Genomic DNA, 113,554 nt, shown 5'->3' with positions numbered 1-113,554 from the left:
CCGTTTTGGCATGCTGTATTGCCCATATGCAATGAAGCGGCGCAGGACGGGCCTGCACCGCTTGCGTCATTGCGCGTGCCGGTCGGTTTCAGGCGATGCGCATCAGCTGAACAGCTTGTTGGCCGTGTTGGCCACCCGGCGGCCCAGATAGCGCGCGCCATCCAGTTCGATCTCGCTGGGCTGGCGGCTGCCATCGCCACCAGCAATGGTGGTGGCGCCATAAGGCGCGCCACCATGCACGGCATCAAGCGTGAGCTGGCCCTGGAAGCCATAGTCGAGGCCCACGATCGTCATGCCGAAGTGCAGCAGGTTGGTCAGGATCGAGAACAGCGTGGTTTCCTGGCCGCCATGCTGGCTGGCGGTGGAGGTGAACGCCGCGCCGACCTTGCCGTTGAGCGCGCCCCTGGCCCACAGGCCACCGGCCTGGTCGAGGAATGCCGCCATCTGCGAGCTGATCCGGCCAAAGCGCGTGCCGGTGCCCACGATGATGGCGTCGTATTCGGCCAGTTCGGCAACCGTTGCCACCGGGGCAGCCTGGTCCAGCTTGAAATGAGCAGCCTGCGCCACTTCGAGCGGGGCGGTTTCGGGAACGCGCTTCACGTCCACCGTGGCGCCGGTTTCGCGGGCGCCTTCGGCAATGGCATTGGCCATCGTTTCGATGTGGCCATAGCTGGAATAATAGAGAACCAGAACCTTGCTCATCACACGTCATCCTTGGGCAGAGAGGGATACCTTGGTGGCGAAGCCGGGGCGGCCCCGCCGTGATGCCCGCCTTGTGCAGCCAGGGCGGCTTTCAAGATAGGGCGATAAGATTGCATCAAATGTTCCAGAACGCCGAACGCTTTGCCAGCGTTTGCGTTTCCCCGCGTTTTCGCATATGGGCGGGTGGGAATGCCCCGGCCCACACGATGCAGTCGCCTCGCGACTCCCTCGTCTGCCGGGGTTTATTGTTTTTCCATGGGGGCGGGCCGATCGCCCCCGCCGTGCAGGAAGAAGCCGCATGTCGCGTCGCCGCCAGATCTACGAAGGCAAGGCCAAGATCCTTTACGAAGGCCCCGAGCCAGGCACTCTCATCCAGTACTTCAAGGATGATGCCACCGCGTTCAACGCGCAGAAGCGCGGAACGATCAACGGCAAGGGCGTGATCAACAACCGCATCAGCGAGTATGTGTTCACGCGCCTGGCGCACATCGGCATTCCCACGCACTTCATCCGCCGGCTCAACATGCGCGAGCAGCTGGTGCGCCAGGTGGAAATCGTGCCGATCGAGGTGGTGGTGCGCAACGTGGCCGCCGGTTCGATTTCCAAGCGGCTGGGCATTGCCGAGGGCGAGCCCCTGCCCCACACCCTGATCGAATACTACTACAAGGACGATGCGCTGGGCGACCCGATGGTGGCCGAAGAGCACATCGCCTGCTTCGGCTGGGCCAGCAACGAGGAAATGCAGGACATTTCCGCGATGGCGATCCGCGTGAACGATTTCCTGTGCGGGATGTTCGCTTCGATCAACATCCGCCTGGTGGACTTCAAGCTGGAATTCGGCCGCATCTGGGATGGCGACTATAGCCGCGTGATCCTGGCCGACGAAATCAGCCCCGACGGTTGCCGCCTGTGGGACATGGTCACCGGCGAAAAGCTGGACAAGGACCGTTTCCGCCGCGACCTGGGTGGCGAGGAAGAAGCCTACCAGGAAGTGGCGCGCCGCCTGGGCTTGCTCGACAACGACGGGCCGAGCGAAGTGCTGGACCTGGGCGCGCACCGCAAGCTGCGCACCAAGAAGTAAGCAGGGCGCCCGCCAGGGCCGCCGAAACGCTATGAAGAAGGTGGGGCCGGCGAAGCAATTCGCCGGCCCTTTCGCATGCCCGCGCCCCGGCGTGGGATGGCGGATTTTTCCCTAATGCCTTGTGCGTTGCACTGCGCATGATCGCCTGATCCATATCTTAGCCGTGTGCCGCGCAGATTGCCGGCCATGGTGAAACCGTGCCTTCATGCCACCACTGCCAGCCCAAGGCCGGCATCTGCCGCGCCGCGCACGGTACGGCCGGGCCACATGGCTGGCTGAGCGCCATGTTGCGCCTGCCCGGCCGAAATGACCCGCCGCGTGCGGCCGCCGTGCCCACCGGCAGCCTGCGCACCCGCATCGCGTTGACCGGGGTGCTGGTGCCGGTGGCGCTGGTCCTGGCAATGGTGGCGATCAACGGCATTTCGCTGGCCGAAATCCTGCTGATCCTGGCCGGGCTGTCGCTGGCATTGTGGCTGACGCGCGATCTGGTCGCGGCGATTGCCGGCCCGCTGCAGGCGCTTTCCGAAGCGAGCGAGCGCTATGCCAAGGGCGAGGCAGCCCGCCTTTCCGAGGAAGGCGACGCGGAACTGGCCGATATTGCCCGCCGGTTCAACGCCATGGTCGATGCCGTGGACGAGCGCGAGCGGCGCATCGTCCACACCGCGTTGCACGACGGGCTGACCGGCCTGCCCAACCGCAGCTTCTTTGCCGAAAAGCTCGATCGCGCGATCGCCCGCCAGCATGCCGAACATCGCACGCTGGTGGCGTTCATCGACCTTGATGATTTCAAGCTGATCAACGACACGCTGGGCCATCCCACCGGCGACATGCTGCTGCGCGAGGCCGGCCTGCGGCTGCAACGGCAATTCCCCGATGCAATGATCGCGCGGTTCGGTGGCGACGAGTTCGGCCTGCTGATTTCAGGCCTGCCACCCGATCAGGATTGCACCGCCATTGCCCGCATGCTGCATGCCCAGGTCAACAGCCCGATCCTGCTGGGCGAGCGACTCGTGCCGCTGAGCGCCAGTTTCGGCATGGCGATCGGGCCGGAAGACGGGGCGGATGGCAACGCGCTGCTGCGCGCCGCGGACCTGGCACTCTATCGCGCCAAGGACGAGGGCAAGGGCACCTATCACTTCTTCGAAGCCAGCCTGGACGAGCGCGTACGCCAGCGCCGCCGGATGGAGGAAGACCTGGCCCAGGCCCTTCGCACGGGCGAATTCACCCTGGCGTTCCAACCGACCTTCAGCCTGCAACATCGCCGGATCGTGGCATGCGAAGCGTTGCTGCGCTGGAACCATCACACGAACGGGCCGATTTCCCCCGCCCAGTTCGTGCCGCTGGCCGAGGAATGCGGGCTGATCATGCCGATCGGCGAATGGGTGATCCGCGAGGCCTGTGCCCAGGCGGCCACCTGGCCCGGCGAGATCGCCGTGTCGGTCAACCTTTCCGGGCGCCAGTTCGCGCATCCGGCGCTGCTGCCCACGCTGGTCCAGGCGCTCGCCGCTGCCAAGCTGCCGCCACACCGGCTTGAACTGGAACTGACCGAGCGCGTGCTGGCCGCCAATGCCGAGCGTAGCCAGGCGACGCTGGCCACGCTGCGCCAGTTGGGCGTGCGCATCGCGCTCGATGATTTCGGCATGGGCTATTCCTCGCTCCACCACTTGCGCAGCTTTCCGGTGGACACCTTCAAGATCGACGGCAATTTTGTGCGCAACTTGCGCGGGGATCGCGGCGCCCAGGCCATCGTGCGGTCGATCACCACGCTGGCCGGCGCGCTGGGCATCGAAACGCTGGCCGAAGGGGTGGAACTGGCCGACGACCTTGACCTGCTGGCGCAGCAAGGGTGCAACCTCGCGCAAGGCTATGCCATCAGCCCGCCCTTGCCGGCGGCGGAACTGGCCGCCCTGCTCGCCGCACAACACGCCGGAACAGAGCGCCGCGCCGCACGATAAGCGCTTGCCGCCGCACAAGGAGCGGGGCAAACGCAAGGCAATGACCCGCCATCGCCCGGCCGCGCCCCGCCTCCTGCCCCTTGTTGCCGCACTGCTGTTGAGCGCCTGCGCCGGCCTGGGCCATGGTCCGGCCGCGGCGCCGCCAACCCATGCGGCCGCAGCGCCCACCTGGGTGTTCGAGAAATCCGACCTCGCGCCTGATCCCCGCTTCCGCTTTGGCCGGCTGGCCAACGGCATGCGCACGATCATCGTGCCAAACGCCACGCCCAAGGGCACCGTGCAGGTGCGGCTGGACGTGGCCACCGGATCGCTGGACGAAACGGCGAGCGAGCGCGGGTTTGCCCATTTCGTGGAACACATGGCGTTCAACGGCAGCACCCACGTGCCCGAAGGCGAAATGGTGCGCCTGCTCGAACGCAAGGGGCTGGCCTTTGGCGCGGATACCAACGCGCAGACCAGCTTCGAGCAGACCACCTATATGCTCGACCTGCCGCGCGCCGACGACGACCTGGTCGATACCGCGCTGATGCTGATGCGCGAAACGGCCAGCGAGCTGACCTTCTCGCCCGAGGCGGTGGCGCGCGAGCGCGGGGTGGTGCTGTCGGAACTGCGCGACGGGCAAGGCTATGCGCTGGACAATTTCCAGGACCAGTTGGCGTTCTTCTATCCCAAGGCGACCTATCCCAAGCGGCTGCCGATCGGCACCGTGCAGACGATCGACGCGGCCACCGCGCAAAGCCTCAAGCAATTCTGGCAAGCCCATTATGTGCCGGAGAAGACCACCCTGGTGGTGATCGGGGACGTCGATCCCGACAAGGTGACCGCCGCGATCGCCCGGCGCTTTGGCGATTGGCAGGCGGCGCCTGCCCCGGCCCGGCCGGGCCAGGGCAAAGTCTTGCCCCATCAGCGCGGACAGACCGAAATCTGGATCAACCCGGCGCTGGCCGAGCGGTTGACCGTGGCGCGCCATGGCCCCTGGACCGACGAGCCCGACACCATCGCCATGCGGCGCGAGAACCTGCTGCGCCAGATCGGCTATGGCATCGTCAACCGCCGCTTCCAGAGCCTGTCACGCCGGGTCGATGCGCCGTTTCGCGGCGCCGGGTTCGGCACCAGCGACGTGTTCAAGATCGGCCGTACCACCAACCTGATCGTCGATACCGTCGATGGCGGCTGGGCGCGCGGCCTTGCAGCCGCCGGCACCGTGTGGCGCGAGGCGCTGGCCAAGGGCTTTACCCAGGCCGAAGTGGACGAGCAGGTGGCAAACCTGCGCACCGGCATCGAGAATGCCGCCGCCGGCGAAGCCACGCGCAACAATGCCACGCTGGTCAGCCTGGCGCTGTCGCTGCTGCACGACGACATGGTGCCGACCACGCCGAGCAGCGGCCTGGCACGCTTCAACGCCTTTGCCCCCGCGATCACGCCGGCCAGCGTGCTCGCAGCCTTGAAGCGAGAGGCGGTGCCGCTGGACCAACCGCTGATCCGGTTCCAGGGACGCAAGACCCCGGCGGGCGGTGCCAAGGCGCTGCGCCACACCTGGCAGGCCGCGATGGCAGCGCCGCTGGACGAGGGGAAAGCCGCGCCCGCCGACACCTTTGGCTATACCGATTTCGGCACGCCGGGCACCGTGGTGGCCGACAGCACCGATGCCACGCTTGGCATCCGCCGCATCCGCTTTGCCAACGGCGTGATGCTCAATATCAAGCGCACCGCGCTGGAGGCAGACCGCATCCATGTGCGCGCGGCGCTGGACGGCGGGGAGATGCTGGAAACGCGCGACAATCCCATGGCGGTAGACCTGGCCTCCAGCCTGCCCGCCGGCGGTCTTGGTCGCTATAGCCAGGACCAGTTGCAGACGATGCTGGCCGGCCATGCGGTGGGCACCAGCTTCGGCGCCAATGGCGATACCTTTGGCGCGGGCGGCACCACCACGGCGCGCGACCTGCTGCTGCAATTGCAGCTGATGGCTGCCTATCTCACCGATCCCGGCTATCGGCCCGAGGCGGAAGAACTGTTTCACCAGGGCATGGCCAATTACTTTGCGCGGCGCGATGCCACGCCGGGATCGGCGCTTTCGGCGGCGCTCGGCGGGATTCTCTCGGGCGGTGATCCGCGCTTTACCCTGCAATCGCCGCAGGCCTATCAGCAGCTTGGCTTTGCCCAGTTGAAGCCGGTGCTGAAAGAGCCGCTGGCCCGTGGCGCGCTGGAAATCGCGCTGGTGGGCGATGTGGACGAAGCCACCGTGATTGCCGACGTGGCGCGCACGTTTGGCGCCCTGCCCCCGCGCGAAGCAACGTTCCGGGCTTGGCAGGAAGCGCGCCAGCGCCGCTTTGCCGCGCAGCCCGGCGTGCAAGTCGTGCGCCACAAGGGGCCCGCCAACCAGGCGATCGTGCGCATGGTATGGCCCACCACCGACGATCGCGACCCGGTGCAAACCCTCACCATGGACCTGGTGGAGCAAGTGGCCGGCATCGAAGTGATCGACACCGTGCGGGAAAAGCTGGGCAAGGCCTATTCCCCCAGCGCGTCGAGCGACATGTCGCAAGTGTGGACGGGCTGGGGCACCTTCACGCTCCAGGCCTCGGTCAACGTGGCAGACATTGCCGCCACCCATGCCGCCCTGGCGCAGACCATGGCCGATCTGGCCGCCCATCCGATCGACGCCGACGTGCTGGAACGCGCGCGCGCGCCGATGCTGGAGCGGCTGGACAACGCCTTGAAAGGCAATGGTGGCTGGCTGGCCCTGGCGGCGCGCGCGCAATCGCGGCCCGATCGCATTGCCCGGTTCCAGGCCGCCCGCGCACGCCTGGCCGCCCTGACCGTGGCCGACGTGCAGACAGCGGCCAAGGCCTGGCTCACGCCAGACAAAGCCGTGACGGTGCTGGTGTTACCCGATGGCGTGGCCGTGCCCAAGCTCTAGGCAAGACTTGCCCTTGGCGCCGGACGGGGGCATAGGCGGCCCCGAGTCCCAAACAGCCTATTTTGCGAAAGGCCCACCGCCGATGAAGGTCCGCGTCCATGTCAGCCTCAAGAACGGGGTGCTCGATCCGCAGGGTCGCGCCATCCACCATGCGCTGGAAGGGCTGGGCTTTGCCGGCGTGAAGGACGTGCGCGCCGGGCGCCTGTTCGAACTGGACGTGGCCGACGACACCAGCGATGAAGCGCTGGACGATATGTGCCGCAAGCTGCTCGCCAACATGGTCATCGAAAACTATCGCATCGAGAAGGTTGCCGCCTGATGCCGTTCACCTCTGCCGTCATCACCTTTCCGGGCTCGAATTGCGACCGCGACATGGCCGTGGCGGTGGAAGAGGTCTGCGGCGGCACTGTCCACCGCGTCTGGCATGGCGATGCCAGCTTGCCTGAAGGCCTTGATTTCATCGCCGTGCCGGGTGGCTTTTCCTATGGCGACTATCTGCGCTCGGGCGCGATGGCCGCGCGTTCGCCGATCATGCAGGCCGTGGTCGAGGCCGCCGGGCGTGGCGTGCCCGTGCTGGGCGTGTGCAACGGCTTCCAGATTCTGACCGAAGCAGGGCTGCTGCCCGGTGCGCTGATGCGCAATGCCGGCATCCGCTTTGTCTGCCGCGAAGTGCCGCTCAAGGTGGAAAACAGCCAGTCGCTGTTCACCCAGCGCTATTTCAAGGACCAGGTGATCACCATTCCGGTGGCGCACCATGACGGCAACTATTTCGCCGATGCCGAAACGCTCGACCGCCTGGAAGGCGAAGGCCGCGTGGCCTTCCGCTATGCCGAGCCGGTCAACGGTTCGCAGCGCGACATTGCCGGCGTGCTCAACGAAGCGGGCAACGTGCTGGGCATGATGCCGCACCCCGAACGCATGATTGAAGCCGCGCAGGGCGGCACCGACGGGCGCAAGCTGTTCGAAGGCGTGCTGGCGGGGCTGAACGTTTCGGCTTGAGCCAACATCCCCTCCCCTAACCCCTCCCGCTGGCGGGAGGGGGATTTCAGGAAGGCCCCTGCTTTGCGGGGGTCTTTTTTTGCTCCCCTCCCGCGCGGGAGGGGCTGGGGGAGGGCATGTTAGATGCTCACTCCACCGTCACGCTCTTGGCCAGGTTGCGCGGCTGGTCCACGTCGGTGCCCTTGGCCACGGCCACGTGATAGGCCAGCAATTGCACCGGCACGGCATAGACCAGCGGGGCGATCAGCGGGTGGACCTTGGGCATCTCGATCGTGGCAAGGCAGCCCTCGCCCGCTTCGGCCAGGCCTTCGGCGTCGGAGATCAGCACGATCTTGCCGCCGCGCGCGCGCACTTCCTGCATGTTGGACACGGTCTTTTCGAACAGCGGGCCGGACGGGGCGAGCACGATCACCGGCACCGCTTCGTCGATCAGCGCGATGGGGCCATGCTTCATTTCGCCCGACGCGTATCCTTCCGCGTGGATATAGCTGATTTCCTTGAGCTTGAGCGCGCCTTCCAGCGCCAGCGGATAGTCCGGCCCACGGCCCAGATAAAGCACGTCACGCGCGGGCGCGATCAGCGGCGCCATCGCGGCGATTTCCTCGTCATGCGAGAGCGCGGCATTGAGCGCGGCGGGCGTTTCGGCCAGCTGGTTGACGATCACCGCCTCTTCCTCGCGCGTGAGGCGGCCACGCTTGACCGCCAGGTGCGCGGCGAGCGCGGCGAGCACGGCCAGCTGGCAGGTGAACGCCTTGGTGGACGCCACGCCGATTTCCGGCCCGGCATGGGTGGGCAGCAGCAGGTCCGCCTCGCGCGCCATCGAACTGGTCGGCACGTTGACGACCACGGCAATGGTCTGCCCCGCCGCCTTGCAATGGCGCAGCGCCGCCAGGGTATCTGCCGTTTCGCCCGATTGCGAAATGAACAGCGCCAGGCCGCCCGGCTCCAGCACGGGGTCGCGATAGCGGAATTCGCTGGCCACATCGATGTCCACCGGCAGGCGGGCGAACTGCTCGAACCAGTATTTCGCCACCATCCCAGCGTAATAGCTGGTGCCGCAGGCCACGATGGTCACGCGGTTGATGCTGGCCAGGTCAAAATCGATCTGCGGCAGCGAGACGGTCTGTTCCACCCGGCGCAGGTAAGAGCGCAGGGTTTGTGCGACCACGATCGGCTGCTCGAAGATCTCCTTCTGCATGAAGTGGCGATAGTTGCCCTTCTCGATCGCGGCGGCCGTGGCGCCCGAGGCGACGACGGCGCGTTGCACGGGATTGTTGTCCACGTCGAACACCTCGATGCCGTCGCGGCGCACGATCACCCAGTCGCCTTCTTCCAGGTACGACACCTTCTGCGTCAACGGCGCGAGCGCCAGCGCGTCGGACCCGAGATAGGTTTCGCCCTCGCCAAAGCCGACGACCAGCGGCGAACCCAGCCGCGCGCCGATCAGCAGGTCGGGATGCTGGCGGAACGCGATGGCGAGCGCAAAGGCGCCGCGCAGTTGCGGCAGCACGGCCTTGACCGCCTCGGCCGGGGACTTGCCCGCTTCCACCTGTTCGGAGACGAGGTGGGCGACCACTTCGGTATCGGTCTCGCTTTCGAACTTGCGGCCGCGCGCCATCAGCGCCTCACGCAGGGGGCGGAAATTCTCGATGATGCCGTTGTGCACCAGCGCCACTTCGCCCGTGGCATGGGGATGGGCATTGCTGGTGGTGGGCGCGCCGTGGGTGGCCCAGCGGGTGTGGGCAATGCCGATCAGGCCCGGCGCGGGGTTGCCGGCCAGTTCCTTGACCAGGTTGCCCAGCTTGCCCTCGGCCCGGCGGCGCACGAGTTGCCCGTCGAACACGGTGCAGACCCCGGCGCTGTCATAGCCGCGATATTCCATGCGGCGCAGGCCGTCGACCAGCCGGTCTGCCACTTCATCCTTGCCGACGATTCCGATAATTCCGCACATCGATCTTGGCCCAGACTTTCTTCAGGATTGGTAGGGTATCCGGATGCCCGGCATCATGGCCGGGAAATCCTTGGTATTTCGTGTCACCAGAATCGCCCCGCTGACTTGCGCCGTGGCCAGCACGGCCGCCGCCGCCAGCGAAAGGCCCATGCGCCCGATCAGATCGGCCGCTGCGGTGGCTATACGCCCATCGAGTTCAACGATTTCGAACGGGGCGATTAATTCGCGGACATGATCGCGCGTTTCCATCGGCTCTGCCGCGCAAAGCTCGATCCAGGTGAGCCGGGCGATGCGGTGGCGCGGATAGCGCAGCAGTTCGACGCGCGCCTGCGGCTTGCCCGCAAGCCAATCGGCGACAATGCCGGTGTCGAAGATGGGATCAGACATCCCGGCCGGCCCTATTCGCCACTGCCGGGCAGGTCGGCGCGGCCCTGCCAATAGCCGGCGCCACGCGCAATCCAGTCCTGGCTGGACTTGCGCAGCAGGTGGGCTTTCACCGCCTCGCGAATCTCGGCCGCGCGCGAGCGGCCGGCGCGAACCGCCAGGGCATCGAGCTTGTCGATATCGTCGTCGGGAATATCAACCAGAGTGCGCAAACGGCCAACCTCGCCTCGAATGATATCGCGATATCATATCGCGATATCATCGCGCAAGGATTTCAGAACGTGAAGCCGAGCGAGGTGGAAACGGTGCGCCCGGTGATCGCGCGGGCAAAGCCCAGCCCGCTGGCCGGCACGGTGCTTTGCGCCACCTCGAAGATGCCCATCGTATCGAACAGGTTGTTGACGTTGAATGAAAGCCGCACGCTCTTGGCCGGCAGCACCTGGGCAAACAGGTTGACCGTGGTGAAGCCGGGCATCTTGAGCAGGTTGCTGTCCTGCGCATAGCTGGACGTGATGGTCACCAGGTTGGCCCCGGCGGCTACCTGGCCCAGATCGACTTGCGGCGTGGCGCTGAACGTCCAGGTGGGCTGGTGGCGTGGCTCCTTGCCGGTCAGCGTCGGGTCCAGCCGGTCGGTGGTGATCCGCGCCTTGGTATAGGTCGCGCCATAGGCCAGGCGGAACACCCCGCGTTCCACCCCGCCTTCCACTTCCACGCCCGAGGCATGATAGGTGCGATCGGTGCGGTTGGCCGAACCATTGAGCACGTTGTGATCGTCGGCATCGGCGGTGAACCCGGTGACGTTCAAAGTGATGCCGTGCTTGCGGAACTTGAACCCGCCTTCCAGCTGGCGCACGGCGTCATACTTGCCGCTGGCATCGGTCACCGCGCCGCTGGCGCTATCGACCAGCGGAGTGAACAGGATCTTGTCGGCATTGGCCCGCCCGCCCCGGCTATAGCGCGCAAAGACCGAGAACGGCTCTGCCACGCGATAGTTCACGCCGGCCGAATAGCTGACATAGCTGTAGTTGTAATTGACCGGCGCCGGCTGGGTGAGCGGCAGCATCGCCACGGCCGCTTCGGGCCCGGTGATCTGGCCATCGCGGTTCATGTCATAGCTGGTCACGCCCACGCGCCCGCCGCCCAGGTCTGCGCCATAGAGCGTGCCGCGCACCCGCCCGGTATCGAGCCGCACGCTGCCGCCGATGGCCAGCTTGCCGATGTGATAATTGACCGAGCCATAGGGGGCGAGCACGCCATAGGTCACATCGAAGATGCGGCGGAACTGGCCGGTGCGGCCGCGCCCGAACGCGTAATAACCATTGAGCGTCTGGGCCACGCCCGCGCTGTTGAAGATATTGACCATGGCGGTCTGCCCATGGCCCACCACGTCGATGTCCATCGCGGTGTGCAGCCAGGTGGTGTCGAGCGCCTGCGAGGCGGCATAGACGCCCAGCGTGGTGGTCAGGTTGCCGTGCCCCACTTTCCACACCCGCGTGGCGCGCAAGTCGTTGGTAAAGTTGTCGAGCGAGCGGACCTGCAGATAGGACACATAATACAGCGCGAGCAGGCCATTGCCGTTGACATCGGCGCCGATCGCCTGCCCCGCGCGCGGTCCGGTGGCATAGACGGCGCTCGCGCCCGCCCCGCCCTGCCCCGCGGCAAAGGCCGAAACGGTGTTGACGCTGGAATTGAACGCGCGGTCAAAGTCGCCAGAATTGGCGGCGTAGCGCATCTTGTCGCTGACGGTCCAACCCGCGACCTGGAATTCTGCTTCCAGCCCCAGGGCCTGTGACACGGCATGCTGCCCGGTATTGAGCGCATAAGCAGCCGGCTGGTTGGCGCTGTCGAGCGTCACGACCGGGCCAAGATACGGCGAAAGCACCGAATCGCGGCGAATGTCGAAATTCTTGAGGTTGGTATAGACCGGATTGTCGTTGGTGCCGGTGATGCCCACGGGATAGGGCGCATACGTGGGCGAGCGATCATCGAGCAGCTTGGCGTAGAACCGGATATAGCCATTGGCAAAAGTGCGGGTGATGTTGAATTTCACCTGCCCGCCGCGCCAGCCGGTCATGCCGATGCGGCGCGGCCCCTCGCCCGAGCGATAGAAGCCGCCGAGGTGAAAGCGCAGGTTTTCCGAAAGACGCGCGCCATAATCGAAATCGACGCGCTTCTCGTCATAGTTCAGCCCGCTCGACACCTGCACCGCGCCGCCGGGATTGTCCCCCGTCTTGGACATGAAGTTGATCAGGCCACCAGGCGAATCCGACGCAAAGGTAGAGGCAGAGCCACCGCGGATGACCTCGACCGCGGCAATGTTGAAATCGTTGCGCAAATAGACATCGGCCCCGGCGTTGAACAGATCGCCGAATTCCAGCAGCGGCAGGCCGTCTTCCTGGATCTGCATGTATTTCGATCCACCGGCGGCCAGCGGCAGGCCGCGTACGGTGAAGTTGTTGTTGCCCTCGCCAATGCCCGATTCCACCCGCAAGCCAGGCAAGGTGCGCAGCACGTCGCCCGGTGAGCGCGGCCCGAAGCGGATGATGTCATCGCCGCGCAAGGCGCTGGTCGAAATGGCGCTGTCCAGGCGGTCGCGCCCCTTGGCCACGCCGGTGCTGAACACTTCCACCTTGCGGGCGGGAACAGCGCCGGGCGCGGCAGGCGTTGCTGCCTCGGGTGCCGGGCCTTCGGGTGCGGCATGGGCAGGCGCGGCGTGCATCAGCGCCAAGGCCAACGTGGCGCAACCGGAAGCAAGGTTTGAGGCTTTCACGGCCATCTCCACAAGACAGGATGTCTTGGAAGATGGCGTTACGCCCGATGAAGTGACTGTACGGGGCGGGCCTGGCTAGGTTCGATTACGGAGGCCCTACTTCTTCCCTTCGGCCTTCTTCTTTTTCATCGCGTCGTGGAAGCGGTCCGCCCAGCCGGGCTTGACCAGTTGTTCGGCGCGCACCAGGCGCAGTTCGCCATCGGACACGTCGCGCGAGACGGTGCTGCCCGCCGCGACGATGGCGTCGGCACCGATCCGCACCGGGGCGATCAGGGCAGAGTTCGAGCCGATGAAGGCGCGGTCGCCGATCACGGTGCGATACTTGAAATAGCCGTCATAGTTGCAGGTGATCGTGCCCGCGCCGATATTGGCGCCCGCCCCCACATCGGCATCGCCCAGGTAAGTGAGGTGGTTGGCCTTGGCACCGGCGCCCAGGCGCGCATTCTTCACTTCCACGAAATTGCCCACCCGGCTGCCCTGCTCCAGCGCGGCACCGGGGCGCAGGCGGGCGAACGGCCCGACCGAAACCCCGCTGTCCACGCGGCAGCCTTCCAGGTGGCAGAAGGCATGGATCACCACGTTGTCCGCCACGGTCACGCCCGGGCCGAACACCACGTTCTGCTCCACCGTCACGTCGCGGCCCAGCACGGTATCGTGCGAAAACCATACCGTTTCGGGCGCGACCAGCGTGGCGCCATCGGCCATGGCCAACTGGCGGCGGCGATCCTGCCAGCGGCCATCGGCCTGGGCCAGTTCGCCCCGGCTGTTGATGCCGGCCACCTCGTCGGGATCGTCGGTCACCACCACGGCGCAGGTTTTGCCGGCGGCATTGGCCACGTTGACGATGTCGGTCAGGTAATATTCGCCCTGGGCATTGTCGTTGCCCACTTGCGCGAGCAGGGCAAACAGATCGGCACTGTTCACCGCCATGAGGCCGGAATTGCACAGGGTGCAGGCGCGCTCCTGCTCGTTCGCATCCTTGTGCTCCACCATTTTCACCACGCGATCGCCATCGGCAATCACTCGGCCATATTGCAGCGCATCGGCCGGCTGGAAGCCCAGCACGACCACGGCCGGCGCATCGGGCGCATGCAGCCGATCGAGCATGGCCTGCATCGTCGCGGCCGTCACGAACGGCACGTCGCCATAGAGAATCAGCACATCGCCCACGAAACCGGCCAGCGCCTCTTCCGCTTGCTGCACGGCATGGCCGGTGCCCAGCTGCGGTTCCTGCACGGCGATGGTGGCGCTGCCGGCCAGCGCCTTTTCCAACTGGTCACGGCCGTGACCGGCCACCACCACCTGGCGCGCGGGCGCCAGGGCCCCCGCGCTGGCCATCAGGTGCAGCAGCATCGGCCGTCCGGCAATCGGGTGCAGCACCTTGTGAAGATCGCTTTTCATGCGGGTGCCCTTGCCGGCCGCGAGGATGACAAGAGCGAGGGGGGCGGTGGCCGAGGGCGACAGAGTGTGCGTGGTCATGTCCGCATCCTTGCCAGCTAATGCTTGCAGTTTCCAGAACGGGTGGGCACTGGCGTTGCACATGACCGATTTTCCATTTTCAGTCGTCGGGTTCGATCTCGACGGGACGCTGTGCGACACCGCCGCAGACCTGGGCAACGCGCTCAACCGCACGCTGGAACACGCCGGGCGGCCCACCTTCCCACTCGACGTGGTGCGCCGTTTCATCGGCGGTGGATCGGGGCAAATGCTGCGCGCCGCGCTGGCCGAAACCGGCGGCTATGACGAGGCGGAGTTCCCCCCGCTGCAAGACGTGCTGTTCGGCTATTACGGCGATGCGATCGCGGTGCATTCGCGCCTCTATCCCGGCGGCGAAGCCATGCTCGATGCCCTGGCCGCACGCGGGGTGACATTGGCCGTGGCCACCAACAAGCGCGAGGCATTCGCGCGCCAGTTGCTGGACGAACTGGGCCTTTCGGCGCGTTTTGCAACGATCATCGGTGGCGATACACTGGGCCCGGGCAAGGCCAAGCCCGCACCCGACATGCTGCAGGAAATGGTGGCGCGCTGCGGCGGCGGCCGTGCCGCTTTCGTGGGTGACACCACGTTCGACGTGGGCGCCGCGCGCGCCGCCGGGTTGCCGGTGGTGGCGGTGAGCTTTGGGTTCCACGACCTGCCCCCGCCGCTGTTGGGCGCCGACGCGGTGATCGATCACTTCGACGCGCTGGTGCCCACGCTGGCGCGGCTGGGCTGAGCGCTTACTCGGCCAGCAGGTCCAGCAGCCCGCGCTCCTCGCGGCTGAGCCAGCGCGTGGCGCGCGGCAGGCGCAGGCCGGCGCGCCATTCGGCCTGGCCGGGCACCAGGGCCAGCACGGCGGGGTGGATATAGCTTTTGCGCGCGATCGTGGGCGTGTTGCCCAGCCGATCCGACACCAGCGCAAGCAAGGCCTTGAGCGGCACGTTTTCCTGCGCGTGGGCCAGCGCGGCGAAGGCCAGCACGCTGGCGTGCCAGGTGCGAAAATGCTTGGCAGTGATCGGTGCGCCGGTCGCCGCGCGCAGCCAGGCGTTGACGTCGGCCGAACCCACCGGGCAGGCGGTGCCATCGTCGTTCAGGTATTGAAACAGGTGCTGCCCCGGCAGATCCTGCATGCGCCGCACGAAGCGGGCGAGCGCGCGATCGGTCAGGCGCATGTCGCGCTCGATGCCCGATTTGGCGCGAAAGCGCAGGCGCAGGCTTTGGCCCTTGAGTTCCACATGCCGCATGCGCAGCGTGGTGGCACCAAAGCTGGCATTGGCGCGGGCATAGGCTTCGTTGCCGATGCGGATCGCGCCGGTATCGAGCAGGCGCACCACGCAGGCGATACAGCGCTCCTCGCTCAACGCCCGCCCCGACAGCGCCGCTTCCACGCGCGCCCGCACTTTGGGCAGCAGGGCGCCGAATGCAGCGCACCCGTCGAACTTTTCCGCCTCGCGCGCGGCGCGGAAATCGGGGTGATAACGATATTGCTTGCGCCCGCGCGCATCCACGCCGGTGGCCAGGATGTGCCCATGGGGCAGCGGGCAGAACCAGGCATCGCGATAGGCCGGCGGCAGGGCCACGGCATTGAGCCGGTCGATCTCGTCCCGATCGGTGATGCGCTGCCCGGCGTGATCGCGGTAGCACCAGCCCCGGCCAGCGCGGCGCCGGGTGATGCCGGGAATGCTTTCATCCACATAGACCAGTTGGCACTTGCCCGGTTCTGGCAAAACGGCTTTCCTCATGCTGGGCTAGGCCTCTCCATCGGGCCAACGCCACAACATGTCTTGCGGTTCCCCCCATGCCCCGCCAGAATGATAGGCAGGCTAACAATCGACCGCACATAATCAACCGTTGCAGAGGAACGACCATGTCCGAAGAATATACTCCGCCCAAGGTCTGGACCTGGGACAAGGCCAACGGCGGCGCCTTTGCCAGCGTCAACCGACCGATCGCCGGCCCCACGCACGACAAGGACCTGCCGGTGGGCGCGCATCCGTTCCAGCTCTATTCGCTCGGCACGCCCAATGGCCAGAAGGCCACGATCCTGCTGGAAGAACTGCTGGAAGCCGGCGTTGCCGAGGCGGAATACGATGCCTGGCTGATCAAGATCATGGATGGCGACCAATTCTCGTCCGGCTTTGTCGATATCAATCCCAATTCCAAGATCCCTGCCCTGGTCGATCGCAGCGGCCCCGAACCGTTCCGCGTGTTCGAATCCGGCGCGATCCTGATGCACCTGGCTGAGAAGTTCGGGATGTTCCTGCCCACTGCCAACCCGGCGCGGGCCGAATGCCTTTCCTGGCTGTTCTGGCAGATCGGCTCGGCCCCGTTCATGGGCGGCGGGTTTGGCCATTTCTACAACTATGCACCGGTCAAGATCGCCTATGCGATCGATCGTTATGCCATGGAAACCAAGCGCCTGTTCGACGTGGCCAATCGCCGCCTGGCCGAAAGCCGTTTCCTGGGCGGAGACGAATACACCATCGCCGACATTGCCGCCTATACCTGGATGGGCAACCTCTATCGCGGCGAAGCCTATGGCGAGGCCGCCACGTTCCTGTCGATGCACGAATACGAGCATGTCGGCCGCTGGGTGGGTGAGATCGACCAGCGCCCCGGCGTGCTGCGCGGCCGCCTCGTCAACAGCGGCAAGGGCCTGGCCGAGCGCCACAGCGCGGCCGATTTCGCGACGCTGCCCCCCGAAAAGCTCAAGGGCATCGTCAAGGGATTCTGAGCAGCGCCAGCCGCCCCGCAATCCCGTTTGCGGGCATTCCCCCTTCCCATGCGGGAGGGGGAATGCCCGCGGCAAGTTATCCCCAGCTACCCTCTTTTCATTCGCGTTTCGCCCGCTATAAGCGCGCGCTCTGCTGGGGCGTCGCCAAGTGGTAAGGCACCGGTTTTTGGTACCGGCATTCGCAGGTTCGAATCCTGCCGCCCCAGCCAGATTTGCGGTCCAAGCCGCAACGCGGCGCAGATTCGATCCCCACCGGCCGCATCCAGCCCTCCTTCTTGCATGGTGATGGCTATCCAGCCCGCCACCCGTGGCTGTACCACGCCGGACCGATGCCGATTGGGCTTGCCACCCTCATCGTTACGTGTTGTTACTTAGGCTCTTACAAATAGTTCGGTGTTGCCCAGCCTGATCGCCCTGTGCCCGGTTTTCCGCGCGGCACCGGGGCGGTTGGGCTGTGGGCGGCCTTTCGGGCAGGAGTGCGCGATGACGGTATACGGCAAGCAGGGCACGGCATTTCTGATTCCCACCGCCACCACCAATATCCAGAACCAACCTGCCATCGCCACGCTGGCCGATGGCCGCGTGGTCGTGGTCTGGACCGATCTGAGCAAGGGCGTGGGCGGTGCCACCGGCGATACCAGCGACAACGCGATCAAGGGCCAGATCCTGGCCGCCAACGGCAGCAAGCTGGGCAGCGAATTCCTGATCAACACCGCCACCAGCGGCGGCCAGACCCTGCCAACGATCGCTTCCCTTGCCAATGGCGGCTTTATCGTCACCTGGACCGATGCCAGCGCAGGCGTGGGCGGCGCCGGTGGCGATACCAGCGGCAAGGCGATCAAGGCGCAGATTTTCGATGCTACCGGCGCCGAAGTGGGCAGCGAAATTCGCATCAACGCCCGAACAGTCAGCGACCAGTTCCAACCGTCCGTCGCCTCGCTGGCGGGCGGTGGTTATGTCATCACCTGGACCGACACCGCCGGTGCGATTTCCGGTACCGGCGCCGATACCAGCGAGGCGGCGGTCAAAGCCCGCATCTATGACGCCAATGGTGCCAAGGTCGGCGGAGAATTCCTGGTCAATACCCAGATCATAGGTAGCCAGGCCGATGCCCATGTCACTGGGCTGGCCAATGGCACGTTCGTGATCACCTGGACGGACAGTCCGATCGAGGCAACGCTCGAAAACCCCTACCCCGACACCACGACCGCCGATGGCGATATGGCCGGCATCAAGGCCCAGCTCTATGCCGCGAATGGCACCCCGATCGGCGGCGAGATGATCGTCAACACCTCGACCTATTATTACCAGACCAAATCCACTGTCACCGCGTTGGCCAATGGCGGCTATGTCGTGGCTTGGGAAAGCTGGGACGGCTACGGTCCGGCCGACAACACCCCCCGCATCCTGGCTCAGGTGTTCGATGCTGGCGGTGCCAAGGTCGGGGCCGAACTGGCGGTGAGCACGCCCGCGGGCATCTATATGCCAGAATGGCCTACGATTGCGGCACTGGCCAACGGCGGCTTTGTCATCGTGTACGACAAGCAGCTAAGCGGGGGCAACGCGATCACCGCCCGAGCCTTTGATGCGCTGGGCCATGCCGATGGCGCCGAAATCGCGGTGACCGGTTTGACCACCTGGCCGCTCTACGATCCCGTGGTTACCGGGCTTGCCGATGGCGGTTTCATGGTGAGTTGGACGGACTATAACCAGGGTGGGACAACCCCAGGAGACACCTCGATCGCGGTCAAGGGCCAAGTCTTCACGGTGGTGGGCCACGATCCGATGATCACCTCGAACGGCGCCGACGCTACGGCCAGCGTGGTGATTGCAGAGAACAACACCGTGGTCACCACCGTCACCGCCACCGATGCCGATCCAGGCACCACGATCCGCTATGCCCTGGCCGGCGGCGCAGACGCCGCGCTGTTTCAGATCAACGCCACCACCGGCGTGCTTTCATTCAAGTCTTCGCCCGACTTTGAAAACCCGACCGATGCCAACCGCAACGGGGTTTACGACGTGATTGTGTCGGCGCGCGACGGCACTTACACCGACACGCAAGCCATCGCCGTGACAGTGAGCGATGTGTTTGATTCAATGGTCCACACTACGCGAACCGCGCTAGTACGGGTCAACGCCGAAACCCCGGGCGAGCAGATCGGACCCACGCTGGCCGCCACCACCGACGGCATGATTGCCGCTTGGGTGGATAGCAATACGCTGGACCTGCGCGCGCAATTCTTGGCAGCCGATGGCAGTCGAGTCGGCAGCGAAATCACGGTAGCTACATTGGGTGTAGGACCGTCAACCGACAACGGCGTGACGATGGCCCAACTGGCGGGCGGTAACATTGTTCTGGCGTGGACAGATGCCAACCGTACCATCAAGGCGCAGTTGATCACCGCAAACGGCACGCTAGTGGGCGATGCCTTTTCCCTCGCCGCAACCCCATCGCTTGCCGGATCGCCACGCAAGGCAGCGATCGCCACACTTGCCGACGGCGGCTTTGTCGCCACCTGGGAGGCCTATGCCGGCGCCGACAGCAGCGGAACCGCTGTCCGCGCCCAGTTGTTCGATGCCAGCGGCAATAAGGTGGGTGCAGAAATCGCGGTCAACACCGCCACCAATGGCAACCAAGCGGACCCGGCCATCGCGACACTGGCCAAGGGCGGCTTCGTGATCACCTGGAATGACAGCAGCGCCACCCAGGCGGACACTGACGGCACAGCCGTGAAAGCTCAGGTTTTTTCCAGCAGCGGCGTAAAGCTGGGGAATGAGTTCCAGGTCAACACCCATGCCCCGGGAAACCAGGATCACGCCGTCGTTGCCCGCCTTGCCAACGGCACGTTTGTGGTTTCCTGGCAGGACAGAACTGGCGTGGACGACTCGCTGACCGCGATCAAGGCCCAGTTGTTCAATGCGAGCGGAGCGAGGCTGGGCACGGAAATCCTGGTGAGCACCACTGATAGCGCATCCGACGCTGTGATGCCGGCCATCACTCCCATGGCGAACGGCGGATTTGCGATCGCATGGAATGACAGCGGCCCGGCATGGGTTATGGTCCAATTGTTCTATTCTACCGGGGCCAAAGCTGGCAGTGCGTTCAAGCTGAGCGCAGACGCGATCAATTCAGATCTGCCATCCGCGCTGGCTGGCCTTGCCGATGGGTCGTTGGCCTCGGTATGGCAAACCCACGCGGCTGAACTGGGCGATACCGATGGTGGCATCGCCCTGCATGTCGATACCGTGCAGACCCCAAGCGGCAGCGTCACGATCACCGGCAGCGCCGCGCCCGATGTGCTCAATGGCACGTTCTACAATGACAAGCTGCTGGGCGGCGACGGGGCGGACAAGCTCAACGGCGGATCGGGCACCGATACGTTGGTTGGCGGGGCCGGCGATGACCGCCTCTATGGCGGCGATGGCAGCGATACGGCCAGCTATGCCGGGGCCGCTGCCGGCGTTACCGTCAGCCTGGCGATCACCACCGCGCAGGATACCATCGGTGCGGGCACCGATACGCTCAATTCGATCGAGAACCTGGGTGGCTCGTCCTTTGCCGATCACCTCACCGGCGGCAGCGGCAACAATTACCTGGTCGGCGGCAACGGCAACGACGTGCTCGATGGCGGGGCGGGCAACGATCTGCTGGTGGGCAGCGCCGGGGCCGATACGATGACCGGCGGCACCGGCAACGACCGCTTCCGCTTCGACGTGATGGAAACGACCGCCCGTCGCGACACCATCACCGACTTCACCGCCGGGCAGGATTCGATCGAGATTCGCCGCAGCATATTCACCGCCTTTGCCGGGCACGCGGCCGGCGCCTTGACCGCCGGGGAACTGGCACTGGGGCCGGTTGCCACCACGCCCGACCAGCACCTGATCTATGACCAGTCCACCGGGGTGCTATCCTACGATGCCGATGGTTCGGGCGCCGGGGCGGCGATCGAACTTGCGGTGCTCACCGGCCATCCCGCCCTGGTCGCCGGCGACATCCTGCTGATCTGACCAACGCACGCAAGCGCGTGCCTATCCCGTTCTGACACCGCCATATCCGGCCTGGCTGCAAACGACGTTGTTATGACAACGCCAAAAAGCTAATGCACCGCGCCGGGGACGATTGGAGGTTGGGGTTGGTACGCGTAAATCGACGGCTTGGCCGGACCGGCGGGACAGCCGATGGCTGATCGCGCCCCGGCACGACACGCCGTGGCGTCCTGTTCCTTCGCCCCGCCTGATGCCCCCACGCCGGCTGCGCGGCCCACGGTTGCGCTGGTCTATAATCCCCATGCCGGGCATTTCTGCGCGCGCACGCTGGCGCGCTGGCAAGCCGCGCTGGAAAGCGCCGGCTACCCAACCCTGCTGGTCGATAGCCTGGACTATGCCGGCGCGCCGCAGCACCAGCCCGCCGACGTGGTGTGCATCGTGGGCGGAGACGGCACCGCCCGCATGGTGGTGGAAGCGGGGCTGGCCGGCACTGACGCCGCGCCACTGCGCCATGCGCTGCTGCCGGCCGGCACGGTCAACCTGATCGCCCGCGAAGCCGGCTGCACGGCGCAGCCCGATGCCCTCCTTGCAGCACTCGCCGCCGGTGCGCCGGGCACGCCGCATTACCTGGGCCTGCTCGATGGTGCGCCGTTCCTGTGCTGCGCCTCGGCCGGGCCCGACAGCGCGGTGGTGGCCCGCGTGACGCCAGCCGCCAAAAAACGCTGGGGGCGCGCTGCCTATGCCCTGGCGGCGATCGCGCAAGCCTGGCGCTGGCCACGCCCGGCCCTGCGCGTGACGATCGACGGCGTCGCGCACGCGGCCGAGGCGGTGTTCGTGTTGAAAGGGCGGTTTTACGCCGGCCCCTGGACTCTCGATCCCCAGGCAGACCTGCGCCGACGCGAATTGCGCGTGGTGCTGCTGCCCCGCGCGCGCCGCCGCGACATCATTCGCCTGGCCTTGAGCGCGATGATCAGCCCGCGCTTTGCCGATCCGGCCTGGCAACGCTTTGCGGCACAAGCCGTGACTATCGACGGGGCGCAGCGCGTGCCGATCCAGGCCGATGGCGATGTGGTGGGACAAACTCCGGCGCGGTTCAGCCTAGCGACAGCGCCCATCCGCTTCCTGTCTCCGGCGGCGCGACAGACCACAAGGGACCAGGCCTGATGCGCCAGCAATTCGAACGAGAGCCTTGCAATGATACTGTCCTGCCCCGGTCCCCGGCCCAGCCGCCTGCACCCACCCCATTGCACGTGGTGCCAATCGCCCCTCTCGCCGCCGACCTGCCCCACCCGCGCCGTTCGATGATCGGGGAAACGCTGCCTGCACCGGCGCGCCGCGCGCCTGTGGCGGATCGCTGGCTGTGGGCGCTGGTCGCCGCTTCGGCCCTCGCCGTCATGGCGATGATGGTGGCCAATCGCCTGCCGGTGATGGTGGCAAGCCCGGCCTTTGCCGTGCTGGTGCTGGCCGTGTGCGCCTTGCTGGAGACCTGGCGCCGCTGTGCGCGCGCGGCAACGCCCTTGCAGGCCCGGATGCGGGACTTGTGCGAATATGGCCTGGTGCTGATTGCCATCGGCGTGCTGGGCGGTGTGGCCAGCTATCAAGTGGCGGCCCTGTCCCGCGGGTTTTGCGACGACATGCTGCAACGCTGGGACACCGCGCTGCATTTCGACTGGCTTTCGCTCTACCGCCTCGTGGTCAGCCATCCGGTGCTGCAATATACCGGATCGGCGGCCTATGATGCGGTATTCCTTTATCCCTGGGCCATCCTGATCTGGCACGCCTGGAATGGCGAGCGTGCCCAGGCGCGCGAATTCCTGCTGACCTTCTGGCTGGCTGCGGTGATCACGCTGGCGCTGTTCCCGCTGTTTCCGGCGCGCGGTGCCCTGGCGCACTTGTGGCACGGGGCGGTGCCCTATGCCCCGAGCAACGGATTGGACCAGGGCACGGTGATCGCCACGCTGCGCGCCCATGCCTTGGGCGGGATCGATCTGGGCACGGTCACCGGCGTGGTCTCCGCGCCGAGCTTCCACACCGTGTGCGGCGTGCTGTTCATCGCGTTTTCCTGGCGCATCGTGCCGCTGCGGCTGCTGATCGTGCCGCTCAACCTGATGCTGCTGGCGGCCACCCCGATCGAAGGATCGCATTACCTCATCGATATGGTGATCGGCGCCCTTGTCGCCACGACCGCGCTCGTCTTGGTGCGCAAGCGCGCCACCTTGCTTACCCTGGCCCAGGGCCTGGCGGCAAGGCGCCTGCGCCCTGCCGCCGTTTCACGCTGATCCTTCCCGATCAATAATCCTTGCTGGCCTTCACGCTGACCTGTTCATCGCCGATCGTGGAGATCGTGCCGAGCAGGGCCAGCCAGCGGGTGATGCGGAATTCGATCGACGTGGCGTTGTACCCGCGTCCGTCGGTCACCAGTTCCAGATAGAACCGCCGCCCCAGATACTTGCCCACGGCGATCGACGTGCCGCGCCCGGTGGTGGCGTCGGCCCCCACGATACGCAGGCGATCCAGCCCGATCGCGCTGCGCACCTTGTTGATCGGATCGCCCCCGCCGCCGCCGCGCAGGCTTGCCAGCGCCGAGGCAAGCTGCACCGCTTCCGGTGCCGAAATCTGCGTGATCGAGGTGCCGAACAGCAGGCGGCTGAGCAGCTCTTCCTCGGGCAAGGCCGGGGTGGAACTGAACGCGATGGAGGTGTGCGCCGCCGTGCCGGAAATGGTGATTGTGGCGGTCACGCCATTGGCATCGCCGGTGGCGACGATATCGAGCTGCGGATCGATCGGAGTGGTACCAGTGAAGCGGATCTTGCCGCGCGTGAGATCGAACCGCTTGCCGGCGAATTCATAACTGCCGCGGATCACTTCGGCCGTGCCGGTAATCTCGGGCGCGGCAGTGGTGCCGCGCAGGCGGATATCGGCCCCCCATTCGCTGTCCAGCCCCATGCCGCGCACCGCCACGCGATTGGCGGCCACCGCATCGATCATGAACTGCCACGGCGCCGAGGGCACCTTGGCTGGCGCAGCATCGGCGGGGGCATTGATTTCGCGCGTCTTGATCGTGGGCAGGTCTGCCGCCGCGCTTGCCTTGCCCAGGGCCCAACTGGCCTGGTCGATGCGCACGCGCCCGGCGATCGTGCCGCCGTTGCCGCTGCTGATCACGCGCAGCGGCCCGGTGACCGTGGCCGACATGTCGTCGCGCCGGATCAACTGCGCGTTGCTTGCCGCCAGGCGCAGGTCGATGCCCACGCCCTTGGTGGCAATCGCCGAAAGGTCGATCGTGCCGCTGCCTTCCACTTTGCCCCCATTGCTGGTGGTGCCGGTGAAATGCTGGAGCGAAAGGTGCGAGGCATCGAAGCTGCCGGTCGCCTCGACATTCTGGACGTCCGCGCCGATCAGGGACGAACGCAAGCGCAGCCCCTTGCCCGCCAGAGCGCCGTTGAGGACGGGCGCATCGATCGTGCCGCTGACATTGGCCACCGCGCCCAACGGCCCGGTGAAATCGAACGCCTCCACCGCCGACAGGCGCCACAGCGCTTCGGCTGGGCCGCTATAGCGCACCTGCGCGTTGAGCTTGCCGCCGCGCAGGCGTTCGGTCAGCGTGCCGCCGCGCGGCAGATCGGCAATCGCGGCCTGCAGGCGGCCGCGCACCGCGCCGCCATCCTTGACCACGGCGCGCGTCTGCAACGATGCCGCATCGAGTTGGCCGATCAGGTAGAGATCGACCGGGTGCGACGTGAGCACCAGGCCAGAGCGTGAGAAGTTGCGCACCTGGATGGCCACATGGCCCTGCGGCGCGCCGGTGCCATCGTCGCTGTAATCAATCAGCCCCGAGGCGATGCCGCCCAGCCCGAGATCGGCCACCGCGATATCCAGCACCGAAAGCGGCATGCGCGCCACTTTCAGATCGATCTTGGTCGGCCCGCCCAGGATATGGCCCTCGGCAATCACGATGCCGCGGCCGAATGTCACTTGGGTGGGTTGCAGCTTCCAGCCTTCGCCCTCGCGTTCCATCACCATGCGGCGCGGCATGTCGACCGTGCGGCCGGCATAGTTGCCCGCGACATAGGCGACGACCTTGTCAGGCTCGAACGCAGCGGTGCCCTGCAGCGCGAACTGCGTGCCACGCCGCCCCGCGATCGACGCGGTGACGCTGCCCGAACCGTTGACCAGCGCGGCGCTGGCCGCCAGGCGCCCGATGAACACTTTGCCCGCCGAAAGCCCCTGCGCGGTAACATTGGCCGTCACGGTGCTGTTGCCTTTGGCAAACAGGCCATCCACGTCGATCTTGGCGCTGCCGATGGCCAGCGGCGTATCCCCGCCAAAGCGGGCATTGCGCGCCAGGATCAAGGCCTTGACCATCTGCCCGCCATCCTGTGGCGCCAGGTGGATCGTGCCATCAAGCCCGCCGCCTTTCAGCGCCAGATCGCCGCTCACGCCGCCATTGGCCAGCACCAGGCCACCGGTCACATCGGTCTGCCACACGCGCAAAAACTGAATCTGTAGCCGCGTGGGCCCGTCCTTGGGCGAAAACAGGCCCATTGAACCGTTGAACGGCCCCAGGCGCGATTGGCCCTGGGCGGTGATGCCCAGGCCATCGGGAATCGGGCTGATCCCCACGCGCACATCCTTGAGGCCGGCCGCCGGCAGCGGGCTGGCAAACACCAGTTCCGCGTGCGGGCCATCCTTGGCGAGGCGAGCGTTGACGGTGAACGGACCATAATCGGTGGAACGGCCCTGGCCGACGACGCTGGCGGTGCCATCCTGGCCTACCTGGCCGTCCATGGTCAGCGTCAGCTTGGGGGCGTTGACCGATACCTTGCGCAAGGTGAGCGGAATGGCGCCGCCCATCCGCGCACTGCCCGAAAAGCGCACGTCGCCACCCGCCAGATTGGCCAGCGTAGCGTTGCTCAGGCGCGACAGGCGCCCGGCGGCATTGGCCTGGATCGACCACGGCAGGCGATCGCCCACCTTGATCAGCACTTTGGCCGTGCCGTCCAGCGTGCCAACATCGGGCACGGCAAAGCCACGCGCCACGATCGGCCCGGCCAGGGCATAGCCGCCGCGCGCCATGTCGCCGCGCAAGGTCAGCCGCGCGTCCAGGCCCTTGAGATGCAGGGCCAGCGGATCGGCCGACAAGGCATTGCCGCGCATCACCAGATCGCCTTGAAGCCGGGCACCGCCAAGATGCTGGTCAACCATGGCCTGGCCGCTGCGCAAGACCTGCGCCGTCACGTCGAGCGGCAGGACCAGCGCCTTGCCATCCCAGTGCGCGGTGCCGGCAGTCCGCAGCCCCTGCGCGGTGATCTGGCCCGAACGCAGGCTTTTCACGGTGACGAGGTGTTCGAAGGAAAGATCGTTGAACGCGCCATCCAGTGTGCCCGATAGCGCCACGCCTTCCACCTGCGGATCGGGCAGCAGCTTTTCCGGGTGAAGCACCTGGGCCTTGACCTTGATCGCCTGGGCCTGGTTGTTGGCGAGATCGAGGCCGCCCTGCGCCATGGCGCGCAGAGTTGGCGTAACGGCAAAGGCGGTGCCCTGGGCACGGCTTTGCGCGAAAGTGCCCTGATAGACGAGCGAGACCTTGCCACCGGCAGCAGCCGCCGCCGTGCCCTTGACCAGATCGGCCGGGAACACCTGGCCAGCCAGGCGATAAGTGCCGCTGCGGTTGTCGAGCAGGAAGGCCGCCAGGGTCTTGCCACCCTGTTGCGCCCAGCCAAAGCCGTGCCAATCGGCAAAACTGCCGCGCCCCGCCACGCGCATGTGCACATCGCGGCGCAGGCCCGAAAGCCCGGCGAGCAGGCCATCCTTGGGGGCATCATAGAGCCCGGCCAGTTCGAAGCGATCGCGATCGGGCTCACTGTCGAGGTGCACGATCAGGCGGTCGCGGCCCCCCAGCTTGCCCGTCACGTCGACCAGGGCGCGCCCGTTGCGAATGTCGGCGCGAGCCTTCACGTCGATCCGCCGCCGATCGCCGACGATGCCCTTGGCAATCGTCAGGTCTTCCAGGGCAAAACGATCGATGCGGATGTTGAAATCGGGCAGCACCGGCGCGTTGGGATCGCCGGGGTTCATCTTGGGCGTGCGCCACAAGGTGCCGCGATGAAAGACGAGGGTGCGGATATCGAGGCCGCTGTGCAGCCACGAGAGCGGCCGCCAGTCCAGCTCTACCTCGGGCACTGTCATGAAGCGGCCCTTGGGATCGCTGATCACCACGTCGCGCAGGGTGGACGCGCCGAACAGCGAACCGTCGATCCGCCCGATCTTCACGCGCAGGCCCGATCCCGGCGTGACCTGGGCAATGCGATCGATCACGAAGCGATGGCCGATGGCCGAATCCAGAATAAGGAACAGCGCCCCAAGCCCGGCCGCGAGCAAGAGCAGCGCGGTGACAAGGCGACGGGCCCAGCGCGCGGTCCAATGGCCTTGCGGGGCGCTGCGGGCCGCGGCGGGCTGATCCGCCGGCGTTGGTGCCGGCGGGGTATCCTGTGGTTCCTGCGCCATCAGAAGGCTTGCCCCAGCGCGATATAGACACCCAGGCGGCTATCGCCCGGACGCGGATTGATGGGCGTGCCCACGTCGATACGGATCGGGCCGAAGTTGGTCTGGTAACGCAAGCCCAGGCCCGCGCCCAGGCGCAAGCCGGACAGCGTGGGCGTGGCGGTTGGTCCCACGGTGCCGGCATCGACGAAGGGCACCAGACCCACCGCGCCGCCAAACAGACCCGTCTTCACGCGCGCTTCCAGCGAGAATTCGCTCAACGAGCGGCCACCGGTCGGCTCCCCGGCGGAATCGAGCGGTCCCACCCGCTGATAGGCATAGCCACGCACCGATGCGCCACCACCGGCATAGAACCGCCGCGACGGCGCGATATTGTCGAGCGTGGTGCCGGCAATCGCCCCCAGTCGCGTGCGCGCGGCCAGGACCACGCTGCTGCTGATGCGCTGATAGATGCTGGCATCCACTTGCGTCTTCACATAGCTCGACTTGGTGCCGTCGGTGGTGGACAGCTCGGGCGAGACGCGCAGCGACAGGCGCCAACCCCGGGTGGGATCGAGCAGGCTGTCGCTGGCATCATAGGCCCCGCGCAGCGGCAGGGCGGCGATGAAATACGTGGTGCGCGGGGTGGTGCTGGTGGTTTCCTGCGTCCCGATCAACTGGATGCCGAACGAATAGGTCCACGGCTTCTGGAAGATCAGCGTGGATTGCTTTTCCAGGCTTGCCGTCGCCGAAATGGTGTTGGCGTCATAGGCGCGAACCTGGATGGTCTGGGCATAGAGATCGGCGGTAAGAACCTGGTCCCGCTCGTGGAAATTGTTGCGGCGGAAGGTGAAACCGGCCAGCTGCTCTTGCGTGCCGAGCACGCCGCGAAACTTGATCATCCCTTCGGGCGGGAAGAAATTGCGGTGTTCCCAGCTGCCTTCCAACCGCGCGCCTTCCCCGCTGGAATAACCGATCAGGCCCGCCAGCGTGCGCTGCGGTGCCTTGGTCAGATCCACGTCCACGTCCACCACCCCGGGCTGCCCATTGGCAGGCGGCGTGACTTCGCGGGCCTTGACCGTTGCGGTGGACACCAGGCTGGTGGCCAGAATACCCTCGCGCAGGTCGTCCATGTCGCTGCGCTGGTACATGTCGCCGGGGCGGAAGCGGGCAATCCGCTCCAGGTGGCGGGAACTCAGGTAGGCCGGCAGATTGCTGTTGACGTGGCCAAAGCGGTACTTGCCGCCGGTGGTCACCGGCACGGTGAGGTCTCCGGTGCGCGGTTCGTGGTCGATCACCAGATCGGGTTCGCCCACGCTGGCAAAGGCATAGCCGCGCTCGCCCAGTTCCTTGTTGAGGCTGTCCTTTTCGGTGAGGATCTTGTCGCTGTTGATCGGATCGCCGATGTTGAGGTGGAACGCGGCGCGCAGATTGGCGCTGTCGCTTGCGGCCATCACATCGCCCAGCGCGATATGGGCAAAGCGGTATTGCGGCCCGGGCTGAATGTCGAAGCGGACCACCGACTTGGCGAGATTTGCCTGACGCCGGGCGCGGGCCTCCTCGGCGGTTTCGGCCTTGGCCGGCGCTGCTGCGCCGGTCGCGGCACTGCTGCTCGCCGTTTCCTGGGCGGTGGCCGCCGGCGTTGTGGTTCCGGGCGTAGCGGGCCGCTCGATCGTCTGCGTCACACCCGGATCGTAATAGCCATAGACGCGCAGCACCTGCTGCAGCAGTTCGGCGTCGCTCTTGGCGCGACGGGTCAGCTGCGCCAGGTTGTCTTCATCGTCCTTGAGCGTGGCCAGCGCCGAAAGGCCCTTGAACCGCGCGACGATGGCATCGCGATCGGGAATTTGCGTGTCGGTGGGAAACGCGAGCACGACCTGGTCTGCCACGCGCACCAGGGCAGCATTGGCAATCCGCACGCCTTGGGCCGAATCATCGGTTTCCAGCGCGGCCCCTGCGGCCTTGGCCTGCTGCTGGGCATCGGCGATATCAGGATCGGGCGTGAGCGGCTCGATTGCGGGCAGATCGGCTTGGTCGGGCCAATCGAGCGTGATGCCCGGCATGGCGGGCAGCGCCGGCAGCGGATCAGGGCTGATCAGGGTGGAAACATCGGGCACCGCCGCGCGGGCGGCATCGGTGTCGCGTGCCCAGGCCTGCGGGTTGTCGATCGCGGAATCGGGGATCAGCGCTTCAAGCGCAGGATCGGCATCGCGCGACTGGCCCAGTGCGGGCAGCGGCCCGAGAACGGCCCCCAGACCGACCCCCAGCGCGGCAAGCGCGCGCGCCAGGTTGGATGGCCCGAAGACGTCAGAGTGGAGGAAACCCTTGCGCCACGCTGGCGCTGACAGGCTGGGCAGAAAGCTCGGGCTTGGTCGGCAGGCCATCGGCACCATCGGTTTGCCCCAGGCGATCGATGGCCTGGGCTTGCGCCTCAGGCTCGAATGCACACCAGCCATCGCGGCCAAGACGCTCCATCGGGCGATAGCGGATCTTGTACTGCATCCGTGCCGATCCCTCGACCCAATAGCCGAGGTAGACATAGGGCAGGCCGATCCTCTGTGCGTGGAGGATGTGATCGAGAATGATGAAGTTTCCAAGCCCGCCGCGCGTTTCGTGATGTGGATCGTAAAAACTGTAGACCATCGAGAGCCCATCACCCTGCTGATCGGTCAGGCAGGCCCCCACCAGTTTGCCCGGGCTGCCATCGGCAGTGGGCTCCCTGCATTCGATCACATAACTTTTCACCGACGTATGTTCCACCATGTCCGCGAAATCCATCTCGTCCATGGTGGCCATGCCGCCGCCCGGATGCCGGGCAGCGAGATAACGCCGAAGCAGATCGAATTGTTCCGCAGTGGACCACGGTTTACACGCTGTCACCACAAGATCGCCATTGCGGCGCAGATCGCGCCGTTGTGTGGCCGATGGGCGAAAGGCCCCCGCCACCACCCGCACCGACACGCAGGCCGTGCAATCGACGCACGATGGCCGATAGGCCACCGTCTGGCTGCGCCGGAAACCGATGCGGCTCAGCGCATCGTTGAGCTCCTCGGCGCCAGGCCCCTTCAACTCGGTGAAGACCTTGCGTTCCTGCCGGCCGGGCAGATAGGGGCACGCGGCCGGGCTGGTGACGAAGAAGCGAGGGAAGCGGACAGGCGCTGTCACGGCGAAGAGCAGTTCCTTGTCGCGAAGCCGGACCATCCGGCGCGCGTCTTGCCCATAGCCGTGCCCCGGCATGGCCCTGGGTTAAAGCGTGTTAACCACGAAAGCCGATTGACCGACAAGCCTGCGCCGTCATTTCGGTGCTGATTTTCACGGGGTCGTCCGATCCCGTGCCAAGGCAGGACAGCCTGCCCGGCACGGGTTAACGGATTCAAGCCGGCCGCGGGTGAGGCCGGCGGTGCGTCAGGCCAGTTCCACCTGGGTCACGTCATAGCCGCGGTCGCGCAGCGAACGCACCAGCAGGTCGATCTGCTCACGGTTGCGCGCCTCGCATTCGATCTCGGCCGTCAGCCCCTTGGCCGGCAGCGAGGTAAAGATGCGCTGGTGCCACACTTCCAGGATGTTGACCTGGTGGCGGTTGAACTCTTCCACCACGCTGTAGAGCGCACCAGGGCGATCCTGCAGCACGATGCGCAGCCGGCCCAGCCGGCCCGAACGGGCCAGATCGCGCAGCAGCACGTTGGCAAGCAGGCGCGTGTCGATGTTGCCGCCGGTCAGCACGATGCCCACCTTGCGCCCTTCGAACATGCGCCGGTTGGCGATCACGGCGGCAAGCCCGGCCGCGCCGGCGCCTTCGACCACGGTCTTTTCGATCTGCAGCAGCAGGGCCACCGCCGATTCGAGCGCGGCTTCATCGACCAGCACGATATCGTCGAGCAGGGTTTCGAGCACCGCCGAGGTGAACTTGCCCGGTTCCTTGACGGCGATGCCTTCGGCCAGGGTATCCCCGCCGCAGGGCAGCGTCTGGTGCTTGAGCTTATCGTACATCGACGGGAACAGCGCCGCCTGCACGCCCACCAGGCCAATGCCCGGCTTCATCGCGCGCGCGGCCGTTCCCATGCCGGTCAACAGCCCGCCCCCGCCGATCGGCACGGCCAGCATGTCGATCTCGGGCACGTCGGTCAGCATTTCCAGCGCCACCGTCCCCTGCCCGGCCGCAACGGCGGGATCATCGAATGGATGCACGAAGGTCAGCCCGCGCTCCACCTCGAGCAGGCGGGCATGGGCATAGGCATCGTCGAAGGTTTCCCCTTCGAGCACGACATTGCCGCCGACGCTTTCGGTCTGCATGATCTTCACCGCCGGCGTCGTGCGGGGCATGACGATCGTGACCGGCACGCCCAGCCGCGTGCCGTGATACGACAGGCCCTGGGCATGGTTGCCGGCCGACGCCGCGATCACGCCGCGCGCGCGCTGTTCTTCGGACAGGAGGAGAAGGGCATTGAGCGCGCCGCGTTCCTTGTAGGCGGCGGTGAATTGCAGGTTTTCGAACTTGAGGTAGATCTCGGCGCCGGTGATCCGGCTGAGCGTCTGGCTATGCAGCGTGGGGGTGCGCACCACCTTGCCCATAATTCGCCCGGCCGCCGCGTGCACGTCGGCAAGGGACAGCTGGGCATGCGCCGGCTGCTGGGCGAGCTTGTGGACAAGGTTTTCCATGGATGCTGCCCCTAATACAAAGGGCTGCGCAAAGAAACCGTTTCCGCGTGCCGGGACGAGCCCCAAGGGAGGGCTGGCGCGCCTGCGCAAACCGGCTAAACACATGGGCCATGACGCAATCACTTTCCATCGCCTGCATCGGCCTTGGCACCATGGGTGGGCCGATTGCCCGGCACCTGGGCCAGGCCGGCCACCGCCTGACCGTATTCAACCGCAGCGACGCCCGGCGCGAAGCCTGGCTGGCCGCCAATCCCGGCCTGGCCGCGCGCGTGGCCAACAGCCCGGCCGAAGCGGCCGAAGGCGTGGACGCCGTGATCACCTGCGTGGGCAACGACGATGACCTGGCCGACGTGGTCCTGAGCCCGCAGGGCGCATTCGCCACGCTCAAGCCCGGCGCCGTGCTGATCGACCACACCACGGTTTCGGCCCGCATTGCCCGGCAGATTGCCGTTGAGGGACGTGACAAGGAACTCCTGTGCGTCGACGCGCCCGTCACCGGCGGGCAATCGGGCGCGGAAAACGGCACGCTGTCGATCATGTGCGGGGGCAGCGACAAGGCGATCGCCGCGGCCCGCCCGATCCTTTCCGCCTATGCCAAGCGCGTGGTCCACGTGGGCAAATCGGGCGCCGGGCAGACCACCAAGATGGTCAACCAGATGTGCCTGGCGGCGACGATCGCCGGCCTTTCCGAAGCCATGCGCTTTGCCCAGGCCGCGCATCTCGACCTTGGCAAAGTGTTCGAGGCGATTTCGGGCGGTGCGGCGCAATCCTGGCAGATGGACAACCGCTGGGACACCATGGCCGACGATTCGTTCGACTTCGGCTTTGCCGTGGACTGGATGCGCAAGGACCTGGGCCTGGCCATCGAGGAAGCGCGCGGCTTGGGCGCAAGCGTGCCGACCACGGCGCTGATCGACCAGTTCTATGCCGATGTGCAGGCCTTGGGCGGCGGGCGCCAGGATACCAGCGCACTGATCCGCCGCCTGCCGCTGCGCGGGCAGAAACCGGCATGAGCCGCGCCTCGCTGGCGGCACTCGCCGCGCTTCTGGCCAGCTGTGCCCTGCCCGGCCTGGCACAGGCTGCCCAGGCCCCATCCACGGATACGCTGGTGGACAATGTCCACGGCGAAACCATCGGCGCCGATGGCCAGGTGGAGCAGGTCATCGGCCTGCTGTTCGACCGTTCAGGCACGATCCGCCAGGTTTTCCACCCCGGTGACAAACTGCCCAAGAAGGGCTTTGGCTATCACGTCGATGGCCAGGGCCAGGTGATCCTGCCCGGCCTGATCGACGCCCACGTCCATATCATGGACATCGGGCTGGCCGCGCTCACCCTGGACCTGTCGGAGACGCATTCGCTGGCAGAGGCGCTCGACGCGATCCGCGCCTATGCCGCCGCGCACCCCGATCGCACCTGGATCACCGGCCGCGGCTGGAACCAGGAGCAATGGGGCCTCAAGGATGGCGCGGGCCAGAGCCGCTATCCCACCGCAGCCGAACTCGATTCGGTGGTGGGGGATCGGCCGGTGTGGCTCGAACGCGTGGATGGCCATGCAGGTTGGGCCAACAGCGCCGCGCTCAAGGCCGCCGGGATCACCGCCGCCAGCAAGGCGCCCGATGGCGGCGCGATCGACCGGCGCCCGGATGGCACGCCCGCCGGCGTGTTGGTCGACGCAGCCATGGGCCTGCTCACCCCGCGCCTGCCCGCTCCCCGCGCGGCCGATCGCGATGCCGCGCTGGCCAAGGCGCAATCGCTGCTGTTCCAGCGCGGCGTGACCGCGGTGGCCGACATGGGCACGAGCATCGAGGATTGGCAGGCCTTCCGCCGGGCGGGTGACAAGAACCAGCTCTATGTGCGGATCATGGCCTATGCCATGGGCACCGATCAGATGGCGCTGATCGCCGGGGGCGAACCCACGCCCTGGCTCTACGCCGATCGCTTGCGCCTGGGCGGGGTCAAGCTGTTCATGGACGGCGCGCTGGGTTCGCGCGGGGCCTGGCTCAAGGCACCTTATGCCGATGCGCCGGGCACGCGCGGCCTGCCCCGGATGAATGACACCCAGTTGGGCAACCTGATGAGCCGGGCGGCGATGGACGGGTTCCAGGTTGCGGTCCACGCCATTGGTGACGCGGCCAATGCCGCTGTGCTCGCTTCGATCGAGGACCTTTCCGCCACCTACAAGGGCGATCGGCGCTGGCGGGTGGAACATGCGCAGATCGTCGATCCGGTCGATATCGCGCGCTTTGGCCGCAACGGGGTGATCGCCTCGATGCAACCGGTGCACGAAACATCCGATCGCCTGATGGCCGAGGCGCGGCTGGGCCCGCAGCGGCTGGCCGGCGCCTATGCCTGGCAATCCATTGCCAAGGCCGGCGGCAAGCTGGCGTTCGGGTCTGACGCGCCGGTGGAGCTGCCCGATCCCTTTGCCGGCCTTGCCGCCGCGATCAGCCGCCAGGGTCCCGATGGCCAGCCAGCCGGTGGCTGGCAGCCACAGGAAGTGGTCACCCCGGCCCAGGCCCTGGCGGCCTATACCACGGGCGGCGCCTATGCCGGCTTTGCCGAAGGCCGTATCGGCCGGTTGGCCCCTGGCCTGCGCGCCGATTTCATCCTGGTCGATACCGATCCGCTGACCGCCACGCCCGATGCGATCCGCCGCACCAAAGTGCGCGAAACCTGGGTGGGCGGGGGCAAGGTCTGGCCGGCAAACTCGGAAAACGCCCCGGCCGACAAGGATGGAAACAAAAAGGGCTGAGGGTCGTTACATCGCCCGACGCGGAAGGCGCTGGGTTCCCCCCTCATCCCGGCGCTGCGTTGCCAGGCCCAGACGGTGTTGTCCCCTCGCACCGCTTTCTCATCTGGGCACGGCCATGCGGGCAGCGGAAAAAATCCCGCCGCGCATGAAACTCCCTCGAAGTGCAAGATACGGTGGGGGCCAGCAATGGCCCCCACCCCAATTGGATCAAGGCAGCAGTTGCGTGGGTTCGCCCACCGGCTGCGCGGCAGCAGCCGCAGCGGCGGCGGCTTCTTCTGCTTCGGCCCGCGCCTTTTCCTCGGCATCGGCCTTTTCGACGAAGCGCATCACGATCAGCGTGCCTTCGAACAGGATCAGCAGCGGAATCGCCAGCATAAGCTGCGACACCACGTCGGGCGGGGTAATCAGCGCGGCAAGCGCCACGATGCCCACGATCACATAGCGCCGCGCCTTGACCAGCGCGTCGCGGCTGACGATCCCTGCGCGGTTGAGCAGCATGAGCAGCACCGGCAGCAGGAACGAGACGCCGAACGCCAGGATGAACTGCATCACCAGCGCCAGGTATTCCTCGATCCCCGGCAAGGCTTCCAATTGCAGGCCACCCTTGTTGCCCTGGAAGCCCACGAACCATTTGAACGCGGTGGGCATCACCACGAAGTAAGCCAGGCTGGCGCCCATGCCGAACAGGATCGGCGTGGCGATCAGGAAAGGCAGGAAGGCCCGCTTTTCCCGCGCATAGAGCCCCGGCGCGACAAAGGCCCAAAGCTGGTTGGCGATCACCGGAAAACTGAGCAGGAAGCCGGAAAACAGCGCCACTTTCAGGTTCACGAAGAACGCCGAATAGAGCTTGGTATAGATCAGCCGGCCATGCCCGGCGGGAAACGCGAGACTGAGCGGGTGGACCAGGATCGCCAAGATCGCGTCGACGAAATAGTAGCTGATCGCCGACGTCAGCGCGAGCGCATAGACGCAGCGCAACAGGCGCGTGCGCAGTTCGATCAGGTGATCGAGCAGCGGCGCCTGGGTTTCATCGATATCGCGAATCTGAATCACTCGTGCCCCGTGTTCACTGGTCCCGTCGATGCCGGGGTTTCCGCGTCGGACTTGACGCTATCGGGCTGCGGGCCGCGCGGGCGCGCGCCGCGCTGTTCCACCGGCAGAAGCTGTTCGGGCGGCGGCGGCAAAGGCGCGGGCTCAGGTGCGATCGCCGGTTCGGTCGGCGCATGGGGCGCCAGCACCGGATCGACCGGGTGCGCGGGCTGTTCGGCCACGGCATGGGGCGCTTCGGCAGCGCTGGCGGCCGCGCTCTGCGCCATGATCTGGGCGTTCTGCTCCTGCCACTTCTTTTCCATCTCGGCCAGTTCCGCCTCGCGGATCATGGTTTCGATACCGGAACGGAAGTGGTTGGAAACGCGGCGCATCTTGCCGATCCACCGCCCGGCGGTGCGCAGCGCAAGCGGCAAATCCTTGGGCCCGATCACCACGATCGCCACGATGACGACCAGCAGCAATTCGGACGGGGCAATATCGAACATCAGCAGTGAGCCCTATCTCGTCGGCCTGTCTTGGCGGGTAGATCAGGCCTGCGGGCCTTGCTGATGATCGCCGGGCTGCTGGACGGGCGCCTGGGGCGCAACCGGGGTTACAGGCGGGGTCACCGGCGGCGGGGTCTGCTGGATCTGCGCAGGCGGCGGGGTCACCGGACGATCGGCTTCCTCGTTCATGCCCTGCTTGAAGCTTTTGATACCCTTGCCGAAATCACCCATCATTTCGGAAATGCGGCCACGGCCGAACAGAATCAGCACGACCAGCGCGAGGATGATCAGGTGCGGTAGAGAAAGGCCACCCATTTCAAATTCTCCTTTGGCCTGCCCAGATAGGGGATGTTCCGGCTCTTCGCCAGCGGGCAGTGCGATTCTTGTCGTTTAGTCGGCCCCGGCCCCGTCTTCATCGCCATCGTCGGCAGCATCCTCGCCGCTGCCGGTGAGCACGGCATAGGCTTCATCGACCGGATCGAGCAAGCCAGCCGCGCGCAATTCGCCGATGCCCGGCAGGTCCCCCCGGCTCGACAGCCCGAAATGGGTGAGGAACGCGGGGGTGGTGGCATAGATCGTGGGGCGCCCCGGCACTTCGCGCCGCCCGGCAATGCGCACCCAGCCTGCTTCCATCAGCACGTCGAGCGTGCCCTTGGCAGTCTGCACACCACGGATCGCCTCGATTTCCGCCCGGCTGACGGGTTCGTGATAGGCGATGATCGCCAGCGCCTCGGTCGCCGCGCGCGACAGGCGGCGCACATCTTCCTTCTCGCGCCGCAACAGGTGCGCCAGGTCTGGCGCGGTCTGGAAATGCCAGCGCCCGCCCCGCTCCACCAAGTGAATGCCGCGCCCGGCGTAATGCTCAGTCAGCGCGGCCAGCGCAGGCCGCACGTCTGCCCCGCCCAGGTGCCGGGAAATCTCGTCGGCACGCAAAGGTTCGGTGGCGGCAAACAGCGTCGCTTCCACGCCACGCAGCAGATCGTCGGGCGCCGTCATGAAAGCGGCCGGCATCGAATCGGCCGCACCAGCAGCGGGCCAAAGCATTCCTCCTGCACCAGTTCCACCCGGCCTTGCTTGGCCAGTTCGAGCGCGGCGAGGAAACTTGAAGCGAGCGCAGAGCGCGCCAGTTGGCGGTCGGCATCGCTGTTGATGGCCATCGGCGGCAGGAAGGCGCGCAGGTCGCGCCATTCCAGGCTGGTGCCGAGCAGGGCGGAAATGCGCGCCAGCGCGGCATCGAGCGTCATCACCGGCCGCTCGCGCACCATGTGCACCACCGGGCGGTTGCGATGCTGGACCTGGCCATAGGCCTGGATCAGGCCGAACAGATCCATCTGCCAGCGCGCGCGGCGCGCCAGCGTGATCCCTTCGGGCGCGCCGCGCGCAAAGACATCGCGCCCCAGCCGGTCCCGCGCCATCAGCCGGGCGCCGGCCTCGCGCATCGCGCCCAGGCGTTGCAGCCGCAATTGCAGGCGCAGCGCCATTTCCTCGGGGCTGGGCTGCATGTCCGGATCGCGCGGCAAGAGCAGCAGCGACTTGAGATAGGCCAGCCACGCCGCCATCACCAGGTAATCGGCCGCCAGTTCCAGCTTCAACGCCTCGGCCCGGTCGATATAGCCCAGGTACTGGTCCACCAGTTCGAGAATGGAAATGCGGCGCAAGTCCACCTTTTGTCGCCGGGCGAGATCGAGCAGCAGGTCGAGCGGCCCTTCCCAGCCATCGAGATCGAGATAGAGCGCATCGTTGGCGGCAACGGCGGTGGGAAGGCCGTCCCAGCCGCCGTCATCCTCCCCTGGCGCCCCCTCGGCCATGGCGGATCAGGCCAGCGCCAGCAGTGTGTCGCGCCGGGCCACCAGCTCTGCCTGCAAGGCCCCGTCACGCGGCACGGCGGCCGGCGCGGTGGGTGCCAAGGCGCGTTCCAGCCGCTTGGCGGTTGCGTCGCTCATCGGCGCGAGCGACGCAGCAATCCCGATCATGTCCGGCATCTTGGCCCAGCAATTGAGCGCGATATCGCACCCGGCCGCCTGTGCCCGCGCCGCGCGTTCGGGCACGGTCCCGGCCAGAGCCTCCATGTCGAGATCGTCGGTCAACAGCAGGCCGTCAAAGCCGATGCGGCGGCGGATCACTTCGCCCACCACGAAGGGCGACAGCGTGGCTGGCAGTTCGGCGTCCCACGCGGTGAAGCGCACATGCGCCGTCATGCCGATGGCCGCGCTGGCCAGGGCCTGGAACGGCGCCAGATCGGCATCCAGCTCCGCCTCGCTCGCGGTGACGGTGGGCAATTCCTTGTGGCTGTCAGCCAAGGCGCGGCCATGGCCGGGCATGTGCTTGACGACGCCGGCCACACCGGCCCGCGCCAGCCCATCGAGCACGGCACGGCCCAGCGCCGCCACGCGCAGTGGCTCCTTGCCCAAAGCGCGATCGCCGATCACGTCATGGGCGCCCACCTGCCGCACATCGAGCAGCGGCAGGCAATCCACGCTGATCCCGGCTTCGGCCAGGTCCATGCCCAAGCCTTGCGCATTGGCGCGCGCCGCCTCGATCGCGCTGGCCGGGGCCACGTCGTAAAGCCGGTCGAACGCTTCGCCTGGTGGATAGGCCGCCCAGACCGGCGGCTTCATCCGCGCCACCCGGCCACCTTCCTGATCAATCGAGATCAGCAGCCGCTCGCGCCCGTGCAGGTCGCGCAACGAATCGGTCAGCGCGCGCAGCTGGTCGCGGCTTTCCACGTTGCGGCCGAACAGAATGTAGCCGGCCGGGTCTGCATCCAGGAAAAAGGCGCGCTCGTCAGCGGTGAGAACAGGGCCGGAAAGCCCGAAAATGGCAGGAAGCATGCCCCTGCCATCCCGAAATTTGCGCGGCATGGCAAGCCCAAAGGCCTGCCGTCAGTCCGCCGTCAGCGCTTCACCTGGCACTTCACGCCTTCGCCCTGCAGCTTGTTGCACAGCGCGTTGGCGGCGCCCACGTCACCGGGCACGGCTTGCAGGCGATAGACGGTGCCGATGTCCGCCTTGCCGGCAATCACGCGATGGCTCACGCCCTTGAGGCTTTCGTGCTCCACGACCAGCTTGTTCCAGCCGGTTTCGGCCAGGGCCTGGCTGGAAAACGCGCCAACCTGCACGCCCACACCGCTGACCGGGGCGGCCTTTTCGGCGGGCTTGTCTGCCGGCTTGGCGCTGGGCGCGGGCGCGGCGGGCGCATCCTTGGCGGCCAGGGCGGCGGTGGGGCGTTCGCCCTCGCTCACCTTGAAACTCGAATCGCCGGTGCCCTGGAAGGTCTTGCCACCCGGATCCTTGGGGGCAACCTTGTAGGGTTCCTTGCTCGCTTCGATCAGGCTGCCATCGGCCGCGGCGGGCGCGGCGTTGCGGTGGGTGGCCCAGTAAATGCCGCCCACGATCGCGGCGAGCAGGATCAGCGCCAACACGCCAAAGCCGATCAGGCGGCCGTTGTCGGGGCCTTCTTCCTCAAGGTCCACATCATCGGCGCTTTCCAGCCAGGGCAGGCGTTCTTCCGTGCCCAGGTCCAGCGCCGGGGCTTGCGTGCCCTGCCCCGCCCCATCGTGCCCCGGATTGTCGTGCTGATCGCCGTTCACCATTACCTTAAAGCTCCTGCGCGGCCTCAACCCCCAAGATGGCCAGCCCGTTCTTCACAACCTGCCCGATTTGTGCGGCCAGGAAAAGCCGGGCCTCGGTAAGGTCCTTATCCTGTGCCACAATGAACCGCTTTTCGGGCTTGTCGTTACCCACGTTCCAATAGGCATGGAACGCGGCAGCCAGGTCATAGAGGAAGAACGCGATGCGGTGCGGCTCGCGCGCAACGGCCGCGCCATCGACGATGCGCGGGAACTGCGCCGCCAGCTTGACGACGGCCAGCTCTTCCTGGCCCAGCCGGTCGAGCTGGGTCGCGCTCGGCGCCCAGCCCAGTTCGGCCCCCTTGCGCAGGGTGGAACTGATCCGGGCATGGGCATATTGCACATAGAACACCGGATTGTCCTTCGAGGCTTCCACCACCTTGGCAAAGTCGAAGTCCATCTGCGCATCGGGCTTGCGGGTCAGCATGGTGAAGCGCACCACGTCCTTGCCCACTTCCTCCACCACATCGGCCAGCGTGACGAAATTGCCCGCCCGCTTCGACATCTTGACCGGCTGCCCATCGCGCAGCAGCTGGACCATCTGCACCAGCTTGACTTCGAAGGGCTTCGGCTTGGCGCCTTCCGCGCCGGTCAGTGCGGCCACCGCGGCCTTGATCCGCTTGACCGTGCCGGCATGGTCCGCGCCCCAGATGTCCACCAGCGCATCGGCGGTTTCGGCCTTCTGGAAGTGATAGGCCAGGTCCGCGCCGAAATAGGTCCAGCTACCGTCGGACTTCTTGATCGGGCGGTCCTGGTCGTCGCCAAAGCGGGTGGAGCGGAACAGCGGCAGTTCCACCGGCTCCCAATCCTCGGGCGTCTTGCCCTTGGGCGCTTCCAGGTGGCCATCATAGACCAGATCGTGCGCGCGCAGCCAGGCTTCGGCGGCCTCGGGCTTGCCGGCAGCCTGAAGCTCTGCCTCCGAAGAAAACAGGTCATGGACGATGCCCAGCTTGGCCAGGTCTTCCTTGATCATCACCAGCATGGCCGCCACGGCCTTTTGCCGGAACTGCACCAGCCATTCGGCTTCCGGCGCGCCAACATAGCGATCGCCATATTCGGCGGCGAGCGCCTGGCCCACCGGCACGAGATAGTCGCCCGGATAGAGCCCCTCGGGCACCGCGCCCACGTCTTCGCCCAGCGCCTCGCGATAACGCAAGTGCGCCGAACGGGCGAGCACATCGACCTGCGCGCCCGCATCGTTGACGTAGTATTCCTTGATCACCTTGTGCCCGGCAAATTGCAGCAGCGCGGCCAGGGCATCGCCCACCACGGCGCCACGGCAATGGCCCATGTGCATCGGCCCGGTCGGGTTGGCCGAGACATATTCGACGTTGACCGTGCTGCCACCACCGAGCGCAGAGCGGCCATAGTCGCCCCCCGCCGTGCCGATCAGGGCGAGTTCTTCGGTCCATGCGGCATCGACCAGGCGCAAGTTGATGAAGCCCGGCCCGGCGATTTCGGCACTGGCCACGCGCGGATGGGCGGCCAGTTCCTCGATCAACAGTGCGGCCAGCGCGCGCGGATTGGTGCCGGCAGGCTTGGCCAGGACCATCGCGGCATTGGTCGCCAGATCGCCATGGGCCGCATCGCGCGGCGGTTCGCAGGTCACGGCGCCGCGCGCCAGCCCGGCGGGAAGCGCGCCCTTGGCAACAAGCGCATCGAGCGCGGCATCGATCACGCCGGCATAAGTGGCAAACAGCGTCTGGGCGGCAACGGGGCTATCGGTGGTCATGCCGGGCCGATAGCGAATTTGTGGGGGCTTGGGAACCTTGGGGTTTTGGGCGGCGGGAGGTGGCGTTGTGCAAAGCTTCACACCACCCCCCGCCCCCTCCTCTAAAGAGGATGGGGCTTTTTGTGCGTCCTTCTCCCCCTCCTCACCGAGGAGGGGGCGGGGGGTGGTGGAAGCCTAAGCCAACCTCACGCAACCACGAACGCCAGCGCGCCATCGCCTTCGTCGATGGTCACGGTGCTGCCGTCGGGAATCTGCCCGGCCAGCAGGCGCTCGGCCAGCGGGTCCTGCAGATGGCGTTGCACCGCGCGCTTCAGGGGCCGCGCGCCATAGACCGGATCGTAGCCAACGCGGCCCAGCCAGCGCTTGGCCGCATCGGTCAGGTTCAGGGTGATCTTACGATCCTTGAGCAGCTTCGCCACGCGCGCCACCTGGATGTCCACGATCGGGGCCATGTGTTCCTGGCCCAGGCGGTGGAACAGGATGATCTCGTCCAACCGGTTGAGGAATTCCGGCCGGAAGTGCGCGCGCACCACGTCCATCACCTGCGGCTCCACGCTGGCCGCGTCCTCGCCCTCGCCCAGGTTGGCCAGATACTGGCTGCCCAGGTTGGACGTGAGGATGATCAGCGTGTTGGTGAAATCCACCACGCGGCCCTGCCCATCGGTGAGGCGGCCATCGTCCAGCACTTGCAGCAGCACGTTGAACACGTCCTGGTGGGCCTTTTCCACTTCGTCGAACAGCACGACCTGATAGGGCCGGCGCCGCACCGCCTCGGTCAAGACGCCGCCTTCGTCATAGCCGACATAGCCCGGAGGCGCGCCGATCAACCGGCTGACCGCGTGCTTTTCCATGAACTCCGACATGTCGATGCGCACCATCGCGTTGTCATCGTCGAACAGGAAGCCGGCCAGCGCCTTGGTCAGTTCGGTCTTGCCCACGCCCGTGGGGCCCAGGAACAGGAAGCTGCCCAGCGGACGGTTCGGGTCTTGCAGCCCGGCCCGCGCGCGGCGCACGGCCTTGGACACGGCCAGCACCGCGTCCTTCTGGCCGATCACCCGCTTGCCGATGGCCTCTTCCATGTGCAGCAGCTTTTCGCGCTCGCCTTCCATCATCCGGTCGACAGGCACGCCGGTCCAGCGGCTGACCACGCCGGCAATGTCCTCGGCGGTCACTTCCTCGCGCAGCAGGGCGTTTTCGCTCGCGCCCTGTGCTTCGGCCAGTTGCCGCTCCAGCTCGGGAATGCGGCCATAGGCCAGCTCCCCGGCCTTGGCCAGGTCACCCACCCGCTGCGCCTGCTCCAGTTCCACGCGTGCGCTGTCGAGCTGCTCCTTGATCTTGCCTTCGGCCTGGATCTTGTCGCGCTCGTTCTGCCAGCGGGTGGTCAGTTCGGCCGATTGCTGTTCCAGATTGGCCAGTTCGCCGCGCAGGGTTTCCAGCCGGTCGCGGCTGGCAGGATCGGTTTCCTTGGCCAAGGCCATTTCCTCGATCTTGAGCTGGATGATGCGGCGATCCAGGTTCTCGATTTCCTCGGGCTTGCTTTCCACTTCCATGCGGATGCGGCTGGCGGCCTCGTCCATCAGGTCGATCGCCTTGTCGGGCAGGAAGCGGTCGGCGATATAGCGGTTGGACAGCGTCGCCGCCGCCACGATCGCGGCATCGGCGATGCGCACGCCGTGATGCACCTCGTACTTCTCCTTGATCCCGCGCAGGATGGAGATGGTGTCTTCCACGGTCGGCTCGCCCACGAAGACGGGCTGGAACCGCCGTTGCAGGGCCGGGTCCTTTTCCACGTACTTCTGGTATTCATCCAGCGTGGTCGCGCCGATGCAGTGCAGCTCACCCCGCGCCAGCGCCGGCTTGAGCAGGTTGGACGCATCCATCGCGCCCTCGGTCTTGCCCGCGCCGATCAGGGTGTGCATCTCGTCGATGAACAGGATGATCTCGCCCTCGGCGCCCTTCACCTCGTCGAGCACGGCCTTGAGGCGTTCCTCGAACTCGCCGCGATACTTCGCGCCCGCGATCAGGCTGCCCATGTCGAGCGCCATCAGGCGGCGATGCTTGAGGCTGTCGGGCACGTCGCCATTGGCGATGCGCAGCGCCAGGCCTTCGGCAATCGCGGTCTTGCCCACGCCCGGTTCGCCGATCAGCGCCGGGTTGTTCTTGGTGCGACGCGCCAGGATCTGCACGGTGCGGCGGATTTCCTCGTCGCGGCCGATCACGGGATCGAGCTTGCCCTCGCGCGCCGCGGCGGTCAGGTCGCGCGCATATTTCTTCATCGCGTCATAGGCGTTTTCGGCGCTCGCGCTGTCGGCATTGCGGCCGCCGCGCAGGGCAGAGATCGCCGCTTCCAATCCCTGGGGGGTGACGTTCGCGGCCTTGAGCGCCTGGCCGGCCGCCGTCGTTCCCGCCAGCGTCAGGGCCAGCAGGATGCGCTCCACGGTGACAAAGCTGTCGCCGCTCTTGGTCGCAAGCTGTTCGGCCTGGTCGAGCAGGCGCACGGTATCGTTGTCGAGCCCGGGCGAATTCTGCGCGCCGGAACCGGAGACGGCCGGAATCTTGCCCAGCGCCGCATCGAGCGCGCCGACCGCCGCCACGGGATTGCCCCCGGCGCGCTGGATCAGCCCGCTGGCCATGCCTTCGCTGTCTTCCAGCAGCGCCTTGAGCACGTGCTCGGGCGTGATGCGCTGGTGGTTCAGGCGGATCGCCAGCGTCTGCGCCGCCTGGAGGAAGCCCTTGGCACGATCGGTGAATTTTTCGAGGTTCATGGGATGTCTCGCTCTCCTGCCAGACCCAACTTCTTGACGGCCTCAAAGTAGTGTTGCGTTTCGGCAACACAAGGACGTGGATCAAATTTTGCCACACCGGTTGCAATCCAAACCAATCGCTGCGGGCAAGCCATGGCGATGGTTCAGCTTTGACTCAGCCGCGCTGGCCCTTACACATCGTTGCAGAGACATTTCGAGACAGGACAAGCCCCCCTCCATGCAGCGCTTCCTCAACGCCTCTCTCCTGGCCCTGGCCATCGCCTCGGCCGCGCCTTCGCCCCTGCTTGCCGCAACCGTGGCGGCGCCGGCTGCCCCCGCCCCCGCCCCGCTGGCAGACCTCGTCAAGGCGGTGAACATTCCCTACGAACAGTTCACCCTGCCCAATGGGTTGCGCGTGCTGGTCCACACCGATCGCAAGGCGCCGGTGGTGGCCATCTCGGTGTGGTATGGCGTGGGTTCCAAGAACGAGCCCAAGGGCAAGACCGGCTTTGCCCACTTGTTCGAACACCTGATGTTCAACGGCAGCGAACACAACAAGGGCGATTTCTTCACCCCGCTGCAGAATGCCGGGGCAACCGACTACAACGGCACGACCTGGTTCGATCGCACCAACTATTTCGAAACCGTGCCTTCGGCCGCGCTCGATCGCTTCCTCATGCTGGAATCCGATCGCATGGGCTATCTGCTGGGCGCAGTGACGCAGGAAACGCTCGATAACCAGCGCAGCGTGGTGCAGAACGAAAAGCGCCAGGGCGACAACCAGCCCTATGGCCTGGTGGAATACGAACAGCTCGAAAACCTCTATCCGGTCGGCCACCCCTATCACCACAGCACGATCGGCTCGATGGCCGATCTCGACGGCGCCAGCCTGGCCGACGTGAAGGCCTGGTTCACCGATCACTATGCCCCCAACAATGCCGTGCTGGTGCTGGCGGGCGATGTCGATCTCGCCACGGCCAAGGAAAAGGTGGCCAAGTGGTTCGGCGCCATTCCCGCCGGGCCCAAGGTTCAGCCGGTGGCCGCCCCGGTGCCCACGCTGCCTTCGCCCAAGGCCAAGACGATCAAGGATGAAGTGGCCACCACGCGCATCTATCGCATGTGGGCGATCCCCGGTTATGACAACCCGGATTACCTGCCGCTGCAGATCGGCGCGGTGATCCTGGGCGGCCTTGCCTCCTCGCGGCTCGACGACAATCTGGTGCGCGGGCAGCAGATCGCGGTTTCAGCCAGCGCCAATGCCGAAGTCTATGCCCAGGCCGGGCAGTTCGTGGTCCAGGCCGATGTGAAGCCGGGCCAGGATGCCGCCGCCGTGGGCGCCGCGCTCGATGCACAGATCAAGCGCCTGGTGACGCAAGGCCCGACGGCCGACGAACTCGCCCGCGCCAGCACCGTCACCGCCAGCGACCAGATCCGCAAGCTGGAATCGGTCGGTGGCTTTGGCGGCAAGGCGCCGACTCTGGCCGAAGGGCTGCTCTATCACGGCGACGCCGGCTATTACCGCAAGGAACTGGCCGACATGGCCGCGCTCACGCCCGCCAAAGTGCGCGCCGCGCTGCAAAAGTGGCTGACCCGCCCGGTCTTTGCTTTGACCGTGGAACCGGGCACCCGCACCGAAGGGGGCGAGGCGCATGGCGGCTGGGCCAGCAACGACACCACGGTGGGCGGAGGCCATGGCAGCGGAGCCCACCCGGCCTATTGGCACCAGCCCGGCCAGGAACCGGCGCCGCTGCCCGCAGCCGCCGCCGGCCCCGATCGTGGCGAACTGCCCCCGATCGGCCAGTTGGCCGCGCTGCAATTCCCGCAGATCGAGCGGGCCACGCTGTCCAACGGCATCAAGGTGGTCTTCGCCCGCCGCGCCGCCGTGCCGGTGGTTTCGGTGCAGGTGGCGTTCGACGCTGGTTTTGCCGCCGATCCGCGGGCCGCGCTGGGCACCCAGGCCATGCTGCTCAAGACGATGGACCAGGGCACGCAAACCCTGGACGCGGCCGCCTTTGCCCGCGCGCGTGAAAACCTCGGCGCCAACATCAGCAACGAGGCCCTGCCCGACAGCACCAACTTCCAGCTCGATGCGGTCGCGCCCAACCTCGCCGGTTCGCTGGCGCTGCTGGCAGACTATGTGCGTCACCCCGCGCTCAAGGCCGATGACCTGGAGCGCGTGCGGGCGCAGCAACTCGCCGCGATCGACGCGGAACTGCGCGATCCCTCGGCCATGGCCTCGCGCGTGCTCTATCCCGCGCTCTATGGGCCGCAGCACCCCTATGGCACGCCACCCACCGGCACGGGCGATCCGGCCGTGGTCAAGCGGTTGACCACCGCTGACCTCGCCGCGTTCCACCAGGCCTGGCTGCGCCCGTCCAAGGCGACGATCTTCGTGGTCGGCGATACCACGCTCGATGCGGTCAAGCCGCTGCTGGAAAAGAGCTTCGGCACCTGGGCCGAACCGGCTGGCGCGGCGCCGGCCAAGAACCTCTCGGCTCCGATCCCCGCCCCTTCCCCGCGCATCCTGCTGGTCGATCGCCCTGCCTCGCCGCAGTCGATGATCATGGCGGGCGAAGTGCTCGGCGCCACGGGCCGCGACGATCTCGTGCCGCTGCGCACCGCCAACGAAGTGCTGGGCGGCAGCTTCCTCTCGCGCCTCAACATGGACGTGCGCGAAAGCAAGGGCTGGAGCTATGGCGTGGGCAGCGCCGTGAGCGAGCGCCAGAACCGCGTGATCTATCGCCTCGTCGCCCCGGTGCAGACCGACCAGACCGGCCCCGCGATTGCCGCGATGCAGGCAGACATGGCCGCATTCCTGAAAGACAAGGGCGTCGCCCCCGACGAACTGGGCTGGGCCACCCAGGGCTCCGCGCGCGAACTGCCCGGCGCGTTCGAAACCTCGTCCTCGGTGCTCGATGGCCTGGTCAAGATCGTCCAGTTCAACCGCCCGGACGATTACTACACGCGCCTCGCCATCCGCTATCCCACCCTCACCGCCTCCGAACTCGACAAGGCCGCCCGCGCTGCACTCGACCCGAGCAAGCTGACCTGGGTGGTGGTGGGCGACGCCGCCAAGATCAAGCCGCAGCTCGACAAGCTGGGCCTGCCGGTCGAAGTGGCGAGCGTGCCGGGGAAGTAAGCCAACCAGGCCTTACCGCCCGACAGAACAGCCCCCTGCCAGCACACGGCAGGGGGCTTTTTCGTGACAGCTTACAGCTTAGGCTTCTGCATGCTCACCAGCTTGGGATTGGGCAGCGCCTGACCGGTGCGCTCGTCGATCACCGTGTCACGGCGATAGGAGATCACGCCGGGAATAGGTGCCAAGCGACTGACAACCACCGCGCCGTAGTTGTTGAACTTGCCGTGGGCATGCAGTTCCGCCGCAACCACCGTCCAGTTTTTCAAGCTGTCCGGCACGACCATATCGAGATCTGGTGCTGCAAACGGATCGGCGCGGGGCGGCTTTCCGGCTTTTGCCCGTTCTTCGGCATTCTTGATGACCGCAAGTTGGGCGACGGTCATATCCAGCTTCTGTTGCGGCGCCGCCCACAGCATGTTGCCCAGGTTGGTCACAACCCCCGCCTTCACCTCGAACTGCACGGTGCCCATGCACATGCAAGGCGAACCGGGGACGCCCACCCAGAAATAGGTACCGGGCTTTGCCGCTATGAGGAAAGACGTTCGCGCTCCCTTTGTGTAACGGAATTGCGGGCCAAAGCTCACCATGTCTCGCGTATCGAGCGGCGCCACCTCGACGCTGTCTATCGTCGGCTCAACCGGCTTCTCGGGATAGGGACCCTTGTTGCCGGACTTCTTGAGCATGTCGACCGTGGCCTGCCAGTCGGAGACAACACCGGGATATTTCTTGAGCGCCTTTGCCAGAGCGTCCTTGCGGTCCTGTTCCCAGGCAGCGCGCGTGGCATCGTCCGGCACGCGCATGAACGTCCCCATGGCGCCGCCAACGCCACCGACCAGAATATAGCCCAAGTCAGGATCACGCGTGACTTTGCCCGAAAGCACGTCCGCCTCCCCAATCGGCTGGTTCGGGCGGAGCGGGGCGGCAGTGGCCGCTGGCGAAACCAGCGCAAATACGAGCGCCATACCCAAAGGCGTTGCAAACGAACGGTTCATCACAGCCCCAACTCCTTCGTCATCGGCTTCGGCCCCGATGCCACCAGCGCCTGCAGCGCCAACGCATTGAGGCGGGTGTTTTCCTTCTTCCGGCCGAGACCTTCCTCGAAGTTGAATTCCTTCCACAAATCAGCGTTGAGCGGATAGCGGTGGTACTGCTTGAAGCCCATGCAGTTGCGCAGGCTGACCCGCCGCTGTTCGCGGCGCATCGCCGAACCGAAAATGGCATCAGCCATGGCCGATCCCAATGCGCCGCCCACCCCGCCGGCCAGTGGGCCATAGGTGCTCATCGCACTGCTCATTGCTGCGGAATTGGCGCCAAGATAGATGTTGGACCCGCTGGCCAGCGCATCACATTCGCGAACGTCGTCATAGGCCTGGGCAAAGCTGGTGCCTTCGCGATGGAAGTAGAAATACTTGTCGTAGTTCTGCTCGTCCACCGGCGTGGGCGCGAAATCCAGCTTGGGCATGGTCAACTTTGCCGGATCGGGCGCTTCATAAAGCGTGGCGCCCGCATCCTGTGCCACGGCTGGTGCCGCAGCAAAAAGGGCCAGCGATGCAGCGCCAGCCCAAAACATTCGTGTCACGATGGTTCCCCCGTTTGATGACGGAGGAATAATTGCAAAACTTTGCAACAGTTCAACGGCAAACCGGCATTGCCGCCAATTTGGCGGCAATGCCGGCTGATCCGGGTTACCCCAGCTTGGCTTTCAGCACCTGGTTCACCAGTTGCGGATTGCCCTTGCCGGCCATGGCTTTCATCGTCTGGCCCACAAAGAAGCCGAACAGGGCTTCCTTGCCGCCGCGGTACTGTTCCACCTTATCGGCATTGGCGGCCAGCACGGCGTCAACCGCCGCTTCGATCGCGCCGGTGTCGGTCGTCTGCTTGAGGCCTTCGCGTTCCACGATGGCGGCGGCGCCGTCGCCGGTTTCCAGCATCTTTTCCAGCACCTGCTTGGCGATGGAGCCGGAAATCGTGCCGTCGCCCACCAGGGCCAGCAGCTCGGCGGCACCTTCGGGCGATACCGGGCTGTCTTCCAGGCCCTCGCCCAGCTTGTTGAGCGCACCGAACAGTTCGCTGGTCAGCCAGTTGGCCGCCTGCTTGGCCACGGCGGCTTCGTCCTTGCCCTGCTTGGCGGCGCTCGCCGCGATCAGGGTTTCGAACCAGGCGGCGGTGTCCACGTCCGCCGTCAGCACCGCCGCGTTGTAGGGCGAAAGGCCCAGCACGTCGGTATAGCGGGCGCGCTTGGCGTCGGGCAGTTCGGGCAGGGACGCGCGGCATTCATCGAGGAACGCTTGGTCGAGCACCAGCGGCAGCAGGTCGGGATCGGGGAAATAGCGATAGTCGTGCGCGTCTTCCTTGCTGCGCATCGACCGCGTGGTGCCCGTACCTGGATCGAACAGGCGGGTTTCCTGCACGATCTTGCCACCGGCTTCCAGCACGTCCACCTGGCGGCTCGCCTCATGCTCGATCGCAGCCATGACGAAGCGCACCGAGTTGACGTTCTTGGTTTCGGTGCGGGTGCCCAGCGGCTCGCCGGGGCGACGCACCGAGACGTTGACGTCTGCCCGCATCGAGCCCTGGTCCATGTTGCCATCGCACGAGCCCACATAGCGCAGGATCTGGCGCAGCTTGGTGAGATAGGCCCCCGCCTCGGCCGGCGAAGTCATGTCCGGCCGGCTGACGATTTCCATCAGCGCCACGCCCGAGCGGTTGAGATCGACGTAGGACATCGTCGGGTGCTGATCGTGCATCAGCTTGCCCGCATCCTGCTCCACGTGGATGCGCTCGATGCCGATCACTTTCGTGCCGGCTTCGGGGTTCTTGTCATCCAGCGCGATCTCGATCGAACCTTCGCCCACCAGCGGGTGGTAGAGCTGGCTGATCTGATAACCCTGCGGCAAATCGGCATAGAAGTAGTTCTTGCGATCGAACCGCGACCAGGTGTTGATCTGCGCCTCGATCGCCATGCCGGTGCGCACCGCCTGGCGGATGCACTCGCGGTTGGGCACGGGCAGCATGCCGGGCATGGCCGCGTCCACCAGGCTCACCTGGGTGTTGGGCTCGGCCCCGAACGCGGTGGCGGAACCGGAAAAGAGCTTGGCCTGGGTGGTGATCTGGGCGTGGACTTCCAGCCCGATGACCACTTCCCACTCGCCCGTGGCGCCCTGGATACGATAGCTGCTCATCTTACCACCACTTACCCGGCTTGGCCGAAAACTGTGCGCGCTGTTCAAGCGCAAGGCTGGCGTTCAGCACGCCCTGTTCATCGAGCGGACGGCCGATGACATGGAGGCCCAGCGGCAGCCCGTCGCGCGAGAGGCCGGCGGGGACCGACATGGCCGGCAGGCCCGCGAGGCTCGCCGGCACCGAGAACACGTCGTTCAGGTACATTTCCACCGGATCGGTGCTCTTCTGACCCAGCGCGAACGCGGCCGAAGGCGCGGTGGGGGTGAGGATCACATCCACCGTCTCGAACGCCTTCATGAAGTCCTGCGAAATCAGCGCACGGACCTTTTGCGCCTGGGTGTAGTAGGCATCATAGAACCCTGCCGACAGCACATAGGTGCCGATCAGGATGCGACGCTTGACCTCGTCGCCGAAACCGGCGGCGCGGGTGGCGGCATACATGTCCTGAAGGTTGGCGCCCTCGGGCAAGTCGCGCAGGCCATAGCGCACGCCGTCATAGCGCGCGAGGTTCGACGAAGCCTCCGCCGGGGCGATGATGTAGTAGGTCGGCAGCGCATACTTGGTATGCGGCAGTGAGATATCGACGATCTCCGCGCCGGCATCCTTGAGCCAGGCAATGCCGTCGTCCCAGCTCTTGGCAACATCGGCATCCAGACCATCGACGCGGTATTCGCGCGGGATGCCCACTTTCTTGCCGCGCAGATCGGCATTCAGCCCGGCTTCCCAGGCCGGGACCGGCAGATCGAGGCTGGTCGAATCCTTGGGATCGAACCCGGCCATGGCTTCGAGCATGATCGCGCAATCGCGTACGTCGCGCGCCATCGCCCCGGCCTGGTCGAGCGAGGAGGCAAATGCCACCACGCCCCAGCGCGAGCAGCGGCCATAGGTCGGCTTGATGCCGGAAATGCCGGTGAAGGCAGCCGGCTGGCGGATCGAACCGCCGGTGTCGGTGCCGGTGGCGGCGGGCGCAATGCGCGCGGCAACCGCCGCCGAAGACCCGCCCGAGGAGCCGCCCGGCGCCAGCGGGGTCACGTCATCCCCCTTGCGCCAGGGCGAGATCACGTTGCCGAAACCACTGGTTTCGTTGGACGAACCCATGGCGAACTGGTCGAGGTTGAGCTTGCCCAGCATGCCCGCGCCCGCGTCCCACAGCTTCTGCGAGACGGTGCTTTCATAAGGCGGAATAAAGCCTTCGAGGATCTTGCTGGCCGCCGTGGTCTGCACGCCCTTGGTGGCGAACAGGTCCTTCATGCCGATCGGCACGCCGGCCATCTTGCCCAGCGGCTGGCCGGCGGCGCGGTCCGCATCCACCTTGGCCGCAGCGGCAAGTGCGGCATCGGGCGTGGTGACGATGAAGGCATTGAGCGCGCCCTGCGCCGCTTCCACCGCAGCGTTGAAAGCGTGCGCCACTTCGGTGGCGGTAAAGGCGCCACCGGCCACCCCATCGCGGAGGGCGGCAACGCCGAGTTCGGTAAGGTCAGTCATCAGTTCGAACCGATGGTTGCGCATGGACGGTCATGTGGGTCCGTGCGTGGGAAACTGGAAGCTTGGTGCTGCGCCGGCCCTTCGACAAGCTCAGGGCGAACGGGGGATTGATCTAAAACCCACATCCGTTCGTGCTGAGCTTGTCGAAGCACGCCTGACGCAACGCCAAGATTACTCGATCACCTTGGGCACGCCGAAGAAGCCATGCTCGGCCACCGGTGCATTGGCCAGCACCGCGTCGCGGATATTGCCCCCGGTCAGCGGGTCGGCATTCACCACGTCGTCGCGCAGGCGCAAGGTGTTGGGGATCACGGCGGTCATCGGGGTGACCCCGGTCACGTCGACTTGGCCCAATTGCTCGACCCAGGCGAGGATACCGTTCAATTCGGGAACCATGGCCTCAAGCTGGGCCTCGCTCACCTTGATGCGCGCAAGACTGGCGATCTTCGCCACGTCGGCGGTATTCACGGACATGCCGTCCCTTTCATGCAGGGTTTGCCAAAAACAAGAACACCGCGCGCTACCATCGCGCGCGGTGTCCTTCAAGCCGTGGGACCGCCGCGCCACCAGGACATGGGCCCTGGGCGCAGCGAATCCGGATCAGTTGGCCGGTGCCACCGGTGCAGCCGCGGCGCCATCGACGGCGCCGGGCGCGCCCGCCGCACCGCCATGGGCCTGCATCTGCTGCTGCAAGGCCTGCATCGCGGCCTGCTGGCGCTGAAGCTCGGCCATGGAGCGGAATTCGAGCAGTTCCACGTCGAACACGAGGTCGCTGTTGGCGGGCACGGCAATGCTGCCATCGCGGCCGGGCATGGCCTGGCTGCCATAGGCCAGCGCAGCGGGGATCTCGAGCCGGTACTTGCCGCCCACCTTCATCTGCGCAAGGCCTTGCGCAAAGCCGGGAATCACGCCTTGCAGCGGCATCGCGGCGTTTTCGCCACGGTCGAATTCCTTGCCCGTGCTGGCAATGCGGCCGACATAGTTGATCAGCGCCACGTCAGAGGTGGTGGGCGATTTGCCCGTCCCTTCCTTGAGCGCGATCACGCGCACTTCGCTGAAATGCACCGGGCGCGCTGCCCAGGCCAGGCCGATGCCCACCAGCACGGCGACGATCACGCCCAGCCAAACCTTGGCGAGCGAGCCCTTGGCGACGGGCTGCAACGGAACGCGGGTGATTTCCGACATTGGTTTCCCTCTGGGGTGTCCCTCTGGATTTTCCCTGGTCAGGCGGCCTCCAGACCATGGAGGGCCACCCGGGCGGTGCCTGCCCGTCGATTCGAACCAGCATGCTCGAACCAACGAAAAGGGCGCCGTGATTCACGGCGCCCTCTTGGCCCAGCACAGGGCCTATCGCAAGTGCTCAATGCAGCGGATCGACCCGCCGCAATCGAGGCTTACTTGGCGCCGTCGCGCTCCTGGCGCTTGCGCTCCAGCTTGCGGGCGCGGCGCACGGCAGCGGCCTTTTCGCGGGCGCGCTTTTCCGACGGCTTTTCAAAGTGACGGCGCAGCTTCATTTCGCGATAGACACCTTCGCGCTGAAGCTTCTTCTTCAGGGCGCGAAGAGCTTGGTCAACATTGTTGTCGCGAACGAGAATCTGCATAAACCGACATACCTCAACAGCTTCGGGCGAGAGCCCGCGGCCGCGCGGGGGTCACCAGATACCAGGAACACAAAACGTGCCGAATCCGATCAGGACCGGCTCGAACCGGGCGCCCAATAGTGATTCTGGCGGCGAAAGGCAAGCAATGTCGTGCATTTTGCGGGCAAAGGCCCTATGGGCGCGGCCATGACCTCTTTTAAAGCCCCACATGGCAAAGGCGCCGGTAATTCAGATGCCGTGCGCCAGTTCACGATTCGGCCCGATGACAATGATGTGCGGCTCGACCGCTGGTTCAAGCGCAACCTGCCAGAGGTGAGTTTCGCCATGGTGTCGCGCTGGGCGCGCACCGGGCAGATTCGCGTCGACGGCAAGCGCGCCGATGTCGATACCAGGTTGGCCGCCGGGCAGACCCTGCGCGTGCCGCCAGCCGGGGGGCCGCTGCCCCTGGCCGGCGGCGGCAAAGGCGCGCGGGCGCGCAAGCCCCTGACCGAGGAACAGATCCGCCTGGCCGAGGAAATCGTGCTGGAACAGGATCGCGCCGCGATCGTGATCAACAAGCCGCCGGGCCTTGCCACCCAGGGCGGCAGCGGCACGTTCGAGCATGTCGATGGCCTGCTCGATGCCTATGTGGCCGACAATGCTCCGCGCCCGCGCCTGGTCCACCGGCTGGACAAGGATACCTCCGGCGTCCTGCTCGTGGCGCGCACGCCGGGCAGCGCGGCGTTCTTTTCCAAGCGCTTTTCCGGCCGCACCGCGCGCAAGATCTATTGGGCGCTGGTGATGGGCGTGCCCGACATTCATGACGGCATGATCGAACTGCCCCTTGCCAAGCAGCCCGGCACCGGCGGCGAGAAGATGATGGTCGACGAAAGCGAGCACGGCCTGCCTTCGCGCACGCGCTATCGCGTGATCGATCGCGCCGGCAACCGCGCCGCCTGGGTGGAACTGCAGCCCTTCACCGGCCGCACCCACCAGCTGCGCGTGCACATGGCCGCGATCGGCCACCCCATCGTGGGCGATGGCAAGTATGGCGGCCAGGCTGCGTTCCTTTCGGGCAGCATCAGCCGCAAGCTGCACCTCCACGCCCGCCGCCTGCGGATCGAGCATCCCGAGGGCGACTTGCTCGACGTGACCGCGCCGCTGCCGGAACACTTTGCCAAGAGCCTGGAACAACTCGGCTTTACCGAAAGCGAAGGCGATCTGCCGCTCGAAGCGCCGGTGCTGGTCGATCCCAAGACGCAGGAAAAGCGCGTGGCCAAGGCCCATGCCAAGCAATATCGTAAGGAGCGCCGCGGCGAACGCCGCAAGCGCGCTGATGGCCCTGACGCCGGCGGCGGGCGCCGTCCCACCGGCCAGCGCGCCAAGGTGCCTGGCAAGCCCGGCGCAAAGCCTGCGGGCAAGCCGGGCGCAAAGGCCGTTGCCAAGCCTGGGACCAGGCCCGCGAGCAAGCCTGCTGGCAAGGCGCCGGCCAAGGCCCCCGCCAAGGCCCCTTCACGTCGCCCCGCCCCGAAAGGCCCCGCCAAGCGATGACCCTGCGCCTCGCCATCTTCGATTGCGATGGCACCCTGGTCGATAGCCAGGCCGATATCGGCGCGGCGATGGACGGGGCCTTTCACGCCATGGGCCTGGTACCACCGCCACGCAGCGAAACCCGCCGCATCGTCGGGCTGTCGCTGGTGGAGGCCATGCGCCGCCTGCATCCGGAAGGCGAGGCGGAGACGCACGACATGCTGGCCCAGGCCTACAAGGATGCGTTCCGCGCCCGGCGCGAGGCGGGCATGGTGGGCGAGCCGCTCTATGAAGGCATCGCCGCCCTGGTGGAAGACCTGGTGCATCGCGGCTGGCTGCTGGGCGTGGCCACCGGCAAGAGCGACCGTGGCCTGGCCCATTGCCTGGCCACGCACGGCCTCTCGCGCCACTTCGTCACGCTGCAGACCGCCGATCGCCATCCATCCAAGCCGCACCCCAGCATGATCGAGGCCTGCCTCGATGCCACCGGGGCCGAGGCGGCGCTGACCGTGATGATCGGCGATACCGCGTTCGACATGGCCATGGCACGCAATGCCGGGGTCCGCGCGATCGGGGTGGATTGGGGCTATCACGAACGAGCAGAGCTGTTTGCCGCCGGGGCCCATGCCGTGGCCGGCACGGTGGCCGAACTGGCCGAACTGCTCCAGGCGGTGGGCTGAAACATGGCCGATCCCGCCCTCGGCCGCTTCGCCCTGCTTCAGGCCGTGCGCCTTTCGGGCACGCTGATCGTGATGATCGGCGCCATGGCCGCTTCGGGCAACGTGCCGTGGCTGGCGGCGGTGCCGCCGTGGGGCGCCATGGCTCTCGCCCTTGTTGGCCTGACCCTGTTCTTTGGCGCGCCGCGCTGGCTGGTGCGGCGCTGGAAACGGCATTCTTGAAGAGATTTCTCCGGCATGAAGCGCTTCTATAAAGACGTCACCGTCTCATCCGAAGACGGCGGCTTTCGTGTGTGCCTGGATGGGCGCGGCATCCGAACGCAAGGTGGCAATCCCCAGATCGTGCCCAGCGCTGCCCTTGCCCAGGCCATGGCTGCCGAATGGGCCGATCAGGGCGAAACGCTCGACACCGCGCGCTTCGCCTTTCGCGACATGGCGGACTATGCGATCGACGTGGTGGCCCCTGCCCCCGATACCGCCCGCGCCGATCTCATGCCTTATGCCGAGACGGACACGCTGTGCTATCGCGCCGAGCCGGACGAGCCGCTCGCCGCGCGGCAGCGCCTGTTGTGGGAACCGCTGGTGACCATGGCCGAAGCACAGCATGGCGTTTCTTTCACCCGCGTTTCGGGCGTAATGCACAAGCCCCAACCCGAAGCGACGCTCTCGGCCCTGCGGGCCGCGCTCGATCCGCTCTCGCCCTTTGCCTTGGCCGCACTGCGCAACACCACCAGCCTGGCAGCCTCGCTAATCATCGGCCTGGCGGCACTCGATCCCGAAGCCGATCTCGTCGCGCTATGGGACGCAGCTTGCGTGGAAGAAGACTGGCAGGCAGAGTTGTGGGGCAAGGACGAACAGGCCCAGGCCCACCGCGCGCGGCGCGGCCAAGCCTTCGCCACCGCCGCCAGGTTTGCCCGCCTTTTATGAATTAGGTCGTGAACTCATAAATGGCGCCCCACCGATCACCGTGATCGAATCCCTCGCCTTGCGACTCCGCGCCGCAACGCCTATCTTGCCGGCATGGCTATCCGCGAAATCCTTGAAGTTCCCGATCCGCGCCTCAAGCAGGTCTCGGCTCCGGTGGAAAAGTTCGACGACGAACTGCGCACGCTCGTGTCCGACATGTTCGACACGATGTACGATGCCCCCGGCATCGGCCTTGCCGCCATCCAGGTGGGCGTGCCCCTGCGCGTGCTGGTAATCGATCTCCAGCCCGAGGACGAAGACGCCGAGCCGGAGCATTGCCACGACCACGGCTGTGGCCATGCCCACCTGCCCGTGCGCCGCGAACCGCGGGTGTTCATCAACCCCGAAATTCTCGATCCTTCCGAAGAACATGCGATCTATCGCGAAGGCTGCCTCTCGGTGCCGGAAATCTACGCCGAGGTGGAACGGCCCGCCAGCATCCGCGCCCGCTGGCAGGATCTGGATGGCCAGACGCACGAGGAAGCAATCGACGGCCTCCTGGCCACCTGCCTCCAGCACGAGATGGACCATCTCGAAGGCGTCCTGTTCATCGACCACCTCTCGCGCCTCAAGCGCCAGATGGCGCTCAAGAAGCTGGACAAGCTGCGCAAGGTGGCCTGAGCGGCCCTTGCAATTGAGGATAAAGCGGCCCGGCACATTGCGTTGCCGGGCCGCTTCGTTTACGTTCCCGCTCTGTTCTTGACTGGAGAGTGAACGTGGCGGTGGCTTTCGTGATCGTGGCGCTGGTGATCGGCCTGGCCTTGGGCTGGTTTTTCGGCTCGCGCCCCCTGGCCGAGGCACAGGGCCGCGCCGCCGCGCGCGAGGGCGAAGCGCGCGAGGCGCAGGCACAAGTCAAGGCCATGGCAGTGGATCTGGCCACGATGGCCGAGCGCGCGCGGCAAGTGGAGCAGGTTGCGGCCGAGCGCGACGCCTTGCGGGCCGAGCGCGATGGCCTCGCGTCCCGCCTGGCTGCCGCCAGCGAGCGCGCCGCCGAGGCCGATAGCCTGCGCGATGCCCTGCACGAAGCCCGCCAGGCACGCGAGGACCTGCGTGCCGAACTGGCGCGGGTGAAGGCGGATGCCGCCAACTTTGCCGAGCAGAAGCGCCTGCTGATCGAAGCACAGGAAGCCTTGCGCCGTGAATTCGAGAATGCCGGCAACAAGGTGCTGGAACGCGCGCAGGAAGCCTTCATGGTCCGCGCCCAGGAACGCTTTGCCCAGAGCGAGGAAAAGGCCGCGCAATCGCTGCGCGCGCTGCTTGCCCCGGTGGACCAGCGCCTGAAAAGCTATGAAGAACAGGTTGGCAAGCTGGAGCGCGAGCGGGTGGATGCCTTCGGCAATCTCACCGGGCTGATCCAGGCCATGCGCGAAGGGCAGGAGCAGGTCCGCGCCGAAGCCGCGCGGCTGGGCAATTCGCTGCGCAACGCGCCCAAGGCGCGCGGCCGCTGGGGCGAACAGCAATTGCGCAACGTGCTGGAACAGTGCGGCCTGGCCGAACACACCGATTTCGTGACCGAGCATTCGATCGACACCGACGAGGGCCGCCTGCGCCCCGACGCCATCGTGCGCATTCCCGGCAACAAGCTGCTGGTGATCGATGCCAAGGTCTCGCTCAACGCCTATCAGGATGCGTTCGAAGCGGCGGACGACACCGCGCGCGGCGTGGCCCTGGCCGCGCATGTGCAATCCATGCGCAACCACATCCAGACGCTGGGCGCCAAATCCTATCAAAGCCAGTTCGAGGAAGCGCCCGACTATGTGCTGATGTTCGTGCCGGGCGAACACTTCATCGCCGCCGCGCTCGAACGCGATCCGCAACTGTGGGATTTCGCGTTCGACCGCCGCGTCCTGCTCGCCTCGCCCACCAACCTCGTCGCCATCTGCCGCACCGTGGCCCAGGTCTGGCGCCAGGATGGCCTGGCGCGCGAGGCACGCGAGATCGGGCGCATGGGCGGTGAGCTTTACGATCGCCTGGCCGTGGCCGCCGATCACTTGAAGCGCGTGGGTTCCGGCCTGGAAAGCGCCGTGGTGAACTACAACAAGTTCGTCGGCAGCTTTGAACGCAATGTCCTGTCGGCCGGGCGGCGCTTGCGCGAAAAGCACATCGAGATCGGCAAGCGCGAAGTTGAGGAAGTGGCTCTGGTGGAAACCGCCCCGCGCTATGTCGCGGCAGACACGGTGGCGGAACTGGCCGCGCCTGCTGGCGTTGCGGTAGACGGGGAACCGGCTGCGGGGTAAACGTACAAGCGATGGCGAACGAGCGGAAACCATGGGCGCGCAAGGCAGGCGTGGCGCTGCTCTCTCTCGGCCTGGCGGTCGCCGCGTGTCAACGGCAGCCAACGCCGCAAGAGAGCGATAGCCCCTCTGCCACCCCGAGCGCGCAACCCACACCCGAACCGGCGCCCAGCGTGCCGGAGCCAAGCCCCAGCCCGACGCTGGCGCTCCCGGTCAAGCCTACGCCCGAAGCGCCGATGACGCCGGCCGATACGGCAGCAGCCCTGCCCGCGATGGCTCTCCCTCCGCGCGACGATTGCGCCGCGCTGCCCGGCTGGAGCGTCTTTGCCGCGCGGCTCGCCACTGCGGTCAAAGCCCGCGACGCCGCTGCCCTGGCCGCATTGTCCTCGCCCGACGTCACGCTCGATTATGGCGGCGGCCATGGTCCGGCCGAATTGCAAAAGCGCCTGTCCGCGCCCAGCGGCCAGGCCGTCTGGACCGATCTGGCGCGCATCCTGCCCTTGGGCTGCGCCGTGCAAGGCGATCTCGTGGTCCTGCCGTGGTTCTTCTGGAACGTGCCCGATGAAGTCGATCCGGGCATGACCATGTTGGTAACCGGCCAGGGCGTGCCGCTGCGCGCAAAGCCCAGCGACACGGCTGAAGAAGTGGACAAGCTGGACTGGTCGCTCGTCACCATCGCCACAACGCCGGCTTACAACCCGGCGGCGCGCTATACCGCCGTCATCACCGGCAAGCCGCAGCGCAAGGGCTATATCGAAACCGCCCGCCTGCGCAGCCTCCTCGCCCGCCGCATCATCGCCGAACGCAAGGGCGAGGACTGGCGGATCAGCGCCTTGGTGGCGGGGGACTGAGGCCTCGCGCCGGGGACCTCGACAAGCTCAGCCTGAACGGGGATGGAGTGGTGGTTAACTGCCGCCTATGGAGAACGCTGCGCCCATTTGCCAAGCAACTTCCGTCGCCTCTTCGGGCATAGCAGTAGAAGTAGCCAACAATCTCAACGCGGCTGCATGTCCCGCGCTTCGGCAGGCACGCGCACTTCCAGGCCGTCGAGCGCGTCGTCCAGCACGATCTGGCAGGCGAGGCGGCTGGTGCGGGTGACGCCGGCAGCCAGGTCGAGCATGTCTTCCTCGTCTTCCGAGGCATCGGTCAGGCGTTCGAACCACTGCGCCGCCACGATCACGTGGCAGGTGGAACAGGCCATCTGGCCTTCGCAGGTACCTTCCAGCGGCATCCCGGCATTCTGGCCCAGTTCCAGCAGGCGTTGTCCTGCCTCGCCCTGGGCGACGACGCTCTGGCCATCGGCGGTGAGGAAGGTGACGCGAACCATAAGCACTAGACTCCCTGCGCATGCGCTGCCGCATTCAGTACGGCAGCAGCCTCCTCCAGTTCCTCTGCCCTTGTATAACGTCCGAAACCGATGCGGATCGCGGTTTTGGTATCCCTGTCCGAAAGTCCCAGGGCGCGCAAGACATGGCTGGGCCTGCCAGAGCCGCTGGCACAGGCCGATCCTGCAGAAAATGCCACAGTGCGGCATTCCGACAACAGCCGGCCAACGTCCAAACCGGGCCGGCGCAGGTTCAGGTTGCCGTGCCAGCGCTGCGTCGCACTGCCGTTCAACGTCCAGCCTTCGAACAGGCCAAGGGCCTGTTTCCACAGGTCGTCGACATGTTCCCCATCGCTTTTCCACAGGCTGGTGCACAGGGCAGCAGCCACGCCGAAGCCGGCGCAAAGCGCTGGGCTGAGCGTGCCCGAGCGCAGGCCGCCTTCCTGCCCGCCACCATGAACCAGGGGCGCCAGATCAAGGCCATCGCGCACCCACAGCGCGCCGATGCCTTTGGGGCCATGCAGCTTGTGGGCCGAAATCGCCACCAGATCGGCGCCTTCGGGCGCCGCGAGCTTGCCCGCCCCCTGCACGGCATCGCACAGGAACAGCGCGCCCATGGCATGCGCGCGCGCGGCAAGATCGGCCACCGGCTGCACCGTGCCGATTTCGTTGTTGACCTGCATCACCGCGACAAGGCCCGTCCCAGGCGGGATCGGCACATCGGGATCGACCAGCCCGTCTGCCCCCACGGGCAGCACGGTGAGCGCAGGATCGTGAAAGCGGGCGGTATCGAGCACGGCGGCATGTTCGATCGCCGAAACCGCCAGGCGTCGTTGCCCCAGGCCGGCAACGGCCAGGTTGAGCGCCTCGGTGGCGCCCGAGGTGAAGATCACGCGCCCACCGGGCGGAAGCAGCGCGGCGACGCGGGCGCGCGCCGCTTCCACCGCCGCTGCCGCCCCACGGCCCGGACGATGCGGGCTATGCGGATTGGCATAGCCGGCGCGCGGGTCTTCCGGCCCGGCGAGCCAGGGCAGCATGGCGGCACGCGCCTCGGGCGCCAGGGGCGTGGTCGCCTGGTAATCGAGATAGATCATGCCAGCCCCGCAATCGTGCGCCAGGCGGCCACGAAGCGGTCGACCGCCTCGGCCGTGGTTTCGCGCCCGAGCGAGACGCGAATCACTTCGTTCGGCTGCGCCACGCCCATGGCATCGAGCACGTGGCTGGTGCGCAGCGAACCAGAGGAGCAGGCGCTCCCCGCCGAAACCGCCATGCCCATGCCATCGAACCGGATCAGCTGCGCCGTCGCCGATTTGCCCGGCATGCGATAGGCCCCGATCGCGGCCAGGCGCGGTGCATCGGCGGCAATGACGTCTGCGCCGCTTGCCACCAGCGCCGCTTCCAGCCGGGCGCGCAGGGCCTGCACGCCGTCGAGCCAGGCATTGCCCGCTTCCAGGGCCGCGGCCATGGCCAGGGCACCCGGCAGGTTTTCCGTGCCGGGGCGATAGCCGCGCTCTTGCCCGCCGGTGGGATGCAGCAAGGCCCAATCGCGCACCAGCAGCGCACCAATGCCGATCGGCCCGCCGAACTTGTGCGCGGAAATGGCAATCAGGTCAGCCTCGGGCAGCGCCAGCTTGCCCGCGCCCTGCGCCGCATCGGCCAGCAGAACGCCACCCGCGCCGCGCACGGCCTCGGCTACCTCGGCCAGCGGCTGAATCACCCCGGTTTCGTTGTTCACCTGCTGCACCGCCACCAGGCCGCGCAGCGCGCAGTCTGCCGGATCGACTTGCCCCAGCCCATCTGTCGCCAGGCGCGCGGCGCTGCCGGCAAGGCGCAGCACCGCCTCGTGCTCCACGGCCGAAACCGCCAGCAACGGGGCCTTGGCCCGGCCAATCGCCAGCGCCAGCGCTTCGCTCGCCCCGCTGGTCAGCACCACTTCGCCGCTCCAGCCCAGCGCCGCCTTGATCCGGGCCCGCGCATCCTCCAGCGCAGCGCGCGCAGCGCGGCCCGCCCCGTGCGGGCTGGACGGATTGGCCCAGCGCTCCAGCCCCTCCAGCAGCGCCGCGCGGGCCTGGGGCAGCAGCGGCGTGGTGGCCGCATGATCGAAATAAAGCGAGACCGACAACGAGAAATCCCGGAAAAGTTGCGTTTGTAGGGTTCGTTTCTATATAGCGACCAGTTCCATGCCCAGCCCCGACCGCGCACTGCCCTGAAAACAGGGCCTTGCACAGTGGGTCTCGGGCCAGCCAACAGGTTCATCAGGTCAACGATGCCCGCAGTCATCTTCCCCGGTCCCGAAGGCCGCCTCGAAGGCCGCTTTCAACCCGCCACGCGCAGCCGTGCGCCCGTCGCCATGATCCTGCACCCCCACCCGCAGGCGGGGGGCACGATGAACGACCGCGTCACCCAGGCGCTGTACAAGACATTCGTGGCGCGCGGCTTTGCCACGCTGCGCTTCAACTTCCGCGGCGTGGGGCGCAGCCAGGGCAGCTTCGACAACGGCGTGGGCGAACTGTCCGATGCCGCCGCCGCGCTCGATTGGGTGCAGTCGATCCATCCCGAAGCCTCGGCCACGTGGATTGCCGGCTATTCGTTCGGCGCGCTGATCGGCATGCAATTGCTGATGCGCCGGCCCGAGATCCGCGGCTTTATCTCGGTCTCGCCGCCGGCCAACATGTATGACTTCAGCTTCCTGGCGCCCTGCCCGGCCTCGGGCATCATCGTGCAGGGTTCGGCCGATACGGTGGTGACGCCCAACGCCGTGCAGAAGCTGGTCGACAAGCTGCGCACGCAAAAGCACATCACCATCCACCACGATGAAATCCCGCGCGCCAACCACTTCTATGAAAACGAGTTGGACGAGATGATGAAGTCGGTCGACAACTACCTAGACTTCCGCCTTTCGCCCGATTGCCCGATCCGCTGATCGGCACCCGTCAGGGCTGACATGCAAGAGGCCCCGGCAGCGCGATCTGCCGGGCCTTTTCGTTGGCCTATTGCGGGTTGTCCGCGCGCGGATCGTGGATCGGTGCCGGGCCGGGGTGCAGATCGCGCCTTGCCCAGATGAAAAAGGTGCGGTCGAAGGTGGGCACGCGATCCACCAAGACATAGTCGCGGGCCAGCGCGGCGCGAACCAAAGCCTGCGTTCCGGGTGCAACATGGGGAACTACAGGGCGGCTTGCCGTGACAATGGCGCCGGGCCGCGCGGCAAGGACGCGTTGCTCTTCCACCACGGGATCCACGCCCAGTGCCATCGCCTCGACCGGATTGTTGAGATGATCGGGATAGATATAGCGTGTCGGCGCCTGCGCCTTGGCCAGCAAATAGAGCACAGCCGGTCCGTCGTAGACATACAAGGGATGTCCGACAACATAAGGCTGGATCCTCTCCACCATCCGCGCTGTGGCATGCTGATAATGGCCACGCAGAAAGTAATAGGCTGGCGTTCCAAGCGCTGGCCACAACAGCAGCAGGCAAGCCGCCGCAAACCCGTGCGGTCCGCGTCGAACCGCGCCGGCCGAAGCAAGTGCCAGCGGCAAGGCAACGGTGATGAAATAGAAATCGAAGAAATCGCCGAGCAGTGCGAACCCGGCAAAGGCGCTGGCGACCCAGCCGGCCAGCAGCCAGAAATCAGAGCGCGCCGTATCGTGCAGCCGTTGCCGGCTTTGCCATAGGCCCCACAGGCCGGTGGCAATCAGGCCCCCGGCCATGGCGATGATCGTCATCGCCTGATCATGGCGAACTTGCGCCGAGAACGGCAAACGACGAAAAATCGAAACGAAGTTTGCGTAGATGTAGTCGTCGAGATGGCCGTTGGCCGCGTAGCAGCCGATCGCGAGTGCAGTAGGCGCCAAAGCGGCCAACACCATGGCCGTTGCCAGCGCGACGATCCTCGTCGGTGCTACGCCCAAGCGCCAAAGGCGCCAAAGGAACCAGCAGCCCAGGAACATCCCTTCGATCACGGGCGTGTATTTGAACTGGATTGCGATGCCCATCGCCAGCATCGCAGCAAGGGCCTGGCGCGCCACCGCCCCCGCACGCTCCTCGTCATTCGCGTTGAATGCGCACCACACCGCAAACGCGGTGAGCGCATTATAGATCACCGCGGCTTGGCCACCGGCGCCGTGAAGCACGTTGAGCGTCAGCACATAGGCAATCGCAACGACAACAGCCGCAGTTTCCGAGGCGTGGCGCCGCGCCATGGCGCGGATCAAGCAGGCCGTGATTGCAACGCAAGCTGCGGCGACCAACTGATATTGAACAATGCCATCGCCACCCAGCAGGCGGATGGCAGCATAGAATGCAAACAGGCCAAGCGGCTTGCGGTCCCACATGTCGACGTAAGGCAATTGGCCATGCCACATGCCATCGCCCACCAGCAGATAGAGTTGCTCGTCGAAATCGAGAATCGGGTTGCCAATGGTCGGCAGCCGGATCAGGAGCGTGACAAAAGCGATAAGCGCATAGGGCCACCAACGCGGCAGGCGTGATGCCGCCCATCGCCAAGGCGCCCCCCGATCACTGGCCACACCCGCTTCCATTGCTGCCGTTGCCACGCATTGCCCCGTACGATTGCCCGGGCAGACCATGGCGCACACTCGGTAAGAGCATGGTTAACACGCCGACAAAGAGGGGCCGCCAAAACGCGAAGCCCCCGGTGTGCCAGGGCACACCGGGGGCAATGCAGGCGCCACGTGGGCAGCGCGAAGGATCAGGCCGAGACGGGCGCTGCCTTGCGGACGCTTTCGTCCACGTGCTCAACGAACTGTTCGAAGTTGTCGATGAACTTCTTGACCAGTTCCTGCGCGGTCTTGTCGTATTCGCCGGCATCGGCCCAGGCGCCGCGCGGATCGAGCAGGCGCGTGTCGACGCCCGGCACTTCCACCGGCACTTCGAAGCCGAAGTTGGGATCTTCCCGGAATTCAGCGCTGTTCAGGCTGCCATCGAGCGCGGCGTTGAGCAGGGCACGGGTGGCCTTGATCGGCATGCGCTTGATGCCTTCCTGCGTGGCCTTGCCGCCCGACCAGCCGGTGTTGACCAGCCAGCACTTCACCCCGCCCTTGGCAATGCGTTCCTTGAGCAGGTTGCCGTAGACCGACGGGTGGCGCGGCATGAACGGCGCGCCAAAGCAGGTGGAGAACGTGGCTTCCGGTTCGGTCACGCCGATTTCGGTGCCTGCCACGCGCGCGGTGTAGCCCGAGAGGAAGTGGTACATCGCCTGGTCGGGCGTGAGACGCGCGATCGGGGGCAACACGCCATAGGCGTCAGCGGTCAGGAAAATGAGGTTCTGCGGCACCGGGCCGAGGTTTTCTTCCGAAGCGTTGGGAATGAAATCGATGGGATAGGAGCCACGGCTGTTTTCAGCCAGGCTGGCATCGTCGAGGTCGATCTCACGCGTGACCGGATCGATGACCACGTTTTCCAGCACCGTGCCGAAACGCTTGGTGGTGGCAAAGATTTCCGGCTCGGCTTCGGCCGAAAGGCGGATCATCTTGGCATAGCAGCCGCCTTCGAAGTTGAAGACCGCCGTATCGGACCAGCCGTGTTCGTCATCCCCGATCAGGGTGCGGCTGGCATCGGCCGAAAGCGTGGTCTTGCCGGTGCCCGACAGACCGAAGAACACCGCCGTGTCGCCATTGGGGCCGATGTTGGCCGAGCAATGCATCGGCATCACGCCCTTGGCCGGCAGCAGATAGTTGAGAATGCCAAAGACCGACTTCTTCATTTCGCCGGCATAAGCGGTGCCGCCGATGAGGATCAGCTTTTCGGTGAAGTTCACAGCAATCACGGTTTCGGTGCGGCAGCCATGGCGGGCCGGATCGGCGCGGAAGCTGGGCAGATCGATGATGGTGTATTCGGGCACGAAGCCGGCGAGTTCATCGTTGGTCGGGCGCACCAGCAGCGTGCGGATGAACAGGTTGTGCCAGGCAAATTCGTTGATCACGCGCACGTTGACGCGGTTTTCCGCCTGCGAGCCACCGAACAGGTCCGCCACATAGAGCTTGTCCTTGGTGCCCAGCGCGGCAATGAAATCTTCCTTGAGCGCGGCGAAATGGGCCGGGGTCATCCCCACGTTGGTCTTGCCCCACCATACGGTGTTTTCGGTTTCGGCATCGCGGACGATGAACTTGTCCTTGGCCGAGCGGCCGGTGTGCTTGCCGGTGGCGACCACGAAGGGGCCATCCTTGGCCAGGACGCCTTCGCCGTTCTTCACCGCATGTTCCACCAAGGGGGCGGTGCCGAGATTGGCAAACAGCTCGGCAGGTTCAGGAAAACCCTGCGCGGACAAGGAAATGTTCAGGCTGTTGGCGGACATCACAAGCCTCCCATAGGTGGGCCATGCCGCGCCGTCAGGCCCCGTGGGGCGATCGGATGGCGCGCGGGCCGTTGATTGCAAAAGCGCGGTATCAAGCGTTGTCGCGCGTCCGTCTTGCGGCTTTGCATACGAATGCCGAATACGAATGCGCGACTCTATGTTCGGATAGTTGACCGCTTCCCCTACGTCAAACCGGAAGCGCCCAAGATTTTTGCGCAGCAAGTTGCACAATTTTCAACTGCGGGAGGCGGCGGGAGGGCAAGGCCCCATGCGCGGAACCGCGCTTTCTTGCCAGTTGGCGCGCCCGGGCCTAGTCTGCGCAGCCACGCCAGCAGGATCGCCGCCACGCCCATGCAAAACGCTTCTGCCCCGCATTCCGCTGCCCAGCCGGCCGGGCAGCCTGTTGCGCAGGACCAGCCGCGGCGCACGATCGCGCTGGTCGATGACGACCGCAACATCCTTACCACGGTATCGATCGCGCTGCAGACCGAAGGCTTTGCCACGCGCCTCTACACCGACGGCGACAACGCGCTCAAAGCGCTGCTCGACAATCCGCCCGACCTGGCGGTGTGCGACATCAAGATGCCGCGCATGGATGGGCTGGAATTGCTGCGCCGCCTGCGCGAACAAAGCGACCTGCCGGTGATCTTCCTCACCAGCAAGGACGACGAGGCGGACGAAGCCCTGGGCCTGGCCATGGGGGCCGACGATTACATCGCCAAGCCCTTCAGCCAGCGCCTGCTGCTGGCCCGCATCCGCGCCATCCTGCGACGCAGCGAGATCGTGCGCCGCGATATCGTGGCCGCCGATGCAGAAGCGCCCGAAGCCCTGCCCGATCCGATCCGCCGCGGGCGGCTGGTGATGGACCCTGCCCGCCATGTGGTGACCTGGAACGACAAGCTGGTCTCGCTGACCGTCACCGAATTCCTGATCCTGGAAGCGCTGGCAGTGCGCCCCGGCGTGGTGCGCACGCGCGACCAGCTGATGAACGCGGCCTATCACGATGACGTGTTCGTCGATGATCGGACCATCGACAGCCACATCAAGCGCCTGCGCCGCAAGTTCCGTGCCGTCGATTCGCAGTTTTCCGCGATCGAGACGCTCTACGGCGCTGGCTACAGCTATAGCGAAGAATGATAGCCCCGCCGGGCCAGCCTGCCGATCGCCCGACGCGTGCGCTTGTGCCACGCGCGTTGCGGCCGCGCGGCGTTTCGCTCACCACGCGCATTCTCGCCGTCAACGTCATTGCCCTGGCGCTGCTGGCGGGCAGCTTCTTCTATCTCGACAGCTATCGCACGCAGTTGCTGGGGGAGCGCTTCAAGCTGGCGCGGGCCGAAGCGGAAATCGCCGCCGATGCGCTCGACGGCGGCAATGCGGCGCAGCAAAAGGCGTTGCTGGTGCGGATCGGGCGCGAACAGCGGTTGCGGCTGCGCCTGTTCGACCGGCATGGCCGCCTGGAGGCAGACAGCTTTGCCCTGGCGCCGCCCAGCTTTGCGCTCGTCGATCCAGCCGGAGAGGCATGGTACCAGCACGCCGCGCGCCTGCTCGACCGCGGCGTGGATTTCATCGTCGGCGCGCCGCCGGTAGAGCGCTATGCCGAACCGGCCACGTCCGACGCGGCCAACTGGCCCGAAGTGGTGCGCGCCCAAGCTGCGGGCTCCACCCAGGTCTACTTGCGCTATGCACCCGATCGCACCCCGGTGTTGACCGCCGCCACGCCAGTGGGGCCACCGGGCGGCCAGATGCTGCTGGCGATGCGCAACGCGGTGGATATCACCCAGGCGGTGCGCGATGCGCGCCAGACGCTGGTGATCATCATCGGCCTGGCCCTGATGCTCTCGGTGCAGCTCTCGCTGTTCCTGGCGCGCACCATCGTGCAGCCGCTGCGCGCGCTGGTGCGGGCAGCCGTGCGCGTGCGGCTGGGGCGCGATCGCGAAGTGGTGGTGCCGCGCCTGCCCGAACGCGGCGACGAGATCGGCATGCTCGCCCGCGCCTTTTCCGACATGACCATGGCCCTGCGCCATCGCATCGATGCGGTGGAAAGCTTTGCCGCCGACGTCGCCCACGAATTGAAGAACCCGCTCGCCAGCCTGGCCAGCGCCATCGAATCGCTCGACCGGGTGGAGGATCCCGCCCTGCGCCGGCAGTTGACCGCCATCGCCACCCACGACGTGCAGCGCATCGACCGGCTGATTACCGAGATTGCCGATGCCAGCCGGATCGACGCGGAATTGAGCCGCGCTACGTTCGTGCGGCTCGATCTGGGCGGTCTGGCTGCGCAAGTGGTGGGCGCGCGCGGCGCGCGCGACACGCGCGGAGGCGCCGTCATCCGGCTGGACCAGCCGCTCGATTCGCCACTGGCGCCGATGGTGGTGGGCGATGCCATGCGGCTGGAACGGGTGCTGGAAAACCTACTGGACAATGCCGTGTCGTTTTCTCCGCCCGGCGGCAGAGTGGACGTGACGGTGTGGACCGAATGGGGCAGCGAGGGTGAGGATTCGCGCGTGCTGCTGAGCGTGACGGACCAAGGCCCGGGGATTCCCGCCAGCGAGCGCGACAAGGTGTTCGAGCGCTTCCATTCGGTGCGCCCGGCCGAGGAGGCTTTTGGCGCGCATAGCGGCCTGGGCCTAGCCATCGCCCGCACCATTGCCGAGGCGCACGATGGCCGCCTGACCATCATCGACCGCCCCGATGGCGCGCCCGGTGCCTGCCTGGTGCTGGCGCTTCCCCATGCCGGGCACGCCCTGGCATGAGCGGCAAAGGCACTGTTCACCAGGCCACCGCGGTGGCGATCGGCGGGCGCGCGGTGATGATCGAAGGCCCGCCGGGCAGCGGCAAATCCAGCCTGGCGCTTGCCCTGATCGACCGCGGCGCCGTGCTGGTGGGCGATGACGGACTGGTCTTGCTGCCCGGCGGGCCAGGCCAAGGGCTGATCGCGCAGCCCCATCCCAACACCGCCGGCTTGCTGGAAGTGCGCAACCTGGGCTTGCTGCCGTTTCACCACGTGAAACAGGCGCCGGTGGCGCTGGTGCTGCAGCTCGACACGCAGGCGCCGCGTTTCGTGGAGGCGGCGGAGACCGTGGTGCGCGCCGGCATTGCCCTGCCCATGCTGCGGCTTTGGCCCGAGACACCGATGCTGGCACTGCGCGCCGCGCTGGCACTGGAACGCTATGGCCTGACGCCGGAAAACGGCGCCGGTGCGTCTGGTTGCTGAAACCTTTGGGCCGGACCGTCGCGTAACCGCACTTTTCTTTGCCGCCCATTGCGCGCAAAAGGTCCGCCATGGTCGCCCAGGAAATGTCTTCCCCGCCCCTTGTGGATTCGCCGCAGCACATTCCGCCCCAGCGCGTCCTGCTCGTCACCGGCCTGCTGGGCGCGGGCAAAACCACCGCGCTGCGCACGCTGGAAGACCTGGGCTGGGAAGCGATCGACAATTTTCCGATCCGCCTGCTCGATCGCCTCTTGGAAACCGAGCCAGGCCAGGCGCGCGCCGAGAGCGGCGTCGATAACGGCACGCAACTGGCGATCGGGTTCGACACGCGCACGCGCGGGTTCGATCCGCAGGCAATCATCGAACGGGTCAAGGCCTTGAGCGCACGGCCCAATCTTTCCGTGACGACGCTGTTCCTCGATTGCGGCGGGGCCGAACTGGAGCGGCGCTACAACGAAACGCGCCGTCGCCACCCGATGAGCGAGGACAAGCCTGCCGCCAGCGGCATTGCGGCCGAGCGCGACCTGCTCGCCCCGCTGCGCCGCTGGGCCGACGTGGTCATATCCACCACCGATTTCACCACCAACGATCTGCAGCAGGCGATCCGCCAGCAGTTCGGTGCGATCTCACCGAGTCGCACTACGCTCACGATCAGCAGCTTCGGCTTCTCGCGCGGCACGCCCCCGCTTGCCGACCTGGTGTTCGACATGCGCTTCCTCAACAATCCGCATTGGGACGAAACACTGCGCCCGATGACCGGCAAGGATGCCCCAGTGGGCGACTACATCCGCCAGGATCCCGCCTTTGCCGAGGCTTTCGAGCGGATTCTGGGCCTCCTCCTCCTTCTCCTGCCGCGCTTTGCCGCGCAGGGGAAAGCCTATGTCAACATCGCCTTCGGTTGCACCGGCGGGCGCCACCGCTCGGTGTTCATGGCCGAAGAAATCGCACAAGGCTTGCGCAATGCGGGTTTTTCACCCACATTGTTGCACCGCAACCTTGCCGCGCGGGGGGCCAACCTGTTGGAAGGCGCACAAGCGGTGCAGGTGTGACAGTGATGCCAGTGACTAAGACACCAAAGACAACGACAATGCAGGCGAACAACGCCCTGCGCCTGAGGGATGGGACCGGTCTGAAAGTCATGCCTTGTGAATGCCAGCATTCTGGCAGCCCGCAGGTGCTCGCCAAGGCTCTGTTAAGCCTGGCCGTGGCATCGTGTAAGGCTGCATTTCGGAGCCCGTTCCCTTCATGATCGGTCTGATTCTCGTCACCCATGGTGCCCTTGCCGACGAATTCATCCACGCGATGGAACATGTCGTGGGCCGACAACAGGACGTCATCGGCGTCTGTATCGGCCCCAACGACGACATGGAGCGACGCCGCAAGGAGATCGCCGATGCCATCCGCCGCGTCGATAGCGGCGAAGGCGTCATCATCCTGACCGACCTGTTCGGGGGCACCCCTTCTAACCTGGCCATCTCGCTGATGCAGGCGGGGCGGGTCGAAGTGATCGCGGGCATCAACCTGCCCATGCTGATCCGGCTTGCCAAGGCGCGCGGATGCATGAATGTTCGCGATGCCACCGCCGCTGCGCGCGACGCTGGCCGCAACTATATAACGATCGCGTCGGAATTCCTGGGCCAGGACGCCTGATTTTCCAGCCGCGACACACGCCATCAGGGACGGGCAGGGAAGAGGAAACGCCGATGTCGAGCCAAAGCTACGTTGCCCGAGAGACGATCACCATCGTCAACCAGCGCGGCCTGCATGCCCGCGCGAGTGCCAAGTTCGTCAACGCCGTGGCCAAGCTGCCGTCGGGCGTGGACGTGAAGGTGTTCAAGGACGGCACCGAGGCGGCCGGTGGCTCGATCCTGGGCCTGATGATGCTCGGCGCGGCCAAGGGCGACTCGATCGACGTGGAGGTCTCCGGCCCCGAGGAAGAGGCCGAGCAGGTGCTGCTCAAGCTGGCCGGCCTGGTCAAGGACGGGTTCGGGGAAGACTGAACCCTTGCCCATCGCTGCGTGCTGACGCATGGGCAATGCCATGTCCCGCCGCGTCATCACCGGGTTTTCCAACCCCACCGTCAAGTTCGTGCGCAGCCTGCGCGACAAGAAGCACCGCAAGCGCGAGCAGCGCTTTCTGGCCGAAGGCTTGCGCCTGCTGACCGACGCGCGCGCCGGCGGGCGCCTTCCGGAAATCCTGCTGATGGCGCAAGGGCGCGAGGCGCACCCCCTGCTGGCCGATCTGGAACAGGCCGTGGCAGCAGCCGGCGGCGACGTGATCGAACTGCCGGTCGATATCCTCGCCAAGGTGACCGGCAAGGACAATCCCCAGGCCGTGGCTGGCGTCTTTGCCGAATGGAACACCGGGCTTGACCAGATCGATCGCAGTGCCGCGCCGCTGTGGCTGGTGGCACAGGCCATGCGCGATCCGGGCAACCTCGGCACCATGCTGCGCACCGCCGATGCCGTGGGCGCGGGCGGGCTGATCCTGATCGACGATTGCGTCGATCCTTTCTCGGTAGAGGCCGTGCGCGCCAGCATGGGCGCGATTTTCACGCAATCCCTGGCCCAGGCCCGCTGGGACGAATTCCTGCCCTGGCTGCGCGCCGGGTCAGGCCAACTCGTTGCCGCCTCGCTGCGCGATGCCGTGCCCTATCGCGGGGCGCCTTATGCCAGCCCCTGCTTCATCATGGTGGGCAACGAATCGCGGGGATTGCCCGAAGACTATGAACTGGCCTGCGACTTGCGCGTGACCATGCCGATGAAAGGCCGCGCCGACAGCCTCAACGCCGCCGTGGCAGCGGCCGTGCTGGCCTATGAGGTCTTGGCCGGGCTGGAGGGATAAGTCTGACGCAGGGGCTTCGCCAAGTTCAGCCCGAACGGCATTCACGGAAAAATCCCCGCCCCCGTTCGCCCTGAGCCTGTCGAAGGGCATGTCCTGAGCCTGTCGAAGGGCGCTGGCGCAACGCCCGACAGCCCACCTAAACCGGCCGCCGCGCCCGCAAGGCCTGGGCTAGCGTGCCTTCGTCCATATAATCCAGTTCCCCGCCCACGGGCAGGCCATGGGCCAGTTGCGTTACCCGCACCGGCAGGTCTTCCAGCCGCTCGGCGATGTAGTGCGCGGTGGTCTGGCCTTCCAGCGTGGCGTTCATGGCCAGCACCACCTCGTCGATCCCCCCGGCCCGAACGCGTTCGAGCAATCGGCCGATCGTCAGGTCTTCCGGCCGCACCCCTTCCAGCGCGGAAAGCCGCCCGCCGAGCACATGATAGCGCCCGGTGAACAGCCGCGCGCGGTCCAGCGCCCAGAGGTCCGCGACATCCTCCACCACGCACAGTGCGCGCGCATCGCGGCGCGGATCGGCGCAGATGCCGCAGGGGTTGCTGGTATCGACGTTGCCGCACACACTGCATTCCACCAGCCCTGCCCGCACGTGTTCGAGCGCGACCAGCAGCTGCGGCAGCGCGCTTTCCCGCCGCTTGATCAGCCACAGCACGGCCCGCCGCGCAGAGCGGGGGCCAAGGCCGGGTAGACGGGCCAGTGCGCTCGCCAGCGCCTCGATCTCTTGCGATGCCATGGCGCGACAGATAGGGCCGCGCGCAGGATAGGAAAAGGACCCTTTGCCCGATGCGTGTTGTCTTTATGGGCACACCCGAATTTGCCGTGCCCACGCTCGATGCGCTGGTGGTCGCCGGGCACCACGTCGTGGCGGTCTATAGCCAGCCGCCGCGCCCGGCCGGCCGGGGCAAGAAATTGCAGCCCAGCCCCGTACACCTAGCGGCGGAACGCCATGGCTTGCCGGTGTTCACGCCGGTGAGCCTCAAGGGCGCCGAGGAACAGGCCGCCTTTGCCGCGCATCATGCCGATGTGGCGGTCGTCGCGGCCTATGGCCTGATCCTGCCGCAGGCGATCCTGGCCGCGCCCGCGCAAGGCTGCCTCAACGTCCACGGCTCGCTGCTGCCGCGCTGGCGCGGCGCCGCGCCGGTGCAGCGCGCGATCCTGGCAGGTGACGTACACACCGGCATCACGATCATGCAGATGGAGCGCGGGCTGGATACCGGGCCGATGCTGGCCACCGTGGCCACGCCTGTGGCCGGCAAGACCGCCGGAGACCTCACCGCCGAACTCGCCGCGCTGGGCGCAGACCTGATGGTGCGCGTGCTGGCAGACCTACCCACGTTCACGCCCGAAGTGCAGCCCGAGGCCGGCGTTACCTATGCCGCCAAGATCGACAAGGCGGAAAGCCGCCTCGATTTCACCGCCCCGGCCGATCAGGTGGAACGCCAGGTGCGTGCCTTCGCCCCGGCGCCGGGTGCGTTTTTCGAACTGGAGGGCGAACGCTATCGCGTGCTGGCCGCCCAGGTAGTAGATGGTGAAGGCACGCCCGGCACGGTGCTGGACGATGCCCTGACCATCGCCTGCGGCCAGGCCGCCCTGCGCCCGCTGACCGTGCAGCGTGCCGGCCGCCCGGCAATGGACACCGCCGCCCTGCTGCGCGGCCGTGCCATTCCCGCCGGCACGGTGCTAGCCTGATGCCGCGTTACGCTCTCACGCTGGAATTCGATGGCGGCCCGTTCATGGGGCTGCAGCGCCAATCCCACGGGCCTTCGGTGCAGCAATCGGTGGAAGAAGCGGCGGAATCGGTCGTGGGCCATCCGGTCACGCTCCACGCCGCCGGGCGCACGGATACCGGCGTCCATGCGCTGGCCATGCGCGCGCATATCGACGTGGCACGCGCGTTCGATCCGTTCCGCCTGTCCGAAGCGCTCAACGCGCGGTTGAAGCCCGATCCCATCGCCGTGCTCGATTGCGTCGTGGTGCCCGATGACTGGCACGCGCGGTTTTCGTGCCTGGGCCGCGCCTATGAATACCGCATCGCCAACCGCCGCGCGCCGCTGACGCTCGATGCCGGGCGCGCCTGGCGCATTGCCCGCCCGCTCGATGCGGCAGCCATGCACGAAGCGGCGCAGGAACTGGTGGGCAACCACGATTTCACCACGTTCCGCTCGGTCCATTGCCAGGCGGCAAGTCCCGTCAAGACGCTCGACCGGCTCGATGTGCGGCGCGAGGGCGACATGGTGATCATCGAAGCCGCCGCGCGCAGCTTCCTCCATCACCAAGTGCGCTCGATGGTGGGATGCCTGGGCCTGATCGGCCAGGGCCACTGGACGCGCGCCGATCTGGTGGCGGCGCTCCACGCGCGCGACCGGCAGAAGCTGGGCCACAACGCCCCGCCAGAGGGGCTCTATTTCGTGAAGGCGGTCTATCCGGGCGAGGATTGAGCGCGGTCGAAGCGGGCTTCGACAAGCTCAGGGCGAACGGCATAGGCGGTTCCCTCCCCCTCCTCTGAAGAGGAGGGGAGAGGTGACACCTCAATGCTCACGCCTTGTGCGCGACGCTCTCCGGCAGGTCCTTGGCGAACACGCGCTGATAGTATTCGGCCACCAGCACGCGCTCGGCCTCGTCGCACTTGTTGAGGAACGAGAGGCGGAAGGCAAAGCCCACGTCGTTGAAGATCTGGCTGTTCTGCGCCCAGCTGATCACCGTGCGCGGGCTCATCACCGTGGAAATGTCGCCGGCCATGAAGCCCTTGCGCGTCAGGTCCGCCACGCGGACCATCTGCGCGATGACCTGCGCGTCAAGGCCCTGGACCTTCTTGGTGACCACGTCGATCTCGGTCTCGGCGGGCAGGTAGTTCAGCGCCACCACCAGGTTCCAGCGGTCCATCTGGCCCTGGTTGATCGCCTGGGTGCCGTGATAGAGGCCCGAGGTATCGCCCAGGCCCACGGTGTTGGCCGTGGCAAACAGGCGGAAGAACGGATTGGGGCGAATCACCCGGTTCTGGTCGAGCAGGGTGAGCTTGCCTTCGGTTTCCAGCACGCGCTGGATCACGAACATCACGTCGGGGCGGCCGGCGTCGTATTCGTCGAACACCAGCGCCGTCGGCGTCTGCAGCGCCCAGGGCAGCAGGCCTTCGCGGAATTCGGTCACCTGCAACCCATCGCGCAGCACGATCGCGTCGCGCCCGATCAGGTCGATACGGCTGATGTGCGCGTCCAGGTTGATGCGCACGCAGGGCCACTTCAGGCGCGCGGCCACCTGCTCGATATGGGTGGATTTGCCGGTGCCGTGATAGCCCTGCACCATGACGCGGCGGTTGAAGGCAAAGCCGGCCAGGATCGCAAGCGTCGTGTCGGGATCGAAGACATAGTTGTCATCGGTATCGGGCACGCGCTCGTCGGCCACGGAAAAGGCAGGCACCATCATGTCGATATCGATGCCAAACACCTCGCGCACCGAAACCTGGGTATCGGGCGCGGGCAGGACGGTGGTGGCGCCAGGCTGGGCCACGAGATTGGAAGTGTCGCTCATCAATTCCCTGCCTATCCGCGCGCGCGCCGCGCCGCAACATGCTTTGCAGGACTCTTTGGGGCAGGACTCTTTTGAGCATGCCTGGCTGGCCCGGCTTGCTTTTCGCGCACCCTGCCCCGGCCACGGTATGCCCCAACGCCAGCCGTGATAGGATGGCGCACCGAATGCGAACGAATCGCCATTCCCGTTGCGGTGGAGAGAGGTTGCCATGCCCCAGGGCCTGTTCGTGTGGTACGAAGTGATGACCGATGCGCCGGAAGCGGTGCAGGCGTTCTACCAGGGCGTCATCGGCTGGACGATCGACGATCCCGCCCCCGATCACGAAACCGCGCCTATCGATTATCGCCATATCCGGCGCGCCGACGGCGCCAACCAGGGCGGCATGCTGGTGTTGCGCCCGGCGATGATCGAAGCAGGTGCCCGCCCCCGCTGGCTGCCTTATCTGATGGTCGATAGCGTTCCGGCCACCGTGGCGGCGATTACCGCCGATGGCGGCCATGCGCTGATGCCGCCGCAGACGATTGCCGAAGGCACGTTTGCCATGGTGGCCGATCCCTGGGGCGCGACGTTTTACCTTATCGATCCCACGCCCCCGGCAGGACAGACCATACCCCCGCCCCCCGTCTATGCGATGGACGTGGTCCAGGCCGTCACCTGGAACGAGCTGTTCACGGCAGACCTGGCCGCGGCGCGCGAATTCTACGCCCGCCATTTCGGCTTCACCTATCCCGATGCCATGCCGATGGGGCCGCTGGGCGATTACCAGTTCATCGCCCATCCACTGCAGGGTGCAGTGGGCGCGATGATGAAACGGCCGTCCGACGATGCGCCGATCGGCTGGCGCACCTATTTTCGCGTCGCCGATGTGCACGCTGCCGCCCAGGCGGTGACCGCGCTGGGCGGCACGCTGGAGGGCGACGTGCACGAGGTGCCCGGAAACGACCTGATGCTTCAGGCACGCGATCCGGCCGGGGCGTTCCTCGGCCTCGTTTCGCGCAAGCCGGCTGACGGGGAGGCTTGAGCCATGAGCAAGGCGACGCTGTGCCTGTGGTACGACGGGACGGCACTGGACGCAGCGACGTTTTACGCCGCCACGTTTCCCGACAGCGAAGTGGGCACCATCTATCGCGCGCCGGGCAATTTCCCAGGTGGACGCGCAGGCCAGGTCCTCACTGTCGAATTCACCGTGCTGGGCCTGTCCTGCTTCGGCCTCAACGGGGGGCCGCAGTTCAAGCATAGCGAGGCATTCTCCATCCAGGTCCACACGGAAACCCAGGAGGAAACCGATCGCTATTGGCAGGCCATCATCGACAACGGTGGACAGGCAAGCGCCTGTGGATGGTGCAAGGACCGCTGGGGCCTGTCCTGGCAGATCACGCCGCGCGCGCTGACCGACGGCATGGCCGATCCCGATCCCGCGGTGCGGGAACGCGTGTTTGCCGCGATGATGACCATGGGCAAGATCGACATCGCCGCGATCGAGGCTGCCCGCCGTGGTTGAAGGAGAACCGCCCGTGCATGCGCTTTCGATCAGCCGGCATATTGCCGCGCCGCCTGCCGTGGTCTGGAACGTGATGGCCAACCGCCAGGAGGAATGGTGGTGCCCGCGCCCCTGGCGGGCCGAAGTGGTGGTGCAGGAACGGCGCCCCGGCGGCCGCGCGGCCATCACCATGTACGGCCCCGATGGCGAAGTCATGCCCCATGAAGGTCTGTTCCTGGCCTGGGATGAAGGCACGCGCTTCGTCGTCACCGACGCCGTAACCGAAGGCTTCATCCCGGCAGGCCCCTTCATGATCGGCATCTGGGAAATCGCGCCGGATGGTGCGGGCACGCGCTATACCGCCACGGCGCGCCACTGGACGGCCGAAGCGATGGAGCAGCACGCCGCCATGGGCTTTGAAAGCGGCTGGAATGCCTGCGCCGATCAGCTTCAGGCGCTATGCGAAGCGCCGGCATGAGGGCTGGCGGAATCGGCCAGTGACAGCAACGGACCAGGTACGCGGCTTGCCCCATCCTGCCCCGCGTGCACCCGCGTTGGCCGGCTTTCGATCGCTTTACCGCCAGGCCCGATGCAGCCCTTATCCATGCGAAGCGAGGGCCTGCCCGCTTGGCTGCAAGTGCACCAAGGCGAGCATTACAAAGCATTGGGCGAAAAAGACATTTCGTTCCGCACCGCACAATACGGTTTACCCTAAGTAGTATTCCGTATGAGTCCTTGCCGTGCATTTGGTTAATCATGCGTTAGTCACGATCGCGCATGCCCTGCCCAGACGGTGCACTGCGATATCGCGGCGCAACGAAACGGGGCAGTCACGCTGCCGGCTTGTGCCGGCGGCAAAGGGGCACTTGGCGCATGAACACCGCAAGGAGGCAGGCCGGACACGGCGGGCGCTACGCCCTGCTCGACGAAATGCGCGGGATTGCCGCGCTGGCAGTCTGCCTGTTTCACATCGGCACGCGCGCCGGGGGTGTCCAGCTGTTTCCCAACGGCTATCTGGCGGTCGATTTCTTCTTCATGCTCAGCGGCTTTGTCTTGGCAGAGGCTTATGAGGCGCGGCTGGGCGGCGCCGGCCATGCGGCCGCCGGCGCCATGGACTGGGGTGGCTTTGCCCGGCGGCGGATGGTGCGCATGGCCCCGGTTGCCGTGCTGGGCGCTGGCGTAGGCGGGCTCTACCTGGTGGCCCGCTGCCTGGCGGCGCCCGATCGATCCGATCCGCTGGACCAGGTTCTGCTGGGCAATGCACTGAACCTGCTCGTGCTGCCCAAGCTTTGGCATGGCGTGGCCACAGGGTGGGAGCTGTTCCCCGCCAACGGTCCCTTGTGGTCCCTGTTCTTCGAAATCCTGGCGAACCTGGCCTGGGCCGCGTTCCTGGTGCGGCGCAGCACGGCGATCCTGGCCTTGGGCGTCGCCGTTTCGGGCGCGCTTCTGGTGCTCTGCGCCATGCGCCACGGCACGCTCGATCTGGGCTGGCAGGCATCCTCGCTCGATGGCGGATTGGCGCGCGTGTGCTTTGGCTTTGGCTGCGGGCTGCTGTTGCATCGGCTGCGCGCGTCGCTGCCGTCGATGGTCGCACTCGCCGCGCCGGTTGCCGCACTCGCGCTGGTCTATGCCATGGCGCTGCCGGTGCAGCGCCTGCCTTGGACGCTGTTCCTTGCCATGGTGTTCCTGCCTTGCGTGCTGGTCGTGGCGGTGGCTGCCGGGCGACATCGCGCGGTGCCCGGCGGCGCCTGGCTGGGCCGGGTTTCCTATCCGCTCTACGGCATCCACGTGCCGCTGCTGGCGATCGCGTCCGGCGCGGCCAAGCGGGCGATGCATGGGGCGCCGCTGGGCGCCTGGGGGCTGCTGCTGGTGCCACCGCTGCTGCTGGCGGCCTGGCTGGTGCTGACCCGCCTGGACGAACCCTGCCGTGCCGCGCTTGGCCGCTGGTTCGATCGCATGGCCCTGGCCCGTGCCGCGCGGCAACCGGCGGCCATGCGCCATGGCTGAAGCAGAGGTGCAGATCATCCAAACTTGCTCCAGTTTGAACCTGTCTTGGCATGGTTACGGCATGAAAGCGCCAATATGAACGGGAAACACAGGCACGCCGCATGGCAATAATGCGTTATGGTTTTGGCAAGGATGGCGTCGAGTCACACCTTGCACATCAAGGTGATTTCCGAATTACCCAATAAGACAAGTCTGGTCGCAACAGTGACTTGCGTGGCCGAGGAACAGGTCTGTTCTTCCCGACCACAAGGTATCCTCGAAAAATACTTGTGGTTCAACTTTCCGTCTGACGACGGGATGAAGGAGAATGAACATGGCAGTTATCACTGGCACCAGCGGCGCTGACACCATCGCCGCGCCAAAGGGCAACAACATCATCAACGCCGGCGGCGGCGATGACGTGGTCACCGGCGGTTCGGGCAAGAACATCATCGACGGCGGTGATGGCAACGACACCCTCTATGGCGGCGGCGGCAACGACGCCATCTATGGCGGCGATGGCAACGACATCCTCAAGGGCGGCGGCGGCAAGGATTCGCTGACCGGCGGGACCGGCGCGGACCAGTTCGTGTTCCGCTCGGGCGAAGGCTTCTCCGCCCTCGCCTTCACCGGCGGTCACGGCGTTTCGACCGTGTACCAGTGGGTGACGGTGGAAGACCTCAACTTTGCCGATCACGACGTCGTGCGCATCACCGGCTTCGATACGATCTTCAATGCCCTGGGCCTGACGGTGAAGGGCACGGGATCAGCCTTTCTCGATTCGCAGGACGACGTGAATCGCCTGGCCGCCTATCTCAAGGCGAACCCCACGCAGGGCAGCTACTTCGTCAACACCAGCGGCTTTGACGGCACCACCTTCATTCTCAACGATGGCCTGGGCCACCAGCAGGCGCTCACGCTCAGCCACATCATCGCCGACGATACCGTCACGATCTGATCGCCCCGCACCTGGGCGCAATGCCTCGGCTGCGACAACCTTGCCCGCCCCGCCGTTAACCACGGCGGGGCGTTTTTTGTGGCACCAGGCAGCCCTCGCGCGCTATCACCGGGCAAGGCGCGCCACACCGGCGCGCCCGGACAAGGGGATCAATGCCATGAGCGTGTTCGACAGCATCCTGGGCCAGGTGAGCAGCGCGGTTGACGTGAAGAACCTGGCGGCCAAGCTGGGCATCGATCCCACCCAGGCCGAAACCGCGATTGCCGCGCTGGCGGCCGGCCACCAGGCCAAGGGCGACACGATCGAGACGGCCGCCGCCAACACTGGCCTCGACGCAGGCCTGCTGCAACAGATCGTGGGCCACATCGGCGGCGAAGGCGCACTGTCGCAATTCGCCTCCATCCTCGGCCAGCATCCCGATGCCCTGGGCCAGGTCAGCCAGTTCCTCGACAAGGATGGCGATGGCAATCCGATCAACGATTTGGCCGGCCTGGCCAAGGGCCTGTTCAGCTAAATCCCATGATGGACACGGTTCTTTCGCTACTGGTGCTGACCACCGTGGCCTTGATCGGCGGCGCGGTGTTTTTCTGGCGCCGGGGCGAGCGCAAGCGCGCCGGACTGATGCTGGTCATGGCCGCCCTGATCGCGGCCGACCTGGCGGTGTGGCTTACCCCCGTCTCGGGCGGCCCATCGATGATCGAAGTGGCGCACCAGGCGCCGGATTGACGCCGAGATCCTCCCCCGGCGGGGAGGTGGCAGGCCGCAGGCCTGACGGAGGGGGACGCGCCTTGCCCGCCCTATCGAAACGCAGCCGATTGCCGCAGGTGGTCATAGGCGGCGACCACGCGTTGCAGCTTGTCTTCCAGGCTGCGGTCGCCGCCGTTGTGATCGGGGTGATAGCGGCGCACCAGGTTGGCATAGCGGCGGCGCAGGGCATGGCGATCGGCGTCGAGCGACAGGTTGAGCGTTTCGAACGCAGCGCGATCTTGCGCGTTGAAACCGCGCCGGGCGGCGTCCTGGGCGGCCTGGTGATCGGCCTTGCGGGCGCGGGCGCGTTGCGCGATCGCCTCCAGGGGATCGGCGAAATCGGCCCAGCGCGGCGCCTGGTCGATCCCCGCGTCGGGCCGGAACGCGCGGCTGTGGGTGTCCCACCCGGCCAGCGGCGATTGCGCGGCCAGGATTTCATCCATGCTCATCCCGGCAAAGAAATCGTAGCCGGCGTTGAACGCGCGAATATGGTCCAAACAGAACCAGCGATAGTCGCCGGGCCCATCGAAACCGGGCGGGCGCACGCCGGGCGCGCGGAATTCCCCCGATGCGTTGCATCCCGGGGCACTGCACAAGCGCCCGGTATCCGTGACGCGGCCATGGAACTTGTCATGCTTCACGCCATTGCACATGGTGCCTCATCGCCCGAAAGGAAAGACATGACCGGCCCGCTCGCCCAGGAAATCGAACGCAAACTTGTGGACGCCCTTGCCCCCACGCATCTGGTGGTCACCAACGATTCGGCCCATCACGCCGGCCATATGGGCGACGACGGCACGGGTGAATCGCATTTCACCGTGGAGATCGAAAGCGCGGCCTTTGCCGGCGTTTCCCGGCTTGGCCGCCAGCGCCTGGTCAACCGCGCCCTGGGCGACCTGCCGGGGCAACGCGTTCATGCGCTTGCCATTCACGCGCGCGCGCCGGGCGAATGAGCGAGAAAGCCAGGCAAGAGGCCGAGGCGATCGCCGAGGCCGGCAAGCCCGCGCCCAAAGCCGAAACCGACGGCGTGCCCGCGCCATCGTCGCTCTTGCGCGATCACAAGGGCGGCCATGCCCCGGTCAGCTATCTCGAGCTGTTTTTCGACCTGGTCTATGTCTTTGCGATAACCCAGCTCTCCCACAACGTGCTGCATCACATGACCCCGGCCGGCCTGGCCGAGGCGCTGGTCCTGTTCCTGGCCGTGTGGTGGGCCTGGATGTTCACCACCTGGGCGGCGAACTGGACCAACCCGGAACGCGGACCGGTACGGATCATGCTGCTGTTTGCCATGTTGGCCAGCCTGGGCATGGCCGTGGCCATGCCGCGCGCCTTTGCCGGGGGCAGCACCGGCGACGCGGTGCTGTTTGCGGCATGCTACATCGCGGTGCAGATCGGGCGCAGCGGCTTTGTCGCCTGGGCCATGGCGAAAAGCGGCGGCATCCAGGGGCACAGTGGGGGCTGGCGCAGCAGTGGCGCGCGCAACATGGCGCGGATCACGCTGTGGTTCGTGGCGTCGGCGCCGTTGTGGCTGGCCGGGGCGCTGGTCGATGCGCCGATGGCCCGCCTGGGCTGGTGGGCAGCCGCGCTCGCAGTTGATTACGGCGGCCCGTTCATGGGCTTTTTCGTGCCGGGCCTGGGCCGTTCCACACCGGAAGACTGGGATATTTCCGGCAGCCACCTGGCCGAGCGCTGCGCCCTGTTCATCATCATCGCCCTGGGCGAAGGCATCGTGGTGACCGGCACCAGCTTTGCCCAGGAAACCGCCGATCCCGCGCGCTCGCTGGCATTCGTGCTGGCCTTTATCGGATCGGCGCTGATGTGGTGGATCTATTTCGACCTCGGCGCCGAACGCGGTGCCCGCCACATTGCCGAACATGCCCAGCCCGGCCGCCTGGCGCGCAGCGTCTATACTTATCTGCACATGCCGATCGTGGGCGGCATCGTCATCACCGCAGTGGCCGATGCCCTTCTCCTTGAACAGCCGCTGGCACCCGCTTCACTGCCACTGGTGGCCACCCAGGCCGGCGGCCTGCTGGTCTTCCTGGCCGGCACCGGCCTGTTCAAGCGGCCGTCCAGCCCGCACGGCAATTTCCCGCTGTCGCACTGGGTGGGCGGCGGCGTGCTGATCGCGCTGGCGGGCCTGGCGCTGCTGATCCGCCTGCCCTCACCCGCGTTCGTGGGCAGCACCGTGCTGGCGCTCCTGCTCGTGGCGGTGTGGGAATGGATATCCTATCACCGCCGCGGCCCAGCCGCGCTGGAAGCTCAGGGCTGAAGCCACTCGACCCAGGCGCCGTGGGCGTGCGCTGCAGCCAGGCACACCGGCGCGCCCTGGTCGGGCCAGAGGCGTAGCGCCAATTCGTGGCGGAAGGAGGCGCGGTTGGTTTCCAGCGCCAGCCACGCCAGCCGCCGCGACGGGGTGGCGCGCGCGCCAGCGGCCGCGATGGCGGCTGCAATCCGCTCTTGGGTGGCGGGCGGCAGGTACTGCCAGACGATCGAATGATAGATCACCCGCGTGCTGTCTTCGGGCTGTGGCGCGGCCAGCACCTGGTCCACATAATCGGCCGCGTCCATCGCCACCACATCGGGTCGCTGCACCCGCGCCAGGGCGATGGCCGCGTCCAGCCGCGCCAGCCGCTCCGTCACTTCGGCCCAGACATAGCTTTTGAGCCGCAGCGCCTGGTCGGGATCGGTCAGGTCGATCGGGGCGCGGTCGCACCCGGAAATCGCCAGCACGTCTACCGCCGCTTCGGGCGGCCGGCCCGCGCCGCGCCATTCCGGGGCCAGGCGCAGCGGGGAATCGGCCGGGCCGGTGCGGGTGCCGCCCAGATCGAAGGCAAAGCGATCCATCATCGTGTTGACCCCCGCGCTTGCGCCCAGCTCGTGCAGCACGAAGCGCGGCCCCACCCGCGCTGAAAGCCACAACAGCCCGGCCATGATCGAGGCAGACCGCCCCGCCTCGTTGGTCTGCGGCGGGCCGTCAAGCCAGGGCAGCAGCCGGGTTTCGAACCGGCGGGCCAGATCGCCCACAAGGGCATCGATCGCGTCCTGGTCGGTCTCTTCGCCGCGATAGACGGCGGCCAGGCGCGTGTCCGCGCCGGTCAGCACCAGGTTGTGCAACCCGCCCGTCAGCCGCAGGGGCAGCGCATCTTCCAATGGCTTGCCCGGCCAGGCCGCCATGCGCGCGCCCACTGCGCTGCCATCGGTGAGCAGCGGCAGTTGCGCCCGCACCACCCGCCCGGTCGCCGGCGCGCCGTTCTTGGTGGCGTGGTCTGCCTGCCAGGCAATGGCCTGTTCGACCGAAGCGATATCCATGATCGAAGCCATGAGGTTGCCCTTTTCTCGCGCTTGCCATAGGGGCGATGGCGTCATGACCACCGCCACCCCGCTCGTTTTCGCCCTGCCCAAGGGCCGCATCCTCGATGAAGCGCTGCCCTTGCTGGAACAGGCAGGCGTGGTGCCCGAGGCTGCGTTCTTCGACAAGTCCTCGCGCGCATTGTCTTTTGCCACCAGCCGGCCCGATGTCACGCTGATCCGCGTGCGCGCGTTCGATGTGGCCACCTTCGTGGCCCATGGCGCGGCCCAGGCCGGCATCGTGGGTTCGGACGTGATCGACGAGTTCGACTATGCCGATCTCTATGCCCCGGTGGACCTGGATATCGGCCATTGCCGCCTTTCCGTAGCAGAACCGGTCGGCGGCCTGGCCCAGGGCAGTATTGCCCGCGAAAGCCATGCCCGCGTCGCGACCAAGTATCCCAACCTCACCCGCCGCCATTTCGAGCGGATGGGCGTGCAAGCCGAAGTGGTGAAGCTCAACGGCGCGATGGAACTGGCGCCGTCGCTGGGCCTGGCCAGCCGCATCGTCGATCTCGTGTCGTCGGGCCGCACGCTGAAAGAGAACGGCCTGGTGGAAACCAGCCAGATCATGCAGATTTCGGCGCGGCTGATCGTCAACCGCGCCGCGCTCAAGACCGACAGCGCCCGCCTGGGCGCGCTGGTCGACGCGTTCCGCACGCAAGTTGCTGCACGAAAGGCCGCCGCCTGATGCTCCGCCTCAAGACGACCGATGCCGATTTCGCCACGCGCTTTGCCCGCCTGGTGAAGGATCGCCGCGAAAGCGACGAGAACGTGGCCCGCGATGTGCAGACCATCATCGAGGACGTGCGCCTGCGCGGGGACGAGGCGCTGGCCGAATATACCCAGCGTTTCGACGGGCACCTGCCGCAGGGCGACGGGTGGACAATCGACGCCGCCACTTGCCGCGAGGCGTTCGATGCGCTGGCCCCCGATCTGCGTGCCGCGCTGGAACTGGCGGCGCAGCGCATTCGCACCTATCACGAAGCGCAATTGCCGCAGGACCGCGACTATACCGACGCCGCCGGTGTGCGCCTGGGCGCGAAGTGGCGCGCGGTGGATGGCGCCGGGCTCTATGTGCCGGGCGGCCGCGCGGCCTATCCCTCTTCGCTGTTGATGAATGCCATTCCCGCCAAGGTGGCCGGGGTGGAGCGCCTGGTGGTGACCACGCCCACGCCCAAGGGGGAGATCAACCCGTTGGTGCTGGCCGCCGCGCACCTCGCCGGCGTTGACGAAGTGTGGCGCGTGGGCGGCGCGCAGGCCGTAGCGGCGCTCGCCTATGGCACCAAGACGATCCGCCCGGTGGACGTGATCACCGGCCCGGGCAACGCCTGGGTGGCCGAAGCCAAGCGCCAGCTTTACGGCGTGGTGGGGATCGACATGGTGGCCGGCCCCTCGGAAATCCTGGTGATTGCCGATGCCAAGAACGACCCGCAGTGGATCGCCGCCGACCTGCTGAGCCAGGCCGAGCACGATCCCGCCGCGCAGGCGATCCTGATCACCGACGATGCCGCCTTTGCCGATCAGGTGGTGGACATGGTGGGCGTGGAAATCGCCATGCTGCCCACCGCGCGCGTGGCCAAGGCCAGCTGGGAAACCCATGGCACGGTGATCGTGGTGCAATCGCTGGACGAAGCCCCGGCCCTCGCCAACGCCCTGGCGGCAGAGCACGTGGAAATCGCCACCGACGATCCCGATGCGCTGTTTGCGCAGATCCGCCATGCCGGCTCGGTCTTCCTGGGCCGCATGACGCCCGAGGCGATCGGCGATTACGTTGCCGGCCCCAACCACGTGCTGCCCACCGGGCGCCGTGCGCGGTTTTCCTCGGGGCTTTCCGTGCTCGACTTCATGAAGCGCACCAGCTTCATTGCAGTGAGCGATGCTTCCATCGGCGCGGTCGGCCCTGCGGCCATCGCGCTGGCCGATGCGGAGGGGCTTTCCGCCCACGCCCGCTCGATCGAACTGAGATTGGGAATATGACGAACATCAAGGGCCAGGCCCGCTCTGCCGCGCGGCTTGCCGCCGTCCAGGCGCTCTACCAGGTTGACATGGAAGGCACCGAGCTGCGCTTCCTGCTCGATGAATTCCACCAGCACCGGCTGGGCGCGGAAATCGAGGACGTGGAATATGCCGCCGCCGACGTTGAATTCTTCGACGACGTGGTCAAGGGCGTGATCGCCCGGCGCGAGGAGATCGACGGGCTGATCCAGGCCCGCCTGGCGCAAGGCTGGTCGCTGTCGCGGCTGGACAAGACCATGCTGCAGATCCTGCGCTGCGGCGCCTATGAACTGGCGGCGCGCACCGACATTGCCGTGGGCACGGTGATCAGCGAATACCTCGATGTGGCCCACGCCTTTTTCGACGCGCGCGAAGCGAAATTCGCCAATGGCGTGCTCGATGCCGTGGCCAAGGACGTGCGCAAGGGCTGAAATTCACGTATCCGAACTTTTCGGATAGATGAAAAACAAAGACCCGGCGGTTGCCTGAACCGCCGGGCTTTGTTTTCATGCGTGCGCGTGCGCCCGATCAGAACGGAATATCGTCGTCCAGGTCGTCGGTGAAACCGCCGCCGCCGCCCTGGTTCCAGGTGCTGCCGCCGCCCGAGGCCGCGCCGCCGCTGCTGCCGCGCGAACCGCCGCCAAAGCCGCCGCCGCCCGACGAGCCGCCTTCGTTCCAGCCGCCGCCCGAACGCTGGCCGCCGCCACCGCCACCCGCGCCGCCGCCCTGCGGGCCATCGAGCATGGTCAGAGCGCCGCCGATGCCGGCCACGACCACTTCGGTGCTGTAGCGGTCATTGCCGCTTTGGTCCTGCCACTTGCGGGTGCGCAGCTGGCCTTCGATATAGACCTTGCTGCCCTTGCGCAGGAAGCGTTCGACCACGCCGATCAGGCCATCGCCGTTGATGACGACGCTGTGCCACTCGGTCCGCTCCTTGCGTTCGCCGGTGTTGCGGTCCTTCCAGTTTTCCGACGTGGCAATGCGCAGGTTCGCAATCTTGCCGCCGTTCTGGAACGACTTGATCTCCGGGTCGGCCCCCAGGTTGCCGATCAGAATGACTTTGTTGACGCTGCCTGCCATCGAATCTCGTCCCTATGGAATTCAGTCGCGCGTGATAGCGCATCGCTGACGGTGAGCGCGAGTCCACTATCCACTGGCTTGTTAGCCAAGCCCGAAGGCCACCGCCGTCCAATAAGTGATCCCGGCAAAGACATAGGCCAGGGCGAACAGGTAGGCGAGCATGAAGCCCGGCCATTTCCAGCCATTGGTTTCGCGCCGGGTCACCGCAATGGTCGACATGCACTGCGGCGCGAACACGAACCAGGCCAGGAACGCGAGCGCGGTGGCGAGCGTCCAGTGGTGCTTGAGCTGGTCGCCCAGCGCGATGTCCTGGGCCTCTTCATCCTTGGAATCGACGGCATAGCTGGTGGCAAGCGAACTGACCGCCACTTCGCGCGCGGCCATCGACGGGATCAGCGCCAGGGCAATGTCACGGTTGAAGCCGATCGGCTCGACCACCACGGCCAGGCCATTGGCAATGTGCCCGGCGATCGAGGCATCGACCTGGCTTTGGCCCGGTTCGGCGCGGGGGAAATTGAGCAGCAGCCACAGCACCACGGTGACCGTGAAGATCATTGTGCCGGCCCGGCGCAGAAACACCCAGGCGCGCTGCCACAAGCCCAGCGCCAGGTCCTTGATCGTGGGCAGCTGGTATTTGGGCAATTCCATGATGAAGCCCGATGCCGCGCCCTTGGTGACCGAGCGACGCAGGATCAGGGCCACCGCCATGGCCCCGACGATGCCGGCAACATAGAGCGCGAACAGCACCAGCCCCTGCAAGCCCACACCCGGCAGCACGCGGTTGTTGGGAATGAACGCGGCGATGATCACGGCATAGACCGGCAGCCGCGCCGAACAGGTCATCAGCGGCGCGATCAGGATCGTGGTCAGGCGGTCCTTGGGATCGGTGATGCTGCGCGTGGCCATGATGCCGGGAATGGCACAGGCAAAGCTGGACAGCAGCGGGATGAAACTGCGGCCGGAAAGCCCCACGCCGGCCATCATGCGGTCCATCAGGAACGCGGCGCGCGCCATGTAGCCGGTCGCTTCCATCACCAGGATGAAGAAGAACAGGATCAGGATCTGCGGCAGGAACACGATGACCGCGCCGACCCCGCCGATGATCCCTTCGGTCAGCAGGTCGCGCAGCAGCGAGGCGGGCAGTTCCGTCCGCGCCAGGTTTTGAAACGCCGTGGCCAGGCCTTCCAGCGCATCCTGGAACGGCGCCGCCCAGGAAAACACCGCCTGGAACACCACGAACAGCAGGGCAAACAGGATCGGCGGCCCGGCCCAGGGATGCAGCAGCAGCTTGTCCATCTGCGCGTGCACGCGATGGCGCGCGGTTTCCGAAAGCGTGGCCCCTTGCGCCATCTGGCGGGCCAGCAGGCGGCGTTCGGGCAAGGTGACGTGCACGCGCGGCGCGGGTGCGTTGTCACGCGCAGCCGTGTCGCGCGCAGTGGCAATGGCGGTGGCAAGCTCGGCCAGCCCCTTGCGCCGCACGGCCACGGTTTCGATCACCGGCACGCCCAGTTCGGCAGCGAGCGCGGCGGCGTCGATCGTCAACCCGTCGCGCGCGGCCAGATCGACCATGTTGAGCGCCACCACCGTGGGGCGGCCCAGTTCCAGCACTTCCTGGGCAAAGACCAGATGCTGTTCCAGGTTCGACGCATCGAGCACCACGACAAGCACATCGGGGCGAACCTGCCCCGCCTGCTCGCCCATGATGACCTTGCGGGTCACTTCCTCGTCGGGACTCGTCGCGGCAAAGCCATAGGAGCCGGGCAGGTCGACCAGTTCCACCGGCTCTCCGCTGGGCAGCAGCAGGCGGCCGGCCTTGCGCTCCACGGTCACGCCGGGATAGTTGGCGATCTTCTGGCGGGCGCCGGTCAGGGCATTGAAGAGCGCGCTCTTGCCGGCGTTGGGATTGCCGACGAGCGCAGCGACGAACGGGCCCCGGCTCATGCCGCCAGATCTTCCACATGCATGGCGCGGGCATGGATGCGGCGCAGGGCCACGGTCATCCGCCCGATCTCGATCGCCAGGGGATCGCGCCCCAGGAACACCCCGCGATAGGCCAGGCGCACTTGCGCGCCTTCATCAAAGCCCAGGGCGCGCAGGCGCTGCGCCTCTTCGGGCACAAGCGCGGCCCAATCGACCGAAGCGATTCGGGCATCGTGGCCCAGCGGTAGTTCATCGAGCGTCACACCAGCCCCGCTGCCATAGGCCAGCCGCTTATGCAAGTCGTTCGCAAATAGATTGATCGGGGGGAGCGGGCCGGTGCCGCAAAACCCGCGCCAGCGGGTTCAAACTGTCAGCGCGCCGGATAGCGCAGGCGACCGAGCAGGCGCACCGGGCTGAAGCGTTCGCCCTTGCGCTTGAACAGCCCGGCCTTGAGCTTTTCAAAGCGCATCACGCCTTCGATCCGGCGATCCAGGAACGCGCGGGTTTCGGCATGGTCTTCGCTGCGATCCTCGGCAAAGACGGCAAGCGTGGCGGCATAGAGCGCCGCAAGCGTAGCGCGCTTGCTGTAATGGTTGAGATCGGTGGCGGTGTCCCCGGCCAGGCGCCACATGGCATCCGCACTGTGCCAGCCCAGCTTGAGGCTTTGGCCAGAGTTGCGCGGGCGGGCCATCTCGATCAAGGCGCGGCGCAACGCCTCTTCCATCCCGGCCAAGGCATCGAGGCGGAACTGCACCAGGCGGCGAATACGCTCGCGAATCGGCAGCTTGGCCAGGTCCTGCGCCGGCAGGGCGCGCGACATGTCGGCATCGATCCGCGCGATCCAGGCCGCAATCATGGTCATCGCCGACCCGCTTTCCCCCACGCCATAGGCCAGGCGCGCAACCGCAGGGTCAAGGCCCACGGCTTGGGCCGCGCTGTCCACCGCCGCGCCGGTCCACCCGTCGAACATCGCCGCTTCGGCCACCAGCGGCGCCAGTTCCACGCGCAACTGATCGAGATCGAGGGCTTCAAGCGTGGCAAGATCGGGGGTAGCGATCATAGCGGGTCTCCTGGCGGGATCAGCGTTCAGAACGTGGGGCCATATGTCTGCGCGGCCTTGCCGCTCTGCCGCTTCTTGGCCGCGGACTCAAGCTCGTCGGAAATCGATTGGGAATGATCGAGCGCGGCATAATCGCGCGCCGAACGGCCGGAATTGTCGGGCCGGTCCGGATTGGCGCCGGCCTTCAGGAGCGCGCGCACCAGGGCCATGTTGTGGCCGTGCACGGCGGTGATCAGCGGCGTTTCCCCGGTGTTGTTGGGATCGTCCACCCGCGCGCCCACGGAAATCAGGAAATCCACCCCTTCCAGGAAGGCCAGGTTGGTGGCGATCACCAGCGGCGTGGTGCCCTTGTTGTCGCGCGCGTTCACATTGGCGCCCTTGCCCACCAGGAACTGCATCCACAGCAGGTCGCGCCGCTGCGTCACGATGTGCAGCGCGGTTTCGCCGGTGGAGACGTCCTTGGTGTTGACGATCTGGCTGGCGGGGTTTTGCAGCGCCTCGTTGACCTTGTCGCCGTCCTTCTTGCGCACGGCATCGAGGAACTTGTAGCTTTCCGAAAACTGGGCCAGCGCCGGGGCGGCGGGCCAGAACGCCACGGCCGGGGCCGCGATGCACGCCGCGATATACGGGGCAAGAGCGATGCGGCGCGAATTGGCCCACTTGAACGTCACGGCTGCTTTCCTCCTCATGGCCTGGCCTCCTTGTGGCCTGGCCACCATGCAGGTGGCCCTTGCAAGCGCGCTGTTAGCAGAGCATGAACCGCCACGCCATGGATCACCCTTCGTTCTTGCCGATTGTTGCCCGCAAGTGCCTGTCACGGCTCGCGCTGGCGCTCGCTCTCACGCTGCCGCTCGGCGCTTGCGGCGGGGAAACGCCCACCAGCGAGGCGCCCCTGGCGGGGGCCCAGCTCGGCGGCGATTTCACGTTGGTCGACCAGGCTGGCAAAACCGTGCGCGCGGCCGATTTCGCTGGCAAGTACACCGTGTTCTATTTCGGGTATACGTATTGCCCCGATGTCTGCCCGCTCGACACGGCCAACCTGATGCAGGGCTATCACGCCTTTGCCAAGGCGCACCCGGACCAGGGCGCCCGGCTGGTGCCGGTGTTCGTCTCGATCGATCCGGCGCGCGATACGCCCCAGGTCCTGGCCCAGTTCACCGGCAATTTCGGCAAGGAACTGGTGGGCCTGACCGGCACGCCCGAACAGATTGCCGCCGTCGCCAAGGAATTCGCGGTCTATTACGAGAAGCGCGCCGCCCCCAAGGGTTCGCCGCCGCAAGCCTATCTGATGGACCACAGCCGCGCCGCCTACCTGATGGGGCCCGATGGCAAGCCGATCGCCCTGCTGCCGGTGGAGCAGAACGGCGCCGCCGTTGCGGCCGAACTCGCGCGCTGGGTGCACTGACATGGCCGAGACCGAACGCTTCTGGGACAAGCCGATCGAGGCGCTGAGCCGCGACGAATGGGAAGCGCTGTGCGACGGCTGCGGCAAGTGCTGCCTGCACAAGCTGGAAGACGAGGACACCGGCGAAGTCTATCATACCAACGTGGCCTGCCGCCTGCTCGATACCAAGACCGCACGCTGTTCCGATTACCGCCATCGCCGCGCCATGGTGCCCGATTGCCTGCGCCTGACGCCCCGGCTGGTGGCGCAGGTTGCCTGGCTGCCGGCGACGTGCGCCTATCGCCTGCGCGCGGCCGGAGAGCCATTGCCCGCCTGGCACTATCTGGAAAGCGGGGATCGCGATGCGGTGCACCGCGCCAGGGTTTCCGTGGTGGGCAAGGCGATCAGCGAAGTGGTGGCCGGCCCGCTGGAAAACCACATCGTCAGCGATGTGGAATGGGACGATGCAGACCGGGACAGGGGCACCCCGGAAAGCCCACGCGCGCCGATGGGCTTCCGTCTGCCGTGATCGACTGGCTGCGCCGCCTGCCCGAACCGCCCCCCAAACCGGCCTTGGCCCAGCCGCACACGGTGAAGGTTGCCGGGCGCAACCTGCCGGTGGAAATCCGCCGTCTGCCCCAGGCCCGGCGGATGACCTTGCGCCTTGCCCACGATGGCAGCGCCGCGCGCATTTCCATCCCCACCTGGGCGCGCACCGCCGATGCCGTGGCCTTTGTGCGCGACCGGGCCGATTGGCTCGCCGCGCAACTCGAACGCCTGCCGCCGCCGGCACAACTGGCGCCGGGTACCGCCCTGCCCTTTCGCGGCGACGTGCTGACCGTGGCGTGGGACGCGCGCCACCCGCGACGGCCGGTGGTGGATGACGGGCAATTGCTGGTGGGCGGCCCGGCCGAGCAACTCGCCGGGCGCGTGGAGCGCTGGCTCGCCGCCGAAGCGCTGCGGCTCTGCGCGGCAGACCTGGCGCACTATTGCGCCCGTGCCGGCCTGCCGGTGCCGCGCCTGGCCTTGTCCAACGCCAAGCGCCGCTGGGGCAGTTGCGCATCGGATGGCTCGATCCGCATCAATTGGCGCCTGATCATGGCGCCAGACGCCGTGCGCCGGTCGGTGGTCGCGCACGAAGTGGCGCACCTTGTGCATTTCGATCACAGCCCCGCGTTCCATGCCCTGCTGGGCCAATTGTTCGAAGGCAGCGTGGCGGCGGCCAATCGCTGGCTCAAGGCCGAAGGGCGCGGGCTCTACCGGCTGTTCGGGTGAAAGACGCGGCGGCCCCTTCCCGCCTTTGGCAGGGAGGATCGAACAAGTCCTCCCCATGCAATGGGGAGGGGGACCAGCCGCAGGCTGGTGGAGGGGCATTTCCCGCCACGCCAAGAGACTCATTTGCGTTCCGCCCGCACCATCCCTATCTGAGGCGCAATGAAAGCCTTCTTCCGCAACGTCTCGCCGCGCCGCGCGGTGCTCGATTTCTGGAACGTGCTTGGCGCGCCCAGCGAATATCGCACGCGCGCGCTGATCATGGCCGGGCTGGTCACGGGCGGGATCTTTTACCTGATGACGCAGCAGGAAGGGCGCGGCCTGCCCAAGCCGCCCACGATCATCTATTTCGAATCCTGGCGCGCCGACCGCAGCGATGCGGAAATTCTTAAGGGCAACATCGAAGCCCAGAAGAAGGCCGATGCCGAAGCTGCCGCCGAAGATCAGCGCGCCGAAGACATCCGCAAGATGTACAAGGCCGTGGGTGCGGCCACCGGCATCGACACCCAAAAGATGTACGACGACGGCACCAAGGAGCGTGCTGCCGAAAAGAAGGCAGAGGCGGAAAAGAACGCCGCGCTCTATCGCCAGATCACCGGCAAGGCCGTACCCGCCGCGCCCACGCCCACCGCCGATGACGGCAAGCCCTGACGCAGACCGGCGCTGGCTGGCTGCGGCCGCCGCGCTGTCTGCGCGTGGCCGGCCGCTCAGCGCGCCCAATCCGGCTGTCGGTTGCGTGATCGTGCGCCAGGGCCGCGTGATCGCGCGCGGCTGGACCCAGCCCGGCGGGCGGCCCCATGCCGAAGCCATGGCCCTGGCGGGCGTGTCGGGTGATCTTGCCGGTGCCACCGTCTACGTCAGCCTCGAACCTTGCGCCCATGCCTCGGTCCGGGGGCCATCTTGCGCCGATCTGCTGGTCGCTGCCCGCCCGGCGCGCGTGGTCGTGGGGCATGGCGATCCCGATCCGCGCACGGCCGGCGCGGGCCTGGCGCGGCTGCGCGCGGCGGGCATTGCCACCGATCTGCTCCCCTCCCCCGCGTGCGCCGCGGCCCTGGCCGGTTTCCTGCTGCGCACCACGGCCGCACGGCCTCATGTCACGCTCAAGCTGGCACTTACGCTTGATGGCGCGATTGCGCTGGCCAATGGGCAAAGCCGCTGGATCACCGGGCCAGAGGCGCGCGCCCATTGCCATGCAGAGCGGGCACGGGCCGATGCCATCCTGGTGGGTGGCGGCACGCTGCGCGCCGATGCCCCCCGGCTCGATGTGCGCCTGCCCGGCCTGGAGCCGCGCAGCCCGCAACGCTGGGTGTTGACGCGGAGGTCCGCGCCCGATGGCTGGCACGCCGTGGCCGATGTGACCGCACCCCGCGCGTTTGGCGATGTCCAATGGCTGTTCGTGGAAGGCGGCGCGGGCGCTGCGGCCACGTTCCTGCGGGCCGACTTGGTCGATCGCCTGCTGCTTTATCGCGCCCCGATTCTCGTCGGACCGGGGCTTGGCGCGGTTGGTGACCTGGGGCTGGAAACGCTCGCCAGCGCCCATGGCCGATGGGGCATCGCCAGCCAGTGCCAGCTTGGCAGGGACACCCTCACCGTCTACGACCGCTGCCGCTGAACGCATAAGGAAAGCAAGCACCATGTTTACCGGGATCGTCACCGAAGTGGGCAACGTGATTGCCATTGCCGACAAGGGCGACAAGCGCGTGACCATCTCCTGCGCCATGGACCCGGCGCGCATCGCCATCGGCGCCTCGATCGCGTGCTCGGGCGTGTGCCTGACGGTGGTGGAAAAGGGCGGCGTGGCTGGCGAAGCCTGGTTTGCCGTGGATGTCTCGGGCGAGACCATCAGCCGCACCGCCCCGGCGCAGTGGCAGGCCGGCGCTCCGGTGAACCTGGAGCCTGCCCTGCGCCTGGGCGATGAACTGGGCGGCCATATCGTGACCGGCCATGTCGATGCACTGGGCGAAGTGGTGGGCATCTGCCCCGAAGGGGGCAGCCTGCGTGTCGGCATTGCGGCACCGCCCGAACTGGCACCCTATATCGCGGCCAAAGGTTCGATCACCGTGGATGGCGTTTCGCTGACCGTGAACGAAGTGGCCGACCAGGCCGATGGTTCGTGCCATTTCGCGCTCAACATCATTCCCCACACCGCGCAGATCACCACGCTCGGCCAGTTGGCTCCGAGCCGCCAGGTAAACCTGGAGATCGACGTGCTCGCCCGCTACCTGCAACGCATGCAGAGCCTGTCGCGTCAGGCTTGAGCGAGTTCGCGCGCCAGCAGCTCCACCAACGCAGCAGCGGGCATCGCGCGGGCCCGCGCCGCGCCGGCGCCGGCCCATTGCGCGCCAAAGCCATCCTCACCCTGCGCCAGGGCCGCGGCATCGAGTGCCTTGCCGGCCGCATAGGCGCGCGGATAATCCGGTATGGCTGGCAGATTTTCCAACCTCGTGAAGCGGTTGACCAGGCAGCGGGCGGGTCGACCGGAAATGGCGCTGGTCATCGCGGTCTCACGGCCCTGTAGCAAGGCGGCGCGATAGCCAGCGCGTGCCGCGCTTTCCGGGCAGGCGACAAAGGCAGTGCCCAATTGCGCGGCCACGGCCCCGGCGCCCAGCGCGGCGCATATGTCATGCCCGGTCATCATACCGCCCGCCGCAACCACCGGCAGCGCGGTTTCCCTACATAGCGCCCGCACCAGATCCAGCATGGGCAGGCGCTCGTCGTGCGCGGCGGGATCGAACATGCCGCGATGGCCGCCCGCTTCCCACCCTTGCGCCACGATGAGGTCCAGCCCTGCCGCCGCAATCGCGCGCGCTTCGGCCAGGTTCGTGGCCGTGGCCGCCAGCACGCAGCCGGCCGTGCGCAGGGCGGCCAGCACGCCGGCATCGGGCAGGCCGAAATGAAAGCTGACCATGGGCGGCGCCAGTTCGACCAGCAGCGCCTGCATCGCCGCGTCATCGGCAAAGCTGCGATAGATGGTGGCAAGCGCTGCGGGCGGCTGCACGCCAAAGGCGGCGAATTGCGGCGCCAGCGCAGCAAGCCATGCCGCTTCACGCGGCGGATCGACACGCGGGGTGGCATGCACGAAGACGTTGACGTTGAATGCGTGGGGCGTGGCGCCGCGCACGGCGGCAATCATCGCGCGTGCGCCTGCCACATCGGTCGCGCCCACCGCAATCGAACCCAGGCCGCCGGCATTCGACACCGCCGCTGCCATGGCCGAGGTGGAAACCCCCGCCATCGGCGCCTGGACCAACGGCAGGCGCAGGCCGAGACGCTGCATCAGGGAAGCGGCAGCGTCTCGGCCCGGGATCATGGCATCAGGCCGTGGCGATATCGCGCAGGGCTTCGATGAACTGGTCGATATTGCCGTTGGTAAGGCCGGCAATGTTGATGCGGCCGGTGCCAGCCATATAGACCCCGTGGCGCTCGCGGATGGCCAGGATCTGCTCGCTCGACAGCGGCAGCATCGAGAACAGCCCGTTTTGCGTACCCAGCGGCGCCATGGCGATGGGGCCGACCTGCTGCGCCTGCGCCAGTCGGTCACGCACCCAGCGCATGCGATCGCGCATTTCGTCCAGTTCGGCCAGCCACAGCGCGGTCAGTTCCGCATCGGCCAGCACCAGGCGCACGGCCGCCGCGCCGTGATCGGGCGGCATCGACCACGAAGCGCGGGCGATGGTAGCGCCGTTGGACATCGCCTTCGCCAGCGCTTCCTTGTCCGCCGTCACGGCATAGAACGCACCGACGCGATCGCGGTACAGACCGAAGTTCTTGTCGCAGGAATAGGCAACCAGCGCCTCGGGCACCGCGGCAAGCACCTTGCGCAGGCCATAGGCATCGGCGTCCATGCCTTCACCCAGGCCCTGGTAGGCCAGGTCGATCAGCGGCAGCACGCCCTTGGCGGCGAGCAGCGGGGCGATCTCGTCCCACTGTGCCGGGGTATAATCGACACCGGTGGGGTTGTGGCAGCAGCCGTGCAGCAGCACCAGATCAGTGGGTTCGGCGTCTTCAAGCGCGGCCTTGAGCGCGGGCAGATCTGCCGTGCCATCGGCGGCGGTGTGCTTGAACGTCTTGAGTTCCAGGCCCGAAGCGGCGACGATCTGGGCATGGTTGGGCCACGAAGGGGTGCCCATCCACACACGCCTGATGCCAGCGCGCTTGGCCACTTCGATCGCCAGGCGCACGGCGCCGGTGCCACCCGGCGCCTGCATGCCATCCACCTTGGCAGTGTCGAAATCGGCCCCGAACACATAGGGAATCAGCGCGTTGACAAAGCCCATGTCGCCTTCGGGGCCAAGGTAGGCCTTGGAATCCTGATCGGCGAGCAGCTTGGCTTCGGCGGCCTTGATCGCCTTGAACACCGGGGTTGCGCCATCGGCGGTGCGATAGACGCCCACGCCAAGGTCGATCTTGGTATCGCGCGGATCAGCATTGTGCAGCTTGATCAGCGCCAGCAAGGCATCGGCCGGTTGCGGAGCCAGGTTTTCGAGCATGGGGACTTTCTTTCACGGCTGACTGAAAAGAACGCCGCCCCCATGCCGGTGCCGGCGCGCGCGCGCAAGAGGGTTTGCGCCCCGTGGCGCGCGCGCCGCTTCGTCAGAACGGCAACCAGGTCTGCTTGTGGCTGAACTTCATGTAGCCCGCGTTGATGCCCAGCCGCAGGCCCGCGCCCATGCGCACGGGGATCAGCACCACGTCGCCACGGCGCAAATAGCTGACGTTGAAGCCGCCGATCAGATAGGCCTGCCCCTCGCCCGCGCCAAAGCGATGATACATGTCGTTGGTGTCATAGAGATTGTAGACCAGCACGAACGTGTTGCCGGCATTGGCCCCCGCATCGAAACCCACCGAAGGGCCGGTCCAATAGACCGGCATGTCGCCCTCCACCTTGTGGTGCAGCGTGCCCGAGCCATAGCGCACGCCCACCACCAGCGCGCCGCCCGCCTCGCGCCCGGTGATATACCCGATCGGCTCACCCTGCTTCTTGAGGATGTCGCGGATCATCATGGCCAGGCCCTTGGCGCCCTTGCCAAACACGCCCTCGGCCGCACCGATCAGATCGTCTTCATGCCACGACTGGCCGTTGGCACCGGCTGGCTGCGCCCCTGCCGGCGGCGGGGTGGCAGCCGACGGGGCGGCAGGCGGCAGGGGAGCGGTTGCCGGGGCGGGACTGGCATAAGGCGCACCGCTGGGCGGTGGCGTGGTGGGCGCCGGCTGCACCGGCGTGGCGCGCGGCGCGGCCGGGGTGGTGCCGGGCTGCGGCGCCAGGTCGCTGTCGATCGCGGAATTGGGATCGATCGTCTGCACCTGGGCCTGGGCCTGCGTTGGGACCAAGGGCGCTGCAACCAGGCCAAGGCCGGCAAGGCCCATGGCCATGCGATAATGGATGGCACGCTTCATTATGTTTCCCGTCCCCTTCATGCGACCTGCCGGACATGGCGCCAGCCACGCCGCGCGGCAATCCGATTGTTTCCTTCCGCCACAGGTTTCGCCCTTCACAATGAACGGGCGATGAGCCGAGTCGAAATTGCGCCCAAACGGATTCGAACCGCGCCGGCCAGGTGCCAGGAGCGGCCAAGGCCACTGTCCACAGGGCGATCCGCAGGCCTGGGGAAAAATCACAACAGACCGCTTGCCCCGCCCCACAACCCCCGTTATAGGCCGCCCTCGCCGCTGCGATCCGGAGACGTGGGTGAGTGGCTGAAACCAACGGTTTGCTAAACCGTCGTACTGGTAAATCCGGTACCGAGGGTTCGAATCCCTCCGTCTCCGCCAAAACTCGTTGAAATCATTGAATAAATTTCCAAGGTCCGGGCTCCCACCCGGGTCCGCGCCCGGGTTTTCGCGCCGGATTGATACGAACGGCTGCGGCCAACTGTTTGGCAATTGCGCCAGGATGAGTGCCCAGCGTGCGTGAGGGGCCCGAACGTTGCAGAGACAGGCTCAGGCAGCGTCATTCGACAGGCGGATTGGCATCTCGTTGGAGATGGGCGAGAATACAGCGAGTTCGGTATTGCTTCTGCGATTCATCGCATTAGTCTGGCTGGGCGCTGCGAGGGCAGCGCCGAGGCTTGAGAACCTCGCTTGGGAAAGTTTGACCCGCCATCGAGACTGCCGGGTGGCCGACGCGCATGTCCAAGCCGCTTGCGGCTAAAGGCGTCGGCGCATGTCTCAAGCATGTTCTCTACACCCGGCTTCCACCGGCTTTGCCTCGAATGACTGGGCGAGCCGGGCATGGGTAATGAGCCAAGACTGTTTTTTCGTGCCAGCGACCGCCGGGGGTCGAGGCTTCCTTGCGACTGATCCCGGACGCCTTGAAGGCCCTGTCCCCATCGCGGCTCGCCGAAGGCGACCCCTTGCCACCGGAAGACCGCGTCGTAACCGGCTCCATCCTTGCACTGGAAGATCTCTACCATGCGCAGGCTCCCCGGCTGCTTCGCTTTTTTGCGCGGCGGGCAGATCGCCAGGACGCGAATGATCTTATGCAAGAGAGCTTCGCGCGCCTCGCAGATGCGGGCGCAGTGCCCGGTAAGTCGATCGAGCAACCGGAAGCCTATCTGAACGGAATCGCAGCGAACCTGCTCCGCAATCGCGCCAAGTCGGCCTTGCAGCGATCGCTCGCACGGCAGGTTCCGGTGGAGGAGGCGTCGCTCGCTGGGCCGGACATGATCGCGATGCTTGAGGCCCGCGACCTGCTTGATCGGATCCAGAACGCCTTGATGCGCCTGAGCCCAAAGACCCGAGACATCTTCTTGGCGCACCGCGTCGACGGTTTCAGCTATAACGACATCGCCAAACGGACGGGACTGAGTCTAAAAGGCGTCGAGTGGCACATGACAAAGGCGATCGCCCATCTCGACCGCGTGCTGAGGTCCCGTTGATGTCCGATGCCGGCAAAGAAGCCCGGACGGATGAAGTCGTGCGCGATGAGGCCGTTGCCTGGCTGGCCCGACTTCAATCGAGTTCGGAGGACGACGACCATTCGGCCTTCGAGGCCTGGTACGCGGCCGACGCGCGGCACGCGGACATCTATGACGATGTTCTCGACAATTGGGATCGCATGGCCCTCGCGGCGCATACGCCCGCCGGCGAGGCACGGGGGCGGTTATCGACGCCACGGCAGTCCCGCCCCACGTCGAAACTTGCGCTTGCTACCGTCGCGGCACTCGTTCTCGTGATTTTTGCAGGGATGGGCCTGCACCAGCTTGGCCTGTTCGGGTCCACCCGGCCCGACCCAGCGCAGATCGTCAGCCAGCTCGGCGAAATCCGCACCATTACCCTGTCGGACGGCTCCCGCGTGACGCTCGACACCGACAGTAAGCTCGGGATCGCCTATTCCACCGGCGAACGGAGATTGACGCTTGCCCGCGGGCGCGCCCGCTTCGACGTCGCGCACGAGGCAACGCGTCCGTTCGTCGTCATGGCTGGCAATGGCATGGTCATCGCGCATGGTACGATCTTCGACGTCGACGTGCAGAGGCAGCGCATGACGGTATCGCTGCTGCGAGGGTCCGTGGAAGTAAGAGAGGCTGCATCTGGACTGACCCGGGAGGCAAGGAAGGGACGGCTGCTTGCGCCAGGCCAGCGGCTGGTGTTGGAACAGCGCACACCGCCGGGTGCGCCGATCGCGCTCCCCGCCAGCGAAACGCGCTGGCCCACCGGTATGTTGTCGTTCGAGGACGCGCCGCTCACCGAGGTCGTCGCCGCCGCGAACCGCTATAATTCTACAAAGATCATGCTCGCCGACCCTGACGTTGGTGCACTGCGGTTTACAGGCGCCTTCACCGCAACGGATGCGCCCGGTTTAGCCCGGATGCTGGCGGCAACGTACAATCTCGGCCTTTCCCGCGATGACCATGGCAACCTCATTCTCGCCGCGCGTCGATCCTCCTGAAATAATCCCAGGGTAGATCGCGCCTCGATTGTCGAGGCCCCCAAGCGATGCCGTGTCAGTGCATCGCCAAGGGGAGCCCATGATGGGAATATGGCGTTCTGCGGTCATTGCCGCTTCGATTTCAACAAGCACGACGGCGCTCGTCCTGGCGCCAACGGTCGCGTCGGCGACAGAGGCCGGGCGACAAACCTACCATCTTCCGTCGCAATCACTGGCGGCGTCGCTCCGCGCGGTAGCGATTGCCTCCGGTCGCAGCATCGCCGCGCCTGCCGACCTTGTGAGGGGCAAGCGCGCGCCGGCGCTGGATGGCGATTTCGCGCCCGAGGATGCCGTTGCGGCCCTGCTCGACGGCTCGGGCCTGCGCCTGCGCGTCGTCGGCAACGGCCTCATCATCGAGCGAGAGACTGCCGCGCAAGACGGCGCCTTGGCCGACGCGAACGGCTCGGAGATCGTCGTGACGGGGAGCCGGATCCGTGGCGCGCCGGTGGCGTCGCCGATCATTCGCATCGACCAGCAGGACATGCGCAATGCCGGGCAGACCAGTGTCGCCGAGGTCGCAAGCAGCATCCCGCAGAACTTCGGCGGCGGGCAGAATCCAGGCGTCGGCGCGAACGTGCCCGCCGCTAGCGGCGTCAATGTCGGAAGCGCCTTTACCATCAACCTGCGCGGCCTGGGCAGCGATGCCACGCTGACGCTGCTCAACGGCCACCGGCTCGCCTATAACGGATCTCGCCAGGGCATCGATGTCTCGGCGATACCGCTAGGCATCGTGGATCGGATCGAGATCGTCGCCGATGGCGCCTCCGCGCTTTACGGTTCCGATGCGGTTGCTGGCGTCGCCAACATCATTCTCAAGCGCGACTATGACGGCCTCGAGACGCGCGCGAACCTCGGCGGATCGACCGATGGCGGCAACTTCCAGCAGCAATATGGCGCGGTCGCGGGCAAAAGATGGAGTTCTGGCGGCCTGGTGGCCGCCTATGAATTCGCACGCAACACCGACGTCCTGTCGGATGATCGCTCTTATGCGGCGTCGCGACCCGGCGTCACGCTCTACCCCGCCCTGCGGCGGCACGCGATGGCCTTGGCGGGACATCAGGCACTGACCGACACCCTCTCATTCGAGATGGATGCCCTATTCAACAAGCGCTGGAGCCTGTCGGGCTTTCCGCTCAACGCCGCCGGCGATCTCGCCACCAGCCGTACCGAGCAGCGCTCGACCAGCCGTTCCTTCGCCGTTGCGCCGTCGCTCAAGCTCGACCTGGGCAAGGCATGGCGATTGTCGCTCTCCAGCGTCTATGGCGAGGAAAAGGTTGAGCTGCACAGCGACAGCTTTGTGGGCGCCAGCCAGACCAGCGCCAATTTCATCTGCTATTGCAACACCGGCCGTTCGGTCGAACTTGCCGCGGATGGCAGCCTCTTCCGCCTGGGCGGCGGCCCAGTCAAGCTGGCGATCGGCGCCGGCTATCGTGACAATCGCCTCAATGCCTTTCGCGGCACCGGCAATCTCAACAACGTGAACCGGTCGCAGGACAGCTATTACACCTATGGCGAACTCAACCTCCCGCTGGTTTCCGCGCGACAGGGCATCGCCGGGATCGACCGCCTCAACCTGAGCGGCGCTGTCCGCTACGAGCGTTACCCCGGCGTCGATGCGGTCGCGACCCCCAAGCTCGGCATCATCTATGCGCCAGTGGCCGACATCGCGATCAAGGGGAGCTGGGGTCGGTCGTTCCGCGCACCGACGCTCTTCCAGCAATACCAGGCACGCAGTGCGCTCCTCTACCCGGCGGCGAGCCTGGGCGGCACCGGCTATCCGGCAAGCGCAACCGTGCTGCTGGTCCAGGGCGGGAACCCGGCGTTGAAACCCGAGCGGGCCGGGACCTGGACCGCCACGATCGAGTTCACGCCGCACATGGTGCCGGGGCTGCGCCTGCAGTTCGGCTATTTCTCGACCCGCTATACCGACCGGATCGTGACGCCGATCAGCTTCCAGGCCCAGGCGCTTAGCAACCCGCTCTATGCCGACCAAGTGACACGGGCGCCGGGCGCGACCACCGTGGCTGCCGCAATCGCCAATGCGGCGCAGTTCTTCAACGTCTCGGGGCAAGTCTACACCCCCGGTGCTGTTGTCGCGATCGTCGACAACAGCAACCTCAACGCCGGTCGCCAATCGATCCGCGGCATCGATCTCCTCGCCGGCTATCGGACCGATCTTGGAAGCAATCGCGGCACGCTGGGCGTCTCGCTCAATGCCAGCTATCTCGAAAGCAACCAGCAGCTCACGCCCGGGGCGCCGATCCTCGAAAAGGCCGGCACTCTTTTCAACCCGCCACACTGGCGAGGTCGAGGCAGCGTTACCTGGAGCAAGGGGGGCTTGACCCTCAATGCAACGGCAAGCCATATCGGCGGCGTCGAGGACATCCGCTCGGCCCCGGCGCTATCGATCGACGGAATGAACACGGTCGATTTCACCGCCCGCTATACATTCGGCGCGGTGCGTGGCCCGCTGCACGGCCTCGAACTCAGTCTTACCCTGCAGAATGCCTTTGACGCCCATCCGACGACGATCGCGACATCGGTCTATTCCGACACCGCCTATGATTCGACCAATTACTCGCCGGTCGGCCGCTATATCGGGTTCGGGATCGCCAAGTCATGGTAACGTCGCCGCATCTGAGGCGTGCCTTCCCGCGCCTCGCCACGCTCGTGGCCCTGCTTTGCCTTGTCGCCATGTCGCACCCTGCCGCGGCGGCATGCGAGGATCTGCTGCCGTCTGCGCAGGCGTCGGGCCACGTTGCTCGGGCGGTCACCGCCGACGACCTGCTCAAGCTGCGCGATATCGGCCAGCCCGACGGGTCGATGTTCGGACAGCCAAGCCCGCTTGGCATTTCGCCGGATGGGCGCCAGGCTGCCTTCATCCTGAGCCGGGCCGATCCCGACGCCAACCGCTATTGCCGTGCGCTCGTCGTGATCAAGCTGTCTGGCGCTCCAGCGCCGCGCATCGTTGACCGCGGCGGTGAGATGATGACCAACAGCACCGTCGCGCGCGGCCTCGTTGTCGGCAATGGCTTTCCGACCCTGGTAACGCCGTCCTGGTCGCCCGATGGCCGCTGGATCGCCTATCTTCGGCGCGATCGGGGCATCACCCAGGCCTGGCGCGCGCGATCCGATGGCAGCGGGGCGCAACCGGTCACCCGCTCGGAAGTCGATGTCGAGGCCGTCGCCTGGTCGGGCGACGGGCTTGGCCTCGTCTATGTCGCGCTGCCCGAGCGCATTGCCGCCCAGCGCCGCATCGCGCAGGAAGGCCGCGACGGCTGGCTGTATGATGGGCGGTTCGCCCCCAATGTTGCACCCCGGCCACTGATCCCGGGCTCGGTGTCGCGTGAAGCCTTCAGGATCGATCCGGAGACCGGGCAGGTCTCGCCCGCGAGCGACGCCGAACGGTCGCTTGTTCCGATGGAAGACCTATCGGGCAGCGCGATCCCGCCATCGGCCGTCTCGGCCGATGGACGGCGGGCGTGGACCGAACGCAGCGACGTATCACCGCTCAGTCCGTTGCGGCTCCTCGCCATCGACTCGACCGGGCATCGCGTAGCGTGCAGGTCGCCGCGCTGCGACGGCGGATTTACCGGCCTGTGGTGGGACCGTGAGGGCAAGGAGCTTCGCTTCCTGCGGCGCGAGGGTTGGGCCAAGGGGCAGATGGGTCTGTATCGCTGGATCCCAGGCACTGCCGAGCCGCAGCGCGTGCTGCTGACTGACGATGTCCTGCTGGGTTGCACGCCGGCGGGCGTATCGCTGTTATGCACGTCCGAGAATGCCGTCATGCCGCGCCGGTTGGTATCGATCGCCCCCCGCAGCGGTCATGTGCAGCCGGTATACGACCCCAATCCCGAATTTGCATCGATCCGGCTGGGCAAGGTCGAGCGGCTCCGGTGGCGCAACGATCTCGGGCTGGAGGCCTGGGGGGATCTTGTCCTGCCGCCCGGCTACCAGCCGGGCACGAAGCTGCCGATGATCGTCGTGCAATATCACAGTGACGGCTTCCTGCGCGGCGGCACCGGCGACGAATATCCGATCCATGCCTTTGCAGCGCGCGGCTTCGCAGTGTTGAGCATCGAACGTCCCGCCTTCTTTGCGGAAGCGAAGCCCGGCATCCGATCCTATGCCGACGTCAATGCCGTCAACGGCAAGGGATGGGCCGAGCGCCGAAGCCTGTTGTCGTCCCTCGTCACCGGCATGAACATGATCATCGCCCGCGGCATCGTCGATCCTGCGCGGATCGGCATAACGGGCCTGAGCGACGGCGCCTCGACGGCCCGCTTCGCGCTCATCAACACGCGGCTGTTCGCCGCAGCGTCGATCAGCACCTGCTGCATCGAGCCGCGATCGGTCATGACCTATGGCGGTATCGGCTATGCCGACGCAATGCGGGCGATGGGCTATCCGCCCGTGTCTAGCGACGATCCTGCCTTTTGGCGTCCCTATTCGATGGCGCTCAATGCGCCCGCGATGGATCGGCCGCTGCTCATGCAACTCGCCGACGAGGAATATCTGCTCGGCCTGGAAACCTTCACCGCACTGCGCGAGGCGGGAAAGCCGGTGGAAATGTACGTCTTCCCCGGCGAGCACCACATCAAGTGGCAGCCCGCGCATCGCCGTGCGATCTACGAGCGCAACCTCGACTGGTTTCAGTTCTGGCTGCAATCCCGTGTCGATCCCGACCCCACCAAGGCCGCGCAATATCAGCGGTGGGAGGCGATGCGCGCGCAGATACGCCCGGCCGCGTCATCACCCTGATCGCGTCCAGCCGCGTGCCCAGGCCTCGACGTCGGCGAACTGCAGGATGCGCCGGAACGCATCGCCATGCACCGGGCGCGGATCGTCAAGCGCACGCAGCACGGCTGGCAGGTCTAGCATGTCGTGCGCGGCCAGCTCGCCCTCGGCGAGCATCTGGCGGATCGCACTACGGTGCGTTTCAAAGATCTGCGCCACGAAACTGTCGGGGGTGCCCTTCGAGCGCCGCCCGATAATGTCGGCAGGAAGGTCCCCGGCAAAGGCGCGGCGCGCGACGACGCGATTACGCCCGCACCCGAACCATCGCCAGCTCGGAACGCCCAAGCAGGCCTCGACCAGCGGTTGGGCGAGCAGCGGCGAAACGGTCGGCAGCGGATCCTGCGGATCATGGCCCTCCACATAGCTTTGTGCGAAGGCGATCAGCCGGATGTGCATTGCCTTGCCGGGAAGTGCGCCCGGCGGAAGGATAAGCCAAGGGTGGAGGGTGCTCGCTCCGGCCAGGCTTGCCGCCCGGGGCGACAGGAAGCTCATGTCCTGCACATGCCGCATCGCCGGCTTGCCGAACCAGGCGCGATTGGCAGCGTCGCTGATAACCGCCCACAGGCTCGCGGGTGCGAGCTGGCTGACCTCCCGTGCCGTGCGCAGGAAGGCCATGCCCGGCCCCGCCGTCAGCAGGCGATCCGCCGCAGGCCCGGCGGACTGCAGGGAACAGAACACATTGTCGCCGCCACCGCCGTTGAAGATCGCGTCGGCCCCAACCGCCTGCGCCGTCTCGACCGCCAAACGGTTCGATTCCTGTACGAATGCCCGGACCGTCGGACGTGGGAGGCGGCGCGCGCCGGATCGTTCGATGTCGATCCGGGATACGTCCCGATACGCCTCCGTCAGATCGACATCCAGGGACTCGCTCACAAGGCGCGCATAGGTGCGCTCATCGCCGATCGCGTCCTCGGTAACCAGGGTCAGGCAATGGAATGGCAAGCCTTGGCGGCCGAGGCATGCCGCGACGATGGAGGAATCCAGCCCGCCCGACAGCATCAAAACGACTTGCTTGTACTCGGACGCCCTCGCCGCCACGCATTCCAGCGCGGCATCGCGCAGCCGGTAGGCAGCTTCATCCGCGTCGTCGATCTGCCGGCTGCGATCGGCAAAGGTCCAGGGCGACCATAATGGCGTGACCACCGCCTTGCCGCCAGCGAGGGTGAGCCGCTGGCCACCGGGCACTTCACGCAAGTCCCGCAGGCAGGTCGCCGGGCTGCGCATGTCGCGCGTGGCGAGGTGCCGCGCGACTTCGTCCCACGCGATGGCAGGGGTGAATAGGCCGAACGCGGCCAGCAAGGCGACGTCCGAGGCAATGGCCCACGCGCCGTCGATTTGGACGACATAGCAGGGAAGATCACCAAGGGGCGCCCGGACGATATCAACGCGCTGTCCGTCCGGTTCGCGGAGGATGGCGACGTAACGCCCCCAATAGCGCTCGATCAGATGACCGCCCCGCGTAGCGCCGATCCGCGCCTGCTCGGCCGTGTCCAGCGCCTCAACCTGTTGCGCGACGCCGCGCGCGAATAGCGACCCGAGAATGATCCCCCGCCCTTCGAGACGGATCGACGTGCGGCCGACCACGGCCACGCTGACCCGACCGTCGACAAACGCCAGGTCAATGCCATCGAGATCCCGCGCCCTTGCCGAGAATCGCGCCGCCAGATCGCCATTGGCATCTGCCGCCGACCGGACAAGCCCGATGTAGCGGCCATGCGTCATACGGAGAGAATCGGCGTATAGGTTCGCACCGTATCGATCCGGTCATTCACCAGCCATGTGCCGGCCTGCACCCAGCTATGCGCGGCGAAGGGCCGGAGCCGGACACCAATGACGAGATCAGCCGACATTCCCAATGCCGCGAGCCAGCGGGCCACCGCAACGGAGCGGGGTAGGCATTGATCGTGGGATCGCACCATGCGTGCAGTCTGCTCGAATGCGACCGCAACGGCCTGCATCGCTTCGGGCACTATTGACGCCATGGCGGCTGGCGGCGGTTTTGCCGCTGCCAGCTTGTCCAGGACGGATTGAAGACGGCCGAACCGGAGGAAAAGGCGGGTGGCGACCAATGCGGACAAGGCCGCCGCCACCTGGCCGGGGTCGGCACGCGGCAGGGACAGGTCGAGGAGACTGGCCGTCGGATTGCCGATGGGCGGAAAGGCCGAGGGAACGCCAGCTCCAGTGGTTTCCACGAGGATGCCGGATCGCAGCAGGCCCGCAAGCGCCCGCATCTCTTGCGAGTTCAGCTCTTGCCGCCGGATCATTGTGCGGAAGGCATGCTCCGCGGTTTCACCGAGGCAGAAATAGCGGTCGGCGACAACGTCCAGGAACAGGAGGCGGTCGCTCACGTCACAGAACGAGATGCCGGTGCGCAGCGCAAGCCCCATGGTGCGTCCCCTCTCGCAAGAGCGGCGCGCGGCCAGCAGCCGCGCGCCGGCCTTTCAGTCGTCGGACAGCCCGGCCTGGAACTGGCCGAGATTCTCGTCGACGGGGATGCCGCCGGCGCCGAGAGTTTCGACGCTCGCCGCGCCGAGATCGATGATGTCGTCTTCGCGTTCCATGATGCACTCCTGTGCGCTGCTGCGGGGATTCGCAGCGTTTGGAGTGTAGGAAGCGCTTGGCTCTATCCGAATTTTATATGGATTCTATATCGATATTGTTTGGCCGCGCACGCGCACGATTGTCGCGCGGCGCCAGGTTATTTGCCTATGAAGCGCTTGAGTTGCTCCCCGCTTTCGGTGGCCCTGATCGCCTGTTCAACATTCTTGCCCTCGTCGCCGCGAGTTGAGCCGTTCACGATCCTCCGCGCTTCGTCGAGCTTTGCCGCGAAGTACTGCGTGCTGCGCAATGCCACCGTCGGTGACAATGTTTCGGAAGCCGCATTGCCGGCTGCCATGCCAGGCGGCATGATGATCGGGCATAGAATCAAACCGCCGGCAAACCCGAGCACAAGCGCGACTACGACGACAACGAGCGTCCTGCCCCGCGTCGTGACAGCTCTCCGTTGAAATCTAGCTTCAGTCGACCCGATAGACGGCGCGGACAATGTCGGCCGCAGCCCGCCGCCGGCGGCGATGATAGGACAAGCTGAGGCGACGAAGCAGGTCGCGCTCCCCGCTGGCGGCGGCGGATAGGATTGCCGCCAGCTCCTGTTCTGTCTTGTCGAGCACATGCGGTTCGACGGTGCGGGCAGCATGCAGGCGTGCGTTCAGCTGATCGATGGCCCGCGCGTGCTCGGCATTGGCCGACCGTCGGGCAATCGCGAGGAAAAGCGCGCCCACGCGATCGGCGATTGGGCACTCCTCCTCACCGCCGACGGGCATCGCGTTCCCGACCGGATGTGGCCATGCCCGGATGGCGAGCGCCAGCAGTTCTGCAGACCAGTCGTAGAGATCCTGCAGTGCTGGTTCATCGAGCGCAGGAATATGGAAGCCGCCGCTGGTGCGCGTCTCCACCAATCCTTCACCGGTCAGCAGGTGGAGCGCGTCGCGAACCGGCGTCACGCTCGACGCCAGCGGCGCCGCCAGCACTGCCGGGTCGAGCCGGTCGCCCGGGCGGAACTCGCGTCCCATGATACGGCGTTTCAACGCGTCATGGATACGCTCGGCGGTCGGACCCGAATTCATGACGCCACTCGTTGTCCGGCGGCATAGGCGTCGACCCAGGCCTGCTGGTCAGGCCGCAGCGCATCGATCGCACCCAGCGGCTCGCCGGCATGGTCACCCAGCAGGATCGACGGGCATTGTCCTTCATAATTGCCGAGATTTGGCCTGTGCTGGCGATAGCCCACCAAGGCCGCCAATTCCGGCGGGAAGGTCCGCGCGACCGCTGGCGGATAGGCGAGCCACGGATTCTCATAGGGTTTGAGCCAGCCGAGCGAATAGCCGACGACAAGACCGCGCCGGACTACACTCGTGACGTTGGCGCCTGCGCCATGCAGGGTCGAGCCAAGCAGGACCAGCGCCGCGCCCGGGTTTAGCTCGGCGGCGAAAGGCGCCTCCTCAGGCTCGGCGTCGAGCGCCTTCGCCCCGTGACTGCGCGGCCAGACCAGAGTTGCACCATTGTCCGGCGTAAACCGGTTCAGCGGCCACATCACATTGACCAGGTATTCCACCTCGCCGACCGGCCCGCGCCACATGTCTTGGTCGCGATGAGGCAATTGGGCCGGGGCGCCCGGATGGACGGCGATCGCCTGGGTGGTGTTGAGCTGGATGCAGTCGCACCAGGGCGATAGCACCGTCTCGACAATGCCGAGGACCAGGCGATGCTGGACCAGGGCTGCGGCGTGCGGCGACCGGACAAGAAGACGGCCGAAGCGCTTTGTCGTCGTACCATAGAAGCCGCCCTGGCCGAACGGCGTGCGGGCGAAAGCGCCGGCGAGGTCGTAGTCGAGCGCACCGATCGTCGCCGGCGGTAGCGCGTCGGGGATGATGCAATAGCCGTGCGCCGCCAGGTCGGCGGCGTGGCGGGCAATTGCACGGGAGAGATCGACGGTGTCGGTCATGTTTTATATCCCCCTTCAGGCGGCGATGCACGGGTCGACGCGCAGGGCGGCTGCCGTGGAGCGCCCAGCCTCGAGCAAGCTCGGCGTTTCCGGCGTGATCTCGATGCGGAGCGCCGCCAGCATCGTGCCGTCGATGATCCGCGGTCGCCCGAGCGGCATGCAGCGCCAGCCGAAGGCGAGGATCTGCTGGAACCAGCCCATCCCGGCGACCGCGCTATAGGCGGCGATGTCTACCGCCAGCGCATGGTGGACCAAGGCATTCACCAGCGTATCGCGAACCTCGCGTCGCTCACGGGCGCTCAGCCGGCGATCAAGACAGAAGCGCGTGATCTCGAACGTGTCGGCGCCACGGGGTGGGGCGTCCTCGCACAGGTCGCCAAAGAAGCTGTCGAGGATATGCGGCCGCGTCGTCGGCAGCAGGCGCGCCGACGCGAGATGCGTGCCATCGGGCTCGGCGAGGACCAGATAGGTCGCGTGGACATCGTCGAACTGGTCGACCTCATAACGGCCGTCGAGGACCGGAACGTCCCATTTGAGCAGGTCCACGAAGACGGATTTGCGGGCGGCGAACATCGAACGCAGGACAGCGTCCTGGGCCGGGGGCGCGGCGAATTGGACAACATGCAGCATGGGTCTCGCTCCTTGACCGTGATCGGCCAAGGGTCGCGCTGCCATGGGGCCGGCCGCTATTCCGGAAAAGGGTAATATCGGCGGCGAAAGATATCGGCGAAGGTCAACGTTCCGTCGAACAGCGTCAGGATCACCAGATATGTCCGCTTGCTCACGCCGTAGCGCTCGCAGGCCTGCTTGATATGGCGGGCGACTGTCTCTTCGCCGACGCCCAGGATCAGGCTGATCTCCCAGTCGCTCTTGCCGCGCGCGACCCAGAGCACGCAGTCGCGCTGGCGGTCGGTGAGCATCGGTTGCGGGGGGATCGGCAGCCCCCCGCGCATCGACCAAAGTCGCCGCGCGCCCTCGAACGCGAACATTCCAGCGAGCTGGGCCAGCGGCAGCATGTCGACCGGCATCGGCCGGCCCGCCTCGTTCGCGAACGAGCAGGAGCCTCGTGCCTCGCCGGGCACGTGGACCGGCACCGTGAAACCGTCGCCGATACCCTGGTCGCGCCCCAACGCAAGCACGCGGTGGTCCTCGCGGGTCATCGGAATCAGCTCGGCCATCCGCGACCAGGGAAAACCAATACTGGTCCTGTGACTTGCGCGGTGCACCGGATCGGAGACGCCCAGCGCATTGCGGTCATAATAATCGGCCCAGCGCGATGGATAGTTGTGGAGGCGGATGGCGTGGCTGCTCGACGCAGTGATGTCGCCATGATGCGTCAGCGCGAAATACTGGAAGCCGAGTTGTTCGGTGACCGCGGCCATTGCGGCGGTGAGGTCGTCCGCATTCGCGGCGGCCTCGAGGACGCGGATGAACTGCGTCGCCATACTGTGCATGCGCATGGGGTAAAGCCACGGCCCCGGGCAGCGTCTCAAGCCACCGGCAATCCCTGGGCCGCCCTTTCCCGGTCCCTGGGGCCGCGTGGCGGTGTCTCAAGCCGTCACCCGGCGAGCTATGTCATGAAAATGACATATCATGATGGGTTGCAACGCAAAACCTGGATGTCGGCGAAATGCGAGAATCGCGCGCCGGGCCGTTTCGCTAGTTTTCAGGCCTACCAAAGGCGCACTGCGCCGGGCCGGAGATGGAAGCGTGCGTGATCACTGATCGGTCCCCCGCCACCGGGGCCGATTGGCGCGATCCAGCGCCCTATTCCGCCTTGCGCGGTATCGATCGTGCCGGCCTGATGTGGGAATGGCTGCGCCGCGATCCCGGTTATGTCGGCTGGTACACGCGGGCCAGCACGGCCACGCGCGGTACAGGCAGTGCCCGGCCCTGGGGGCTGCACTTTCGCGGAACATCCCGGCCTCCCGGCTCCGGAGGCGCGGCTCATCTGGCATGCCGACTTCGACCCCGGGACGCTCGGTGTCGCCGTACTACCGGCCGACCCGTCCGATCCCGACAGCATCCGCATCGACCAGATCGCGCCTTGGCTTGACATTGCCATCGACGAATGGGGCCGCGAGCATGCCGTGTTGTCCGATGGCTGGCATCATATCCGGTTCGACATCGAGGAAGGCCAGTTCGGGGGACAGGAAGCGGTTCGGCTCCAGTATCGCCTGCACGGGCTCGCTTCGGCAGAGGCACGACTGCTGCCGCTGCGCCGATTTCTCGACCTGTGCCGGCATCGCCGTTTCGCGCGATCGCTGTTTCCCCGTGATCCCCGCATCGAGCGGGGCATCGCCATGCTGCGCGTCCATGACGCGCTCGGCCAGGGCGCGAGTCAGCGCGAGATCGGCGCGGCCTTGTTCGGCGACGAGCGGATAGCGGGCGACTGGAATGATGTCTCGGATTCGCTGCGTTCGAGGGTCCGCCGGCTGGTGCGCGAGGCGCGGGCCATGGCGCGAGGCGGATATCGGCACTTGATGCGTAAGCGCCGTTTTGACCCCACCTTGCGCAGATTTTTGGGTGTTGCAGTTGTGTATGGATGGATGACGCAACGCCAACGAGCACACTGGACACG

Annotated in this window: 105 protein-coding genes and 2 tRNA genes; 55 read left to right on the top strand and 52 right to left on the bottom strand. The window is 66.6% G+C overall.

Features of this window, described 5'->3' with window-relative positions:
* Nucleotides 1-102: 102 nt before the first annotated feature.
* Nucleotides 103-702, bottom strand: a complete 600-nt coding sequence (gene wrbA / locus FHW94_RS15090) for an NAD(P)H:quinone oxidoreductase (RefSeq protein ID WP_168556677.1) — start codon at nt 700-702, stop codon at nt 103-105.
* A 298-nt stretch (nt 703-1,000) separates the two neighbouring features.
* Between wrbA and purC the strand changes: the two genes are divergently transcribed.
* The 5 genes from purC to purQ all read left to right on the top strand — a co-directional run bounded on the left by purC (nt 1,001) and on the right by purQ (nt 7,657).
* Nucleotides 1,001-1,783: a phosphoribosylaminoimidazolesuccinocarboxamide synthase gene (purC, locus tag FHW94_RS15085; RefSeq protein ID WP_168556676.1), complete on the top strand. Its 783-nt coding sequence runs from the start codon at nt 1,001-1,003 to the stop codon at nt 1,781-1,783.
* A 197-nt stretch (nt 1,784-1,980) separates the two neighbouring features.
* On the top strand, nt 1,981-3,738 hold the full coding sequence (locus tag FHW94_RS15080) for a GGDEF domain-containing phosphodiesterase (protein WP_168556675.1): 1,758 nt from the start codon (nt 1,981-1,983) through the stop codon (nt 3,736-3,738).
* 40 nt (nt 3,739-3,778) lie between these two features.
* Nucleotides 3,779-6,658: an insulinase family protein gene (locus tag FHW94_RS15075; RefSeq protein ID WP_168556674.1), complete on the top strand. Its 2,880-nt coding sequence runs from the start codon at nt 3,779-3,781 to the stop codon at nt 6,656-6,658.
* Between the two features lie 82 nt (nt 6,659-6,740).
* Nucleotides 6,741-6,977 (top strand): phosphoribosylformylglycinamidine synthase subunit PurS, encoded by a 237-nt coding sequence (gene purS / locus FHW94_RS15070; RefSeq protein WP_168556673.1) that lies wholly within the window; start codon nt 6,741-6,743, stop codon nt 6,975-6,977.
* Nucleotides 6,977-7,657 carry a phosphoribosylformylglycinamidine synthase subunit PurQ gene (gene purQ, locus FHW94_RS15065; RefSeq protein ID WP_168556672.1) on the top strand — a complete coding sequence of 227 codons (681 nt, stop codon included), beginning with the start codon at nt 6,977-6,979 and terminating at the stop codon, nt 7,655-7,657. The genes purS and purQ overlap by 1 nt, the downstream gene beginning before the upstream one ends.
* A gap of 127 nt (nt 7,658-7,784) precedes the next feature.
* Here purQ and glmS read toward each other — a convergent pair whose 3' ends face one another.
* From glmS to glmU, 5 genes are all read right to left on the bottom strand, one after another.
* Nucleotides 7,785-9,608: a glutamine--fructose-6-phosphate transaminase (isomerizing) gene (gene glmS / locus FHW94_RS15060; protein WP_168556671.1), complete on the bottom strand. Its 1,824-nt coding sequence runs from the start codon at nt 9,606-9,608 to the stop codon at nt 7,785-7,787.
* Nucleotides 9,609-9,629: 21 nt separating this feature from the next.
* Entirely contained in the window at nt 9,630-9,995 is a 366-nt protein-coding gene (locus tag FHW94_RS15055) for a PIN domain-containing protein (RefSeq protein ID WP_168556670.1), read from the bottom strand.
* 11 nt (nt 9,996-10,006) lie between these two features.
* A complete protein-coding gene (locus FHW94_RS15050; RefSeq protein ID WP_168556669.1) occupies nt 10,007-10,204 on the bottom strand; it encodes a ribbon-helix-helix protein, CopG family in 198 nt (65 codons plus the stop codon).
* Nucleotides 10,205-10,266: 62 nt separating this feature from the next.
* Nucleotides 10,267-12,768 carry a TonB-dependent receptor gene (locus FHW94_RS15045; protein ID WP_168556668.1) on the bottom strand — a complete coding sequence of 834 codons (2,502 nt, stop codon included), beginning with the start codon at nt 12,766-12,768 and terminating at the stop codon, nt 10,267-10,269.
* Between the two features lie 90 nt (nt 12,769-12,858).
* Nucleotides 12,859-14,241 (bottom strand): bifunctional UDP-N-acetylglucosamine diphosphorylase/glucosamine-1-phosphate N-acetyltransferase GlmU, encoded by a 1,383-nt coding sequence (gene glmU, locus FHW94_RS15040; RefSeq protein ID WP_168556667.1) that lies wholly within the window; start codon nt 14,239-14,241, stop codon nt 12,859-12,861.
* Nucleotides 14,242-14,302: 61 nt separating this feature from the next.
* On the opposite strand from glmU, the gene FHW94_RS15035 reads away from it, so the two are divergent.
* Complete coding sequence (locus tag FHW94_RS15035; protein ID WP_168556666.1) at nt 14,303-14,974, top strand: HAD-IA family hydrolase; 672 nt, start codon at nt 14,303-14,305, stop codon at nt 14,972-14,974.
* Nucleotides 14,975-14,978: 4 nt separating this feature from the next.
* Here FHW94_RS15035 and FHW94_RS15030 read toward each other — a convergent pair whose 3' ends face one another.
* Nucleotides 14,979-15,980 (bottom strand): DNA topoisomerase IB, encoded by a 1,002-nt coding sequence (locus FHW94_RS15030; RefSeq protein ID WP_168556665.1) that lies wholly within the window; start codon nt 15,978-15,980, stop codon nt 14,979-14,981.
* A 125-nt stretch (nt 15,981-16,105) separates the two neighbouring features.
* Here FHW94_RS15030 and yghU point away from each other — a divergent pair, with 125 nt between their 5' ends.
* The 5 genes from yghU to FHW94_RS23720 all read left to right on the top strand — a co-directional run bounded on the left by yghU (nt 16,106) and on the right by FHW94_RS23720 (nt 23,244).
* On the top strand, nt 16,106-16,972 hold the full coding sequence (gene yghU / locus FHW94_RS15025) for a glutathione-dependent disulfide-bond oxidoreductase (RefSeq protein WP_168556664.1): 867 nt from the start codon (nt 16,106-16,108) through the stop codon (nt 16,970-16,972).
* 134 nt (nt 16,973-17,106) lie between these two features.
* Nucleotides 17,107-17,181 (top strand) — tRNA-Gln (locus tag FHW94_RS15020).
* 274 nt (nt 17,182-17,455) lie between these two features.
* On the top strand, nt 17,456-20,986 hold the full coding sequence (locus FHW94_RS15015; RefSeq protein WP_168556663.1) for a cadherin domain-containing protein: 3,531 nt from the start codon (nt 17,456-17,458) through the stop codon (nt 20,984-20,986).
* A 171-nt stretch (nt 20,987-21,157) separates the two neighbouring features.
* Nucleotides 21,158-22,129, top strand: coding sequence for a diacylglycerol kinase family protein (locus tag FHW94_RS15010; protein ID WP_168556662.1), 972 nt, complete (start codon nt 21,158-21,160; stop codon nt 22,127-22,129).
* An 89-nt stretch (nt 22,130-22,218) separates the two neighbouring features.
* The gene (locus FHW94_RS23720) at nt 22,219-23,244 is read left to right on the top strand and encodes a phosphatase PAP2 family protein (protein ID WP_168556661.1); all 1,026 of its coding nucleotides are present in this window, start codon (nt 22,219-22,221) and stop codon (nt 23,242-23,244) included.
* A gap of 10 nt (nt 23,245-23,254) precedes the next feature.
* On the opposite strand, the gene FHW94_RS15000 is transcribed toward FHW94_RS23720, so the two are convergent.
* From FHW94_RS15000 to FHW94_RS14985, 4 genes are all read right to left on the bottom strand, one after another.
* Entirely contained in the window at nt 23,255-27,469 is a 4,215-nt protein-coding gene (locus tag FHW94_RS15000; protein WP_168556660.1) for a translocation/assembly module TamB domain-containing protein, read from the bottom strand.
* Nucleotides 27,469-29,829 carry a BamA/TamA family outer membrane protein gene (locus tag FHW94_RS14995; protein ID WP_246866168.1) on the bottom strand — a complete coding sequence of 787 codons (2,361 nt, stop codon included), beginning with the start codon at nt 29,827-29,829 and terminating at the stop codon, nt 27,469-27,471. Before FHW94_RS14995 ends, FHW94_RS15000 begins: the two co-directional genes overlap by 1 nt.
* Complete coding sequence (locus FHW94_RS14990; protein WP_168556659.1) at nt 29,753-30,610, bottom strand: arginyltransferase; 858 nt, start codon at nt 30,608-30,610, stop codon at nt 29,753-29,755. Before FHW94_RS14990 ends, FHW94_RS14995 begins: the two co-directional genes overlap by 77 nt.
* A gap of 240 nt (nt 30,611-30,850) precedes the next feature.
* Nucleotides 30,851-32,104 (bottom strand): threonine ammonia-lyase, encoded by a 1,254-nt coding sequence (locus FHW94_RS14985; protein WP_168556658.1) that lies wholly within the window; start codon nt 32,102-32,104, stop codon nt 30,851-30,853.
* A 110-nt stretch (nt 32,105-32,214) separates the two neighbouring features.
* Here FHW94_RS14985 and FHW94_RS14980 point away from each other — a divergent pair, with 110 nt between their 5' ends.
* Complete coding sequence (locus FHW94_RS14980; protein WP_168556657.1) at nt 32,215-33,117, top strand: NAD(P)-dependent oxidoreductase; 903 nt, start codon at nt 32,215-32,217, stop codon at nt 33,115-33,117.
* Nucleotides 33,114-34,856: an amidohydrolase gene (locus FHW94_RS14975; protein ID WP_168556656.1), complete on the top strand. Its 1,743-nt coding sequence runs from the start codon at nt 33,114-33,116 to the stop codon at nt 34,854-34,856. Before FHW94_RS14980 ends, FHW94_RS14975 begins: the two co-directional genes overlap by 4 nt.
* Before the next feature lie 207 nt (nt 34,857-35,063).
* Here FHW94_RS14975 and tatC read toward each other — a convergent pair whose 3' ends face one another.
* The 9 genes from tatC to clpB all read right to left on the bottom strand — a co-directional run bounded on the left by tatC (nt 35,064) and on the right by clpB (nt 44,516).
* A complete protein-coding gene (gene tatC, locus FHW94_RS14970) occupies nt 35,064-35,900 on the bottom strand; it encodes a twin-arginine translocase subunit TatC (RefSeq protein WP_168556989.1) in 837 nt (278 codons plus the stop codon).
* Nucleotides 35,901-35,905: 5 nt separating this feature from the next.
* Nucleotides 35,906-36,391, bottom strand: coding sequence for a Sec-independent protein translocase protein TatB (gene tatB / locus FHW94_RS14965; RefSeq protein WP_168556655.1), 486 nt, complete (start codon nt 36,389-36,391; stop codon nt 35,906-35,908).
* Nucleotides 36,392-36,433: 42 nt separating this feature from the next.
* Nucleotides 36,434-36,706 carry a Sec-independent protein translocase subunit TatA gene (locus FHW94_RS14960; protein WP_246866167.1) on the bottom strand — a complete coding sequence of 91 codons (273 nt, stop codon included), beginning with the start codon at nt 36,704-36,706 and terminating at the stop codon, nt 36,434-36,436.
* Between the two features lie 75 nt (nt 36,707-36,781).
* Complete coding sequence (gene scpB, locus FHW94_RS14955) at nt 36,782-37,387, bottom strand: SMC-Scp complex subunit ScpB (RefSeq protein ID WP_168556654.1); 606 nt, start codon at nt 37,385-37,387, stop codon at nt 36,782-36,784.
* A complete protein-coding gene (locus tag FHW94_RS14950; protein ID WP_168556653.1) occupies nt 37,384-38,199 on the bottom strand; it encodes a ScpA family protein in 816 nt (271 codons plus the stop codon). Before FHW94_RS14950 ends, scpB begins: the two co-directional genes overlap by 4 nt.
* A gap of 6 nt (nt 38,200-38,205) precedes the next feature.
* Nucleotides 38,206-39,222 (bottom strand): beta-N-acetylhexosaminidase, encoded by a 1,017-nt coding sequence (nagZ, locus tag FHW94_RS14945; protein WP_168556652.1) that lies wholly within the window; start codon nt 39,220-39,222, stop codon nt 38,206-38,208.
* Between the two features lie 62 nt (nt 39,223-39,284).
* Nucleotides 39,285-39,983 carry an SPOR domain-containing protein gene (locus FHW94_RS14940; RefSeq protein ID WP_168556651.1) on the bottom strand — a complete coding sequence of 233 codons (699 nt, stop codon included), beginning with the start codon at nt 39,981-39,983 and terminating at the stop codon, nt 39,285-39,287.
* 4 nt (nt 39,984-39,987) lie between these two features.
* On the bottom strand, nt 39,988-41,751 hold the full coding sequence (gene argS, locus FHW94_RS14935; RefSeq protein ID WP_168556650.1) for an arginine--tRNA ligase: 1,764 nt from the start codon (nt 41,749-41,751) through the stop codon (nt 39,988-39,990).
* A gap of 185 nt (nt 41,752-41,936) precedes the next feature.
* A complete protein-coding gene (gene clpB, locus FHW94_RS14930) occupies nt 41,937-44,516 on the bottom strand; it encodes an ATP-dependent chaperone ClpB (protein WP_168556649.1) in 2,580 nt (859 codons plus the stop codon).
* Nucleotides 44,517-44,733: 217 nt separating this feature from the next.
* On the opposite strand from clpB, the gene FHW94_RS14925 reads away from it, so the two are divergent.
* Entirely contained in the window at nt 44,734-47,634 is a 2,901-nt protein-coding gene (locus tag FHW94_RS14925; RefSeq protein WP_168556648.1) for a pitrilysin family protein, read from the top strand.
* Between the two features lie 71 nt (nt 47,635-47,705).
* On the opposite strand, the gene FHW94_RS14920 is transcribed toward FHW94_RS14925, so the two are convergent.
* The 7 genes from FHW94_RS14920 to rpsU all read right to left on the bottom strand — a co-directional run bounded on the left by FHW94_RS14920 (nt 47,706) and on the right by rpsU (nt 53,903).
* Nucleotides 47,706-48,626 carry a hypothetical protein gene (locus tag FHW94_RS14920; protein WP_168556647.1) on the bottom strand — a complete coding sequence of 307 codons (921 nt, stop codon included), beginning with the start codon at nt 48,624-48,626 and terminating at the stop codon, nt 47,706-47,708.
* A complete protein-coding gene (locus FHW94_RS14915) occupies nt 48,626-49,213 on the bottom strand; it encodes a hypothetical protein (protein WP_168556646.1) in 588 nt (195 codons plus the stop codon). Before FHW94_RS14915 ends, FHW94_RS14920 begins: the two co-directional genes overlap by 1 nt.
* Nucleotides 49,214-49,319: 106 nt before the next feature.
* Nucleotides 49,320-50,816 carry an Asp-tRNA(Asn)/Glu-tRNA(Gln) amidotransferase subunit GatB gene (gene gatB, locus FHW94_RS14910; protein ID WP_168556645.1) on the bottom strand — a complete coding sequence of 499 codons (1,497 nt, stop codon included), beginning with the start codon at nt 50,814-50,816 and terminating at the stop codon, nt 49,320-49,322.
* A 1-nt stretch (nt 50,817) separates the two neighbouring features.
* Nucleotides 50,818-52,302 (bottom strand): Asp-tRNA(Asn)/Glu-tRNA(Gln) amidotransferase subunit GatA, encoded by a 1,485-nt coding sequence (gatA, locus tag FHW94_RS14905; RefSeq protein ID WP_168556644.1) that lies wholly within the window; start codon nt 52,300-52,302, stop codon nt 50,818-50,820.
* 171 nt (nt 52,303-52,473) lie between these two features.
* Nucleotides 52,474-52,776 (bottom strand): Asp-tRNA(Asn)/Glu-tRNA(Gln) amidotransferase subunit GatC, encoded by a 303-nt coding sequence (gene gatC, locus FHW94_RS14900; RefSeq protein ID WP_168556643.1) that lies wholly within the window; start codon nt 52,774-52,776, stop codon nt 52,474-52,476.
* Between the two features lie 126 nt (nt 52,777-52,902).
* Nucleotides 52,903-53,487 carry an FKBP-type peptidyl-prolyl cis-trans isomerase gene (locus tag FHW94_RS14895; RefSeq protein ID WP_168556642.1) on the bottom strand — a complete coding sequence of 195 codons (585 nt, stop codon included), beginning with the start codon at nt 53,485-53,487 and terminating at the stop codon, nt 52,903-52,905.
* Between the two features lie 209 nt (nt 53,488-53,696).
* Entirely contained in the window at nt 53,697-53,903 is a 207-nt protein-coding gene (rpsU, locus tag FHW94_RS14890; protein WP_011446475.1) for a 30S ribosomal protein S21, read from the bottom strand.
* A gap of 186 nt (nt 53,904-54,089) precedes the next feature.
* On the opposite strand from rpsU, the gene FHW94_RS14885 reads away from it, so the two are divergent.
* The 7 genes from FHW94_RS14885 (at nt 54,090) to FHW94_RS14855 (ending at nt 60,140) form a co-directional block, all read left to right on the top strand.
* On the top strand, nt 54,090-55,433 hold the full coding sequence (locus tag FHW94_RS14885; RefSeq protein WP_168556641.1) for an RluA family pseudouridine synthase: 1,344 nt from the start codon (nt 54,090-54,092) through the stop codon (nt 55,431-55,433).
* A complete protein-coding gene (locus FHW94_RS14880; protein ID WP_168556640.1) occupies nt 55,430-56,092 on the top strand; it encodes an HAD-IA family hydrolase in 663 nt (220 codons plus the stop codon). Before FHW94_RS14885 ends, FHW94_RS14880 begins: the two co-directional genes overlap by 4 nt.
* A gap of 3 nt (nt 56,093-56,095) precedes the next feature.
* Nucleotides 56,096-56,311 carry a hypothetical protein gene (locus tag FHW94_RS14875; RefSeq protein ID WP_168556639.1) on the top strand — a complete coding sequence of 72 codons (216 nt, stop codon included), beginning with the start codon at nt 56,096-56,098 and terminating at the stop codon, nt 56,309-56,311.
* Between the two features lie 15 nt (nt 56,312-56,326).
* Nucleotides 56,327-57,016, top strand: coding sequence for an ATP12 family protein (locus tag FHW94_RS14870; protein WP_168556638.1), 690 nt, complete (start codon nt 56,327-56,329; stop codon nt 57,014-57,016).
* Between the two features lie 93 nt (nt 57,017-57,109).
* A complete protein-coding gene (gene def, locus FHW94_RS14865) occupies nt 57,110-57,676 on the top strand; it encodes a peptide deformylase (RefSeq protein ID WP_168556637.1) in 567 nt (188 codons plus the stop codon).
* Nucleotides 57,677-57,765: 89 nt separating this feature from the next.
* Nucleotides 57,766-59,292: a DNA recombination protein RmuC gene (gene rmuC / locus FHW94_RS14860; protein WP_168556636.1), complete on the top strand. Its 1,527-nt coding sequence runs from the start codon at nt 57,766-57,768 to the stop codon at nt 59,290-59,292.
* A 170-nt stretch (nt 59,293-59,462) separates the two neighbouring features.
* Nucleotides 59,463-60,140: a hypothetical protein gene (locus tag FHW94_RS14855; RefSeq protein WP_168556635.1), complete on the top strand. Its 678-nt coding sequence runs from the start codon at nt 59,463-59,465 to the stop codon at nt 60,138-60,140.
* Nucleotides 60,141-60,283: 143 nt separating this feature from the next.
* Here the strand turns inward: FHW94_RS14855 and FHW94_RS14850 are convergent, their stop codons facing one another.
* From FHW94_RS14850 to FHW94_RS14840, 3 genes are read right to left on the bottom strand one after another with little or no spacing between them, the layout of a single operon-like run.
* Entirely contained in the window at nt 60,284-60,616 is a 333-nt protein-coding gene (locus FHW94_RS14850) for a 2Fe-2S iron-sulfur cluster-binding protein (RefSeq protein WP_168556634.1), read from the bottom strand.
* A gap of 5 nt (nt 60,617-60,621) precedes the next feature.
* Nucleotides 60,622-61,707, bottom strand: coding sequence for a cysteine desulfurase family protein (locus tag FHW94_RS14845; RefSeq protein WP_168556633.1), 1,086 nt, complete (start codon nt 61,705-61,707; stop codon nt 60,622-60,624).
* Complete coding sequence (locus tag FHW94_RS14840; RefSeq protein ID WP_168556632.1) at nt 61,704-62,735, bottom strand: aminotransferase class V-fold PLP-dependent enzyme; 1,032 nt, start codon at nt 62,733-62,735, stop codon at nt 61,704-61,706. The genes FHW94_RS14845 and FHW94_RS14840 overlap by 4 nt, the downstream gene beginning before the upstream one ends.
* A gap of 144 nt (nt 62,736-62,879) precedes the next feature.
* Between FHW94_RS14840 and FHW94_RS14835 the strand changes: the two genes are divergently transcribed.
* The gene (locus FHW94_RS14835; RefSeq protein ID WP_022677177.1) at nt 62,880-63,536 is read left to right on the top strand and encodes an alpha/beta hydrolase; all 657 of its coding nucleotides are present in this window, start codon (nt 62,880-62,882) and stop codon (nt 63,534-63,536) included.
* 67 nt (nt 63,537-63,603) lie between these two features.
* Here FHW94_RS14835 and FHW94_RS14830 read toward each other — a convergent pair whose 3' ends face one another.
* A complete protein-coding gene (locus FHW94_RS14830; RefSeq protein WP_349237526.1) occupies nt 63,604-65,139 on the bottom strand; it encodes a glycosyltransferase family 39 protein in 1,536 nt (511 codons plus the stop codon).
* A 182-nt stretch (nt 65,140-65,321) separates the two neighbouring features.
* Nucleotides 65,322-66,926: a phosphoenolpyruvate carboxykinase gene (locus FHW94_RS14825; protein ID WP_168556631.1), complete on the bottom strand. Its 1,605-nt coding sequence runs from the start codon at nt 66,924-66,926 to the stop codon at nt 65,322-65,324.
* 351 nt (nt 66,927-67,277) lie between these two features.
* Here FHW94_RS14825 and FHW94_RS14820 point away from each other — a divergent pair, with 351 nt between their 5' ends.
* The 7 genes from FHW94_RS14820 (at nt 67,278) to FHW94_RS14790 (ending at nt 72,981) form a co-directional block, all read left to right on the top strand.
* Nucleotides 67,278-68,063, top strand: a complete 786-nt coding sequence (locus tag FHW94_RS14820) for a response regulator transcription factor (RefSeq protein ID WP_168556630.1) — start codon at nt 67,278-67,280, stop codon at nt 68,061-68,063.
* Entirely contained in the window at nt 68,060-69,679 is a 1,620-nt protein-coding gene (locus tag FHW94_RS14815; RefSeq protein ID WP_168556629.1) for an ATP-binding protein, read from the top strand. The genes FHW94_RS14820 and FHW94_RS14815 overlap by 4 nt, the downstream gene beginning before the upstream one ends.
* Nucleotides 69,676-70,140, top strand: a complete 465-nt coding sequence (locus FHW94_RS14810) for an HPr kinase/phosphatase C-terminal domain-containing protein (protein ID WP_168556628.1) — start codon at nt 69,676-69,678, stop codon at nt 70,138-70,140. The genes FHW94_RS14815 and FHW94_RS14810 overlap by 4 nt, the downstream gene beginning before the upstream one ends.
* Before the next feature lie 68 nt (nt 70,141-70,208).
* Entirely contained in the window at nt 70,209-71,186 is a 978-nt protein-coding gene (gene rapZ, locus FHW94_RS14805; RefSeq protein ID WP_246866166.1) for an RNase adapter RapZ, read from the top strand.
* A gap of 196 nt (nt 71,187-71,382) precedes the next feature.
* Nucleotides 71,383-71,787 (top strand): PTS sugar transporter subunit IIA, encoded by a 405-nt coding sequence (locus FHW94_RS14800; RefSeq protein ID WP_022677184.1) that lies wholly within the window; start codon nt 71,383-71,385, stop codon nt 71,785-71,787.
* A 53-nt stretch (nt 71,788-71,840) separates the two neighbouring features.
* On the top strand, nt 71,841-72,137 hold the full coding sequence (locus FHW94_RS14795; RefSeq protein WP_168556627.1) for an HPr family phosphocarrier protein: 297 nt from the start codon (nt 71,841-71,843) through the stop codon (nt 72,135-72,137).
* Between the two features lie 40 nt (nt 72,138-72,177).
* Nucleotides 72,178-72,981 (top strand): RNA methyltransferase, encoded by an 804-nt coding sequence (locus FHW94_RS14790; protein ID WP_168556626.1) that lies wholly within the window; start codon nt 72,178-72,180, stop codon nt 72,979-72,981.
* Nucleotides 72,982-73,117: 136 nt separating this feature from the next.
* Here the strand turns inward: FHW94_RS14790 and recR are convergent, their stop codons facing one another.
* Nucleotides 73,118-73,711, bottom strand: coding sequence for a recombination mediator RecR (gene recR, locus FHW94_RS14785; protein WP_168556625.1), 594 nt, complete (start codon nt 73,709-73,711; stop codon nt 73,118-73,120).
* 50 nt (nt 73,712-73,761) lie between these two features.
* Here recR and fmt point away from each other — a divergent pair, with 50 nt between their 5' ends.
* Nucleotides 73,762-74,667: a methionyl-tRNA formyltransferase gene (fmt, locus tag FHW94_RS14780; RefSeq protein ID WP_168556624.1), complete on the top strand. Its 906-nt coding sequence runs from the start codon at nt 73,762-73,764 to the stop codon at nt 74,665-74,667.
* Nucleotides 74,667-75,416: a tRNA pseudouridine(38-40) synthase TruA gene (truA, locus tag FHW94_RS14775; protein ID WP_168556623.1), complete on the top strand. Its 750-nt coding sequence runs from the start codon at nt 74,667-74,669 to the stop codon at nt 75,414-75,416. The genes fmt and truA overlap by 1 nt, the downstream gene beginning before the upstream one ends.
* A gap of 97 nt (nt 75,417-75,513) precedes the next feature.
* Here truA and cobS read toward each other — a convergent pair whose 3' ends face one another.
* Nucleotides 75,514-76,506 carry a cobaltochelatase subunit CobS gene (gene cobS / locus FHW94_RS14770; RefSeq protein ID WP_168556622.1) on the bottom strand — a complete coding sequence of 331 codons (993 nt, stop codon included), beginning with the start codon at nt 76,504-76,506 and terminating at the stop codon, nt 75,514-75,516.
* Nucleotides 76,507-76,714: 208 nt separating this feature from the next.
* On the opposite strand from cobS, the gene FHW94_RS14765 reads away from it, so the two are divergent.
* From FHW94_RS14765 to FHW94_RS14735, 7 genes are all read left to right on the top strand, one after another.
* A complete protein-coding gene (locus FHW94_RS14765) occupies nt 76,715-77,527 on the top strand; it encodes a VOC family protein (protein ID WP_168556621.1) in 813 nt (270 codons plus the stop codon).
* 3 nt (nt 77,528-77,530) lie between these two features.
* Complete coding sequence (locus FHW94_RS14760; RefSeq protein ID WP_168556620.1) at nt 77,531-78,007, top strand: VOC family protein; 477 nt, start codon at nt 77,531-77,533, stop codon at nt 78,005-78,007.
* Between the two features lie 13 nt (nt 78,008-78,020).
* A complete protein-coding gene (locus tag FHW94_RS14755; RefSeq protein ID WP_168556619.1) occupies nt 78,021-78,464 on the top strand; it encodes an SRPBCC family protein in 444 nt (147 codons plus the stop codon).
* Nucleotides 78,465-78,859: 395 nt separating this feature from the next.
* Complete coding sequence (locus FHW94_RS14750) at nt 78,860-79,993, top strand: acyltransferase (protein WP_168556618.1); 1,134 nt, start codon at nt 78,860-78,862, stop codon at nt 79,991-79,993.
* A gap of 313 nt (nt 79,994-80,306) precedes the next feature.
* Complete coding sequence (locus FHW94_RS23590) at nt 80,307-80,930, top strand: calcium-binding protein (RefSeq protein ID WP_282599591.1); 624 nt, start codon at nt 80,307-80,309, stop codon at nt 80,928-80,930.
* A gap of 157 nt (nt 80,931-81,087) precedes the next feature.
* On the top strand, nt 81,088-81,444 hold the full coding sequence (locus FHW94_RS14740; RefSeq protein WP_168556616.1) for a hypothetical protein: 357 nt from the start codon (nt 81,088-81,090) through the stop codon (nt 81,442-81,444).
* Nucleotides 81,445-81,449: 5 nt separating this feature from the next.
* On the top strand, nt 81,450-81,656 hold the full coding sequence (locus FHW94_RS14735; protein ID WP_246866165.1) for a hypothetical protein: 207 nt from the start codon (nt 81,450-81,452) through the stop codon (nt 81,654-81,656).
* Between the two features lie 71 nt (nt 81,657-81,727).
* Here the strand turns inward: FHW94_RS14735 and FHW94_RS14730 are convergent, their stop codons facing one another.
* A complete protein-coding gene (locus FHW94_RS14730; RefSeq protein ID WP_349237525.1) occupies nt 81,728-82,318 on the bottom strand; it encodes a J domain-containing protein in 591 nt (196 codons plus the stop codon).
* Between the two features lie 39 nt (nt 82,319-82,357).
* Between FHW94_RS14730 and FHW94_RS14725 the strand changes: the two genes are divergently transcribed.
* Nucleotides 82,358-82,630: a BolA family protein gene (locus FHW94_RS14725; protein ID WP_168556614.1), complete on the top strand. Its 273-nt coding sequence runs from the start codon at nt 82,358-82,360 to the stop codon at nt 82,628-82,630.
* Complete coding sequence (locus FHW94_RS14720; protein WP_168556613.1) at nt 82,627-83,949, top strand: low temperature requirement protein A; 1,323 nt, start codon at nt 82,627-82,629, stop codon at nt 83,947-83,949. Before FHW94_RS14725 ends, FHW94_RS14720 begins: the two co-directional genes overlap by 4 nt.
* On the opposite strand, the gene FHW94_RS14715 is transcribed toward FHW94_RS14720, so the two are convergent.
* A complete protein-coding gene (locus FHW94_RS14715) occupies nt 83,940-85,001 on the bottom strand; it encodes a DUF2332 domain-containing protein (RefSeq protein ID WP_168556612.1) in 1,062 nt (353 codons plus the stop codon). The genes FHW94_RS14720 and FHW94_RS14715 overlap by 10 nt on opposite strands.
* 43 nt (nt 85,002-85,044) lie before the next feature.
* Between FHW94_RS14715 and hisG the strand changes: the two genes are divergently transcribed.
* The 3 genes from hisG to nusB are packed head-to-tail and all read left to right on the top strand — an operon-like array spanning nt 85,045 to nt 87,457.
* Nucleotides 85,045-85,719 carry an ATP phosphoribosyltransferase gene (gene hisG, locus FHW94_RS14710; protein WP_168556611.1) on the top strand — a complete coding sequence of 225 codons (675 nt, stop codon included), beginning with the start codon at nt 85,045-85,047 and terminating at the stop codon, nt 85,717-85,719.
* Nucleotides 85,719-87,008: a histidinol dehydrogenase gene (hisD, locus tag FHW94_RS14705; protein ID WP_168556610.1), complete on the top strand. Its 1,290-nt coding sequence runs from the start codon at nt 85,719-85,721 to the stop codon at nt 87,006-87,008. The genes hisG and hisD overlap by 1 nt, the downstream gene beginning before the upstream one ends.
* On the top strand, nt 87,005-87,457 hold the full coding sequence (nusB, locus tag FHW94_RS14700) for a transcription antitermination factor NusB (protein ID WP_168556609.1): 453 nt from the start codon (nt 87,005-87,007) through the stop codon (nt 87,455-87,457). Before hisD ends, nusB begins: the two co-directional genes overlap by 4 nt.
* A gap of 97 nt (nt 87,458-87,554) precedes the next feature.
* Here the strand turns inward: nusB and ssb are convergent, their stop codons facing one another.
* From ssb to FHW94_RS14675, 5 genes are all read right to left on the bottom strand, one after another.
* The gene (gene ssb / locus FHW94_RS14695; protein ID WP_168556608.1) at nt 87,555-88,106 is read right to left on the bottom strand and encodes a single-stranded DNA-binding protein; all 552 of its coding nucleotides are present in this window, start codon (nt 88,104-88,106) and stop codon (nt 87,555-87,557) included.
* Between the two features lie 81 nt (nt 88,107-88,187).
* A complete protein-coding gene (locus tag FHW94_RS14690; RefSeq protein WP_168556607.1) occupies nt 88,188-90,047 on the bottom strand; it encodes a ferrous iron transporter B in 1,860 nt (619 codons plus the stop codon).
* On the bottom strand, nt 90,044-90,289 hold the full coding sequence (locus FHW94_RS14685) for a FeoA family protein (protein ID WP_110762799.1): 246 nt from the start codon (nt 90,287-90,289) through the stop codon (nt 90,044-90,046). The genes FHW94_RS14690 and FHW94_RS14685 overlap by 4 nt, the downstream gene beginning before the upstream one ends.
* Before the next feature lie 107 nt (nt 90,290-90,396).
* Entirely contained in the window at nt 90,397-91,086 is a 690-nt protein-coding gene (locus FHW94_RS14680; RefSeq protein ID WP_168556606.1) for a COQ9 family protein, read from the bottom strand.
* A 26-nt stretch (nt 91,087-91,112) separates the two neighbouring features.
* The gene (locus FHW94_RS14675) at nt 91,113-91,775 is read right to left on the bottom strand and encodes an ankyrin repeat domain-containing protein (RefSeq protein ID WP_168556605.1); all 663 of its coding nucleotides are present in this window, start codon (nt 91,773-91,775) and stop codon (nt 91,113-91,115) included.
* A gap of 98 nt (nt 91,776-91,873) precedes the next feature.
* On the opposite strand from FHW94_RS14675, the gene FHW94_RS14670 reads away from it, so the two are divergent.
* The 6 genes from FHW94_RS14670 (at nt 91,874) to FHW94_RS14645 (ending at nt 96,000) form a co-directional block, all read left to right on the top strand.
* Entirely contained in the window at nt 91,874-92,491 is a 618-nt protein-coding gene (locus FHW94_RS14670; protein WP_246866163.1) for an SCO family protein, read from the top strand.
* 1 nt (nt 92,492) lies between these two features.
* Nucleotides 92,493-92,999 (top strand): YcgN family cysteine cluster protein, encoded by a 507-nt coding sequence (locus FHW94_RS14665; protein WP_168556603.1) that lies wholly within the window; start codon nt 92,493-92,495, stop codon nt 92,997-92,999.
* On the top strand, nt 92,996-93,745 hold the full coding sequence (locus FHW94_RS14660; protein ID WP_348981797.1) for a SprT family zinc-dependent metalloprotease: 750 nt from the start codon (nt 92,996-92,998) through the stop codon (nt 93,743-93,745). Before FHW94_RS14665 ends, FHW94_RS14660 begins: the two co-directional genes overlap by 4 nt.
* 159 nt (nt 93,746-93,904) lie before the next feature.
* Nucleotides 93,905-94,393 carry a hypothetical protein gene (locus FHW94_RS14655; RefSeq protein ID WP_210425690.1) on the top strand — a complete coding sequence of 163 codons (489 nt, stop codon included), beginning with the start codon at nt 93,905-93,907 and terminating at the stop codon, nt 94,391-94,393.
* Entirely contained in the window at nt 94,377-95,354 is a 978-nt protein-coding gene (gene ribD, locus FHW94_RS14650; protein WP_168556601.1) for a bifunctional diaminohydroxyphosphoribosylaminopyrimidine deaminase/5-amino-6-(5-phosphoribosylamino)uracil reductase RibD, read from the top strand. The genes FHW94_RS14655 and ribD overlap by 17 nt, the downstream gene beginning before the upstream one ends.
* 22 nt (nt 95,355-95,376) lie before the next feature.
* The gene (locus FHW94_RS14645) at nt 95,377-96,000 is read left to right on the top strand and encodes a riboflavin synthase (protein ID WP_168556600.1); all 624 of its coding nucleotides are present in this window, start codon (nt 95,377-95,379) and stop codon (nt 95,998-96,000) included.
* On the opposite strand, the gene FHW94_RS14640 is transcribed toward FHW94_RS14645, so the two are convergent.
* The 3 genes from FHW94_RS14640 to FHW94_RS14630 all read right to left on the bottom strand — a co-directional run bounded on the left by FHW94_RS14640 (nt 95,991) and on the right by FHW94_RS14630 (nt 99,115).
* Nucleotides 95,991-97,052: a nitronate monooxygenase gene (locus FHW94_RS14640; protein ID WP_168556599.1), complete on the bottom strand. Its 1,062-nt coding sequence runs from the start codon at nt 97,050-97,052 to the stop codon at nt 95,991-95,993. The two genes, FHW94_RS14645 and FHW94_RS14640, sit on opposite strands and share 10 nt — an antisense overlap.
* A gap of 4 nt (nt 97,053-97,056) precedes the next feature.
* Entirely contained in the window at nt 97,057-98,232 is a 1,176-nt protein-coding gene (locus FHW94_RS14635) for an amino acid aminotransferase (protein ID WP_168556598.1), read from the bottom strand.
* Between the two features lie 103 nt (nt 98,233-98,335).
* Nucleotides 98,336-99,115: a DUF1134 domain-containing protein gene (locus FHW94_RS14630; RefSeq protein WP_246866190.1), complete on the bottom strand. Its 780-nt coding sequence runs from the start codon at nt 99,113-99,115 to the stop codon at nt 98,336-98,338.
* 306 nt (nt 99,116-99,421) lie between these two features.
* On the opposite strand from FHW94_RS14630, the gene FHW94_RS14625 reads away from it, so the two are divergent.
* The 5 genes from FHW94_RS14625 (at nt 99,422) to FHW94_RS14605 (ending at nt 106,433) form a co-directional block, all read left to right on the top strand.
* Nucleotides 99,422-99,514, top strand: a tRNA-Ser gene (locus FHW94_RS14625).
* A 518-nt stretch (nt 99,515-100,032) separates the two neighbouring features.
* Complete coding sequence (locus FHW94_RS14620) at nt 100,033-100,620, top strand: RNA polymerase sigma factor (RefSeq protein ID WP_168556596.1); 588 nt, start codon at nt 100,033-100,035, stop codon at nt 100,618-100,620.
* Nucleotides 100,620-101,633: a FecR domain-containing protein gene (locus FHW94_RS14615; protein ID WP_168556595.1), complete on the top strand. Its 1,014-nt coding sequence runs from the start codon at nt 100,620-100,622 to the stop codon at nt 101,631-101,633. The genes FHW94_RS14620 and FHW94_RS14615 overlap by 1 nt, the downstream gene beginning before the upstream one ends.
* Before the next feature lie 79 nt (nt 101,634-101,712).
* Nucleotides 101,713-104,298, top strand: coding sequence for a TonB-dependent receptor (locus FHW94_RS14610; RefSeq protein WP_246866162.1), 2,586 nt, complete (start codon nt 101,713-101,715; stop codon nt 104,296-104,298).
* Nucleotides 104,292-106,433, top strand: a complete 2,142-nt coding sequence (locus FHW94_RS14605; protein WP_168556594.1) for an Atxe2 family lasso peptide isopeptidase — start codon at nt 104,292-104,294, stop codon at nt 106,431-106,433. The genes FHW94_RS14610 and FHW94_RS14605 overlap by 7 nt, the downstream gene beginning before the upstream one ends.
* On the opposite strand, the gene FHW94_RS14600 is transcribed toward FHW94_RS14605, so the two are convergent.
* The 8 genes from FHW94_RS14600 to FHW94_RS14565 form a co-directional block, all read right to left on the bottom strand.
* Nucleotides 106,425-108,191 carry an asparagine synthase-related protein gene (locus tag FHW94_RS14600; protein ID WP_168556593.1) on the bottom strand — a complete coding sequence of 589 codons (1,767 nt, stop codon included), beginning with the start codon at nt 108,189-108,191 and terminating at the stop codon, nt 106,425-106,427. The two genes, FHW94_RS14605 and FHW94_RS14600, sit on opposite strands and share 9 nt — an antisense overlap.
* On the bottom strand, nt 108,188-108,856 hold the full coding sequence (locus FHW94_RS14595; RefSeq protein WP_168556592.1) for a lasso peptide biosynthesis B2 protein: 669 nt from the start codon (nt 108,854-108,856) through the stop codon (nt 108,188-108,190). Before FHW94_RS14595 ends, FHW94_RS14600 begins: the two co-directional genes overlap by 4 nt.
* Nucleotides 108,857-108,910: 54 nt before the next feature.
* Nucleotides 108,911-109,030, bottom strand: a complete 120-nt coding sequence (locus FHW94_RS14590) for a benenodin family lasso peptide (RefSeq protein ID WP_168556591.1) — start codon at nt 109,028-109,030, stop codon at nt 108,911-108,913.
* Nucleotides 109,031-109,167: 137 nt separating this feature from the next.
* Entirely contained in the window at nt 109,168-109,365 is a 198-nt protein-coding gene (locus FHW94_RS23300; RefSeq protein WP_246866161.1) for a hypothetical protein, read from the bottom strand.
* Nucleotides 109,366-109,486: 121 nt separating this feature from the next.
* Nucleotides 109,487-110,095: a GntR family transcriptional regulator gene (locus FHW94_RS14580; RefSeq protein WP_168556590.1), complete on the bottom strand. Its 609-nt coding sequence runs from the start codon at nt 110,093-110,095 to the stop codon at nt 109,487-109,489.
* A complete protein-coding gene (locus FHW94_RS14575; protein ID WP_168556589.1) occupies nt 110,092-110,973 on the bottom strand; it encodes a phytanoyl-CoA dioxygenase family protein in 882 nt (293 codons plus the stop codon). Before FHW94_RS14575 ends, FHW94_RS14580 begins: the two co-directional genes overlap by 4 nt.
* A gap of 15 nt (nt 110,974-110,988) precedes the next feature.
* Entirely contained in the window at nt 110,989-111,603 is a 615-nt protein-coding gene (locus FHW94_RS14570; protein ID WP_168556588.1) for an acyl-homoserine-lactone synthase, read from the bottom strand.
* Nucleotides 111,604-111,659: 56 nt separating this feature from the next.
* Entirely contained in the window at nt 111,660-112,418 is a 759-nt protein-coding gene (locus FHW94_RS14565) for a LuxR family transcriptional regulator (protein ID WP_168556587.1), read from the bottom strand.
* A gap of 438 nt (nt 112,419-112,856) precedes the next feature.
* Here FHW94_RS14565 and FHW94_RS14560 point away from each other — a divergent pair.
* The coding region (locus tag FHW94_RS14560) for a DUF2285 domain-containing protein (protein ID WP_168556586.1) at nt 112,857-113,554 on the top strand (698 nt) is incomplete at its 3' end.

Origin of the sequence: Novosphingobium sp. SG720 (assembly GCF_012275365.1) — a bacterium.
Taxonomy (GTDB): domain Bacteria; phylum Pseudomonadota; class Alphaproteobacteria; order Sphingomonadales; family Sphingomonadaceae; genus Novosphingobium; species Novosphingobium rhizosphaerae.
Note: the sequence above shows the minus strand (reverse complement) of the source record. Positions and strands in the feature narration are given on the sequence as shown.

Excerpts from the sequence above, each read along its gene's own strand:
- wrbA (WP_168556677.1), bottom strand. The coding sequence starts at position 702 with ATGAGCAAGGTTCTGGTTCTCTATTATTCCAGCTATGGCCACATCGAA.
- purC (WP_168556676.1), top strand. The coding sequence starts at position 1,001 with ATGTCGCGTCGCCGCCAGATCTACGAAGGCAAGGCCAAGATCCTTTAC.
- FHW94_RS15075 (WP_168556674.1), top strand. The coding sequence starts at position 3,779 with ATGACCCGCCATCGCCCGGCCGCGCCCCGCCTCCTGCCCCTTGTTGCC.
- purS (WP_168556673.1), top strand. The coding sequence starts at position 6,741 with ATGAAGGTCCGCGTCCATGTCAGCCTCAAGAACGGGGTGCTCGATCCG.
- purQ (WP_168556672.1), top strand. The coding sequence starts at position 6,977 with ATGCCGTTCACCTCTGCCGTCATCACCTTTCCGGGCTCGAATTGCGAC.
- glmS (WP_168556671.1), bottom strand. The coding sequence starts at position 9,608 with ATGTGCGGAATTATCGGAATCGTCGGCAAGGATGAAGTGGCAGACCGG.
- FHW94_RS15055 (WP_168556670.1), bottom strand. The coding sequence starts at position 9,995 with ATGTCTGATCCCATCTTCGACACCGGCATTGTCGCCGATTGGCTTGCG.
- FHW94_RS15045 (WP_168556668.1), bottom strand. The coding sequence starts at position 12,768 with ATGGCCGTGAAAGCCTCAAACCTTGCTTCCGGTTGCGCCACGTTGGCC.
- glmU (WP_168556667.1), bottom strand. The coding sequence starts at position 14,241 with ATGACCACGCACACTCTGTCGCCCTCGGCCACCGCCCCCCTCGCTCTT.
- FHW94_RS15035 (WP_168556666.1), top strand. The coding sequence starts at position 14,303 with ATGACCGATTTTCCATTTTCAGTCGTCGGGTTCGATCTCGACGGGACG.
- FHW94_RS15030 (WP_168556665.1), bottom strand. The coding sequence starts at position 15,980 with ATGAGGAAAGCCGTTTTGCCAGAACCGGGCAAGTGCCAACTGGTCTAT.
- yghU (WP_168556664.1), top strand. The coding sequence starts at position 16,106 with ATGTCCGAAGAATATACTCCGCCCAAGGTCTGGACCTGGGACAAGGCC.
- FHW94_RS15015 (WP_168556663.1), top strand. The coding sequence starts at position 17,456 with ATGACGGTATACGGCAAGCAGGGCACGGCATTTCTGATTCCCACCGCC.
- FHW94_RS15010 (WP_168556662.1), top strand. The coding sequence starts at position 21,158 with ATGGCTGATCGCGCCCCGGCACGACACGCCGTGGCGTCCTGTTCCTTC.
- FHW94_RS15000 (WP_168556660.1), bottom strand. The coding sequence starts at position 27,469 with ATGGCGCAGGAACCACAGGATACCCCGCCGGCACCAACGCCGGCGGAT.
- FHW94_RS14995 (WP_246866168.1), bottom strand. The coding sequence starts at position 29,829 with ATGGCCTGCCGACCAAGCCCGAGCTTTCTGCCCAGCCTGTCAGCGCCA.
- FHW94_RS14985 (WP_168556658.1), bottom strand. The coding sequence starts at position 32,104 with ATGGAAAACCTTGTCCACAAGCTCGCCCAGCAGCCGGCGCATGCCCAG.
- FHW94_RS14980 (WP_168556657.1), top strand. The coding sequence starts at position 32,215 with ATGACGCAATCACTTTCCATCGCCTGCATCGGCCTTGGCACCATGGGT.
- FHW94_RS14975 (WP_168556656.1), top strand. The coding sequence starts at position 33,114 with ATGAGCCGCGCCTCGCTGGCGGCACTCGCCGCGCTTCTGGCCAGCTGT.
- tatB (WP_168556655.1), bottom strand. The coding sequence starts at position 36,391 with ATGTTCGATATTGCCCCGTCCGAATTGCTGCTGGTCGTCATCGTGGCG.
- FHW94_RS14960 (WP_246866167.1), bottom strand. The coding sequence starts at position 36,706 with ATGGGTGGCCTTTCTCTACCGCACCTGATCATCCTCGCGCTGGTCGTG.
- scpB (WP_168556654.1), bottom strand. The coding sequence starts at position 37,387 with ATGACGGCGCCCGACGATCTGCTGCGTGGCGTGGAAGCGACGCTGTTT.
- FHW94_RS14950 (WP_168556653.1), bottom strand. The coding sequence starts at position 38,199 with ATGGCCGAGGGGGCGCCAGGGGAGGATGACGGCGGCTGGGACGGCCTT.
- nagZ (WP_168556652.1), bottom strand. The coding sequence starts at position 39,222 with ATGCTTCCTGCCATTTTCGGGCTTTCCGGCCCTGTTCTCACCGCTGAC.
- FHW94_RS14940 (WP_168556651.1), bottom strand. The coding sequence starts at position 39,983 with ATGGTGAACGGCGATCAGCACGACAATCCGGGGCACGATGGGGCGGGG.
- argS (WP_168556650.1), bottom strand. The coding sequence starts at position 41,751 with ATGACCACCGATAGCCCCGTTGCCGCCCAGACGCTGTTTGCCACTTAT.
- clpB (WP_168556649.1), bottom strand. The coding sequence starts at position 44,516 with ATGAACCTCGAAAAATTCACCGATCGTGCCAAGGGCTTCCTCCAGGCG.
- FHW94_RS14925 (WP_168556648.1), top strand. The coding sequence starts at position 44,734 with ATGCAGCGCTTCCTCAACGCCTCTCTCCTGGCCCTGGCCATCGCCTCG.
- FHW94_RS14920 (WP_168556647.1), bottom strand. The coding sequence starts at position 48,626 with ATGAACCGTTCGTTTGCAACGCCTTTGGGTATGGCGCTCGTATTTGCG.
- gatB (WP_168556645.1), bottom strand. The coding sequence starts at position 50,816 with ATGAGCAGCTATCGTATCCAGGGCGCCACGGGCGAGTGGGAAGTGGTC.
- gatA (WP_168556644.1), bottom strand. The coding sequence starts at position 52,302 with ATGACTGACCTTACCGAACTCGGCGTTGCCGCCCTCCGCGATGGGGTG.
- gatC (WP_168556643.1), bottom strand. The coding sequence starts at position 52,776 with ATGTCCGTGAATACCGCCGACGTGGCGAAGATCGCCAGTCTTGCGCGC.
- FHW94_RS14895 (WP_168556642.1), bottom strand. The coding sequence starts at position 53,487 with ATGTCGGAAATCACCCGCGTTCCGTTGCAGCCCGTCGCCAAGGGCTCG.
- rpsU (WP_011446475.1), bottom strand. The coding sequence starts at position 53,903 with ATGCAGATTCTCGTTCGCGACAACAATGTTGACCAAGCTCTTCGCGCC.
- FHW94_RS14885 (WP_168556641.1), top strand. The coding sequence starts at position 54,090 with ATGACCTCTTTTAAAGCCCCACATGGCAAAGGCGCCGGTAATTCAGAT.
- FHW94_RS14880 (WP_168556640.1), top strand. The coding sequence starts at position 55,430 with ATGACCCTGCGCCTCGCCATCTTCGATTGCGATGGCACCCTGGTCGAT.
- FHW94_RS14875 (WP_168556639.1), top strand. The coding sequence starts at position 56,096 with ATGGCCGATCCCGCCCTCGGCCGCTTCGCCCTGCTTCAGGCCGTGCGC.
- FHW94_RS14870 (WP_168556638.1), top strand. The coding sequence starts at position 56,327 with ATGAAGCGCTTCTATAAAGACGTCACCGTCTCATCCGAAGACGGCGGC.
- def (WP_168556637.1), top strand. The coding sequence starts at position 57,110 with ATGGCTATCCGCGAAATCCTTGAAGTTCCCGATCCGCGCCTCAAGCAG.
- FHW94_RS14850 (WP_168556634.1), bottom strand. The coding sequence starts at position 60,616 with ATGGTTCGCGTCACCTTCCTCACCGCCGATGGCCAGAGCGTCGTCGCC.
- FHW94_RS14845 (WP_168556633.1), bottom strand. The coding sequence starts at position 61,707 with ATGATCTATCTCGATTACCAGGCGACCACGCCCCTGGCGCCCGAGGCG.
- FHW94_RS14835 (WP_022677177.1), top strand. The coding sequence starts at position 62,880 with ATGCCCGCAGTCATCTTCCCCGGTCCCGAAGGCCGCCTCGAAGGCCGC.
- FHW94_RS14825 (WP_168556631.1), bottom strand. The coding sequence starts at position 66,926 with ATGTCCGCCAACAGCCTGAACATTTCCTTGTCCGCGCAGGGTTTTCCT.
- FHW94_RS14820 (WP_168556630.1), top strand. The coding sequence starts at position 67,278 with ATGCAAAACGCTTCTGCCCCGCATTCCGCTGCCCAGCCGGCCGGGCAG.
- FHW94_RS14815 (WP_168556629.1), top strand. The coding sequence starts at position 68,060 with ATGATAGCCCCGCCGGGCCAGCCTGCCGATCGCCCGACGCGTGCGCTT.
- FHW94_RS14810 (WP_168556628.1), top strand. The coding sequence starts at position 69,676 with ATGAGCGGCAAAGGCACTGTTCACCAGGCCACCGCGGTGGCGATCGGC.
- rapZ (WP_246866166.1), top strand. The coding sequence starts at position 70,209 with ATGGTCGCCCAGGAAATGTCTTCCCCGCCCCTTGTGGATTCGCCGCAG.
- FHW94_RS14800 (WP_022677184.1), top strand. The coding sequence starts at position 71,383 with ATGATCGGTCTGATTCTCGTCACCCATGGTGCCCTTGCCGACGAATTC.
- FHW94_RS14795 (WP_168556627.1), top strand. The coding sequence starts at position 71,841 with ATGTCGAGCCAAAGCTACGTTGCCCGAGAGACGATCACCATCGTCAAC.
- FHW94_RS14790 (WP_168556626.1), top strand. The coding sequence starts at position 72,178 with ATGTCCCGCCGCGTCATCACCGGGTTTTCCAACCCCACCGTCAAGTTC.
- recR (WP_168556625.1), bottom strand. The coding sequence starts at position 73,711 with ATGGCATCGCAAGAGATCGAGGCGCTGGCGAGCGCACTGGCCCGTCTA.
- fmt (WP_168556624.1), top strand. The coding sequence starts at position 73,762 with ATGCGTGTTGTCTTTATGGGCACACCCGAATTTGCCGTGCCCACGCTC.
- truA (WP_168556623.1), top strand. The coding sequence starts at position 74,667 with ATGCCGCGTTACGCTCTCACGCTGGAATTCGATGGCGGCCCGTTCATG.
- cobS (WP_168556622.1), bottom strand. The coding sequence starts at position 76,506 with ATGAGCGACACTTCCAATCTCGTGGCCCAGCCTGGCGCCACCACCGTC.
- FHW94_RS14765 (WP_168556621.1), top strand. The coding sequence starts at position 76,715 with ATGCCCCAGGGCCTGTTCGTGTGGTACGAAGTGATGACCGATGCGCCG.
- FHW94_RS14760 (WP_168556620.1), top strand. The coding sequence starts at position 77,531 with ATGAGCAAGGCGACGCTGTGCCTGTGGTACGACGGGACGGCACTGGAC.
- FHW94_RS14750 (WP_168556618.1), top strand. The coding sequence starts at position 78,860 with ATGAACACCGCAAGGAGGCAGGCCGGACACGGCGGGCGCTACGCCCTG.
- FHW94_RS23590 (WP_282599591.1), top strand. The coding sequence starts at position 80,307 with ATGGCAGTTATCACTGGCACCAGCGGCGCTGACACCATCGCCGCGCCA.
- FHW94_RS14740 (WP_168556616.1), top strand. The coding sequence starts at position 81,088 with ATGAGCGTGTTCGACAGCATCCTGGGCCAGGTGAGCAGCGCGGTTGAC.
- FHW94_RS14735 (WP_246866165.1), top strand. The coding sequence starts at position 81,450 with ATGATGGACACGGTTCTTTCGCTACTGGTGCTGACCACCGTGGCCTTG.
- FHW94_RS14725 (WP_168556614.1), top strand. The coding sequence starts at position 82,358 with ATGACCGGCCCGCTCGCCCAGGAAATCGAACGCAAACTTGTGGACGCC.
- FHW94_RS14720 (WP_168556613.1), top strand. The coding sequence starts at position 82,627 with ATGAGCGAGAAAGCCAGGCAAGAGGCCGAGGCGATCGCCGAGGCCGGC.
- FHW94_RS14715 (WP_168556612.1), bottom strand. The coding sequence starts at position 85,001 with ATGGCTTCGATCATGGATATCGCTTCGGTCGAACAGGCCATTGCCTGG.
- hisG (WP_168556611.1), top strand. The coding sequence starts at position 85,045 with ATGACCACCGCCACCCCGCTCGTTTTCGCCCTGCCCAAGGGCCGCATC.
- hisD (WP_168556610.1), top strand. The coding sequence starts at position 85,719 with ATGCTCCGCCTCAAGACGACCGATGCCGATTTCGCCACGCGCTTTGCC.
- nusB (WP_168556609.1), top strand. The coding sequence starts at position 87,005 with ATGACGAACATCAAGGGCCAGGCCCGCTCTGCCGCGCGGCTTGCCGCC.
- ssb (WP_168556608.1), bottom strand. The coding sequence starts at position 88,106 with ATGGCAGGCAGCGTCAACAAAGTCATTCTGATCGGCAACCTGGGGGCC.
- FHW94_RS14690 (WP_168556607.1), bottom strand. The coding sequence starts at position 90,047 with ATGAGCCGGGGCCCGTTCGTCGCTGCGCTCGTCGGCAATCCCAACGCC.
- FHW94_RS14680 (WP_168556606.1), bottom strand. The coding sequence starts at position 91,086 with ATGATCGCTACCCCCGATCTTGCCACGCTTGAAGCCCTCGATCTCGAT.
- FHW94_RS14675 (WP_168556605.1), bottom strand. The coding sequence starts at position 91,775 with ATGAGGAGGAAAGCAGCCGTGACGTTCAAGTGGGCCAATTCGCGCCGC.
- FHW94_RS14665 (WP_168556603.1), top strand. The coding sequence starts at position 92,493 with ATGGCCGAGACCGAACGCTTCTGGGACAAGCCGATCGAGGCGCTGAGC.
- FHW94_RS14655 (WP_210425690.1), top strand. The coding sequence starts at position 93,905 with ATGAAAGCCTTCTTCCGCAACGTCTCGCCGCGCCGCGCGGTGCTCGAT.
- ribD (WP_168556601.1), top strand. The coding sequence starts at position 94,377 with ATGACGGCAAGCCCTGACGCAGACCGGCGCTGGCTGGCTGCGGCCGCC.
- FHW94_RS14645 (WP_168556600.1), top strand. The coding sequence starts at position 95,377 with ATGTTTACCGGGATCGTCACCGAAGTGGGCAACGTGATTGCCATTGCC.
- FHW94_RS14640 (WP_168556599.1), bottom strand. The coding sequence starts at position 97,052 with ATGATCCCGGGCCGAGACGCTGCCGCTTCCCTGATGCAGCGTCTCGGC.
- FHW94_RS14635 (WP_168556598.1), bottom strand. The coding sequence starts at position 98,232 with ATGCTCGAAAACCTGGCTCCGCAACCGGCCGATGCCTTGCTGGCGCTG.
- FHW94_RS14630 (WP_246866190.1), bottom strand. The coding sequence starts at position 99,115 with ATGGCCATGGGCCTTGCCGGCCTTGGCCTGGTTGCAGCGCCCTTGGTC.
- FHW94_RS14615 (WP_168556595.1), top strand. The coding sequence starts at position 100,620 with ATGTCCGATGCCGGCAAAGAAGCCCGGACGGATGAAGTCGTGCGCGAT.
- FHW94_RS14610 (WP_246866162.1), top strand. The coding sequence starts at position 101,713 with ATGATGGGAATATGGCGTTCTGCGGTCATTGCCGCTTCGATTTCAACA.
- FHW94_RS14605 (WP_168556594.1), top strand. The coding sequence starts at position 104,292 with ATGGTAACGTCGCCGCATCTGAGGCGTGCCTTCCCGCGCCTCGCCACG.
- FHW94_RS14600 (WP_168556593.1), bottom strand. The coding sequence starts at position 108,191 with ATGACGCATGGCCGCTACATCGGGCTTGTCCGGTCGGCGGCAGATGCC.
- FHW94_RS14595 (WP_168556592.1), bottom strand. The coding sequence starts at position 108,856 with ATGGGGCTTGCGCTGCGCACCGGCATCTCGTTCTGTGACGTGAGCGAC.
- FHW94_RS14590 (WP_168556591.1), bottom strand. The coding sequence starts at position 109,030 with ATGGAACGCGAAGACGACATCATCGATCTCGGCGCGGCGAGCGTCGAA.
- FHW94_RS23300 (WP_246866161.1), bottom strand. The coding sequence starts at position 109,365 with ATGGCAGCCGGCAATGCGGCTTCCGAAACATTGTCACCGACGGTGGCA.
- FHW94_RS14580 (WP_168556590.1), bottom strand. The coding sequence starts at position 110,095 with ATGAATTCGGGTCCGACCGCCGAGCGTATCCATGACGCGTTGAAACGC.
- FHW94_RS14575 (WP_168556589.1), bottom strand. The coding sequence starts at position 110,973 with ATGACCGACACCGTCGATCTCTCCCGTGCAATTGCCCGCCACGCCGCC.
- FHW94_RS14570 (WP_168556588.1), bottom strand. The coding sequence starts at position 111,603 with ATGCTGCATGTTGTCCAATTCGCCGCGCCCCCGGCCCAGGACGCTGTC.
- FHW94_RS14565 (WP_168556587.1), bottom strand. The coding sequence starts at position 112,418 with ATGGCGACGCAGTTCATCCGCGTCCTCGAGGCCGCCGCGAATGCGGAC.